General features: G+C 57.2%; 110 protein-coding genes, 3 tRNA genes, 1 pseudogene and 1 riboswitch (1 of these 115 running past the window's edge). Of the genes and pseudogenes, 72 read left to right on the top strand and 42 right to left on the bottom strand.

What is annotated here, in order from left to right; all coding sequences use genetic code 11:
* Positions 1–1,371 carry the 3' portion of a DNA helicase II gene (uvrD, locus tag H1S06_RS11440; RefSeq protein ID WP_181740271.1) on the top strand. Its footprint begins 840 nt before the window's first position, so the window shows 1,371 of its 2,211 coding nt (coding positions 841–2,211); its start codon lies off the left edge, out of view; its stop codon occupies positions 1,369–1,371.
* A gap of 14 nt (positions 1,372–1,385) precedes the next feature.
* Here the strand turns inward: uvrD and H1S06_RS11435 are convergent, their stop codons facing one another.
* Entirely contained in the window at positions 1,386–2,165 is a 780-nt protein-coding gene (locus H1S06_RS11435; protein ID WP_181740269.1) for a sulfite exporter TauE/SafE family protein, read from the bottom strand.
* On the bottom strand, positions 2,165–3,412 hold the full coding sequence (locus tag H1S06_RS11430; protein WP_328515338.1) for an EAL and HDOD domain-containing protein: 1,248 nt from the start codon (positions 3,410–3,412) through the stop codon (positions 2,165–2,167). Before H1S06_RS11430 ends, H1S06_RS11435 begins: the two co-directional genes overlap by 1 nt.
* A gap of 179 nt (positions 3,413–3,591) precedes the next feature.
* Between H1S06_RS11430 and H1S06_RS11425 the strand changes: the two genes are divergently transcribed.
* Positions 3,592–4,383 carry a TIGR00266 family protein gene (locus H1S06_RS11425; RefSeq protein ID WP_220183858.1) on the top strand — a complete coding sequence of 264 codons (792 nt, stop codon included), beginning with the start codon at positions 3,592–3,594 and terminating at the stop codon, positions 4,381–4,383.
* A 118-nt stretch (positions 4,384–4,501) separates the two neighbouring features.
* Here H1S06_RS11425 and H1S06_RS11420 read toward each other — a convergent pair whose 3' ends face one another.
* Positions 4,502–5,050 (bottom strand): hypothetical protein, encoded by a 549-nt coding sequence (locus H1S06_RS11420; protein ID WP_181740267.1) that lies wholly within the window; start codon positions 5,048–5,050, stop codon positions 4,502–4,504.
* 132 nt (positions 5,051–5,182) lie between these two features.
* A tRNA-Arg gene (locus tag H1S06_RS11415) sits at positions 5,183–5,259 on the bottom strand.
* 294 nt (positions 5,260–5,553) lie between these two features.
* Between H1S06_RS11415 and H1S06_RS11410 the strand changes: the two genes are divergently transcribed.
* From H1S06_RS11410 to H1S06_RS11395, 4 genes are all read left to right on the top strand, one after another.
* The gene (locus H1S06_RS11410) at positions 5,554–5,991 is read left to right on the top strand and encodes a c-type cytochrome (RefSeq protein ID WP_328515337.1); all 438 of its coding nucleotides are present in this window, start codon (positions 5,554–5,556) and stop codon (positions 5,989–5,991) included.
* A gap of 92 nt (positions 5,992–6,083) precedes the next feature.
* A complete protein-coding gene (locus H1S06_RS11405) occupies positions 6,084–6,926 on the top strand; it encodes a DNA ligase (RefSeq protein WP_181740266.1) in 843 nt (280 codons plus the stop codon).
* 77 nt (positions 6,927–7,003) lie between these two features.
* Complete coding sequence (locus tag H1S06_RS11400) at positions 7,004–7,903, top strand: phosphate/phosphite/phosphonate ABC transporter substrate-binding protein (protein WP_181740264.1); 900 nt, start codon at positions 7,004–7,006, stop codon at positions 7,901–7,903.
* A complete protein-coding gene (locus H1S06_RS11395; RefSeq protein ID WP_181740262.1) occupies positions 7,900–10,065 on the top strand; it encodes a putative bifunctional diguanylate cyclase/phosphodiesterase in 2,166 nt (721 codons plus the stop codon). Before H1S06_RS11400 ends, H1S06_RS11395 begins: the two co-directional genes overlap by 4 nt.
* Positions 10,066–10,086: 21 nt before the next feature.
* On the opposite strand, the gene hisF is transcribed toward H1S06_RS11395, so the two are convergent.
* The 4 genes from hisF to hisB are packed head-to-tail and all read right to left on the bottom strand — an operon-like array spanning position 10,087 to position 12,900.
* The gene (hisF, locus tag H1S06_RS11390; RefSeq protein ID WP_181740260.1) at positions 10,087–10,860 is read right to left on the bottom strand and encodes an imidazole glycerol phosphate synthase subunit HisF; all 774 of its coding nucleotides are present in this window, start codon (positions 10,858–10,860) and stop codon (positions 10,087–10,089) included.
* Positions 10,861–10,874: 14 nt separating this feature from the next.
* Positions 10,875–11,615: a 1-(5-phosphoribosyl)-5-[(5-phosphoribosylamino)methylideneamino]imidazole-4-carboxamide isomerase gene (hisA, locus tag H1S06_RS11385; RefSeq protein ID WP_181740258.1), complete on the bottom strand. Its 741-nt coding sequence runs from the start codon at positions 11,613–11,615 to the stop codon at positions 10,875–10,877.
* Positions 11,616–11,650: 35 nt separating this feature from the next.
* The gene (gene hisH / locus H1S06_RS11380) at positions 11,651–12,304 is read right to left on the bottom strand and encodes an imidazole glycerol phosphate synthase subunit HisH (RefSeq protein WP_181740256.1); all 654 of its coding nucleotides are present in this window, start codon (positions 12,302–12,304) and stop codon (positions 11,651–11,653) included.
* Between the two features lie 2 nt (positions 12,305–12,306).
* Positions 12,307–12,900, bottom strand: coding sequence for an imidazoleglycerol-phosphate dehydratase HisB (gene hisB, locus H1S06_RS11375; RefSeq protein WP_181740254.1), 594 nt, complete (start codon positions 12,898–12,900; stop codon positions 12,307–12,309).
* 155 nt (positions 12,901–13,055) lie between these two features.
* On the opposite strand from hisB, the gene H1S06_RS11370 reads away from it, so the two are divergent.
* From H1S06_RS11370 to H1S06_RS11355, 4 genes are all read left to right on the top strand, one after another.
* Positions 13,056–15,233: an AsmA family protein gene (locus H1S06_RS11370; RefSeq protein ID WP_181740252.1), complete on the top strand. Its 2,178-nt coding sequence runs from the start codon at positions 13,056–13,058 to the stop codon at positions 15,231–15,233.
* Positions 15,230–16,273 carry an A/G-specific adenine glycosylase gene (mutY, locus tag H1S06_RS11365; protein ID WP_181740250.1) on the top strand — a complete coding sequence of 348 codons (1,044 nt, stop codon included), beginning with the start codon at positions 15,230–15,232 and terminating at the stop codon, positions 16,271–16,273. Before H1S06_RS11370 ends, mutY begins: the two co-directional genes overlap by 4 nt.
* A 15-nt stretch (positions 16,274–16,288) precedes the next feature.
* Positions 16,289–16,564: an oxidative damage protection protein gene (locus H1S06_RS11360; protein ID WP_181740248.1), complete on the top strand. Its 276-nt coding sequence runs from the start codon at positions 16,289–16,291 to the stop codon at positions 16,562–16,564.
* A gap of 54 nt (positions 16,565–16,618) precedes the next feature.
* Positions 16,619–16,694: transfer RNA gene (locus tag H1S06_RS11355), tRNA-Phe, on the top strand.
* 121 nt (positions 16,695–16,815) lie between these two features.
* Here the strand turns inward: H1S06_RS11355 and H1S06_RS11350 are convergent.
* From H1S06_RS11350 to znuA, 4 genes are all read right to left on the bottom strand, one after another.
* On the bottom strand, positions 16,816–17,127 hold the full coding sequence (locus H1S06_RS11350) for a hypothetical protein (RefSeq protein ID WP_181740246.1): 312 nt from the start codon (positions 17,125–17,127) through the stop codon (positions 16,816–16,818).
* Between the two features lie 12 nt (positions 17,128–17,139).
* Positions 17,140–18,465, bottom strand: a complete 1,326-nt coding sequence (locus tag H1S06_RS11345) for an NAD(P)/FAD-dependent oxidoreductase (protein WP_328515336.1) — start codon at positions 18,463–18,465, stop codon at positions 17,140–17,142.
* An 813-nt stretch (positions 18,466–19,278) separates the two neighbouring features.
* Positions 19,279–19,365: transfer RNA gene (locus H1S06_RS11340), tRNA-Leu, on the bottom strand.
* Positions 19,366–19,425: 60 nt separating this feature from the next.
* Complete coding sequence (gene znuA, locus H1S06_RS11335) at positions 19,426–20,355, bottom strand: zinc ABC transporter substrate-binding protein ZnuA (protein WP_181740244.1); 930 nt, start codon at positions 20,353–20,355, stop codon at positions 19,426–19,428.
* A gap of 74 nt (positions 20,356–20,429) precedes the next feature.
* Here znuA and H1S06_RS11330 point away from each other — a divergent pair, with 74 nt between their 5' ends.
* From H1S06_RS11330 to H1S06_RS11315, 4 genes are read left to right on the top strand one after another with little or no spacing between them, the layout of a single operon-like run.
* Positions 20,430–20,921 (top strand): Fur family transcriptional regulator, encoded by a 492-nt coding sequence (locus H1S06_RS11330; protein WP_181740242.1) that lies wholly within the window; start codon positions 20,430–20,432, stop codon positions 20,919–20,921.
* A complete protein-coding gene (gene znuC / locus H1S06_RS11325) occupies positions 20,914–21,702 on the top strand; it encodes a zinc ABC transporter ATP-binding protein ZnuC (protein WP_181740240.1) in 789 nt (262 codons plus the stop codon). Before H1S06_RS11330 ends, znuC begins: the two co-directional genes overlap by 8 nt.
* The gene (gene znuB / locus H1S06_RS11320) at positions 21,641–22,492 is read left to right on the top strand and encodes a zinc ABC transporter permease subunit ZnuB (RefSeq protein WP_220183857.1); all 852 of its coding nucleotides are present in this window, start codon (positions 21,641–21,643) and stop codon (positions 22,490–22,492) included. The genes znuC and znuB overlap by 62 nt, the downstream gene beginning before the upstream one ends.
* Positions 22,489–23,835, top strand: a complete 1,347-nt coding sequence (locus H1S06_RS11315; RefSeq protein ID WP_181740238.1) for an MATE family efflux transporter — start codon at positions 22,489–22,491, stop codon at positions 23,833–23,835. The genes znuB and H1S06_RS11315 overlap by 4 nt, the downstream gene beginning before the upstream one ends.
* Positions 23,836–23,888: 53 nt before the next feature.
* Here the strand turns inward: H1S06_RS11315 and H1S06_RS11310 are convergent, their stop codons facing one another.
* Together H1S06_RS11310 and prlC are read right to left on the bottom strand one after the other, a co-directional pair.
* Positions 23,889–24,152, bottom strand: a complete 264-nt coding sequence (locus H1S06_RS11310) for a YheV family putative zinc ribbon protein (protein ID WP_181740236.1) — start codon at positions 24,150–24,152, stop codon at positions 23,889–23,891.
* An 11-nt stretch (positions 24,153–24,163) separates the two neighbouring features.
* The gene (prlC, locus tag H1S06_RS11305; protein WP_181740234.1) at positions 24,164–26,194 is read right to left on the bottom strand and encodes an oligopeptidase A; all 2,031 of its coding nucleotides are present in this window, start codon (positions 26,192–26,194) and stop codon (positions 24,164–24,166) included.
* A gap of 87 nt (positions 26,195–26,281) precedes the next feature.
* Between prlC and H1S06_RS11300 the strand changes: the two genes are divergently transcribed.
* From H1S06_RS11300 to H1S06_RS11270, 7 genes are all read left to right on the top strand, one after another.
* Positions 26,282–26,827 (top strand): gamma carbonic anhydrase family protein, encoded by a 546-nt coding sequence (locus H1S06_RS11300; RefSeq protein WP_181740232.1) that lies wholly within the window; start codon positions 26,282–26,284, stop codon positions 26,825–26,827.
* Between the two features lie 132 nt (positions 26,828–26,959).
* On the top strand, positions 26,960–28,273 hold the full coding sequence (locus H1S06_RS11295; RefSeq protein WP_181740230.1) for an imelysin family protein: 1,314 nt from the start codon (positions 26,960–26,962) through the stop codon (positions 28,271–28,273).
* Between the two features lie 7 nt (positions 28,274–28,280).
* A complete protein-coding gene (locus H1S06_RS11290; RefSeq protein WP_181740228.1) occupies positions 28,281–29,702 on the top strand; it encodes a di-heme oxidoreductase family protein in 1,422 nt (473 codons plus the stop codon).
* Positions 29,702–30,778 (top strand): imelysin family protein, encoded by a 1,077-nt coding sequence (locus tag H1S06_RS11285; RefSeq protein ID WP_181740226.1) that lies wholly within the window; start codon positions 29,702–29,704, stop codon positions 30,776–30,778. Before H1S06_RS11290 ends, H1S06_RS11285 begins: the two co-directional genes overlap by 1 nt.
* The gene (locus H1S06_RS11280; protein WP_181740304.1) at positions 30,768–31,871 is read left to right on the top strand and encodes a DUF1513 domain-containing protein; all 1,104 of its coding nucleotides are present in this window, start codon (positions 30,768–30,770) and stop codon (positions 31,869–31,871) included. Before H1S06_RS11285 ends, H1S06_RS11280 begins: the two co-directional genes overlap by 11 nt.
* Before the next feature lie 2 nt (positions 31,872–31,873).
* A complete protein-coding gene (locus H1S06_RS11275) occupies positions 31,874–32,992 on the top strand; it encodes a cytochrome-c peroxidase (protein ID WP_181740224.1) in 1,119 nt (372 codons plus the stop codon).
* 115 nt (positions 32,993–33,107) lie between these two features.
* Complete coding sequence (locus tag H1S06_RS11270) at positions 33,108–35,525, top strand: TonB-dependent receptor plug domain-containing protein (RefSeq protein WP_181740222.1); 2,418 nt, start codon at positions 33,108–33,110, stop codon at positions 35,523–35,525.
* 51 nt (positions 35,526–35,576) lie between these two features.
* Here the strand turns inward: H1S06_RS11270 and H1S06_RS11265 are convergent, their stop codons facing one another.
* The 8 genes from H1S06_RS11265 to H1S06_RS11230 form a co-directional block, all read right to left on the bottom strand.
* Positions 35,577–37,949: a Lon protease family protein gene (locus H1S06_RS11265; protein WP_181740220.1), complete on the bottom strand. Its 2,373-nt coding sequence runs from the start codon at positions 37,947–37,949 to the stop codon at positions 35,577–35,579.
* 145 nt (positions 37,950–38,094) lie between these two features.
* Positions 38,095–38,925 (bottom strand): shikimate dehydrogenase, encoded by an 831-nt coding sequence (gene aroE, locus H1S06_RS11260; RefSeq protein WP_181740218.1) that lies wholly within the window; start codon positions 38,923–38,925, stop codon positions 38,095–38,097.
* A 1-nt stretch (position 38,926) separates the two neighbouring features.
* Positions 38,927–39,841: an oxygen-dependent coproporphyrinogen oxidase gene (hemF, locus tag H1S06_RS11255; RefSeq protein WP_181740216.1), complete on the bottom strand. Its 915-nt coding sequence runs from the start codon at positions 39,839–39,841 to the stop codon at positions 38,927–38,929.
* 34 nt (positions 39,842–39,875) lie between these two features.
* Positions 39,876–40,433, bottom strand: a complete 558-nt coding sequence (locus tag H1S06_RS11250) for an L-threonylcarbamoyladenylate synthase (protein WP_181740214.1) — start codon at positions 40,431–40,433, stop codon at positions 39,876–39,878.
* A gap of 82 nt (positions 40,434–40,515) precedes the next feature.
* Positions 40,516–41,580 carry a 5-(carboxyamino)imidazole ribonucleotide synthase gene (gene purK, locus H1S06_RS11245; protein WP_181740212.1) on the bottom strand — a complete coding sequence of 355 codons (1,065 nt, stop codon included), beginning with the start codon at positions 41,578–41,580 and terminating at the stop codon, positions 40,516–40,518.
* Between the two features lie 5 nt (positions 41,581–41,585).
* Positions 41,586–42,074, bottom strand: coding sequence for a 5-(carboxyamino)imidazole ribonucleotide mutase (purE, locus tag H1S06_RS11240; RefSeq protein ID WP_181740210.1), 489 nt, complete (start codon positions 42,072–42,074; stop codon positions 41,586–41,588).
* Between the two features lie 174 nt (positions 42,075–42,248).
* Positions 42,249–43,355: a DNA-processing protein DprA gene (gene dprA, locus H1S06_RS11235; protein WP_181740208.1), complete on the bottom strand. Its 1,107-nt coding sequence runs from the start codon at positions 43,353–43,355 to the stop codon at positions 42,249–42,251.
* Positions 43,356–43,379: 24 nt separating this feature from the next.
* Positions 43,380–44,411 (bottom strand): LysM peptidoglycan-binding domain-containing protein, encoded by a 1,032-nt coding sequence (locus H1S06_RS11230; RefSeq protein WP_181740206.1) that lies wholly within the window; start codon positions 44,409–44,411, stop codon positions 43,380–43,382.
* A 164-nt stretch (positions 44,412–44,575) separates the two neighbouring features.
* Between H1S06_RS11230 and def the strand changes: the two genes are divergently transcribed.
* The 5 genes from def to H1S06_RS11205 all read left to right on the top strand — a co-directional run bounded on the left by def (position 44,576) and on the right by H1S06_RS11205 (position 50,279).
* Positions 44,576–45,094: a peptide deformylase gene (gene def / locus H1S06_RS11225; protein ID WP_181740204.1), complete on the top strand. Its 519-nt coding sequence runs from the start codon at positions 44,576–44,578 to the stop codon at positions 45,092–45,094.
* 66 nt (positions 45,095–45,160) lie between these two features.
* Positions 45,161–46,111 (top strand): methionyl-tRNA formyltransferase, encoded by a 951-nt coding sequence (gene fmt / locus H1S06_RS11220; protein ID WP_181740202.1) that lies wholly within the window; start codon positions 45,161–45,163, stop codon positions 46,109–46,111.
* Positions 46,104–47,447, top strand: a complete 1,344-nt coding sequence (gene rsmB, locus H1S06_RS11215; RefSeq protein ID WP_255483034.1) for a 16S rRNA (cytosine(967)-C(5))-methyltransferase RsmB — start codon at positions 46,104–46,106, stop codon at positions 47,445–47,447. The genes fmt and rsmB overlap by 8 nt, the downstream gene beginning before the upstream one ends.
* Positions 47,444–48,820: a Trk system potassium transporter TrkA gene (gene trkA, locus H1S06_RS11210; protein WP_181740198.1), complete on the top strand. Its 1,377-nt coding sequence runs from the start codon at positions 47,444–47,446 to the stop codon at positions 48,818–48,820. The genes rsmB and trkA overlap by 4 nt, the downstream gene beginning before the upstream one ends.
* 10 nt (positions 48,821–48,830) lie before the next feature.
* On the top strand, positions 48,831–50,279 hold the full coding sequence (locus H1S06_RS11205) for a TrkH family potassium uptake protein (RefSeq protein ID WP_181740196.1): 1,449 nt from the start codon (positions 48,831–48,833) through the stop codon (positions 50,277–50,279).
* Between the two features lie 23 nt (positions 50,280–50,302).
* Here the strand turns inward: H1S06_RS11205 and H1S06_RS11200 are convergent, their stop codons facing one another.
* Positions 50,303–51,199, bottom strand: a complete 897-nt coding sequence (locus tag H1S06_RS11200) for a lysophospholipid acyltransferase family protein (RefSeq protein WP_181740194.1) — start codon at positions 51,197–51,199, stop codon at positions 50,303–50,305.
* A gap of 172 nt (positions 51,200–51,371) precedes the next feature.
* On the opposite strand from H1S06_RS11200, the gene glyQ reads away from it, so the two are divergent.
* The gene (gene glyQ, locus H1S06_RS11195; protein WP_181740192.1) at positions 51,372–52,337 is read left to right on the top strand and encodes a glycine--tRNA ligase subunit alpha; all 966 of its coding nucleotides are present in this window, start codon (positions 51,372–51,374) and stop codon (positions 52,335–52,337) included.
* Complete coding sequence (glyS, locus tag H1S06_RS11190; RefSeq protein WP_181740190.1) at positions 52,337–54,385, top strand: glycine--tRNA ligase subunit beta; 2,049 nt, start codon at positions 52,337–52,339, stop codon at positions 54,383–54,385. The genes glyQ and glyS overlap by 1 nt, the downstream gene beginning before the upstream one ends.
* A gap of 651 nt (positions 54,386–55,036) precedes the next feature.
* Here glyS and gyrB read toward each other — a convergent pair.
* The 4 genes from gyrB to dnaA are packed head-to-tail and all read right to left on the bottom strand — an operon-like array spanning position 55,037 to position 61,365.
* Complete coding sequence (gene gyrB / locus H1S06_RS11185; RefSeq protein WP_181740188.1) at positions 55,037–57,457, bottom strand: DNA topoisomerase (ATP-hydrolyzing) subunit B; 2,421 nt, start codon at positions 57,455–57,457, stop codon at positions 55,037–55,039.
* Positions 57,454–58,563: a DNA replication/repair protein RecF gene (gene recF, locus H1S06_RS11180; RefSeq protein ID WP_181740186.1), complete on the bottom strand. Its 1,110-nt coding sequence runs from the start codon at positions 58,561–58,563 to the stop codon at positions 57,454–57,456. Before recF ends, gyrB begins: the two co-directional genes overlap by 4 nt.
* 44 nt (positions 58,564–58,607) lie before the next feature.
* Entirely contained in the window at positions 58,608–59,711 is a 1,104-nt protein-coding gene (gene dnaN / locus H1S06_RS11175; RefSeq protein ID WP_181740184.1) for a DNA polymerase III subunit beta, read from the bottom strand.
* A 28-nt stretch (positions 59,712–59,739) separates the two neighbouring features.
* Positions 59,740–61,365 carry a chromosomal replication initiator protein DnaA gene (gene dnaA / locus H1S06_RS11170; RefSeq protein ID WP_181740182.1) on the bottom strand — a complete coding sequence of 542 codons (1,626 nt, stop codon included), beginning with the start codon at positions 61,363–61,365 and terminating at the stop codon, positions 59,740–59,742.
* A 491-nt stretch (positions 61,366–61,856) separates the two neighbouring features.
* Here dnaA and rpmH point away from each other — a divergent pair, with 491 nt between their 5' ends.
* The 17 genes from rpmH to H1S06_RS11085 all read left to right on the top strand — a co-directional run bounded on the left by rpmH (position 61,857) and on the right by H1S06_RS11085 (position 73,917).
* A complete protein-coding gene (rpmH, locus tag H1S06_RS11165; RefSeq protein WP_181740180.1) occupies positions 61,857–61,991 on the top strand; it encodes a 50S ribosomal protein L34 in 135 nt (44 codons plus the stop codon).
* Positions 61,992–62,021: 30 nt separating this feature from the next.
* The gene (gene rnpA / locus H1S06_RS11160; RefSeq protein ID WP_181740178.1) at positions 62,022–62,387 is read left to right on the top strand and encodes a ribonuclease P protein component; all 366 of its coding nucleotides are present in this window, start codon (positions 62,022–62,024) and stop codon (positions 62,385–62,387) included.
* Positions 62,388–62,408: 21 nt separating this feature from the next.
* A complete protein-coding gene (gene yidC, locus H1S06_RS11155) occupies positions 62,409–64,085 on the top strand; it encodes a membrane protein insertase YidC (protein ID WP_181740176.1) in 1,677 nt (558 codons plus the stop codon).
* A gap of 145 nt (positions 64,086–64,230) precedes the next feature.
* Positions 64,231–65,007: a hypothetical protein gene (locus H1S06_RS11150; protein ID WP_181740174.1), complete on the top strand. Its 777-nt coding sequence runs from the start codon at positions 64,231–64,233 to the stop codon at positions 65,005–65,007.
* Positions 65,008–65,089: 82 nt separating this feature from the next.
* Positions 65,090–65,428: a hypothetical protein gene (locus H1S06_RS11145; protein ID WP_181740173.1), complete on the top strand. Its 339-nt coding sequence runs from the start codon at positions 65,090–65,092 to the stop codon at positions 65,426–65,428.
* A gap of 211 nt (positions 65,429–65,639) precedes the next feature.
* Positions 65,640–65,828: a hypothetical protein gene (locus tag H1S06_RS11140; protein ID WP_181740171.1), complete on the top strand. Its 189-nt coding sequence runs from the start codon at positions 65,640–65,642 to the stop codon at positions 65,826–65,828.
* A gap of 500 nt (positions 65,829–66,328) precedes the next feature.
* Positions 66,329–67,552 (top strand): DUF6630 family protein, encoded by a 1,224-nt coding sequence (locus H1S06_RS11135; protein ID WP_181740169.1) that lies wholly within the window; start codon positions 66,329–66,331, stop codon positions 67,550–67,552.
* Positions 67,553–67,603: 51 nt separating this feature from the next.
* On the top strand, positions 67,604–67,849 hold the full coding sequence (locus tag H1S06_RS11130) for a hypothetical protein (protein WP_181740167.1): 246 nt from the start codon (positions 67,604–67,606) through the stop codon (positions 67,847–67,849).
* Positions 67,822–68,133: a hypothetical protein gene (locus H1S06_RS11125; RefSeq protein ID WP_181740165.1), complete on the top strand. Its 312-nt coding sequence runs from the start codon at positions 67,822–67,824 to the stop codon at positions 68,131–68,133. Before H1S06_RS11130 ends, H1S06_RS11125 begins: the two co-directional genes overlap by 28 nt.
* A gap of 151 nt (positions 68,134–68,284) precedes the next feature.
* The gene (locus H1S06_RS11120; RefSeq protein ID WP_181740163.1) at positions 68,285–68,938 is read left to right on the top strand and encodes an imm11 family protein; all 654 of its coding nucleotides are present in this window, start codon (positions 68,285–68,287) and stop codon (positions 68,936–68,938) included.
* 39 nt (positions 68,939–68,977) lie between these two features.
* Complete coding sequence (locus H1S06_RS11115; RefSeq protein WP_181740161.1) at positions 68,978–70,339, top strand: DUF6630 family protein; 1,362 nt, start codon at positions 68,978–68,980, stop codon at positions 70,337–70,339.
* Between the two features lie 51 nt (positions 70,340–70,390).
* Positions 70,391–70,843, top strand: a complete 453-nt coding sequence (locus H1S06_RS11110; protein WP_181740159.1) for a hypothetical protein — start codon at positions 70,391–70,393, stop codon at positions 70,841–70,843.
* 79 nt (positions 70,844–70,922) lie between these two features.
* Positions 70,923–71,717, top strand: a complete 795-nt coding sequence (locus H1S06_RS11105; protein WP_181740157.1) for a TadE/TadG family type IV pilus assembly protein — start codon at positions 70,923–70,925, stop codon at positions 71,715–71,717.
* Positions 71,718–71,883: 166 nt separating this feature from the next.
* Entirely contained in the window at positions 71,884–72,039 is a 156-nt protein-coding gene (locus H1S06_RS11100) for a hypothetical protein (protein ID WP_181740155.1), read from the top strand.
* Positions 72,040–72,075: 36 nt separating this feature from the next.
* Positions 72,076–72,888, top strand: a complete 813-nt coding sequence (locus H1S06_RS11095; RefSeq protein ID WP_181740153.1) for a polymorphic toxin-type HINT domain-containing protein — start codon at positions 72,076–72,078, stop codon at positions 72,886–72,888.
* 9 nt (positions 72,889–72,897) lie between these two features.
* Complete coding sequence (locus H1S06_RS11090; RefSeq protein WP_181740151.1) at positions 72,898–73,227, top strand: hypothetical protein; 330 nt, start codon at positions 72,898–72,900, stop codon at positions 73,225–73,227.
* 30 nt (positions 73,228–73,257) lie between these two features.
* Entirely contained in the window at positions 73,258–73,917 is a 660-nt protein-coding gene (locus H1S06_RS11085) for an imm11 family protein (protein WP_181740149.1), read from the top strand.
* 173 nt (positions 73,918–74,090) lie between these two features.
* On the opposite strand, the pseudogene H1S06_RS11080 reads toward H1S06_RS11085, so the two are convergent.
* Positions 74,091–74,396, bottom strand: a pseudogene (locus H1S06_RS11080) (transposase); the annotation flags it as partial.
* 292 nt (positions 74,397–74,688) lie between these two features.
* On the opposite strand from H1S06_RS11080, the gene mnmE reads away from it, so the two are divergent.
* From mnmE to H1S06_RS10990, 18 genes are all read left to right on the top strand, one after another.
* A complete protein-coding gene (gene mnmE / locus H1S06_RS11075; protein ID WP_181740147.1) occupies positions 74,689–76,056 on the top strand; it encodes a tRNA uridine-5-carboxymethylaminomethyl(34) synthesis GTPase MnmE in 1,368 nt (455 codons plus the stop codon).
* A gap of 164 nt (positions 76,057–76,220) precedes the next feature.
* Complete coding sequence (locus tag H1S06_RS11070; RefSeq protein WP_181740145.1) at positions 76,221–76,679, top strand: MarR family winged helix-turn-helix transcriptional regulator; 459 nt, start codon at positions 76,221–76,223, stop codon at positions 76,677–76,679.
* Complete coding sequence (locus H1S06_RS11065; protein ID WP_181740143.1) at positions 76,676–78,598, top strand: FUSC family protein; 1,923 nt, start codon at positions 76,676–76,678, stop codon at positions 78,596–78,598. Before H1S06_RS11070 ends, H1S06_RS11065 begins: the two co-directional genes overlap by 4 nt.
* 129 nt (positions 78,599–78,727) lie before the next feature.
* Positions 78,728–79,297, top strand: coding sequence for a cytochrome b (locus tag H1S06_RS11060; protein ID WP_181740141.1), 570 nt, complete (start codon positions 78,728–78,730; stop codon positions 79,295–79,297).
* A gap of 1 nt (position 79,298) precedes the next feature.
* Positions 79,299–79,877 carry a YceI family protein gene (locus H1S06_RS11055; RefSeq protein ID WP_181740139.1) on the top strand — a complete coding sequence of 193 codons (579 nt, stop codon included), beginning with the start codon at positions 79,299–79,301 and terminating at the stop codon, positions 79,875–79,877.
* Between the two features lie 832 nt (positions 79,878–80,709).
* Positions 80,710–82,608: a tRNA uridine-5-carboxymethylaminomethyl(34) synthesis enzyme MnmG gene (gene mnmG, locus H1S06_RS11050; RefSeq protein WP_181740137.1), complete on the top strand. Its 1,899-nt coding sequence runs from the start codon at positions 80,710–80,712 to the stop codon at positions 82,606–82,608.
* Positions 82,608–83,231, top strand: a complete 624-nt coding sequence (gene rsmG / locus H1S06_RS11045; RefSeq protein ID WP_181740135.1) for a 16S rRNA (guanine(527)-N(7))-methyltransferase RsmG — start codon at positions 82,608–82,610, stop codon at positions 83,229–83,231. Before mnmG ends, rsmG begins: the two co-directional genes overlap by 1 nt.
* 2 nt (positions 83,232–83,233) lie before the next feature.
* On the top strand, positions 83,234–84,058 hold the full coding sequence (locus tag H1S06_RS11040; RefSeq protein ID WP_181740133.1) for a ParA family protein: 825 nt from the start codon (positions 83,234–83,236) through the stop codon (positions 84,056–84,058).
* Positions 84,059–84,952, top strand: coding sequence for a ParB/RepB/Spo0J family partition protein (locus H1S06_RS11035; RefSeq protein ID WP_181740131.1), 894 nt, complete (start codon positions 84,059–84,061; stop codon positions 84,950–84,952). It begins immediately after the preceding gene.
* 132 nt (positions 84,953–85,084) lie between these two features.
* The gene (locus H1S06_RS11030) at positions 85,085–85,507 is read left to right on the top strand and encodes an ATP synthase subunit I (RefSeq protein WP_181740129.1); all 423 of its coding nucleotides are present in this window, start codon (positions 85,085–85,087) and stop codon (positions 85,505–85,507) included.
* 26 nt (positions 85,508–85,533) lie between these two features.
* Positions 85,534–86,352: a F0F1 ATP synthase subunit A gene (gene atpB / locus H1S06_RS11025; protein ID WP_181740126.1), complete on the top strand. Its 819-nt coding sequence runs from the start codon at positions 85,534–85,536 to the stop codon at positions 86,350–86,352.
* A 79-nt stretch (positions 86,353–86,431) separates the two neighbouring features.
* On the top strand, positions 86,432–86,653 hold the full coding sequence (atpE, locus tag H1S06_RS11020) for a F0F1 ATP synthase subunit C (RefSeq protein WP_181740124.1): 222 nt from the start codon (positions 86,432–86,434) through the stop codon (positions 86,651–86,653).
* Positions 86,654–86,724: 71 nt separating this feature from the next.
* Positions 86,725–87,195 carry a F0F1 ATP synthase subunit B gene (locus tag H1S06_RS11015; protein WP_181740122.1) on the top strand — a complete coding sequence of 157 codons (471 nt, stop codon included), beginning with the start codon at positions 86,725–86,727 and terminating at the stop codon, positions 87,193–87,195.
* A gap of 12 nt (positions 87,196–87,207) precedes the next feature.
* Entirely contained in the window at positions 87,208–87,744 is a 537-nt protein-coding gene (locus H1S06_RS11010) for a F0F1 ATP synthase subunit delta (RefSeq protein WP_181740120.1), read from the top strand.
* Positions 87,745–87,759: 15 nt separating this feature from the next.
* The gene (gene atpA / locus H1S06_RS11005) at positions 87,760–89,304 is read left to right on the top strand and encodes a F0F1 ATP synthase subunit alpha (protein WP_181740118.1); all 1,545 of its coding nucleotides are present in this window, start codon (positions 87,760–87,762) and stop codon (positions 89,302–89,304) included.
* Between the two features lie 75 nt (positions 89,305–89,379).
* Entirely contained in the window at positions 89,380–90,246 is an 867-nt protein-coding gene (gene atpG, locus H1S06_RS11000) for a F0F1 ATP synthase subunit gamma (protein WP_181740116.1), read from the top strand.
* 37 nt (positions 90,247–90,283) lie between these two features.
* Positions 90,284–91,681 (top strand): F0F1 ATP synthase subunit beta, encoded by a 1,398-nt coding sequence (gene atpD / locus H1S06_RS10995; protein WP_181740114.1) that lies wholly within the window; start codon positions 90,284–90,286, stop codon positions 91,679–91,681.
* A 33-nt stretch (positions 91,682–91,714) separates the two neighbouring features.
* Positions 91,715–92,140 (top strand): F0F1 ATP synthase subunit epsilon, encoded by a 426-nt coding sequence (locus H1S06_RS10990; RefSeq protein WP_181740112.1) that lies wholly within the window; start codon positions 91,715–91,717, stop codon positions 92,138–92,140.
* A gap of 65 nt (positions 92,141–92,205) precedes the next feature.
* On the opposite strand, the gene H1S06_RS10985 is transcribed toward H1S06_RS10990, so the two are convergent.
* Entirely contained in the window at positions 92,206–92,946 is a 741-nt protein-coding gene (locus H1S06_RS10985) for a TrmB family transcriptional regulator (RefSeq protein ID WP_181740110.1), read from the bottom strand.
* A 119-nt stretch (positions 92,947–93,065) separates the two neighbouring features.
* Between H1S06_RS10985 and glmU the strand changes: the two genes are divergently transcribed.
* Positions 93,066–94,433, top strand: coding sequence for a bifunctional UDP-N-acetylglucosamine diphosphorylase/glucosamine-1-phosphate N-acetyltransferase GlmU (glmU, locus tag H1S06_RS10980; protein WP_181740108.1), 1,368 nt, complete (start codon positions 93,066–93,068; stop codon positions 94,431–94,433).
* Positions 94,434–94,435: 2 nt separating this feature from the next.
* Positions 94,436–96,262: a glutamine--fructose-6-phosphate transaminase (isomerizing) gene (glmS, locus tag H1S06_RS10975; RefSeq protein WP_181740106.1), complete on the top strand. Its 1,827-nt coding sequence runs from the start codon at positions 94,436–94,438 to the stop codon at positions 96,260–96,262.
* Between the two features lie 16 nt (positions 96,263–96,278).
* Here glmS and H1S06_RS10970 read toward each other — a convergent pair whose 3' ends face one another.
* On the bottom strand, positions 96,279–96,710 hold the full coding sequence (locus H1S06_RS10970; protein WP_181740104.1) for a YbaN family protein: 432 nt from the start codon (positions 96,708–96,710) through the stop codon (positions 96,279–96,281).
* Positions 96,711–96,747: 37 nt separating this feature from the next.
* Positions 96,748–97,365, bottom strand: coding sequence for a PGAP1-like alpha/beta domain-containing protein (locus tag H1S06_RS10965; protein ID WP_181740102.1), 618 nt, complete (start codon positions 97,363–97,365; stop codon positions 96,748–96,750).
* Between the two features lie 156 nt (positions 97,366–97,521).
* Here H1S06_RS10965 and H1S06_RS10960 point away from each other — a divergent pair, with 156 nt between their 5' ends.
* On the top strand, positions 97,522–99,012 hold the full coding sequence (locus H1S06_RS10960; RefSeq protein WP_181740100.1) for an FMN-binding glutamate synthase family protein: 1,491 nt from the start codon (positions 97,522–97,524) through the stop codon (positions 99,010–99,012).
* Positions 99,013–99,053: 41 nt separating this feature from the next.
* On the opposite strand, the gene H1S06_RS10955 is transcribed toward H1S06_RS10960, so the two are convergent.
* The 9 genes from H1S06_RS10955 to thiD all read right to left on the bottom strand — a co-directional run bounded on the left by H1S06_RS10955 (position 99,054) and on the right by thiD (position 107,273).
* Positions 99,054–99,263: a PA3496 family putative envelope integrity protein gene (locus H1S06_RS10955; RefSeq protein WP_181740098.1), complete on the bottom strand. Its 210-nt coding sequence runs from the start codon at positions 99,261–99,263 to the stop codon at positions 99,054–99,056.
* Between the two features lie 169 nt (positions 99,264–99,432).
* Complete coding sequence (hexR, locus tag H1S06_RS10950; protein ID WP_181740302.1) at positions 99,433–100,332, bottom strand: transcriptional regulator HexR; 900 nt, start codon at positions 100,330–100,332, stop codon at positions 99,433–99,435.
* A gap of 370 nt (positions 100,333–100,702) precedes the next feature.
* On the bottom strand, positions 100,703–102,577 hold the full coding sequence (gene thiC / locus H1S06_RS10945) for a phosphomethylpyrimidine synthase ThiC (protein WP_305058177.1): 1,875 nt from the start codon (positions 102,575–102,577) through the stop codon (positions 100,703–100,705).
* 30 nt (positions 102,578–102,607) lie between these two features.
* On the bottom strand, positions 102,608–103,270 hold the full coding sequence (tenA, locus tag H1S06_RS10940; protein WP_181740094.1) for a thiaminase II: 663 nt from the start codon (positions 103,268–103,270) through the stop codon (positions 102,608–102,610).
* Complete coding sequence (locus H1S06_RS10935) at positions 103,257–103,985, bottom strand: TenA family protein (protein ID WP_181740092.1); 729 nt, start codon at positions 103,983–103,985, stop codon at positions 103,257–103,259. The genes tenA and H1S06_RS10935 overlap by 14 nt, the downstream gene beginning before the upstream one ends.
* Before the next feature lie 32 nt (positions 103,986–104,017).
* Entirely contained in the window at positions 104,018–104,950 is a 933-nt protein-coding gene (locus H1S06_RS10930; protein WP_181740090.1) for an ABC transporter substrate-binding protein, read from the bottom strand.
* On the bottom strand, positions 104,947–105,720 hold the full coding sequence (locus H1S06_RS10925; RefSeq protein ID WP_407658778.1) for an ABC transporter permease: 774 nt from the start codon (positions 105,718–105,720) through the stop codon (positions 104,947–104,949). The genes H1S06_RS10930 and H1S06_RS10925 overlap by 4 nt, the downstream gene beginning before the upstream one ends.
* Positions 105,717–106,451 (bottom strand): ABC transporter ATP-binding protein, encoded by a 735-nt coding sequence (locus tag H1S06_RS10920; protein ID WP_181740088.1) that lies wholly within the window; start codon positions 106,449–106,451, stop codon positions 105,717–105,719. Before H1S06_RS10920 ends, H1S06_RS10925 begins: the two co-directional genes overlap by 4 nt.
* A gap of 3 nt (positions 106,452–106,454) precedes the next feature.
* On the bottom strand, positions 106,455–107,273 hold the full coding sequence (gene thiD / locus H1S06_RS10915; protein WP_181740086.1) for a bifunctional hydroxymethylpyrimidine kinase/phosphomethylpyrimidine kinase: 819 nt from the start codon (positions 107,271–107,273) through the stop codon (positions 106,455–106,457).
* A 57-nt stretch (positions 107,274–107,330) separates the two neighbouring features.
* A riboswitch (TPP riboswitch) is annotated at positions 107,331–107,426 on the bottom strand.
* A gap of 96 nt (positions 107,427–107,522) precedes the next feature.
* Here thiD and H1S06_RS10910 point away from each other — a divergent pair.
* The 3 genes from H1S06_RS10910 to H1S06_RS10900 are packed head-to-tail and all read left to right on the top strand — an operon-like array spanning position 107,523 to position 109,303.
* Positions 107,523–107,714 carry a CPXCG motif-containing cysteine-rich protein gene (locus H1S06_RS10910; protein WP_181740084.1) on the top strand — a complete coding sequence of 64 codons (192 nt, stop codon included), beginning with the start codon at positions 107,523–107,525 and terminating at the stop codon, positions 107,712–107,714.
* 7 nt (positions 107,715–107,721) lie between these two features.
* Complete coding sequence (locus tag H1S06_RS10905) at positions 107,722–108,603, top strand: CHAD domain-containing protein (RefSeq protein ID WP_181740082.1); 882 nt, start codon at positions 107,722–107,724, stop codon at positions 108,601–108,603.
* Between the two features lie 58 nt (positions 108,604–108,661).
* Positions 108,662–109,303, top strand: coding sequence for an MBL fold metallo-hydrolase (locus tag H1S06_RS10900; RefSeq protein WP_181740080.1), 642 nt, complete (start codon positions 108,662–108,664; stop codon positions 109,301–109,303).
* Here the strand turns inward: H1S06_RS10900 and H1S06_RS10895 are convergent.
* On the bottom strand, positions 109,300–109,905 hold the full coding sequence (locus H1S06_RS10895; protein ID WP_181740078.1) for a DUF502 domain-containing protein: 606 nt from the start codon (positions 109,903–109,905) through the stop codon (positions 109,300–109,302). The two genes, H1S06_RS10900 and H1S06_RS10895, sit on opposite strands and share 4 nt — an antisense overlap.
* An 8-nt stretch (positions 109,906–109,913) precedes the next feature.
* A complete protein-coding gene (gene pfkA, locus H1S06_RS10890) occupies positions 109,914–110,918 on the bottom strand; it encodes a 6-phosphofructokinase (RefSeq protein WP_181740076.1) in 1,005 nt (334 codons plus the stop codon).
* 219 nt (positions 110,919–111,137) lie between these two features.
* On the opposite strand from pfkA, the gene H1S06_RS10885 reads away from it, so the two are divergent.
* From H1S06_RS10885 to H1S06_RS10875, 3 genes are all read left to right on the top strand, one after another.
* On the top strand, positions 111,138–112,118 hold the full coding sequence (locus tag H1S06_RS10885) for a TAXI family TRAP transporter solute-binding subunit (protein ID WP_181740074.1): 981 nt from the start codon (positions 111,138–111,140) through the stop codon (positions 112,116–112,118).
* Between the two features lie 65 nt (positions 112,119–112,183).
* The gene (locus H1S06_RS10880; protein WP_181740072.1) at positions 112,184–114,772 is read left to right on the top strand and encodes a TRAP transporter permease; all 2,589 of its coding nucleotides are present in this window, start codon (positions 112,184–112,186) and stop codon (positions 114,770–114,772) included.
* 8 nt (positions 114,773–114,780) lie between these two features.
* Positions 114,781–115,221: a universal stress protein gene (locus H1S06_RS10875; protein WP_181740070.1), complete on the top strand. Its 441-nt coding sequence runs from the start codon at positions 114,781–114,783 to the stop codon at positions 115,219–115,221.
* Positions 115,222–115,343: the final 122 nt, after the last annotated feature.

Below are 115,343 nucleotides of genomic sequence, written 5' to 3'. Positions count from 1 at the left end.
GAGCAGAACTACCGCTCCACGGGAACCATTCTGCAAGCCGCCAACGCCGTGATTCAAAACAATTTCGGTCGTCTCGGCAAGCAGCTGTGGACCGAACTCGGCGACGGCGACCCCATTTCGCTGTACAGCGCGTTTAACGAGCAGGATGAAGCCCGCTTCATCGTGGCACAGATTCAGACATGGGTCGAAGACGGCAACCGACGCGATGAGTCCGCCATTCTCTATCGTTCCAACGCCCAGTCCCGCGTACTGGAAGAAATGCTGATTCGTGCCGGCATGCCCTACCGCATCTACGGCGGACAACGCTTCTACGACCGGCTCGAGATCAAGAACGCACTGGCTTACCTGCGACTGCTGGCCAACCGTGATGACGACACCGCCATCGAGCGCGTCATCAACGTGCCCACTCGTGGTATCGGCACTCGCACCGTCGAAATGATCCGCGAGCATGCCCGTGGCGAAAACGTGTCCATGTGGCGCGCCGCCAACGAAATCACTGAGCTGAGAACGCTCCCGGCGCGTGCCAACAACGCCCTGCAGGCGTTCATCGACCTGGTCAATCAGCTCGACACGGATACCCGCGATATCGAGCTGCACGAGCAGACCGAGCACATCATCAAGCACTCCGGCCTGATCCAGCACCACGAGAAGGAAAAGGGTGAAAAGGCCCAGTCACGCATTGAGAACCTGGAAGAGCTGGTCAACGCCACCCGTCAGTTCTCGACCCAGTGGCAGGATGACAACGAAGAGGGCTTCAGCTCGCCGCTGGCGGCCTTCCTCGACCAGGCCGCTCTGGATGCCGGGGAAACCCAGGCTGATGTAAACACCGACAGCGTCCAGTTGATGACGCTGCACTCAGCCAAGGGACTGGAATTCCCGCTGGTATTTCTGGCAGGAATAGAAGAGGGCCTGTTCCCGCACAGCATGTCGGCGGAAGAGCCGGGGCGCCTGGAAGAGGAACGCCGCCTCTGCTACGTGGGTATCACCCGTGCCATGCAGAAGCTGTATCTGACCTACGCCGAGTCACGACGCCTGCACGGCAAGGAAACCTTTAACCGGGTCTCCCGTTTCGTCAATGAGATTCCGACCGAGCTCATCGAGGAAGTACGCCTGAATGCCACCGTCCGCAGACCCTACGGTGCCCAGCAGGATGCCCCCAGCAGTCTGTTCTCCGGCGGCTCGTCCCTGTCCAGCGCCGATGTGCCGAATACCGATCTGAGCCTGGGTCAGCCGGTCATGCATGCCAAGCTGGGAGCGGGTGTAGTCACCAACTTTGAAGGCAGCGGTCCCAAAGCCCGTGTACAGGTGAATTTTGAAGAGGTCGGCAGCAAGTGGCTGATCGTCGGCATCGCCAACCTGCAACCACTCTGATCAGGCCCGCAACATCATCCCAACAGGCGAGGCAGCCATGTCTCGCCTGCCTGCCAGAGCAGGCGTAACGCCAGCAGCGTTACGACTATGCGGAACAGGCGTCCGAACCAGACGGACGACACCCGCCGCAACAGATTCAGCCCGATCCAGGTCCCGAGCATGCCACTGAGGACCATCAGTGCAGCCAGTGGCAGCCAGTCCGTAAAGACAAAACCGATCGCCGAGAATACCAGCCCCTTCAACAGGTGCTGCCCTGTCATCGTCGCGGCAAAGGTAGCTACCGTCTGCATCTTGTCATGACTGTGACGGTGCACAAAGGCTGCAACCAGTGGCCCGGTCGCACCAACAAACATGGAGAAAAAGGTCGTCAGACCACCGGCAAACAGCGTTTTCAGTGGCGAGAGCGCTCGTGCAGCAGGCTTTGGCCCCCAGACCATCCATAAGATAAAGCCGCCCACCGCCAGTTGAATCATCTCCAGCGGCAGCTGCACTACGACCAGTGATGCCAGCCCGGCCCCTATTAGCCCGCCCAACAGAAAACGGCGGCACAAGGGCCAATCGATATGCTGGCGTGTCATCAGGGCTCTATTGCCGTTGGAACCCAGCTGAACTAGGCCATGAACCGGAATCAGCACGGCCACCGGCACCAGTTGTGCCATAACCACCAGCAGCAACACACCACCACCTATCCCCAAGGTTGCGGTCATCAACGACGTGAATCCGGCGGTCAGTATCAACAGCAGCGCATCCAGCGGCGGCAGACCGGCAGGCAACCAAACCAGAAATTCAGCCATCACTCGGCCTGCATGGCCTGCAGTACCTGCTGTGCCCAATTCAGGCTATGACGGTAGGCGACTTCGTAGTAGGGCGCATCCAGGGCACGGCTCAATTGATCAAACTGTCCTCGCTCGTACAGTTCCACCTGTCGCAACAGTTCGCCACAGGAGCCGGTACGTTCGAGCAATGCCGCCTTCATGTTCTGTTGCAACGGTACCTGATCCAGCAGGTCCGTCATCTCCATGTTCAGCAATGCATCCAGCTGTGACAACAGCCCCACAATAAAGTGGTTGATCGGCTCGTCCCGCCCCATCATCTCGGCCAACAGTTCACACATGCGCCCACGGGTCAACATGTTTCGGGTCAGCTCATCCGGCTTGTCCTTGTCGGCAGCGCTGAGAAACAACAACACCCAACGTTTGACCTGCTCAATGCCCAGCAACGTAATGGCATGGGACAGGGAACTGATTTCACGCTTCAGGTTAAAGGCTGCCGAGTTCACGACGCGCAGAATACGATAGGTCAGCGCCGGGTCCTGCAGGGCGATCTGTTCAATGGACTGGGCCGTGGCATTGGGTCGTTGCAGCTCACTCAGAATCTGCAGCAGTACCACCTTGTTGCCCGTGATTTTCTTGCCCTTGACCGCCTCGGGCTTACTGAGAAAATACCCCATATAGAGGGCGAACCCCATCTCCAGGCAACGCCGAAACTCATCCTGTGTCTCGACCTTATCGGCCAGCAGCTCCAGCTGGTAAGGGCGCAGCTGCTGCAACAGCGGAGGAATGTTGTCCAGCCCCAACAACTGAATATCCAGCTTGAGCACATGCACCACATTCAACAGGGGGGCGAATTTGGGATCGCGGGGATCGTAGTCGGCCAGAGCCAACCGATATCCCTGACGGGCCAGCTCCTTCACCCGCTCAACCAGTGCCGGCGTAATATTGGAATGTCCCAGCAGCTCCAGCACAAAATTCTGTCTGGGCAGCTCGGGCAGATCATTGTTCAGCAGGAAGCTGTCGGTCACCTTGAGAAAGCAGGGCAAGGACCGGACTGAACCGCACCGGGCGATGCTGGAATACGTCCCCAGCAACACACCCAACGTGGCTTCATCATCCTTGAGCCCTTCAACAAAACGTCCATCTGCATCCCGGAACAGCAGTTCGAACGCCACCACATCCTGGCTTTTGGTGTAGACAGGCTGACGTGCCATCAGAACCTGCAATTGATGTTCCTCTGCCATGATATGAGAGCCGGTTACTGCCACTGCGGACTCCTTGCGGGTTGATAATGCCAATGGGTTATAGGGGACCGAAAGTATATCGGCTCCCCCTTCATCCTAACAGTCCGGAACCGGCAACGATTGACTACAATACAGCCCCCTGACGCTCTGTCGTTACCGGTTATACTGCCTCGAAGACTTGATTGATACACAAGGAGATTCCCATGCGCTGCCATGAACTGGATTACGAACTGCTCGGCTCAGAGATGCAACTGGTCGAAATTGAGCTGGACCCAGGCGAAACCGTTATCGCGGAAGCGGGCGCCATGACCTATATGGAAGAGGATATTGTGTTCGAAACCCGCATGGGAGACGGTTCCGACCCTGACGAAGGCCTGATGGGCAAGCTGTTTTCCGCCGGCAAACGCATGCTCACCGGCGAGTCCATGTTTACCACCCACTTCAGCAATCACGGCAACCGCAAGCGCCGCGTTTCTTTTTCGGCGCCTTTCCCCGGCAATATCGTACCGCTGAACATGGCTGAACTGGGCGAGAAAATCATCTGCCAGAAAGACGCCTTTCTCTGTGCCGCACTCGGCACACAGGTCAGCATCACCTTCAACCGCCGTTTTGGCGCCGGCTTCTTCGGTGGCGAAGGCTTCATTTTGCAGAAGCTGGAAGGCGATGGCCTGGCGTTCATTCAGGCGGGCGGCACCGTAGTGCGCAAGGAACTGAACGGTGAAACACTGCGCGTGGATACCGGTTGTCTGGTCGGTTTTACCGATGGCATAGACTATGACATCCAGCGGGCCGGTGGGCTCAAATCAATGATGTTCGGTGGTGAAGGGCTGTTTCTGGCAACGCTCAAGGGCACAGGCACCGTCTGGCTGCAAAGCCTGCCCTTCTCCCGCATGGCCGATCGGATCATCGATCATGCGCCAGGCAACGGCGGCAACGACCAGGGCGAAGGCTCCGTGCTGGGCGGGCTCGGCCGCATGATCGGAGGCGATCGCTGATACCTGAGCCGCTCCGGAACAGCTTCAGGCCTGAGGTCAATACCTGCGCCACCCTGCATGACAACGCGGCACCATCACCCTGCAGAAACAGGTTCTGCAGGGTGACAGGAGCACACCGTTACGAGTTGTGCAGCTTGAAAGCGGCCATCAACTCGACCGGTTTCAGTGTCTTGTTGTCACTGCGCAAGACATACACCAGAGTTTCACCTTTGGGGCCGGCTCCTATTTCGGTATACCGCAGCGGCGCCTCTCCCGTGGTCCGAACTGCGGTCATGTCCTCGATACGGTCAAACACGTAGATACGTCCTTCCATCCGCATTTCGCCATAGAAACGCTCAGCGGCAGGCAGGTTGCCATGATAGAGGTTATAACCGGCCACCTGGTCAACAGTCTTTTCCTTGTCGGCACCCGCTACGCCAAACACCAGGGTTTCGCCCTTGGGACCTGCGCCAATAAACGTCTGGCGGTAAGAGGTTTCGCCGACTTCAAGAAATTGCTGGTAGGTCGCACGATCATCGAATACGTGGATACGCCCATCGTGATGCACTTCATACAGATCTTCATTGTTCAGATCGGTCACGGCTACCGGTGCGTTCTTATTACCGGCGGTACAAGCCGTGATAACCGCCATCAGGCCACCCAGCACAAATGTCTTGAATACTCGCATTACATGATTCTCCCAGTTCCTGATTAGCAGGCGCAGAGAGTAGCCACATAATATTGCGATTGATTGACAAGCGGCACACGCTACAACATCCAAAGCAATGTTGACCGCGGATCAATAAGAGGGAATAAAAAATGGCGCGCCTGGAGGGATTCGAACCCCCGACCAACAGGATCGGAACCTGCTACTCTATCCAGCTGAGCTACAGGCGCGTAATGGAAGTGTTTGCGGGGCTATATACTACGGATAGGACCGGCCTTTGCCAAGTAAATTATTACTGCAAGTATTTTGCTTCCATCCGTACAATGTCTGCTGCTTTAGTCGTGACCAGGCTGACAAAGGACAGATGCGTCCTTAACGCAATTTCCGTATGGACATTTTGCCGGTATAATCCCCCGTTAGATTTTGTGAGCGCAGTCATGTCTGCACTGGCCCTGCCCCGCACATTCAGGCCTTAAGCCAGGCATCGCTGCCCCGACAACTTACCAAGTGATGAGGTCGTGACTGTGAATAAATTTGCTGCCAAAGCTGCATCCGCACTCTGCGCGTTCGGTCTGAGCATGGCGCTGTCTGCGTCGGTACATGCCGCTACTGCCGCAGATGAGGCGATCATTGAACGTATCAAGCCGGTTGGCTCTGTCTGCGTTCAGGGTGATGAAAACTGTGGTGGTGCCGCCGCCGCTGCCGCAACTGCCAGTGCCGGCGGAGGCCGTTCAGGTGAAGAGATCTACACCGGCAAGTGTGCCGCCTGTCACGCGACCGGCGTTCTGGGTGCACCCAAATTCGGCACCAATGAAATGCAGCTGCGTCTGGACGAGAAAGGAATGGAAACACTCCTGTCCCACGCCATCAACGGCTTCAACGCCATGCCTCCTCGCGGTACCTGCAACGACTGCTCCGACGAAGAGATCCAGGCTTCTATCGATCACATGCTCAGCAACTGATCGATACCCTGAACAAAAGGCTGCTACGGCAGCCTTTTTCACATCTACCGGTCAAGGATCGACCGGTATCGGCTATTCAAGGAGGAATGACCATGTTCAAGCAATCCCCTCTGTTACTGTTGCTCGGCCTTGCCCTGCCTGCAACCGCTGTATCCGCACCCGCCCTGATGCAGGGCGTGGAAGTCGGTGATGACCTGTCACTGCCCACCGATCTGGCCCAATGGATGATCAGTGAAAAATACGACGGTGTACGCGCCTATTGGGACGGTACTCAACTGCTGACCCGCAGCGGCTACCCCATCCAAACGCCGGACGGCTTTACCCACGGCTGGCCCGCCCAGCATCTGGAAGGTGAGCTCTGGATCGACTACGCGGCCTTTTCGACCCTGTCGGCGCTGGTGCGCAGTCATGACGGCTCCGAACAGGCCTGGCACCCGGTACGCTTCATGTTATTCGACTTGCCACAATGGCCCGGTACCTTTGCCCAGCGTCATGCCCGGCTCCGGCAACTGCTACTCGATCAACCGCAGCACAACCTGCAGCTGATCGAACAGCGGCAGGGCACCACCACTAAGGCTTTGGAACAACAGCTGGAGCAGGTCATCGACAAGGGTGGCGAGGGGCTGATGCTGCACCGCGCCGGCGCACTGCACCAATTGCAGCGAACAACCGATATCCGCAAGCTCAAACCCTTCCAGGATGCCGATGCAGTCGTAGTCGCCCACCTGCCCGGCAAGGGCAAATATACAGGTCAGTTGGGATCTCTGCTGGTGGAGCGCTCCGATGGCTCACGCTTTCGCATCGGGTCTGGGTTCAGTGATCGAGAGCGGGCTCATCCACCCGCGCTCGGCAGCACCATCACCTACCGTTACAACGGACTGACTCGCCATGGCAAGCCCCGGTTTGCGCGTTTTCTGCGCGTACGTCCTGACTAAACCCGCCGCGATGACTGGTATTGGGGCTGGGTCTCACGTAGGATTTTGGGCTTATCATCATCAGGCCTGCCTGCTCCATGAACAGTCCCTCGCTTTTCAGCCTCGTTTTTACGCGCATGCTGCTCTGTTGTCTGTTGTTAACCAGCGGACATGCAAGTGCCAAAACACTGGTCCTGGCACAAATCGGTGACCGGCCGAAAAAGGACTTTCGCCAGCTACGCCCCATGGCCGACGCCATGGTTCAGGTACTGGCCCCATTTGGTTACGACCAGGCCGATGTGCAGATTTACCCCGACCGGCCCCAGCTTGAAAACGCCATTCGCGAGGGGCGTGTACACTGGATCACCGAAACGCCCCTCACGGCAGCACGCCTTTATCAGCAGCAGTTGGCCACACCGATCGCACGCAAGCGGAAACGCCGGCAGCACGCCTATCAGAGCCTTATCTATGTGCGAGCCGACAGCCCCATACAAACCCTGAGTGACTTGACCGGTCAACTGATCGCACTTGAGCACAGAAACTCCTTCAGCAGTTATTTTCTACCCCTGATGGCCTTGCGTGATGCCGGACTAAGCAGTGTCCACCTGGAAACACCTCGGCAGGCTGTCCCTGCCGACAAGGTCGGCTATGCTTTCAGTCGTAACGAACGCAACAATCTGCTCTGGGTCGACAAAGGGATCGCTGCTGCAGGTGCTCTGAATGACGGCGACTGGCAGACACCCGGTCGCCTGCCGGCCAAGCTGCTGCAGAATATGCGTATCATTCATCACTCCGCCCTCTACCCCCGTGCCTTCGAGCTGCTGACTGACAATCTGGAGCCAGAAGCCCGTCAGGCCCTGCAGCAAGCCCTGCTGGCTCTGGATCCGAGCAAAGACAGCCAGTTGCTGATGCAGTATGAAAACAGCAGCCATATTACGCCACTGGGGCCTCATGACCTCCAGCAGCTGCGCTCACTCGATGTCGAGACACTGCCATGAGTTCGCCTCTCAAGCGCTCTCTACCGCGACGGCTGACCACCAGCTTCGCGGTCATGCTCGTTTTCCTGACCAGTATCCATTTCATCCTCCTGGCGAACGGCTTCAGACAGTACAGCCGCTTCTTCATCGACAGCGGCAATGCGCACCTTGTCAGCTCGCTGAAGGAGCAGCTGGAACGTGATGCAAGCCTGCTGAGCGGCGCCCTCGCTGCCCGCCTGGATATTCCACTCTACCATTTGGATCTGAGCGAAATCGGGGCACACCTGCAGCAGATCCGCAGCAACCGCAATCTGGACTATGTTTACCTGTTCAGCCCGGATGGAACACTGCTGCACGATGGCAGCGAAACCATCCCCGATTTCAACAGACCATTGGCTGAACTGGTCCCGCTGACACCCGCCGATCACCTGCAGCTACTCTGGAAAAATGAGCGTCTGCATGTACTGCAACCGGTCGACACGGCCGAGCATACTGCCGGACACCTGGCGCTGGCGATCAACTTTGCCTCGGCGTTGGACGGGCTGGCCATTCATAATGCCCAGTTTCAGGCAACCGCAAGTGCCAAAGAGCAGCAGATGCTGAGCCAGATGATTCTGGTCACCCTGTTGCCGCTACTGCTAACGCTATGGATTGTGTACCGCTTCAGCCATCACCTGTTCAAGCCGTTACAGCAACTGGCTGACAAGAGTCGGCGTTTCGGTGAAGGTGACCGCAGCGTACACTTCAACATGGCGCAGCAGGATGAAATCGGACAGCTGGGGCACGCACTGGAACAGATGCGCTGCAGTCTGGAACAGAGCCACCGCCACACCCACCAGCTGGCTTACCTGGACAGCCTGACCCAGCTGCCCAATCGACACTGGTTCCAGCAATCTCTGGACAGCCTGCTGCAGCAGGCCCAGCAGCATGATCGACGCCTGGGTGTGCTGTTTATCGACCTCGACCATTTCAAAGAGGTCAATGATACCGCCGGGCATGAGATGGGGGATCTGCTGCTGTTCGAAGCGGCCGCGCGTCTGCGCAACCTGCTGCTGGAACTGGACCTGTCTGATCCGAACAGTGAAGACGTACTCTTGGCCCGCTTGGGTGGCGATGAGTTCGTTATCCTCTACCCGGGCCTGGAACGAGGTGAACAGGCAGCGGAACTGGCCCGGCATATTGCGACAACACTGGACGAGCCCTTCCTGATCGATGGTCGCTATTTCAGTATTTCCAGCAGCATCGGTATCACTGTTTATCCCGATGATGGTGTCACCAGCAGTGCCATACTCAAGCACGCCGATATTGCCATGTATGCCGCCAAGCAAAGCGGCCGCAACCAGTACGCCTTCTTTTCACCCCGCATGAACCAGCAGCTGCAACAGCGTATCGAGGTACTCCAGGGCGTTCACACAGCATTGGAACAAGGCCAGTTCTATCTGGATTACCAGCCAATTCTGGATCTTGCCGATGGCCGGATTCGCGGCGCCGAAGCGTTGCTCCGCTGGCAGCATCCCGAACGCGGGTTGATTCCGCCAGGGCAGTTCATACCGACCATCGAGGATTCCGACCTGATAGGCCCGGTTACCGAATGGGTGGCCCGACAGGCCGTCCAGGATCTGCTGCTCCTGCAACAGCAGCAGCCCGGATTTGCCGTCTCGATCAATATTTCCGGTGCCGCGTTACATCAAAAAACGACGCGAGATTTTCTGATCAAGCTTAAACAAAGCCAGCGGGTCCCGGACAACGGCCTGCATGTCGAACTGACGGAAACCAGCATGATGCGCCACCTGGACGACTGCCGGCAGACCTTGCAGCAATGGAAGGAAACGGGGATCAATATCTGGGTGGACGACTTCGGTACCGGTTACTCATCACTCAGTTACCTGCACCAGCTACCGATTGACGGTCTCAAGATCGACCGCAGCTTTGTTCGCGAACTCAAGCCGGGCAGCAACAGCTCACTGGTCGCTACCATCATGACACTGGCTGACATGATGCAGCTGAAAGTCGTCACAGAAGGGATAGAAACCCGGGATCAGCGCGACTGTATCACTCGCCTGGGTCCCTGCTTTGGCCAGGGCTTCGGGCTGTACCGGCCCATGTCGTTGGCAGCCCTGCAGGCACTTCTGGAACGGGAGCCGTCCGCCCCCGATGATACCCCGACCAGACCTCAGCCCTAGTGGCCGAGGTCATACTCGGGCTCAGAGACGCACTTCGATTCCGTGTTCACGCATGTAGCGCTTGGCTTCGGGGATGCTGTATTCGTTGAAGTGGAAGATCGAGGCCGCCAGTACGGCATCAGCCTTGCCGTCAAGACAGCCTTCAACCAGATGGTCCAGATTGCCCACACCACCCGAGGCGATAACCGGTACCTGCACAGCATCACTGATGGCACGCGTCACACCAATGTCATAGCCGTTTTTGACACCGTCCTGGTCCATGGAGGTCAGCAGGATCTCTCCAGCGCCCAGCTCGACCATCTTCCTGGCCCACTCAACAGCATCAATCCCGGTCGGCTTGCGGCCGCCATGGGTAAAGATCTCCCAGCGATCCGGCTCACCGGCCTGACTCACCTTTTTGGCATCAATCGCCACAACAATGCACTGACTGCCGAAGCGATCGGCTGCTTCACGCACAAAGTCGGGGTTTTTCACGGCAGCACTGTTGATCGATACCTTGTCGGCACCGGCATTAAGCATGGTGCGAATGTCCTCGCAGGTCCGAATTCCCCCTCCAACCGTCAGCGGAATAAATACCTGTGATGCCATTTTCTCCACCGTCTGGACCATGGTGGCACGGCCCTCGTGGGTTGCCGTGATATCCAGAAAGGTGATTTCATCGGCACCCTGTTCATCATAGCGCTTGGCAACCTCGACCGGGTCACCAGCGTCTCTGATATCAACAAACTGAACCCCTTTGACGACCCGACCGTTTTCCACGTCCAGACAGGGAATGATGCGTTTTGCCAGTGCCATAGGTATCTTCTCTCTTAATTGCCGATCAGGTTGTCGCTCAGTGTCTGAGCTTCGGCCACGTCCAGTGTCCCTTCATAGATGGCACGACCGGTGATGGCGCCCAGAATACCCTGATCTGCCACTTTGGCCAGCGCCTTGATATCTTCGATATTGGTCACGCCACCGGAGGCAATCACCGGAATACCGGCTTCACGGGCCAGCTCAACCGTCGCTTCCACATTAACACCTTGCATCATGCCGTCACGGCTGATATCCGTATAGACAATGGCGCTGACGCCATCGTTCTTGAAGCGCTTGGCCAGCTCGACCGCCTTGATGTCCGTAATTTCCGCCCAGCCATCAATGGCGACATAGCCATCCTGAGCATCCAGTCCAACAATGATATGACCGGGGAAGCGCTGGCACATTTCGGTAACGAAATCGGGGTCCTTGACAGCCTTGGTACCAATGATGACGTACTGCACACCGGCATCCAGGTATGCCTGAATAATCTCGGCAGAGCGGATACCGCCACCAATCTGAATCGGCAGGTCCGGATACGCTTCCGCAATTTTTTTGACAATCTCGCCGTTCACCGGCTCGCCGGCAAAAGCACCGTTCAGGTCCACCAGGTGCAAGCGTCGACAACCGGCTTCAACCCACTTGGCGGCCATTTCGACCGGGTTGTCCGAGAAAACGGTGGAGTCATCCATACGGCCCTGACGCAAGCGAACACAGGCACCATCTTTGAGGTCAATCGCGGGAATAATCAGCATATCGGCTCGAATCCAGAATTATCAGTCAAAAAATGTCAGGTCAGGGACTGACCGTCCCAATTAAGGAAGTTCTGCAACAACTGCAAACCTGCCTTCTGGCTTTTCTCCGGGTGGAACTGCACGGCAAACACGTTATCTCGCGCAATGGCCACATCGAAATCAACGCCGTAATTGCAGCGTGCCGCCACTTGGTCACGCTGCTGTGCACGGACATAGTAGCTATGCACGAAGTAGAAGCGGCTACCGTCATCAATATTGGCCCACAGCGGATGTTCCCGCGACTGGTACACCTGATTCCAGCCCATGTGCGGCACTTTCAGGCGTTCGCCCTCGGCATCCCGAAGGTCATTGCCGAAAAAATTGACCCGCCCCTCGAATTCGCCCAGGCAATCGACGCCACCGTTTTCCTCGGAAAACTCCATCAGTGCCTGATAACCGACACAAATACCCAGAAACGGCTTGCCGGACGCGATGGCTTCGCGCACTTCTGCATCCACGCCCAGACGGCGAATCTCGGCCATACAATCACGAATGGCACCCACCCCAGGCAGCAGCACCCGATCGGCGCTGCGAACCTGTTCCGGGTCGGCGGTTACCCGCACTTCGACGCCCGGCTGGACATGTTCCAGCGCCTTGGCCACCGAGTGCAGGTTACCCATGCCATAGTCAATTACTGCAATACTGCCCATGCTCAGAGGCACCCCTTGGTGGATGGCATGATGTCGGCAGCACGCTGGTCGACTTCCAGCGCCATGCGCATGGCCCGACCAAATGCCTTGAAGATGGTTTCAGCCTGATGATGGGTATTCTTGCCCTTCAGGTTATCGATGTGCAGCGTCACCATGCCGTGGTTCACGAAGCCATGGAAGAACTCGCTAAACAGATCTACATCGAAGTTGCCAACCCGACCCCGGGTGAAGTCCACGTTCATTTCCAGCCCCGGACGCCCCGAAAAATCGATCACGACACGGGTCAGGGCTTCATCCAGCGGTACATACGCATGACCGTAGCGACGGATGCCTTTTTTGTCACCCACGGCCTGCTTGAAAGCCTGGCCCAGGGTAATGCCAATATCTTCCACGGTATGGTGATCATCAATGTGCAGATCGCCAATGGCGCTGATCTCCAGATCAATCAGCCCATGTCGGGCAATCTGGTCCAGCATATGGTCCAGAAAAGGTACGCCAGTATCCACATCCAACTGCCCGGTGCCGTCGAGGTTGACTGCAACAGTAATCTGGGTTTCCAGGGTGTTGCGGGTTACCTGGGCTTTACGCTCGGCCATTTCTCTCTCCGCCTGGGGGTTTACGAAAACGCTCAGTATACATCCAACAGCAGCGTAACGGCAGGCTCAGGCTCGATGCTGCTGCATGACAAAGCGGGCAACTGATCCCTATACTCCATCCTGTAACCCTATTCCATGGAAATAAGGAGCCCTCGATGAAAGCCATCAAGCTACTGTTTGCCTTCCTGCTGGGGCTTCTGCTCTTGGCCGGGGTGGGCCTGCTGGCCCTGACCACCCTGTTCGACCCCAATGACTACAAGGATGAGATCCGTGATCAGGCATTGGCACTGGCCGGTGTGGAACTGCATATAGAGGGGAATATCGGCTGGTCTCTGTACCCAAGGCTGGCGCTGGAGCTGAACCAGGTCGGCGTCGGCTATCCCGACAAGCCGGCACTGGGCACATTAAAGCGTGCGGAAGTTGCCGTGAGCATACCCGCTCTTATCGACGGCAAATTGCAGATGAATCGACTGCTGGTGGATGGTCTGACGCTGGCACTGGTGCAGAATGCTCAGGGTGATAACAATTGGACGCCGCTTGACGTGGAGCCCACTCCCGAACAGCTGGCTGCGGTTGCCGCTGCCAAAGACGAGGCTGACACCACTCCGGTCCCTGCTGTGACCAACCGCCCCCTCGCGCTTGAAATCGAGTTCGTCGACATCCGTCATGCCGCCCTCACCTTCATCGATCAGAGTAATGACAGCCGCATCGAACTGCAGGATCTGAATCTGCAGGCGCGCCAGATCAGCGCCACCCAGCCCTTTCCTCTCACGTTGAAGTTCGGTCTGCGCCAGCTGACCGACAACCAGCTTCAACTCGGCGGCAATCTCGCACTGAACACCGACATCAATCTGGATCTGCCTGCCCAACATTACCGGCTGAACAACCTGAACGGCACACTGAACCTCCGTGAAGGCGCACGCCTGCCAGCACCTCTGGCCCTGGTGTTCAGCGCCGATCTGGACACCCGCCTGAACGAAGAACAGATCGAAATCAGCCAGCTGCACCTGCAGGCCGACCCGCTGACACTCAGTGGTCACGTAACACTGAACGGCTTTACCCTGCCACAGATCAGCGGGCAGCTGAACAGCAACACCTTCAATCCCCGGCAATTACTGGCGGCTGTTGGGCTGAACGCACCCGCCACCGCCGATACAACAGCTCTGACCACCCTCGCCTTTGACACCACCTTGACCGGCCCGGCAGGCACGCTCACGCTGAATCCCTTGAACCTGCGTCTGGATGAGACCCGCTTCAATGGCGACGCCGCTCTGTCGCTGGCGACCCAGCGTCTGTCAATCAAGCTCAAGGGTACAGCTCTGGATGCCGACCGTTACCTGCCCCCGGCTGCCGACAACAGCAACCCCGAGGCCAGCACAAGCAGTGCAAGCCCGGCCAGTGCCGGTACAGCCCTGAGCTGGTCCAAGGAGGCATTGATTCCGCTAGCCCCTCTGCGTGCGCTTAATCTCGACGCGGCTCTGGATCTGGACAGCCTGAAAATTCATGGCCTGCAGCTGGAACAGCCCGGACTCAGTCTCTCGGCGCATCAGGGGCTGGTTCGACTGACCCGTTTCAACACCCGTGTTTTCAGCGGACAGGTCAGCACCACCGCCCAGCTGGATGCCCGCAAAACACCCCTGAGTATCACAGTGGCTCCCCGCATCACCGGCCTGCAGTTGGGTACGGCTCTGCAAACCCTGGCACAAGTTGATGTCATCACCGGTAATATGGACAGCCGTGCCGATCTCAGTATGAGTGGCCAGTCGATACATGCCTGGATCCATTCACTCAACGGCAGCGCAAATGTCCAGATGAAGGAAGGCGTCATCAAAGGCATTGATGCTGCCCGGTCCCTGTGCCAGGGCATCAACAACCTGTCATCTCTTTGGATCAACGCCGAGCAGGTGGATACCTCCACCCCGTTCGCCAACCTGGACACCCGCTTCACGCTGCGCAATGGCGTTGTCAGTAACCGGGATCTCAGCGTCAAGCTGGATGCCATAAGTGTCAACGGTCGCGGCAGTATCAATCTGCCCCTGCAGACACTGGATTATCGTATCGGCATGGTGCTGGAGAAAGACCTGTTCAATGAAAGCTGCTCGGTCAACAACCGGCTGGAAGGCGTCGAGGTTCCCGTGGACTGCAAGGGACGTTTTGATGACGAACCCGCCAAGCTCTGCCGACTGGATACCGGATTCATCACCGATATCATCAAGGCCGAAGCTCGACGCAAGGTAGAAGACAAGGTCGGCACCCAACTGGAGGAGAAATTGAAAGATAAACTGGGCGAAGACAAGGCCGGTCAGGTACTCAAGGGGCTCTTTGGCCGATGACTCCTGATCAATTCAACGGTGCCGTGCTGGAATGGTTTGACCGGCACGGTCGTCACGACCTGCCCTGGCAGGCCGAGAAAACCGCCTATTTTACCTGGATTTCGGAGGTCATGCTGCAGCAGACTCAGGTTAAAACCGTCATCCCCTATTTTCAGCGCTTCGTCACACGCTTCCCGACTGTGCATGATCTGGCGGCCGCCGAACAGGACGAGGTGCTGCACCTGTGGACCGGGCTGGGCTATTACGCCCGGGCCCGCAATCTGCATAAAACCGCCCGTATCGTCAGTCAGGAACTGAATGGCGAATTCCCGCAGACGGTTGAAGGTATGGAGGCCCTGCCCGGCATTGGCCGTTCGACCGCCGGTGCCATCGTTTCCATCTCGACCGGTCGCCGGGCCGCCATTCTGGATGGCAACGTCAAGCGCGTACTGGCCCGCTTTTACGCCGTTGAAGGCTGGCCCGGTACTCCTGCCGTGATGAAGGAACTCTGGGCCTGGGCCGAACGCAATACGCCCCAGCACCGCGTGGGTGATTACACCCAGGCAATGATGGATCTGGGCGCAACCCTCTGTACCCGCAGCAAGCCGAGCTGTCTGCTCTGCCCATTACAGACGCATTGTCAGGCCCGCACCCTGAACCTGACGGATCGGCTGCCGTCCCCCCGCCCCAGAAAAACCCTGCCGGTCAAGCACACCATGATGCTGCTGATCCAGAACGATGCGGGTGAAACTCTGCTGCAGCAACGCCCTCCCAGCGGTATCTGGGGCGGTCTCTGGAGCCTGCCCGAAGTGGCTGACCTTCGCGATGCTGCCTCAACTCTGGGCCTGGAACTGGATCTCGCCGCCACTGAAGTACTGGAGCCGGTACGCCACACCTTCAGCCACTATCATCTGGACATCACGCCTGCACGCGTCGTCAGCAAAGACCCTACAAACTCTGTCATGGAAGGTCTGTCGGCACTCTGGTATAACGTGGAGCAACCTGCAAATATTGGTCTGGCAGCCCCGGTCAAGCGTTTGCTTGAGCGTTATGCCAGCTGAACCCGGAGATCATCAATGAGCCGTACCGTTTTCTGCCGCAAGTACAAACAGGAACTGGAAGGACTGGAGCGCCAGCCCTATCCCGGCGCGCTGGGCCAGAACATTTTCGACAACGTCTCCAAAAAGGCCTGGCAGGAGTGGACTGATCATCAAACCATGTTGATCAACGAAAAACACCTGAACCTGATGGACCCGGAAAGCCGCAAGTACCTGCAGCAGGAGATGGAAAAATTCCTGTCTGGCGAGGATTACGATCAGGCTGAAGGCTACGTCCCACCGGAATCGAAATAATTCACCGATATCGCTTGACCTGAGCGGGGCTTTCCGGTTTAATACGCCCCCGTTGCCCGGATAGCTCAGTCGGTAGAGCAGGGGATTGAAAATCCCCGTGTCGGTGGTTCGATTCCGCCTCCGGGCACCAAAATTCAAACGAAAAAGCCTCGCAAACGCGAGGCTTTTTTGTATTCGCCCAAAGACACCCATCCATAGACATGAGGCCAAACGTCGTTCATACGACTCACAATGGTGGCCCCACATTCTCGTCACCTCTTGCACAACACCGGGTTCAACACCAGATACGTGTACAGGGACACCGCACACCCAACTCCCGCCAGTGCAACCCAGTCGGTAACGGTCGTCACATACACCAGTTTCGACCCTGTCAGGGCCGGTGCCAGCAACGCTGCCACAGCACCAGCAATCAAACTGATCCACACCAGACGGGGACACCGCTTGCCCGACCGTTTTACGCCCGCCCACTGCGCCACACACAATACGGCAACGGCCACTGCAATCCAGACCGTGTAGGGCTTGAGGGTATACAGCATCACAACCAGAATCTGTTCGATAGACATTATCTTTAAGCCTCACACGCGACCGTTCAGCATGGCGTAATACGCCGGCTGCAACATTTTTTCCTTCATTACCCATACCGCCCAGGACTCTTCGATCGGACTGATGAACGGAAACGAGGGCATCAATTCTGCACCATAGCCAAACTCCGCCAACATGGCGCGCCCCATCCCGGTAATCAGCGGACAGGAGGTATATCCGTTGTAGCGGGCGGTCAGCGAGCGACCGGCCAGATAACTCAGTATATTTTCTTCCAGTACCGGTGCCTGCTTTTTCACACTGGCGGCCGTTTTGCCGAACGGCGTGCCGATAACATCGCCGATACCGAATACTTCCGGGTAGCGACGATGCTGCAGGCTATACTGATCCACTTCGAGCCACTCGCCGGCCCACTCACCCTCCCGCCATACCAGTTCACTTTGACGCACCGCATCGGGTGCACTCATCGGCGGAACAATATGGATAAATTCAAACTCCTGGCGTTCGGTTGTGCCATCTGCGTGACGAAATAACGCCACCCGAGCTGCGGGATCTATCGCACTCAAATGCCTTTGGTCCTGCAATCTCACCTGCTGCTCACGCCAGCGCCTCAGTACAAAATCGTTGTACACCGGTACCGAAAACACCTGGTGTCTATAGGGTGTGTAGAAATCGACCTGGAAATGCTCACGCAATCCCGTCTCTTCCAGCCGGCTCAGGCTCGTAAAAATGGCTTTCAGCGGAGCTCCGGCACATTTAATCGGTGTATTCGGCAAGGTAAATATTGCCCGTCCCTTGCCTCTTGCCATGAACTGTTCAAGCGCACGACTGGTGCCTGCAGCCGCTTCCGGGCCTGCATAAATGCTGCCAATACCATACTGACCAATCAGGTCCGTCGACATGCCCTCAATTTCGCCGTAATTGAGTTGACACCCGGTTGCCACCACCAGCACATCATATTTCAGGCGCACACCCGTGCTCAGGCTGATGCGCTGGCTGTCGGGGTCAAAAGCGATGGCATCCGCCTCAATCCAGGCAACATCAGCCGGAATCCAATCACGCGTATCGGTAACCACATCCTGTTGCGACCAAAGACCGGCACCAATCAATGTAAACCCCGGCTGATAAAAATGCCTTTCGCGAGAACCCACCAGCGTGATCCGTACTCCGGAAAGGGAACGTTGTAGCCTGCTGGCCATGGCAAGCCCTGCGGCGCCGGCCCCGATAATAACAATATGGGCCGATGTCGACTGATGAGCCAACAACTTGGCAGCCGGCAACATCGACAAAGCGCCAGCCCCCAGCTTCAATAACCGCCGTCTGGACTGGTTCAGTTCCTTGTGGGGATGAGTAAGTGACACTGATAACCTCCAAGAATATGCTTATGCATATATTCTAATTTATGCCTGGAAGTCTAGAACGTGACACATTGTCACACTGCCGCCGACCAATAGGGTTCATGGCACCGCGATCATATTGAAGCTCTAGATGTTACCCACAACCGGGACGGCCTGTGCATAACCTGAATAACGGTCAGGCTACGGATTTATCCATCGCGGCGATTGTTGATAACCTCGGATTTTAATATCCACAAAGCTCCTGCATACAGCTGTGGAAAACCTTTTCACAAGGTCGTAACACCTTCTTTAAGGCCTTATGGAACCTGACCTGCAGAAAACAGATCGTTTTTTGAACAGGGGCAGGGATAACACACCTTATACTTACCTTATCCACATTTATCAAAAAACCCGCGTGTAAATCGACCTATTGTACGGTTCATTGATATCCTGTGCATAACAGGATCCTGTTGATAACATCCTGTGGGCAGTCATGTAACCCGCTTGTCATCTCAACTCGGTAAGCTGCTCTTCGACTGCTCAGGACAAGTAGCAGAGGGAAGGGCACGGAAGCCACCTCCCCACGTCATCACGTCATCACGTCATCACGTCATCACGTCATCACGTCATCACGTCATCACGTCATCAACATGGCAGCATGTCTCTCGAACCCTTCGAGTGCTGCACGGCACATTCATGCGCAATCCTGATCGCGGAAGAGCAGAGGTAACGTTATCCTGAATAACGGACACGGAAAAACCTGGCGCTAGAGGCCAAGGAAGATAGGATATCAACTTAACAGGGGATTATGCATCCGGCTTCAGAATGAAGCACAGATGGTGCAGATGGGGAGACTCGAACTCCCACGCCCGTGAAGGCACTAGCACCTGAAGCTAGCGTGTCTACCAATTCCACCACATCTGCTTCGAAAGTGGGCCGCATTATATCGGCCCTTTCTGGGCTTGTGAAGCCTTTTTTACATATTTAATGCGTTTTTTCCTTCAGACAAGCGACAAAGTGATCACCCAGCTTTTGTAGATAGTCGGTATAGCCATTCGGTCCCAATACTGCCGTACGGGCCAGCGGGTCCAGCTCGCCCAGGCGTACCGGCAAGCCACTGATGATCGCATTCACCACGGCACTGGTAAACTGCGGCTCGCTGAACACGCAAACGGCCTTGCTGTGCTCCAGCTGCTGACGAATTTCGGCCAGGTGGCGTGCACCAGGTTTACGCGCCGGATCCACGGTAAAATAGCCCAGCTGATTCAGGCCATAATGGTTCACAAAGCCGCTATAGGCATCATGAAACACGAAGAAGCCGCGCTGATTATAGGCCGACAATTGTGATGCCAGTTCGGCATCCTTGCGGCGTACCGCCTGTTCAAATGCGGCACGATTGGCCAACAGCTGTTCCTGTTGATCCGGGAAGGCCTGTTGCAGCGCCGGCAATACCTGATCGGCGATGGCCAGGGCATTCAGGGGATCAAGCCAGATATGCGGATCCTCGCCTTCTACATGAGACTGGTGTTCCTCATGCTCATGCTCATCATGAGATTCAACTGCAACCTCTGCCTCGTGTACATGGGGAGTGCTGTCAGGCAGGAGGGTTACAATCTTGGCGTTGGTGCGGGACAATGGCTTTTGCAGAAACTGCTCCAGCCCTGGCCCAACCCACAGCACCACACGGGCGTCGGCCAGTTTGCGCATGTCCGAAGGCTTGAGCGCATAGTGATGCGGCGTGCCTTCCGGCGGCAATAACAGCTCGGGCTCAGTAACGCCATCCGTCAGGGCCGACGTGATCAGCTGCAAGGGTTTGATGCTGGTCACAACATCTGCAGCGCTGGCCGGCAGCGCGGCCAACAACATGACGGACAGGGATACGCCCGGAAGGGTGGTACGGAGGAAGTGTTTCATCGGGACACGATCTCTTTTTTACAAGCAATTTAGTTATACTATAACAAAACATCCGTTGAGCGAACTGGATAACCATGCATAACCTGGCTTTTGAATCCGGCCATGACCATCAACACTGCATTGATCAGGCCTTGCAACAGGCACGTCAGCTGTGTCGCGAGCGTCAGCAACGGCTGACCCCCGTACGCGAACTGGTCCTCAAACTCATCTGGCAAAGCCACAAACCAATTGGCGCCTATGAGCTCCTGCCCGCGCTGGCCGAGGCCGGTTTCAACTCGGCGCCGCCCACCGTTTACCGGGCATTGGAGTTCCTGCAGGAGCAGGGACTGATCCACCGTATCGCGTCCTTGAACGCGTTTGTCGGCTGCCCACACCCGACACGGACGCACCAGGGCTGCTTTCTGATTTGCCGTGCCTGCCATGCCACTTCCGAACTGGATTCCGGCCCGGTGCATGCCACACTGGAAAGCAGCGCGCGAGCGGTCGGCTTTACCATTGAGGAAGAAACCGTCGAGGTGACAGGACTCTGCCCAAACTGCCGGCATGAAGAGGGGCACAATGTCTGAACACAACCCGGATCTGGTGCGCCTGGAGCAGGTCAGCGTCCGCTTTAACGGACAAACGGCTCTCAACACGATCGATCTGCACCTGCATGACAACTGCATCACGACCCTGATCGGCCCCAACGGGGCCGGCAAAACGACGCTGGTCCGTATCGTGTTGGGCCTGATTAAACCTTCCACCGGAAAGGTTTGGCAGAAACCCGGCCTGCGTATCGGCTACATGCCGCAGAAACTGCATATCGACCGAACACTGCCATTGTCAGTGGAACGTTTTCTAAACACCCCGAACAAAGTTGATAACCAATTGATGCTAAAGGCTCTTAATGATGTCGGGGCCGCCCATCTGGTTAAACATTCCATTCACAATCTATCTGGCGGCGAGACCCAGCGCGTGCTGCTGGCCCGCGCACTGTTGCGCGATCCTCAACTGCTGGTACTGGACGAGCCGGTACAGGGGGTAGACCTGAATGGCCAGCTGGAGCTCTATCAGTTGATAGCCGATATTCGCAAACAGCGCCGCTGTGGCGTCCTGATGATCTCGCATGATCTGCACCTGGTCATGGCATCCACGGACCATGTCATCTGCCTGAACCGACATATCTGCTGTTCCGGCAACCCCGAACATGTCAGTAGCGACCCTTCGTTCATCGAACTTTTCGGCCCCGCCCAGGCCAGCACCCTGGCGCTTTATAACCATCATCACGGGCATGCGCACGATGCCCATGGCGACATCATTGTCGATCACCCCCAACCTGACGAATGTAACGGACATCATTGTGGCTGAGTTTCTGATTCTGGCCCTGGCGGGCGGCCTGGGTATTGCAGCACTGGCGGGCCCTTTGGGTGCTTTTGTGGTCTGGCGCCGCATGGCCTATTTCGGCGATACCCTGGCACATTCGGCCCTGATGGGAATCGCGCTCGGTTTTCTGTTCGACATCAACCTGAACCTGGCTGTTGTCGCCTGTTGCGTGCTGCTGGCCATTATGCTGGTTTCTCTGCAACGACAACATCTGGTAGCGACCGATACGCTGCTGGGCATCATGGCGCACAGCGCACTGTCGCTGGGCCTGGTTGCCGTTGCTCTACTCGATAACGTGCGCATTGACCTGATGGAATACCTGTTTGGGGATCTGTTGGCGATTGCCCCTGCCGATCTGTACTGGATTTACGGCGGCGGGGCACTGGTCCTGTTACTGCTCTGGCGGCTCTGGAACCCCTTGCTGGCACTCACCATCAACGAGGAGCTGGCTCAGGTAGAAGGGGTGCCCGTTGCCCGTACCCGCCTGGCCTTGATGCTGCTGATCGCCGTCGTCATTGCCGTCGCCATGAAACTGGTGGGCATCCTGCTGATCACCTCGCTGTTGATCATTCCGGCCGCCTCCGCTCGCCGTCTTGCCAGTACTCCCGAGCAGATGGCAGTCTTTGCCTCACTGCTGGGAATGCTGGCCGTAGTCGGTGGCATCAGCGCTTCCTGGTTCTGGGATACGCCGGCCGGACCTTCCGTGGTCGTCACCGCACTGGTGGAGTTTCTGCTGCTGTACAGTCTGCCTGCCCGAGCGCTGCCGGCACGATGAACACCTTTGCCTACTGGCCGGACAGGGCCACACACGCTCGCGTATGGTCTCTGGCCTGGCCGATGATGTTATCGAACATCACCGTGCCGCTGCTGGGCCTGATCGATACCGCCGTCATTGGCCACCTGCCCGAACCTCATCATTTGGGCGCCGTGGCGGTGGGCAGCATGGTGTTTTCGATTCTCTATTGGGCATTCGGCTTCCTGCGCATGGGTACCACCGGCATGGTGGCACAGGCCTGTGGCCGCAACGATGGCGCACGCATACGTACACTGCTGGGCCAGTCACTGATTCTGGGCGCCGGGATAGGGCTGTTGATTCTGCTGCTGCGCACCCCCTTGACCACCCTGGCACTGCAACTGATGGACCCGGAGCCTGCCGTTCTGGCCTCGGCAACACAATACACCGCAATCCGTGCCTTTGGTGCCCCGGCCGTCCTGTGCAACTTTGCGCTGCTGGGCTGGTTTGTCGGCAACCAGAACACTCGCATCACATTGATCCTGCTGACGACCACCAATGTACTCAACATGCTGCTGGACCTGCTGTTTGTGTTCGGCTTTGGCATGGCGGCGGATGGCGTCGCACTGGCCACGGTCTGTGCCGAATATTTCAGCCTTCTGCTCGGCCTCTGGTTCTGCCGCCGTATGCTGGGACGCCTGCCCGGTCACTGGGCCTGGCAGCAACTGCGACGCTTACATGATTATCGCGAGCTAATCAGCGTCAATCGCTATCTCTTCGTACGTACGCTGCTCCTGTTGATGACTTTTGCTTTTTTCACCGCACAGGGCGCCCAGCAGGGCACGACCATCCTCTCGGCCAATGCCGTGCTGCTCAATTTTCTGCTGTTGATTTCCAATGCTCTGGACGGGTTTGCTCACGCCACCGAGGCCCTGACTGGCAAGGCTCTGGGGCAGAAAAAGCGGCGGGGCTTTTACCAGATTCTGGTCTGCGCCACACTCTGGTCGGCGGTCAGTGCTCTATTGCTGACACTGATTTTCGGGCTGGGCGGGCGACCGATCATTCAACTACTGACCGATATCCCGGCCGTGCGGGAAGAGGCGATACGCTATCTGCCCTGGATTGTCCTCCTGCCATTGATCGGCACCTGGAGCTTTCTGCTCGACGGCATTTTCATCGGCACGACTCGAGTCAAGGCGATGCAGGACACCATGCTCGTCTCGGTGTTACTGGTGTTTATTCCCGTCTGGTGGCTCAGCCAGCCTTTGGGAAACCATGGCTTGTGGCTGGCCTTCCTGTCCCTGTTCGCGGCACGAGGACTCACCGGAGCCTGGGTTTTTCGGCGCCTGAACCGGCAGCATGCCTGGTTCAGACCCGAGCGCTGAGCACTATCGGCCACGCGGTATGCCGGCATTGGACATGCCGCGTGGCCCTGGTGTCAGTGCCGTGTCGGTGTCATGATCCTGATCGGCTGTGGGCTGTCATCCGCAACGGCGGCCGGTGCCTTGTCGGAACGCTCGCCACTGACACGCGTCTCGATCTGCTCCGGATCAGGCCGACCATCCAGTCGCAGGGAGTCGGCAAAACCGCATTTCACGCATTCCCGATGCTCTCGTTCGTCATCTCGGTACATGCGCACCGTATCCATCTCACCACAGCGCGGACAAACCGCGCCGGCGATGAATCGTTTTTGTACACTCATATCCCAACCTCTCAACGAATACCGGAGTGACGCAACAGAGCGTCGACGCTGGGCTCACGGCCACGGAAGGCCACGAACAGATCCATGGGATCACCGGAACCACCCTGTTCCAATATTTCCTGACGGAAAGCCAGACCGGTCTCCATGTTGAAAATGCCTTCCTCCTCAAAGCGCGAGAAGGCATCCGCAGACAACACTTCAGCCCATTTGTAACTGTAGTAGCCCGCCGCATAACCGCCGGCAAAGATATGACTGAAACCGTGCTGGAAGCGGTTATCTGCCGGTGGACGGATCACCGCCACCTGCTGACGCACCTGGTCCAGCAGCGCCTGAATTTCGGTCTCTCCCGGCTGGTATTCATGGTGCAGGCGGAAATCGAACAGAGAGAACTCCAGCTGGCGCATCATCATCATGCCGGACTGGAAATGCTTGGCCGCCAGCATCTTGTCCAGCAATGCCTGTGGCAGGGAAGCACCGGATTCGTGATGACCGGAGATCAGCGCCAGCGCTTCCGGCTCCCAGCACCAGTTTTCCATGAACTGGCTCGGCAGCTCCACCGCATCCCAGGCGACACCGTTGATGCCGCTGATATCGGCCTCTTCCATCTGCGTCAGCATGTGGTGCAAACCATGACCGTATTCATGGAACAGGGTGGTGACCTCGTCATGGGTCAGCAGTGCCGGCTGGCCGGGCAGGGGCGGGGTGAAGTTGCACACCAGATAGGCCACCGGCAACTGCAGCTCGGTATCGCTCAGGCGGCGACGCACCCGGCAATCGTCCATCCAGGCTCCACCACGCTTGCCGCTGCGTGCGAAGGGATCGAGATAGCAATAGGCGAAGGGTTCACCGTTACGCTTGAGCGCAAACAGACGCGCATCCGCATGCCAACTGTCAATGTCCGTCTGCTCTTCCACCTCCAGCTCGAACAGACGACCGGCGATGGTAAACATCCCCTCCAGTACCTTCGGCAGCGGAAAGTAGGGGCGCAGCTCCTGCTGGGATATTTCGAATCTGTCCTGCTTCAGCTTCTCGCCGTAATAAGTCACATCCCAGGCTTTCAGTTCCTCGATGCCGTCACGCTCGCGGGCAAAGGCCTGCAGCTCGGACACTTCGCGTTGCGCAACCGGGCGTGTTTCCGTCGCCAGATCTTCCAGAAAGCTGACCACCTGCTGCGGCGACTGTGCCATCTTGGTCGCCAGCGAGTAGTCGGCGTAGCTATCAAAGCCCAGCAGCTGCGCCAGCTCATGGCGCAGAGACAGGATCTCGTTCATCACCTCGGAGTTGTCCCACTCACCCGCCTTGGGCCCCTGGTCAGACGCGCGGGTACTGAACGCACGGTACAGCTCCTCGCGCAGGCTGCGGTTGTCCGCAAAGGCCATCACCGCATAGTAGGCGGGGAAGTCCAGAGTGATCACCCAGCCATCCAGCTCCTTCGCCTTGGCGGCTTCCTGCGCTGCCGCAACCGCATGCTCCGGCAGGCCTGACAACTCGGCTTCATCACTGATCTCTTTCCACCAGCCTTGAGTGGCATCCAATACGTTCTCGGAAAATTTGGTGGTTAACTCGGACAGGCGTTGCTGCAGCTCGGCATAGCGCTTCTGTTCCGCTTCCGGCAACGCAATGCCGGACAGACGGAAATCGCGCAGGGCGTTGTCGACCACCTTGCGTCGCGCCGGGTTCAGCTGCCGATACTCATCGCTGCCGGCCAGGGCTTCGAACGCCTGGAACAGCCCCTGATGCTGGCCCAGCTCGGTCCAGTATTCGGACAGTTTCGGCAGGCAGGCGTTGTAGGCCTCGCGCCAGGCATCAGAGTTCATCACCGCATTCAGATGCGATACCGGCGACCAGGCTTGAGCCAGCGCATCATTGAGCTGCTCCAGTTCGGCCACCAGCGTCCAGCCGCTGATCGACGCATCGGCGGTCAGTTCAGCAATGCGGGAGCGGTTACGCGCCAACAGCTCATTGATGGCGGGCACGGCATGTTCCGGCAGAATGCGGCTGAACGGAGGCAGCGGATGGCGTTCAAGCAGAGGGTTGGACATGGGACTTCTCCATTAAAGGGTCAACTCGTCAATTAATATACAATGGGGTTCCGCCCACATGATTTCAATCACAATAAGGAGACCGTCATGAATGTGCGCAGCTATCAGGGGATGACACCGAAACTGGCCGACAATGTATTTGTCGACCCCAGTGCCGTCGTATTGGGGGATGTCGAGATCGGTGAACACAGCTCCGTGTGGCCGATGACCGTTATCCGCGGCGATATGCATCGTATCCGAATCGGCTGCTACACCAGCCTGCAGGACGGTGCCGTCTTGCATATCACCCATGCCGGTCCCTACAACCCGGACGGTTTCCCGCTGATCATCGGCGATCATGTCACCGTCGGTCACCAGGCGATGCTGCACGGCTGCACCCTGGGCAGCCGCATTCTGGTGGGTATGGGTGCGATGATCATGGACGGTGCCGTGGTCGAAGACGAGGTCATCGTCGGCGCCGGCAGTCTGGTACCTCCCGGCAAAACGCTGAAGAGCGGCCACCTCTATGTGGGCCGCCCGGCCAAACCACAGCGCGAGCTGACCCAGAAGGAAAAAGAATTTTTCACTTACACGGCCGAAAACTACGCTCGTTTGGCCAGCAAACACAATGACGAGGCATGGGCTCAGAGCTGAGTTCATCCCGGAAGGGCAGGCAAGACCGGCAAGATACATGCCGATTTTTCCTGTCCATTCAAAATAATATTATTGATAACGATTTGCATTTAGTTTAGTGTAGCGGCATCTCATTTTTGCCAGGGAGCTGTCATGTCACTGAAACGCCTTCTGCTGCCCGCCGCCATTACTGCTGCGGTCATGACCTCATTTTCACCGGTTGCTATTAGCCAGGCCCAAGCGGCCAGCAGCATTGTCGAAACTCGGGCGGCTGGCATCAACCAGCACTATGCCGATATCGCCGAAGCCGTTTTTGCCGACTCACTGGCTGCTGCCCAAGAATTGCAGAAAGCGATCAACACCTTCCTGGACGCCCCCACCGATGCCAACCTGAAAGCGGCACGGGCTGCCTGGGTCGATTCCCGCATTCCCTATCAGCAGTCTGAAGTCTACCGCTTCGGTAATGCCATCGTTGACGACTGGGAAGGCAAAGTGAATGCCTGGCCGCTGGACGAAGGCCTGATCGACTATGTTGACGGCACCAGCTATGGCACCGAATCCGACATTAACGCCTGGTACAGTGCCAATATTATTGCCAATCCGATCCTGAACATCGGCGGCAAGCAGGTTGATGCTTCAACCATTGATAAACAACTGCTGACCGAAACCCTGCACGAAATTGATGGCGTTGAAGCCAACGTGGCCACCGGCTATCACGCCATTGAGTTTCTGCTCTGGGGCCAGGACCTGAACGGCACCAAGCCAGGCGCCGGCGATCGTCCCGCAACGGACTTTGATCCGCAGAACTGCAGCAACGGCAACTGCGAACGTCGCCGCGCTTACCTGAAAGCTGCCACCGATCTGCTGATCGATGATCTGACCGAGATGGCCGACAACTGGAAGCAGGGCGGTGCCGCTCGCCAGCAGCTCGCCGCCAAGGGCGATCTGGGCGGACTGGCAACCATCACCACCGGTATGGGCAGTCTGTCCTATGGCGAGCTGGCTGGCGAACGTACCAAACTGGGCCTCATGCTGCACGACCCGGAAGAAGAGCACGACTGCTTCTCCGACAACACTCACTGGTCACACTTCTACGATGCCCTGGGCATTCGTAATGCGTATCTGGGCGAATACACCCGTATTGACGGCAGCCAGGTGAAGGGTCCCTCTCTCTCGGCCCTGACCCAAGCCACCGACCCGGCCCTGGATCAGAAAATGCGCGAACATCTGGACCTTACCCAGGCGGCAGCCCAGGCAATGGTTGATGCAGCGGCTCACGGTGAAACCTTTGATGTACTCATCGCCGCAGGCAATACGGAAGGCAATGCAAAAGTGCAGGCCTTTGTTGATGCACTGACGGCACAAACACAGGTCCTCGAAGAGGTGATGGCAACACTGGGTATTGCAGACGTTGAGCTGGAAGGCTCCGACAGTCTGGATAACCCTTCAGCCGTTCTTGGCGGCTGATCAGTCGATGGCCCGTTTTGCACTCAGTCTGACAGGCTGGCTCTCCCTCTGGCTGGCGTTGTGCACCAGCCAGGCCGCTATGGCAGTGGCGGCCAACTCGGACCGGGCTCAGCCCGGTCCTCCCTTTTCTGCGGCCGAGCAGCAAGTATTCATGCATGCCGTTGCAGACCTCCCCTTCGAACAACGCATGGACTTTGTACTGGGCCGCGCCATTTTCGAAAAACTGTGGGTTTCCTCACCGTCGTCAACCACGGCAAGTGATGGTCTGGGGCCGCTGTACAATGCCCGTTCCTGCCTGCAGTGCCACGTCAACAATGGCCGGGGATTGCCGCCTGACGAGCAGGGCAGCAGCAACCGCAACGGCATTCTGGTGCGCCTGGGCATTCCCGGCGATGGACAGCATACACCGTCCGGAGTAACCCCCGAACCGACCTATGGCACCCAACTGCAAACCTTCGCGGTTGCCGGGTTGCCGGCAGAAGCACGGATCAATCTCGAATATGCACGCCACACCCAGACCCTGAACGGCGGCGAGCACGTCGAATTACAGCAACCCATCTATCGACTGACCCAGCCCGGTTATGGCCCTTTCCACCCGGATACCCGGTTATCGCCACGGCTGGCCCCCGCCATGATAGGGCTGGGGCTGCTGGAGCTTATTCCGGAAACCGACATCCTGGCCCTCGCCGATCCGGATGACCGTAACGCCGATGGCATTTCCGGCCGCCCCAACCGAGTCTTTCACCCTGACCACAAAGAACGCCAGCTGGGACGTTTCGGCTGGAAAGCCGGTCAGCCCACGCTGCAGCTGCAGAACGCCAGCGCACTGAATACCGACATCGGTATTGCCAATCCCGACTACCCCTTTCCAGGGGGCGACTGCACCTCGGCACAACCGAATTGCCTGAATGCCCCCAACGGCAACACCGATACTCAGGACGGACTGGAAGCCTCGGCACAGATGATGGCGGTGCTCCTGTTCTATACACGACACCTGGCGGTGCCGCCAAGGCGCAACACGCACCATGCCGAGGTCCAGGCCGGTGAGCAACTGTTTGCCCGACTGGGATGCAGTCAATGCCATACACCTTCACATACGACCGGAGTCGCTCCCGACCGTCCGGCCCTGAGTAATCGGGTCATTTGGCCCTATACCGACCTGTTGCTGCATGATATGGGCGAAGGTCTCGCCGACCGACGTCCCGAATTTGCCGCCAACGGCCGTGAATGGCGTACCCCGCCACTCTGGGGCCTGGGGCGGCACCATGCCGTTACCGGCGAACGAGCCCTGCTGCATGATGGCCGCGCTCGTACCCTGACCGAAGCCATTCTCTGGCATGGCGGCGAGGCTGAAAGCGCCCGCGAGCGCTTCCGCCAACTGCCCCCACAACAACGCAAGCAATTGATCTCGTTTCTGGAGTCACTGTAATGCCATCAACACACACCCGCATGTGGCCAATCTGGCTGCTTGCAACCGGCCTGGTTCTGACAGCCGGATTAACCCATGCCGACAGCATGCAGCCGGACTGGCCCCGTTTCAACCATCAGGCGGTCCAGCAGCACATTTTGCCACGCTATGCTCAACTGGATACCCATACTGCCGAACTTTCGCGCGCAGCGACCGCGCTCTGTCAGGCCCCCAGCGAAGAGGCACTGAACCGCACACGCAATGCCTGGCGTGAAGCCATGCACGCCTGGCAGGGCATCCAGCATGTGCAGTTTGGCCCGGTGCAGTTTTTGATGCGCAACTTCGGCCTGGAATTCTGGCCCGACCGCAAAAACATCGGAGCCCGCCAGCTGCGCCAGGCATTGGCCTCGGAGCTACCCTATGATGCCGAGTTTTTCCGCCATGCCAGCGTATCCATCCAGGGCTTCCCGGCACTGGAACGCCTGCTGTTCGCCGACAACGCCCTGACACAGCTGCAGCAGGGACGTCATTGTGAACTCACTCAGGCCATTTCGAGTCATGTTGCCCAGGTCGGTCACGCCATTCATCAGGAATGGCAAACTCTGGCTGCCAACGATTTCCCGCCCGAGCAGGAACCGGTCAGGGCCGCGGAACAGGCTGTCGATCTGATGGCCGCCCTGGTTGAGCCCATTGAAGCCATTCGCGACAGCAAACTGCTCAAGCCCATGGGCAGCAGTCCCGAGAATGCACGCCCAAAACTGCTGGAAAGCCACCGCAGCGGCAATTCACTGGCCAATATCCGACACAACCTGGTCGCCTTGAGCGAGCTGTACCAGGGTACGAATCCCAGTGTTGACAGTCTTCTGCAGCAAGCTGGCAAGGCGGATCTGGCACTCGATATCCGGCAGACCTTCACTGCCCTGATCAGCACTTTCGAGCAGCTTGATCCGCCACTCAAAGCCGCCCTGACCCGGCCAAACACCCATCAGCAGCTGCTGGACATCACTGCCCGGCTCAAGCACCTGAGCGAACAGCTCGACAGCGCCATGGGGGTTCTCAATATTCAACTGGGATTCAATAGCCGTGATGGAGACTGATCGCCGCCGTTTCCTGGGCCTGCTCGCCGCTAGCCTAACCCTGCCGGTAACCGGCGTTCTCGCCAACGACAGGACAGACGAGCGCATACTCATCAGTGCCGCCAGCGATCGACATCAACACTGGCTGCTGGTTACTGATATCGAGGGACAGACACGGTTGCGCCACCCATTGCCGGGCCGGGCGCACCATGTGGAACGGCACCCGCACCAGCCCTGGGCAGCAGCCGTTGCACGCCGCCCGGGCACTTTTATAGACGTGGTGGATTACGAAACCGGACAACTGGTCAAGCACATCGAAGCGGGGGAGGGCCACCACTTCTACGGCCACGCACTGTTCACGCCCGATGGCCGCTGGCTGGTCAGTACCGAGAACGACCTTGCCAGCGGCCAGGGACAGATCAGCATTCGTGATGCAGACCATCACTTCGCCGTCGTCAGCCGCCTGCCAAGCCATGGCATCGGCCCGCATGAACTGCTGCTGAGCGGAAATGAAGTCATTGTCGCCAATGGCGGTATTCTGACCCGCAATCGCGAAAAGCTGAACCTGAACACTATGGCACCCTCGCTGGCCTATATCGACCTGACCTCCGGCACCCTGCTGGAACAGGTTGGCATGAGCTCCGACAACCACCAACTCAGCATTCGACATATGGACCTCAATGCAGCAGGCACTGTAGCGATAGCCCTGCAGTCCCAGGGGCCCTTGAGTGACAACAGGCCTCTGGTTGCTCTGCACCGACGCGGCCAGCCGTTAAAACTGTTAAAGGCCCCCGAGCCGATCAACGGACAGATGAAGCAATACGCCGGCAGCGCCCGCATTGACCGCTCCGGCAAGATAGCCGCCATTTCCGCACCGCGCGGTAACCTGATCACCTTCTGGGATATCGAACGGGATACCTTCATCACCGCCATGCGCTGCCGTGACGGCTGTGGTCTGGCGGCTACCGACCGGAATGGGGAGTTTCTGGTCAGCTCCGGTATCGGCCAGGTATACCGCATGCAACCCTACAACAACCTGCGGGAACGCCTGCCGCTGGGCCCCATCGCCTCACGCCTGGCCTGGGACAATCATTTAAACCTGCACCTCGGTTAATCATGCGGCGTTCTCTGTACTGGTTCGGCGTCTGCGTACTGAGCCTGAGCGGCAGCCTGGTCAGCCAGGCCGCCGATTTTTCTGCCGCCGACTACCGCCAACCATCACAACACTGGCCCGCCGCACACACTCATTCTGAAGCCGGAGCAGTCCCCGAGCTGGCGCCACTACCCAAACTGCCTCCCGTTGACTGGCACACACCGGCAACGGAAGCCCTGGGGCAACAGCTGTTTTTTGATCCCCGTCTGTCCGGGTCGGGGCAGATTGCCTGTGCCAGCTGTCATGACCCGGATCTGGGTTGGGCTGATGGCCGCCGCACGGCTTTCGGACATGACCGTCAATCCGGTCCCCGCAACAGCATGAGCATACTGAATGTTGCCTGGTTTGAGCAGCTGTTCTGGGATGGCCGCGCCGAAGGTCTGCTGGAGCAAGCCCTGCAGCCGATCAGCAACCCGATCGAGATGAATGCCGACCTGCAGGAAGTGCTGGCGAGACTGAACCGTATCCCCGGCTACCGCCAGGCCTTCATAACCGCCTTCGGTCCCGGTGCCATCGATGCGGAACGCCTGGCCAAGGCCCTGGCCGCTTTCGAACGCAGGATCGTCTCTCGACCCAATCGGCTGGATCGTTTTATCGGCGGTCAGTACCAACTCTTGAATGACCATGAAATTTTCGGTCTGCACCTGTACCGTACCAAGGCCGGATGCCTGAATTGTCATAACGGCCACCGGTATTCAGATGGCCGGTTCCACCATACCGGGTTAAGCTATTACGGGCGTCAATATGAGGATAGCGGTCGCGAGCAGGCAACCGGCCGTACCGCAGACCGAGGCAAGTTTCGTACCCCCAGTCTGCGAGACCTGCATTACACGGCCCCCTGGATGCACAATGGTTTTTTTCCCAGTCTGCGCGGCATCCTCAACATGTATAACGCAGGCATGATCGGCAACAGCCAACTACACCCGTCTCTGCCGCCGCTGTCGCCGCTGATCCGCCCGCTGCAGCTGAATCACCGAGAACTGGACGCGCTGGAAGCCTTCCTGAACACCCTCAGTCAGCGCCCTCTGGCACTCCGCCCCCCGGTGCTGCCAACGGAACCCGCAGTCGAAAGCATTAAATAATAATGATTCTTATAAGCAATTGGTTTATCATATGCTTGTTATGTCGTGCAGTCGCCCTAATGTGCCCCCTGGGGCGGCTGCACTGCTCGCATTGCCGACCGGTTAAAAGGACATTATGCTTTCTGACTCCCATCTCCCCTCCATTGTCGCACTGCTGACAGGTTTGTATGGCGCTTCGGCCAACGCACAAACAACACAGACCAATGAAAACTGTACCGACCGTCAACAGCACTCCTGTGTGCAGACCCTCCCCGAAGTCACGGTGACCGGCCAAAATCTCGCCACAGGCGTACAGGTCCTTGATCACGCACTGATCGAGCAGTTGCCCACCGGCGCAGGCAACCTGGCCGATCTGCTGCGTATCAACCCGGCGGTGGATTTTTCACGCAAAGGGCGTGGCTCAACCAACAGCGGCGTCATGCGACCGGAAGAGTTCTCCTTCCACGGCCAGGCCTACTATCAAAACCTGTTCATGATCGATGGCATCGGCGTCAACAACGATATCAACCCGGCCTCCGGCAACAGTGATTACGGTACTCCCGGTCTGACCAAAACCGACAGTGGCAGCTCACCTCAGGGCTATTATCTGGATGTGGGTCTGCTGGAGCAGATCGAGGTATATGACAGCAACGTACCGGCCGGCTTTGGCGGCTTTACCGGCGGGGTGGTGAACGCCAGAATGAAGCGCTATGACGGTCATGATTTCGTCGACCTGCGCTACGGTCTCCAGCGAGATGAATGGGAGTCCTTTCATGTGGATCCACGCGATCTGGACAAGTTTCAAAATGCTGGCAGCTATAACGCAAAATTCACCCCCATCTACCACAAGGACAGCTACCACTTCTCGGCTCAGCAGGGACTGACCGAGCGCAGCGGCATGACCCTGGGTATGAGCCGACGAACGTCCGACTTCCGTCAAACCGAGCCGGACGGTGATCAAATCGACTTCAATGACCGGATCGACAACCTTCACGCCCGACTGGACACCCACTGGAACCAGCAACTGGAGTCCGGATTCAGCCTGCGCTATTCCGAGCGCCACCACGATGGTATTACCTCACCACTCTATGATGCTCCCTATGTGCAAGACCACCGCGGCATCGGCCTGGGCGGCAATATCAAATACCGTCTGCCCGGCGGCCACACTTTCAGCATGGATGCGGGGCTGGACCGCATGCAGGATGACATCGACAGTACCAGTGCCGTTGCGTTTCAGGACCTCAATACCGGCGTTTCCCGAGGCGGTTTTGGCGACAGTGAGCGGACCCAGACCAGCTTCACCCTGGCACCCAAACTGGAACTGGCTACCCGGCGCGGTAGCACCGCTGAGCACCAGCTGACCGTCGGTGGCGAGCTGCGTTATGTCGACAGCCATTACAACCGCCCGGAAGACGTCATCATCGATCGATATTACCGACCCAGCCCCCGTCCCAATGGCAAACAGCGCGAGGTCACCCGGTATGCCAGCGGCAACATCGGTGTCGACTATCTAAGCAAATCCATTTATCTGGATGACCGGATACGCTGGCACCGCCTCAACCTGCGCCTGGGGTTGCGTGCCGACCACAATGACTGGCTGAACAATCTGGATATCGCGCCCCGTCTGAGTGCTGACTGGGACCTATACGGTGATGGCCGTACCCGTCTGCTGGCCGGGGCCAATCGCTATTATGGCCGCAGTTTTCTGCAATACGCGATCAATGATGCTCTCAACGGCATGACCACCAAGACCCGCTACAAGAATGACGGCAGCATCGAGGTCATCCATGGACTGGATCGCTCCGGGCAACTGGATCTGGCAACACCATACTCGGATGAGCTCATGCTGGGCTGGGTCCAGCAGGCCGGGCCGTTCAACAGTACCCTCAAGCTGGTTCAGCGCGACAGCCGCAACGGCATTCGTAGCATCAGGGAAGATGGTCAGAAGCGTTACGACAACAGCGGACGCAGCGAAACACTGAGTCTGACCTGGGAGCTGGATCATGCCGATACGCCGCTGATCATCGGCAATAGCGCAACGGTCACGCGTCTGGCCTTGGGCTGGAAAGACAGCACCGGCAACCTTCAGGGCAACCCCCATACCGGTCTGGGTGATGATTATGAAAGCGTCGGCAATGATGAACCTGTCCTCTACCAAGGCGTGCTGATCGACCGTCGCGAGCTGCCGGCCTGGGACTACAACATCCCGTTGCACGTCAGCTTGAGCAGCGTCACCCGAATGCCCGCCTGGAACCTGACCTGGTCCAACTTCATCAACCTGAACAATGGCGGCACCATTGCCCGCGACACTCGCCGGAACAGCGCCGACGGCCATGATATCTACGAGGATTTTACGCTGGAGGATCTGATCACTCTGGATACCAAGGTGCAGTGGAAGCCCCGTCTCTGGACGGCCAGCCAGGGGTATGTAAGGGTGGAAGTCAGTAATGTGCTGGATCAGGTGATCAACACCAAGACCAGTGACCTCGACGGCGTCCGCGACGCATATACACCCGGCCGCAAGGTCTGGCTGGAAGTCGGCATGCGCTTCTGACACCCCCACGCCGGGTAGCGGGGCGGGGTATAAACCCCGTCCCTGCTGTGCTCATGCCTTCGCCTTGGCCAGCTCTCGCAGGCGCTTGACCACCAGGGCATTGATGCTGCGCTGGGTAAAATGACCGTCCTCCTTGCGTACTCCAGCCGCTCGGCCCATCAGGATCTCCAGGCATTCGTCCACAGTGGCGACCGCATGGATATGGAAAACGCCATCCTCGACTGCCTGTACCACCTCGGCCTTCAGCATCAAGTGGCGCACATTGGCGCGCGGAATAATGCATCCCTGCCAACCGGTCAGGCCACGTGTTTTACACAGATGGAAAAAGCCTTCGATTTTCTCATTCACACCACCAATAGCCTGCACTTCACCATACTGGTTAATGGACCCGGTAATGGCAAACTGCTGACGAATCGGGATATGCGTCAGGGCCGAAATCAGCGTACAGATTTCGGCAAGGGAAGCGCTGTCTCCGTCCACATAACCGTAGGACTGCTCCATCGCCAGGCTGGCCGACAGTGCCAGCGGAAAGTCACCGGCATACTTGTGTCCCAGATAGCCGGACAGTATCAGCACGCCCTTGGAATGGATGGGCTGCCCCAGCGTCACCTCTCGCTCGATATCCACTATCCCCTTATTGCCCGGGTGCACCGTGGCCGTAATCCGCGCCGGACTGCCGAAAGAAACATCTCCGACCTGAAGTACCGTCAGGCCGTTGGACTTGCCCACTGCCTCAAGATCGGTGTCGATCAAGACCGTTTCGTTGAGCATGCTTTCCAGTATTTTCTGTGACAAGCGCCCGGTACGGCGCTCCTTCGCCTCCAGCGCCAGCTCCACATGTTCAGCGTTGATCAGGGCATCATTTTGCTCACGGCGACGGAAATCCGACTCACACAGCAGATCGACCAGCTCCCCGACATGGGCGGACAACAGCTCCTGATCACCGGCCAGACGCGAACTGTGTTCCACCAGACGCGCAACGGCTCGGCGCGTCAGCGGTGCCAGGCTCTCCTCATTCGCCAGCGTTTTCATCAGCCGTGCGTACTGGCGAATCGAGTGGGGCGTGCGATGCACATCTTCATCAAAATCGACCACCACACGAAACATCTTCTCGAAATCGTGATCCAGCTCCTGCAGCAGGTAATAGGTATCACGCTCGCCCACCAATACCACCTTCACTTTCAACGCGGCTGGCTGAGGGCTCAACGTAATCGCGCTGATACCGGTATACTCGCTGACCGGGCTTTCAATACGAACCTCATGCGCCTTCAGCGCCCGCTTGAGCGCCGAATAGACGAACGGCTGCTCCAGCAGTTTTTCCGCTTCCAGTACCAGGTAGCCGCCGTTGGCGCGATGCAGGGCGCCTGCACGGATCAACGTATAGTTGGTTACCATCGATCCCATTTCACTGACGTACTCGACCCGTCCAAACAGATTCTCGTAGCTGGGGTGCGATTCAAACACCACCGGCGCCCCCTTGGTCTTGTTGTTGTCGACCAGCAGGTTCAAACCGTAATTCTGCTCCAGATACTCTCGTCGCACGGCATCACTCTTGCCCTCCAGCGCACCATCCTCTCCCAACAGATCACTGCCGTTGCGGATCAGGTCGGTTTCCACATGCTGCAGATAATCCACGATACCGCCGATATTCGCATACTTGTCCCGCAACGGCTGAATCAGCGGCTCCACCGCCTGACGCGCACTGTTTCGGTCCAATGCCCGCATCTGTTCAGCCGCCTCGCGGCGCCAGACCGGCAAGCCGGTCAGACTGTCATTGAGCATTTCCTCCAGTTCGGAGATATGTGACTGAATGGCTTCCCGCTCGGCTTCCGGCAGTTGCGAAAACGCCGCCTCATCCATTGCCTGGCCATTCGCCACCGGTGTAAAACCGACCGTTGCGCCATCCCGGTAGACCGCGATGCTGTACTCACGCCCCTTGCGCTCGACCTGGTTCAAGGCCTCGTCATAATGACGATTGAATTCACGCTCGATCTGACTCTTCAGACGCTGATAGGCAGGGTTTTCAAACGCTGCCGGCAATTCACCCAGCACACTGTCGAGCAGGTAGCGAATATCACGCTTCAGATGTACCGCTTTGCCGGCAGGCAGTTCCAGAACACTCGGATAGCGGTTGTCCACCAGGTTATTCAGGTAACACCAGTCGCTGGGCTTGCCCTGTTTCTTGGCCGACGTTTTGAGGCTTTCCATCGCAAAGGAAAAACGACCGGTGTGCGGATTACCCATGACAAAGAGGTTGTACCCGGGACGCTGCATGCCAATCCCGAACGCCATTGCTTCGATGGCACGGTCCTGGCCAAAGAAACCGGCAAACGGCTCCAGTGATTCGGTCGTCTTGAAAGGCAGGAGTTCCGGGTCGCAGGTACGGTACAGCGCCGCAGGCGCCAGTGGCAGATGCTTGTCCATGCGCGTACTCCACTAACAGAGGGTGTGTCTCTGTTATACCGCCTCGCATTTGCCGGATGCAAGGCGGTTGTGGCAAAGAGAACGGGAAAAGGCGTTCAGATTCAGCGTGCTAGAACTTTAATCCAGGCTTTGCCAAGACAATGGCTCAGCCGGCCTGAAGCGCCGCGCGCAGATCCGCGATCACCGACTCCGTGTCGGGTTGAACGCCGCGCCAGATACGGAAGGACTCCGCTGCCTGTTCCACCAGCATGCCCAAGCCATCGACCACCCGGGCTGCACCCTGCTCGCTGGCCCAGCGGCAGAAGGGCGTCGGCTCGGCCCCATACATCATGTCATAGCAGGCGGTAGAGGCACCGACCGCAGCGGCAGGCACCGGCGGCAGTTCGCCCTGCAGGCTGGCCGAAGTGCCATTTATGATCAGATCAAACGCCTCGGCGGGCACCTGATCGAAACCGCTGGCCCTTACCCGGCTATCATCGGCAAAGAGTTCAGCCAGCGTCTCGGCTCGGGCAAGGGTGCGGTTGGCAACCAGAATAGAAGCCACGCCCGCCGCCAGCAGCGGCTGGAGCACGCCGCGCACCGCGCCACCGGCACCGAGCACCAGCACCCGGGCGCCGTTCAGGGTCACACCGCTGTTATCCGCCAGATCCCGCACCAGGCCGATGCCATCGGTGTTGTCACCGGCGATGCGGCCATCGTCCAGTCGATACAGGGTATTAACCGCACCCGCCAGCTCGGCGCGTTCGCTGCGCCACTGCGCCAGCGCCCAGGCCCGCTCCTTGAACGGCACCGTGATATTCAGCCCCTTGCCGTCACCCTGCAGAAAGCGTTCCACCGCCGCCTCGAAGTCATTTTCCTCGATGTGCTCGGCTGTGTACGTCAGCACCTGCCCGGTCTGCTTGGCAAAGCGGGCATGGATCTGCGGCGACTTGCTGTGCGCGATGGGGTTGCCGAACACGGCATAGCGATCCGCCATCTCAGACCTCCAGCCAGTTGCGCGGCTGCAGGTAACGATCGTACAGCTGAGCTTCCTCGCTGCCCGGCTCCGGCTTCCAGTCATAGTCCCAGCGCACTTCCGGCGGCAGCGACATCAGGATCGATTCGGTACGACCGCCGGACTGCAAGCCGAACAGGGTGCCACGGTCCCACACCAGGTTGAATTCCACGTAGCGGCCACGGCGGTGCAGCTGGAAGTCGCGCTGACGTTCACCATAGGCGGTATCCTTGCGCTGTTCGATGATTGGCAGGATCGCCGGCACATAGGCATCACCGATCGACTGCATCAGGGCAAAGCTCTGATCGAAACCCAGCTCGTTGAGGTCATCAAAGAAAAGACCACCGATGCCCCGAGGTTCCTGACGATGCTTAAGATAGAAGTAGTCATCGCACCACGTTTTGAAGCGGGGGTATATATCCTCGCCAAAGGGCGCACAGGCATCGAGCGCCGTTTGATGCCAGTGGCGACAGTCATCGTCATTGCCGTAGTAGGGCGTCAGATCAAAGCCGCCGCCAAACCACCAGACCGGCTCTTCACCATCCTTTTCCGCAATGAAAAAGCGCACATTGGCGTGAGAAGTCGGCACATAGGGGTTGTGCGGATGGATGACCAGCGAGACTCCCATCGCCTCGAAGCTGCGCCCGGCCAGTTCGGGGCGATGTGCCGTAGCCGATCCGGGCAGGGTCGCGCCATGCACGTGGGAAAAGTTGACGCCGCCTTTTTCGATCACGGCTCCCTGGCTGATCACCCGAGTACGGCCGCCACCACCCTCGGCCCGTTCCCAGCTATCCTCGACAAAGCGACCTTCGCCATCGACCTGCTCCAGCGCCGCACAGATACGGTCCTGCAACGCGAGCAGATATTCTTTCACCATTTGAGCATCAGGTGCCGACATGAATCTCTCCATCTACTTGTGAGCGAATACTTACTTACGCCCTGATCGTTTTCATATCTATAATATTGCGGATAACACTGGGCTTATCCGACCCTCCCAGCTCACCTGGCAATATAAAATCAAGGCTAGAGCCGAAGTAAGCACTAACTTTCAGCTTAGACCTTGCAGGGTCTGAGGTACTTCGGTTGGCTGAGGTCGATATAAGAGGGCCACCATAGGCTCGGCAAAGCGCCTGAACCAGCGGGTGCGCACTGATACGCACGGCAACCTGGCTGTGGCACCCCTTGACCCAATGCGGAATCAACCCCTGCGGATCAGGCAATAGCCAGGTGTTAGGCCCGGGCCAGGTCTCACTCAGACACTGCCGCTGCTTGCGACTGAGCGGTGCCAGCAGAGGTGCAATCTGGGCCTCGTCCGCCGCCACCAGAATCAGCCCCTTGTGCTCGGGGCGGCGTTTCAGGTCCAACAGCCGCTGCACGGCCTGACGATTATAGGGGTCACAGCCCAGCCCCCAGACAGCTTCCGTCGGATAAGCGATAATACCACCGCCCTTGATGCAGCGAACCGCTTCCTTGAGTTGCCAGTGATTCATGTTGTCACCACCGCGAAAGAAGGGAAGAGCGGAGTAACAACGCGACGGTCATTACTCCTTGCAGAATGGACAGCAGGACCGATCAGCCCTGCAGTTGCGCGATACTCCAGTCGAATACGACCTTGTCGTCATCATCGACCAGGGCCTGCAACGCTTGCAGACTGTCGATCAACGACGCCACATCGGCTCGGCAGATATTCACGTGGCCGACCTTTCGCCCCGGACGAATTTCCTTGCCATACCAGTGGACATGCACACCCGGTACCTGCAGCCATTCGGGCTTCCAGTCACGTCCCAACAGGTTGTACATCACGGACGCGCCCTCTACCGGTGGCGTGATCAACGGCAAGTCCGCCAGCGCACGCAGGTGCAGTTGGAACTGACTGATGGCAGAACCTTCCTGCGTCCAGTGGCCGGAGTTGTGCACCCGTGGCGCCAGTTCATTGACCAGCAGTTCGCCATCCACCACGAAGCACTCCATCGCCATCACGCCGATATAGCCTTCGTCGTCCATAACACGACCCAACCAGGCTTCGGCATTACGCTGCTGTTCGGCAGGAACCGGCAGATTGGCCACACTGGCGCGCAGGATGCCATTCTCATGCCAGTTGCGTGTCAACGGATAGAACACCTTTTCGCCGGCCGCATTACGTGCGCCAACCAAAGAGACTTCATGACTGAACGGGATCATCGCCTCGGCGATGCATTCACCGGCCCATTCCGTTTCCGGCTGATCGCCTTTTTGCCAACGCCACTGACCACGGCCGTCATAGCCGCCACGGCGGCGCTTGACGATCACCTTGTCACCAATCGATTCCAGTTGCGTCTGAAGGTTATCGCCTTCCAGACTGACCCAAGGTGAGGTCGGCACCTGCAGACGGTCCAGCAGGGCCTTCTGACGCTGACGATCAATAACCGCATACAACGCAGCGGCATTGCGGAAATTCGGGTGCTGTTTCAACTGCAGGCCGCTAACACTGTCGGACCAGTGCTCGATTTCGACAGTAATCACGTCATCGGGCCGCAGGCCCAGCTCGACATCACCATTGGGATCAACCGGCAACACCTCGATCTGCATGGGCGCACCGGCCTGTGACAGCATTTGACCCAACTGACCGTTACCGGCTACGACTATTCGTGGCAGCATGGCAATCAACCTCGCGGATCGGGGTTGTCGAGGACAGTCTGGGTCTGGGCCTGACGCCAGTCGGCCAAACGCTGCGCAAGAGCCGCATCTTCGGTCGCCAGCATCTGTGCCGCCAGCAGCCCTGCATTGAATGCACCCGCACCGCCAATGGCCAGCGTACCGACCGGGATACCACGCGGCATCTGCAAAATAGACAGCATGCTGTCCTGACCACTCAGCGCCTTGCTTTGCACCGGTACGCCCAGTACCGGTACCAGTGTCTTGGCCGCAATCATGCCCGGCAAGTGGGCTGCGCCCCCCGCACCGGCAATAATGACCTTATAGCCGTTATCAGCCGCCTGCTCGGCAAAACGAAACATTTTGTCCGGCGTACGGTGCGCGGATACTACCTCGGCATGGTACTCAACGCCCAGGGTATCAAGGATACCGGCCGCTTCCTCCATGGTGGGCCAATCCGAACGCGAACCCATCACGATCGCCACTTTTGCACTCATCTGTTACTCCCGTCATCACTCTGACTGCGCAGCAGGGCAAAGGGCGCCGCCACCACACGTACGGTCTGGCTTCCGGCACAGCCGGAAAAAAGGAAAGGGCGCAATTATAGCAAGCACCGGATGAAAATTCCCCCACTTGAAAGGCGGTGAATGAGATCAGCTGTTCATCCGCTGCTAGCGTACGCGACGAACCCGAGAGCCACGCAATTCAATATAGCCATCCAGCTCCAGCAGCATCAGCCCCGACTGCAGCTCGGCCACGCTCAGCTGCAGTTGTTCGGCCAGCTGGTCCAGCCAGATACTGTCAAACGGAATTTGGGCCAACAACCCCGTCGCGGCAACGAGCGCCTCCGGTTCAGGCGACATCGGTGACACCTGAACAGTCAGCAACCCACCCAGCAAGGGCCCTAATTGTTCGATGATCTGATCGACCTGTTCAACCAGTGTCGCACCCTCACGAATCAGGGCGTGGCAGCCTCGACTGAAGGGGTTATGGATGGAGCCGGGGATGGCAAAGACTTCACGCCCCTGTTCCAGGGCCTGCCGGGCCGTGATCAGCGAACCGCTGCGCAGCGCCGCTTCAACGACCAGAGTGCCGACGGACAAGCCGCTGATCAGCCGGTTGCGACGGGGGAAATTGCCGGGCAGCGGAGCCGTACCGGGTGGATACTCGGAGACGATAGCACCTCCCTGATCAACAATAGCTGCGGCCAGCGCCCGGTGCCGCTGCGGATAGACACGATCCAGACCGGTGCCCACCACCGCCAGCGTGGGGGCTTGCCGATCAACGCAGGCACTGTGGGCCGCTGCATCAATGCCCAGCGCCAGCCCACTCACCGGTATCAGCCCGGCGGTCGACAGGGCTCCGGCAAACTCGTAGGCCAGGCGTACACCTTCTCGGCTTGCCTTGCGACTGCCCACCAGCGCCAGTTGCGGCAGAGATAAGAGTTCCGGATCGCCATCAACCCAGAGCAGGGCGGGCGGGTCAGGGATCTGCCGCAGCAGGTCAGGGTATGCGGCATCGCCGAACGTCAGCAGGTGCAACTGATGCTGCTGCGCATAGTCCCGCAATTCACCGGCCCGATCATACAGGGCGCCCTGGCGCTGATAATCGTGCAGCCCGGCCAGGGTTTCCGGCCGTAATCGGCAGTCTGGAGGAAGAGCCGTACGCCCTGTCAGCAGACAGGGGATACTGATGCCCGCCTGGCGGAGTCGCGCCAGCGTTACCGGGCCAATACCCGGCAGCAGACTGGCAGCGATCCACTCCCTTGGATCGCTCATGGTAATGTCCCGTTTTAACGAGGGTCAGGGCGCACGCAGTTCGTCGCCGACCGAAATGACATTGGTGGCCTTCATGACCAGTGCATAGCTGACCCGGTCAAAGGTCTTGAACACCATCAGCTCACCGGCCCGTTCGGACGGCAACCTGATCACTTCACCCTTGATGGGGTCCTTGACGGCCTCACCCTTTTTATAGATAGCGAAAACATCGCCCGGCTCCAGCCCATCGTCTTCACCCGCACTGATCGCCACGGCGTCAAACTGACCGATCTTGGCCACACCACCCAGCACATCAATGATCAGACCATCCCTCAACTCGTCACCCGGCTGCGGATGAAAGATGGACTGGATACGCTCGGAGCTGTTCGGCAGCACACGGTCACGCAGGCGCACCTCTTCTCGCGTTTTTTGCAGATCCAGTGTAATGATGTCATCGTCATAGGCCGCCACTTCGACATCGGCCACCTTGTGCAACTCATACCCCAGCAGCGCACCCGTCACCGGATGTGTGTACTGACGTGACGGCCGATACAGCGTCTGCTGCTTGGCATCCTCGTCCAGCAAAGTGCCTCGAGCATACACGCGATCGCCGGCACCGGAGATGATGCTTTCATTACGTCCGCCAATCACATACGGAGCGGCTTCCAGTGCATCCTGCTGAGTGACCAGGTTGTCATTAAGGAAACTGGCAATATCACGCAGCGGAATGGCCGGCACCGGTTGTTCCAGCTCCTGAACACGCACGTGCGGGCTCAGCTTGCGAATACCGCGACGCAGGTTCAGGCGTGGTTTGCCGTCCACCCAAGTCAGGTAGATCTGGTCTCCGGGGTAAATCAGATGAGGGTTGGAGATTTGCGGATTTACGCTCCAAACTTCCGGCCAGAGCCAGGGGCTTTGCAGAAAACGGCCCGATATTCCCCACAGGGTGTCCCCCTTGACCACCACGTACTCGGTCGGGTGGTTTTCCTGCAACTGTAACCGGTCTGCGCGTTCAGCCGCAGCGGTTCCCGCCCACAGCAGGCAGGCACCTACCACGCCATACAGCAATCCTCTCATTGTTCAGCTCCCTTGTACGTTTTATGGCCACAGACAACCCGCCGTTTCTACGTGCTCTCGGCCTGCAAAGCAATGCATTAGACAAGTAATTAAGTATAATGATGGCAGTAGATTTTTTTTGCCACTCAAGGGGCTGATTTTAACGCCCGGAAAAGCAGATACCTATGGCTAAGCTCAATATTCTAGAATTTCCTGATCCGCGTCTAAGAACCATTGCCGAACCGGTCGAACAGGTCGATGACGCAATCCGTCAACTGGTCGATGACATGTTCGAAACCATGTACGACGCACCGGGCATAGGTCTGGCCGCAACCCAGATTAACGTACACAAGCGCGTGGTGACGATCGACATTTCGGAAGACAAAAGCGAGCCGCTGGTGCTGATCAACCCCGAGTACACCATTCTGCAGGAAGACCTGGAAAGCATGCAGGAAGGGTGCCTGTCGGTCCCTGGCTTCTATGAAGATGTCACTCGCCCGAACCGGGTGTTGCTCAAGGCGCTGGACCGTGACGGTACACCCTACGAAATGGAAGCGGAAGGTCTGCTGGCCGTCTGCATCCAGCATGAGCTGGACCACCTGAACGGCAAGCTGTTTGTGGATCACCTCACAGCTCTGAAGCGTAACCGCATCCGCACCAAGCTGGAGAAACAACACCGGCTTGAAGCTCAACACCAGGCCTGAGTGGCACTGGCATGATTCAAAACAGGTTTGCCGAGGCAAGCCTGTTTTTGTATGGAGTCTCGATACATGAGTGATACCCCTCTGCGCATCATTTTTGCAGGCACCCCTGAATTTGCGGCCGAAAGTCTGGCTGCCGTGCTCAATACCCAGCACGAAGTGGTAGCGGTCTATACCCGCCCCGACCAGCCGGCCGGTCGGGGTCGCAAGTTGCGTCCCAGCCCGGTCAAGGCGCTGGCGCTGGAGCACGGACTGCCCGTTTATCAGCCGCGCAGTCTGAAAGAGGCCGAACAACAGGCGATTCTGGCGGAGCTCAAGGCCGACCTGATGATCGTGGTTGCCTACGGTCTGCTGCTGCCTCAAGTGGTGCTTGATACTCCCCGTCTCGGCTGTATCAACGTGCACGCCTCTCTGTTGCCACGTTGGCGTGGTGCCGCTCCGATCCATCGCTCACTGCTGGCTGGCGACACCACTACCGGCATTACCATCATGCAGATGGACGCCGGCCTGGACACGGGTGACATGTTGAGCAAGGCTGAATGCAACATCCAGACCGACGACACCAGTGGCCTCCTGCACGACCGCCTTGCAGTATTGGGAGCCGAATTGCTGGTCGATACGCTAGCGCCTCTCGCAGCAGGAACACTGACGCCCGAACCGCAAGACAACGCTCTGGCCACTTACGCGCATAAACTGGAAAAGCAGGAAGGGCAAATTGACTGGAGCCTGCCGGCAAAAGAGGTCGCTCGCCGGGTCCGCGGCTTCAACCCTTGGCCGGTCTGTTTTACCCGCCTGGGAGACGACAACCTGCGCATCTGGGCTGCCGAACCGGATACGACTGCAGCCGAAGCAGAAGCGGGTACCATTATTGCCGCAAATGGGGAGGGCATCCTTGTGGCCTGCGGCCAGGGCAGCGTTCGCCTGACTCAACTACAGTTGCCTGGCGGCAAGACACAGCCGGTCAAAACACTGATGAATGCCCACAAGGAGCGTTTTGCACCAGGAGTTCGCCTTGGCTGATTCAATCAACATCCGTGCGCTGGCAGCCAAAGTGCTGGCGCCTCTGCTACGCCAGCACGGCTCCCTCAGCACCCATCTGCCCGACGCGCTTGAACACTGCCCACCTCAAGACCGGGCCCTGCTGCAGCAACTTTGCTACGGCACCATGCGCGAGCTTTTTCGGCTCCAGGCATTAACAGCACAGCTGTTGAAAAAACCGTTCAAGACACAAGATATGGACCTGCAGGCCCTGCTGCTGATCGGCCTGTGGCAACTGCGCTCCAGCCGCATACCCGCCCATGCGGCCCTGAATGAAACTGTCGAGGCTACCCTGGTCCTGAACAAGGAATGGGCCAAAAAGGTGTTCAACGCAGTCCTTCGCCGATATCAACGCGAGCGCGACAACATTGAGCAGGCATTGGCGAAGGACCCATGTTTCACGTGGAACCATCCACAATGGTTCATCGACAAGCTCAGTCACAACTGGCCAAATCAGTGGCAGGCCGTACTGGAAGCAAATGACCAGCAAGCCCCTCTGACGCTGAGAGCCAACACCCGTCATCAGTCTCGGCAGTCGGCCCTCGAGCAGCTGGCCGCCGCCGGCATTCCCGCCGATCCATGTCGCTTCAGTACAACCGGCCTGACCCTGCAACAGGCAATGGACGTCAATGCCATTCCCGGATTTTCAGCCGGTCGGCTGAGTGTGCAGGATGAAGCTGCCCAGCTGGCCGCCCAACTGGTTGCCGCACAACCCGGTGAACGCATCCTGGATGCCTGTGCAGCCCCCGGTGGAAAATTATGCCACCTGCTGGAGACCACCCCCGGACTGCAGGATGTCGTCGCCGTCGAATTGGAACCGGCACGCGCCCAGCGCATCACCGACAACCTGCAACGCCTGGGCCTGGAACTGGAGTGCCGTGTACTGACGGCTGATGCCAGCAGCCGGGAGTGGTGGGATGGGCATGCCTATGACCGCATCCTGATCGATGCGCCCTGTAGCGGTACCGGCGTTATCCGTCGCCACCCGGATATCAAGTGGTTGCGGCGGGGCGATGAGATTGCCGCTCTGGCTCAGGTGCAGCTCAATATCCTGACCAACCTCTGGTCGATGCTGAAACCGGGAGGGCGTCTGGTGTACGCCACCTGCTCGATTTTCAGCCAGGAAAACGAACGTATCATCGAGCGCTTTCTGCAACAGCAGCAGGATGCACGGCATCATACGATTGATGCCGAGTGGGGCGAAGCCCGTCCCGTCGGCCGCCAACTGTTCCCTGAAATCGGTGGTCACGACGGTTTTTATTATGCCGTGCTGAACAAGACGGCTCTGAATGAAACGACGGACAACACTATCGTATGAAAATCATCATTCTGGGTGCCGGGCAGGTGGGCGGTTCTCTGGCCGAGCATCTGGCCAATGAGGCCAACGACATAACCGTGATCGACACCGACAGTTCACGCCTCCGCGAGCTGCAGGACCGGCTTGATATACGAACCATCGAGGGCCGGGCCTCCCATCCCAGCGCGCTGGAGCACGCCGGGGCACAAGACGCCGACATGCTGATTGCTGTCACCAACAGCGACGAAGTCAACATGACCGCCTGTCAGGTTGCCCGCACCTTATTCAACGTGCCGACCAAGATCGCCCGTGTACGCGAGCATGACTACCTGCAGCGAGACCATGCCATTTTCGGTGAAAAGGGTATCCCCGTTGACGTCCTGATCAGTCCGGAAGAACTGGTGACCCAGCATATCAAGCGGATGATTCAATACCCCGGAGCGCTGCAGGTACTGGACTTCGCTTCCGGCCAGGCACAGCTGGTTGCGGTAAAGGCTTACTATGGCGGCCCTCTGGTCGGACGCGAAATTTCCTTCCTGCGCTCACACATGCCCAATATTGATACCCGTGTTGCCGCCATTTTCCGCCAGGATCACCCCATGATTCCGAAAGGTGATACCGTGATCGAGGCCGATGACGAGGTGTTCTTCATTGCCGCCCGGCGCGATATTCGAGCGGTCATGAGCGAGCTGCGACGCCTGGATCGCTCCTACCGCAGAATCATGATCGCAGGCGGTGGCAACATTGGTGCGCGACTGGCCGACTCGCTGGAAAGCGATTATCAGGTCAAGCTGATCGAGCGTAGCATGGACCGCTGTACCTGGCTGGCCCAGGAACTGAACAACACCATAGTCCTCCACGGCAGCGCCTCTGACCGAGACCTGCTGATCGAAGAAAACATCGAAGATACCGATGTCTTCTGCGCCCTGACCAACGACGACGAAGCCAATATCATGGCGTCCATGCTGGCCAAACGTCTGGGGGCACGTACCGTCATGACCCTGATCAACAACCCGGCCTATGTGGATCTGGTGCAGGGCGGGGTGATCGACGTGGCCATCTCGCCACAACAGACCACTATCGGTGCTCTGCTGACCCATGTCCGCCGTGGTGATGTGGCAGCAGTACACTCGCTGCGTCGCGGTGCCGCCGAAGCATTGGAAGCGGTTGCCCATGGCGACAAGCGCAGCTCCAAGGTGGTCGGCCGCTCCATTGAAGAGATCGATTTGCCGCCGGGAGCCACCATCGGCGCCATTGTCCGTGGCAGCGAGGTGCTGATCGCCCATGACGACCTGATCATTGAAAACAGTGATCACGTGATTCTGTTCCTGGTCGACAAGCGCCGCATCGCGGAGGTCGAGCGTCTGTTCCAGGTTGGTCTGGCCTTCTTCTGAGGTTACGTCAATGCACTTTCAAGTGATCCTGCGCATCCTGGGCATCCTGCTGATGATTTTCAGCATCACCCAGTTGCCGCCTCTGGCGGTATCACTCTACTACCAGGACCTGGGCCACTGGGCCTTTTTCACCGCCTTCGCCATCACCCTGATTACCGGTTTCATTATCTGGGTACCGGTCTACACCGTCCGTCAGGAGTTGAGTATTCGTGACGGCTTTCTCGTCACAGTGCTGTTCTGGACCGTTCTCGGCGTGTTCGGTTCGCTGCCCCTCATGCTCTCGGAAGAACCCGGATTATCCGCCGTGGATGCCGTGTTCGAATCCATATCCGGCCTGACCACAACCGGTGCCACGGTAATGACTGGGCTGGATGACCTGCCGCCGTCTATTCTCTTCTACCGTCAGCAGCTGCAGTGGTTGGGCGGCATGGGGATCATCGTGCTGGCAGTGGCCATCCTGCCCATGCTCGGTATCGGTGGCATGCAGCTATACCGCGCCGAAACGCCTGGGCCGGTCAAGGACAACAAGCTGACCCCCCGCATCACCGAAACCGCCAAGGCGCTCTGGTATATTTACCTGTCGCTGACCGTCACCTGCGCACTGGCCTACTGGCTGGCGGGCATGACCCTGTTCGATGCCATCGGCCACAGTTTTTCGACCGTGGCCATTGGCGGCTTCTCGACCCACGATGCCAGTATGGGGTATTTTGACAGCGCGGCCATCGAGGTGATCGGCATCTTTTTCATGACCGTAGCCGGGATCAACTTCGCACTGCACTTTTTTGCCTGGCGACACCATACACTGCTGCACTACCTGAAAGACCCCGAGGTACGTTTCTACCTGTCCCTGCTGGGGCTGATCACCTTGCTGACCCTCTTTGTCCTGGTCATGACCGAGACCTATCCCGCCGTCGAGTCTCTGCGCAAAGCGGCCTTTATGGTTGTGTCCGTGGCCACGACGACCGGCTTCGCCACTGCAGATTTTGCCAACTGGCCCGCCATGCTGCCCTTTATGCTGTTTGTGCTGGCGTTCGTCGGCGGCTGCGCCAGCTCGACAGCTGGCGGCATGAAGGCTATACGGGTCCTGCTTATCCTCAAGCAGGGGTATCGGGAAATTCTGCGCCTGATCCACCCCAATGCCGTCATTCCGATCAAGCTGGGACAGCGACCGATTCCCGATCCCATTCTGCAAGCCGTGTGGGGCTTTTTCTCGGTTTACCTGATGGTGTTTGTGGTCATGCTGCTGGCGCTGCTGGCAACCGGACTGGATCAGGTCACGGCCTGGTCCGCCGTGGGCGCAACCCTGAACAACCTGGGCCCGGGACTGGGAGAAGTCGCTGCCCACTTTGGCGGTCTTAACCCGACCGCCAAGTGGATTCTCTGCCTGGCCATGTTGCTGGGCCGTCTGGAGGTATTCACCATGCTGGTGCTGTTCACACCTGCCTTCTGGCGACGCTAAGTCCACCGGAAAAAGGGAACAGCCTAGTCGTAGAAGCGGGGCGCGCCTTCCGGGCGCGTACTGAAACGACGGTATTCCCACTGATACTGGGCGGGCAGAGCACGGACGCACTGCTCGACTGAGACATTCATTGCCGCCGCCGCGTCTTCCAGGTTACGGCTATTGATGCGCTCATCCGCCATCACGAAGTGCAGATCAAACCCCGCCGCATCCGGCAGGCGTTCGGCATATCCGCAGACCACAACGGCACCGGTCTGCGCCGCCAGCTGCGGCAACAGCTTCATGGTTAACGCCTGAACACCAAAAAAAGGCACATGAATCCCGCCACTGACATCCGGCTCCTGGTCCGGCAAAATACCAACCATTTCGCCACGCCTGAGGGCCTTCATTACCATGCGGACCCCACGCGTATCCGCCGGTGCCATTCGTGTGCCCAGACGTGCTCGCATGCGCTTGACCAGGTCGTCCATTAATTTCATTCGGGGCGGCTTGTACATGGCCGTGAACGGATAGTGAGCCGACAGATACAGATTCAGTACCTCCCAGTTACCCAAGTGCGGGGCAATCAGAATCACGCCCTTGCCCTGATCAATCGCCGCCTGCACCCGATCTTCATGGTACACATGGCGCACCTTTTTCAGCGTTCGCCGGGCAGGCCACAACCAGGACATGCCCATCTCGCACAACGAACACCCGGTTTGCTGCAGGCTGGCATGAATCAGCGCCTCGCGTTCCGATTCGCTCCATTCCGGAAAGCAGGCATTGATATTGCGCCGTGTCTGACGTGTAACTTTGGCCGCATCGCCCTTGCGCCAGTAGCGATTGCCCAGCCCACGCCCCAATGCTTGGGATAAACGTAATGGCAGCAGAGCCAGTACCCCCAGCAGGGCGACAGCCAACAGCGACTTGATCCGCTTCACAACACTCTCCGTCCAGAAATAATAAAGCAGTGATTATAGACAGACCCGCTGGCAGGGGTAAGGCCAGGCGACTCAACGTGCAGAAATATGCGTGGGGGTCAAGGGAGTGGGGGTCATTCAGACTCGCGAATCATGTATAATTCTGCTCCTATTTCGACCACATTCAACAGCAATGGTGATTTCCGTGACTGACAAGGTGACTCCAGACGTTAGCACATTCCAGGGACTGATCCTGGCCCTGCAGCAATACTGGGCCGAACAGGGCTGTGTCATCGTGCAGCCACTGGACCTGGAGGTGGGTGCAGGTACCTTCCACCCCTGTACCTTCCTGAGGGCCATTGGCCCCGAAACCTGGCGTTCCGCCTACGTGCAGCCCAGCCGCCGCCCGACCGACGGCCGCTACGGTGAAAACCCCAACCGACTGCAGCATTACTACCAGTTCCAGACTGTACTCAAGCCTTCACCCGATAACATTCAGGAACTCTATCTGGGCTCCCTCGAGCATATCGGCATCGACTTGAATGTCCACGATGTGCGCTTCGTTGAAGACAACTGGGAATCTCCCACGCTGGGAGCCTGGGGACTGGGCTGGGAAGTCTGGCTGAACGGCATGGAAGTCACACAGTTTACCTATTTCCAGCAGGCCGGCGGCCTGGAATGCTATCCGGTCACCGGTGAGATCACTTACGGTCTCGAGCGTATTGCCATGTATATCCAGAACGTGGACAGTGTCTACGACCTGGTGTGGGCACGTCACCCCGATGGCAGCAACGTCAGCTACGGCGACGTCTTCCACCAGAACGAAGTGGAGATGTCGACCTACAACTTCGAACACGCCGACGTACCGGCCCTGTTTGCCAGTTTCGACCACTACGAAGCAGAGTGCCAAAAGCTGCTGACAGCCAATCTGCCGCTGCCGGCCTATGAAATGGTGTTGAAGGCCTCACATACCTTTAACCTGCTGGACGCGCGCCACGCCATCTCGGTCACCGAGCGTCAGCGCTATATTCTGCGCGTACGCACGCTGGCCCGCGACGTGGCCCATGCCTATTTCGATGCGCGCCGCGCCCTTGGATTCCCGATGGCCCCTGAAGCGATCCGGGCAGAAGTTCTGGCTGCCTGTGAGGAGGAGAAATAATGTCTCAACACGACTTTCTGGTTGAACTCGGCACCGAAGAGCTGCCACCCAAGGCTTTAAAGACACTGTCAGGCGCCTTCCTGGAAGGTATTACTGCCGGGCTTGGCGCTGCCGGTATCGACTATACCGAAGCTCGCCCTTATGCTGCTCCCCGTCGCCTGGCCGTTCTGATCAGCGGTATCCAGCTGCAGCAGCCGGATCGCCAGATCGAGAAACGCGGACCGGCCATCCAGGCTCCCGAAAAGGCCGTGCAGGGCTTTGCCGGTTCCTGCGGTGTCGGTATCGACCAGCTGGACAAGATGGAAACCCCCAAGGGCAGCTACTATGTTTATCGTGGCGTCGAGCAGGGGCAAAGCACCGCGTCTCTGCTGCCAGGCATCATTACGGAATCACTGAACAAGCTGCCGATTCCCAAGCGCATGCGCTGGGGCTCATCTCGCACCGAGTTTGTACGCCCGGTCAAATGGCTGTGCATGCTGCTGGGTGACGAAGTGGTCGACGCCGAGATTCTCGGCCTCAAGGCCGGTCGCAAGACGCGTGGCCACCGCTTCCATTACAACCATGACATCGAACTGATCGCCCCGGCGGACTACGCCCGCGTGCTGAAAGAAACCGGCAAGGTTATCGCCGACTTCAGCGAACGTCGCGAATTGATCCGCGAGCAAGTGATCCACGAGGGCGACCGTATCGGCGGCGTAGCACAGATCGACGAAGACCTGCTGGACGAAGTGACCGCACTGAACGAGTGGCCTGTCGCCCTGACCGGTCGTTTCGAGGAGCGCTTCCTTGACGTTCCGGCGGAAGCCCTGATCCTCTCCATGAAGGAAAACCAGAAGTACTTCCATGCGCTGAATGCCGACGGCAAACTGATGCCGTACTTCATCACCCTGGCCAACATCGAGTCCAAGGATCCGCAGCAGGTGATCGAAGGGAACGAGAAGGTCATTCGCCCGCGTCTGGCTGATGCCGCTTTCTTCTTTGAAACCGACAAGAAACAGCCACTGGAGGCCCGGATTGAGAAACTCAAATCCGTTGTTTTCCAGCAGCAGCTGGGCACCGTTTATGACAAAACCCGGCGTATCGAAGGCTTGGCCGCCGCTATTGCCGGGCTGATCGACGGCAATGAAAGCCATGCTCGCCGTGCTGCCCAGCTCAGCAAGTGCGACCTGCTGACCGACATGGTGTTCGAATTCACCGAGCTTCAGGGCCTGATGGGCTATCACTACGCACTGCATGACGGCGAACCGGAAGAAGTAGCCCGGGCCATGAACGAACAGTACATGCCGCGCTTTGCGGGTGATGATCTGCCGACCAGCCAAACCGGTATCGCTCTGGCAATCGCCGACCGCCTGGACACCCTGACCGGCCTGTTCGGCATCAACCAGCCGCCGACCGGCTCCAAGGACCCGTTCGCACTGCGCCGTGCCGCCTTGGGTGTGCTGCGTATCATTGTCGAACACAAGCTGGACCTGGACCTGCACCAGCTGCTGACTCTGGCTGCCGAACAGCATGGCAAGCTGCCGGGCAGTGAAGGTCTGGCCGATCGCGTACTCGACTTCATGCTCGACCGCTTCCGCGCCTGGTATGAAGACCGTGAGATCAGCGCTGAAACCTTCCTGTCCGTCCACGCACTCCGACCGACCAGCCCGTTGGATTTCGATCGCCGTATCGAAGCCGTTAGCCACTTCCGCCGTCTGGCAGAAGCTGAATCATTGGCTGCAGCCAACAAGCGTGTCAGTAACATTCTCGGCAAGCAGAAAGGCGAAATCGGTACTGATATCAACAACGACCTGCTGCAGGAAGAAGCCGAACAGGCACTGGCCAATGCTCTGACTTCGGCCGAACATGATCTGCAGCCGCTGTTCGAGCAGGGCGACTATCGTACAGCGCTGGAACGTTTGGCTGGCATGCGTGAAGTCATCGACAGCTTTTTCGACCATGTTATGGTCATGGCCGACGATGAAGCGATCCGAAATAACCGCCTGGCACTGCTCAAGCGTCTGCGTCGTCTATTCCTCGGTGTCGCCGACATCTCTCTGCTGGGCTAATCGCCAACGATCATAACCTGTATAAAAAAGCCCTGCTGGTAACAGCGGGGCTTTTTTGTTTCACGTGAAACATGTTCTGCAACCTGTCTTGTCGCTCTGGTACCCTAGGGTCCAGTACCTCAGTATGACGACAGGACAAACCTGCCCACTGAAAACGACCAACCAGACAGTCAAAACAGGGCAGGCATTGATGAGCAAGCAACCAACCCACAGGTGATGTACCAACATGCCCTTATGTAAGGCCCTCAAAGTTGCCTGGCTTGTTTCTAGTGTATTGGCTGTCATCATCAGCGCTGTCGCCATGTATGGCGCCTGGCAACATAACCCTCAGCAGGTTTTTCATAGCCACACTCACGTTAACTGGGCGGCTCTTTTCTCGATCGGAATCTCATGGTTTCTATCCATCACCGCAGCAGCAGGGGGCGTATTATCGATTGGCCTTGTCATTGTCGGCATGTTCCTCCGCCTGTACCAGTCCAACCGGTCAAACCAGCCCTCAGGCCGAAGTGACAAAACAGAGACCTGATGTTGAAAATCTGCTGCTTGCGGCCAGCCAAAAAGCCTGCAGCCATTGCATGTCCGTTTGTTACAGACATAAAAAAAGCAGCCTTTCGGCTGCCTTTTGATGTCTGCTGAAATACGAAGACCCGGTCAGATATCCAGGTTGGCCACGCTCAACGCATTGGACTCAATGAAATTGCGGCGCGGTTCCACTTCATCACCCATCAGGGTGGTGAACAACTGGTCGGCTGCAATGGCATCATCCACGGTGACCTGCAACATACGGCGGGCATCCGGGTCCATGGTGGTTTCCCACAACTGATCCGGGTTCATCTCACCCAGCCCCTTATAGCGCTGCACCATATTGCCACGGCGGGACTGCTCCAACAGCCAACGGATACCTTCACCCAACTCGTTCAGGGCAAAGCGGCGCTCCCCGCGTGCCAGGTAAGCGCCGTCATCCAGCAATGACTGCAATTCCTGCCCCAGTTCAACAATCGCACGGTAATCGCGGGAGCGGAAGAACTCCACATCCATGACGTAGTCAGTATCAACCCCGTGCTGAATGATTTTGATCAAAGGCTGGTAGAGACTCAGCTCGCGATCTTCCTGCAACGAACATTCATAGCGCTCACCACCTTCTACGTAGGCTTCCAGAGCCTGGCACAGCTGCCGCGACCATTCCTCTACCGCCGTTTCAGATGCCAGCTGTTCGATCGTCAGCTCAGGCAGGTACAGCAGGCGTTTGAGTACTTCCAGCGGGTATACCCGGCTCAGACGCTGGCACATCCGTTCAACCTGACGATAACGGGTAATCAGCGTCTCCAGTGCCGGACCAGAGATTGCCGGCGAATCCTCGCTCGGGTGCAGGCTGGTACCATCCAGTGCCCCCTGCAGCAAGTGGTTGTCCAACGCCTCGTCGTCCTTGAGGTACTGCTCCTGCTTGCCTTTCTTGATCTTGTACAGTGGCGGCTGCGCGATGTAGATATGGCCACGCTCGATCAGCTCCGGCATCTGACGGAAGAAGAACGTCAACAACAGGGTACGGATATGCGAACCGTCCACGTCGGCGTCGGTCATGATGATGATGCGGTGGTAGCGCAGTTTGTCCGGGTTGAATTCCTCCCGCCCGATGCCACACCCCAGCGCGGTAATCAGAGTCCCCACTTCGGCCGAGGTCAGCATCTTGTCAAAGCGGGCCTTTTCAACGTTGAGGATCTTACCCTTCAACGGCAGAATTGCCTGAGTGCGGCGATCACGCCCCTGTTTGGCTGAACCGCCCGCAGAATCACCCTCCACCAGGTAAAGCTCGGACAATGCCGGATCCTTTTCCTGGCAATCGGCCAATTTGCCGGGCAACCCGGCCACGTCCAGCGCGCCCTTGCGGCGGGTCATTTCCCGCGCCTTGCGTGCCGCTTCTCGGGCCCGGGCCGCATCAATCATTTTCTGCACCACCGCCTTGGCATCCTGGGGATGCTCCAGCAGGTATTCATGCAGTTGCTGACCCATCAGCTGTTCCACCGCCGTTTTGACTTCGGAGGACACCAGCTTGTCCTTGGTTTGCGACGAGAACTTGGGATCAGGGACCTTCACCGAGATGATCGCCGTCAAGCCTTCACGACTGTCGTCACCACTGGTGCTGACCTTGCTGTTCTTGTTCATCTGCTCGTTTTCAATGTAGCTGTTCAGGCTACGGGTCAGTGCAGTACGGAAGCCGGACAGATGGGTACCGCCATCGCGCTGGGGAATGTTGTTGGCGAAACAGTGCAGGCTTTCCTGAAAGCTGTCATTCCACTGCATGGCCACTTCAACGCCCACGCCATTTTCATGCATCAGGTTGAAGTGGAAAATCTGGTTGATCGGTGATTTGTTCTGATTCAAAAATTCGACAAAGGCCGCCAGACCACCTTCATACTCGAACACGTCTTCGCGACCACTGCGTTCGTCCTTGAGACGGATGCGTACTCCCGAGTTCAGGAATGACAACTCTCGCAGGCGCTTGGCCAGAATGTCATACTGGAACTGGATATTGGTGAAAGTCTCTTCGGACGGATTGAAACGCACAATCGTACCGGTCTGTTCGGTTTCACCCACCACCGTCAGCGGAATTTCGGGTACCCCGTGATGATAGATCTGTTCGTGCACCTGGCCGCCACGTCGAATCGTCAACTTCAATTCCGAGGACAGGGCGTTGACCACCGACACCCCTACACCGTGCAAACCGCCCGACACCTTGTAGGTGTTATCGTCAAACTTGCCGCCCGCATGCAGTACGGTCATGATAACCTCGGCAGCGGAAACACCTTCCTCTTCATGAATATCCGTCGGAATGCCACGGCCATTATCCGATACGGTGACGCTTTCGTCCGGGTGGATGGTTACACCGATCTCGGAGCAGTAACCGGCCAGCGCCTCATCGATGCCGTTATCGACCAGCTCGAAGACCATATGATGAAGACCACTGCCATCATCCGTATCACCAATGTACATGCCCGGTCGTTTTCTGACTGCATCAAGCCCCTTCAGGACCTTGATACTGGACGAGTCGTAATTCTGGTTTTCACCACTCATGTTTGATCTCCTGGCGCACCCTTGTGCGTTAACGTACCGGATTCCACCCTGAACAGTGCAACATCAGTCTCTGGCTGCCAGATCCGGCTCAACAGGCTCGGTTCTACGCAGGTGATAAAGCACTGATTGGCACTCGCCTCCAAAAACTCGCAAAACTGCCGACAGTGGCGCTCATCGAGCTCCGACGGCAAATCATCGATCAGATAAATGCAGGCGCGATTGCTGAGGCGATGATACAACGCGCCCTGGGCCAGCCTGAACGCACTGACCACCAGTTTTTTCTGACCTCTGGAAAGACGGTCGGCGGCATTCAGGCTACCAACCTTGAATCTGAGATCTGCCCGTTGTGGTCCTGGGCTGGTAAAGCCCTGCCGCAGATCTCGCTCAAAGCTCTCTGCCAACACGGTTTCCAGCCCTTTGCTTTGGTCCCAGCCCGGACTGAATAACAGACGCACTTCAAGTCCCTGCAACAACGCGCTCATCGCGGCCTCGAACTCAGGCAGCAGGCAGTCCAGGTAAGCCTGGCGCTGCTCCGTCATCCGCTCGGCATACTGGATCAGTTCGGCATCCCAGACTTTGCGAACACGAGGGTCGATTTTACCACATTTCAGTAATGAATTTCGCTGCTTGAGTGCCCGGCGAAAGCCCCGCCAGTACTGGATGAATGCAGGATCAGCGTGAAAAGCGCCCCAGTCGAGAAACTGTCGCCGAACCCCCGGACTGCCATCCAGCAGATCAAAGGTATCACTGTTGATCACCTGCAGGGGGAGCAGCCCGGCCAGCTCGGTCGCGCCCAGATTCTGGCCGGCAAAGCGTGCTCTAACGTCTCCCTCCAGGCTCCGCTCGACACCCAACGGTCGGCACTGCCCCTGTCCCATGGGATCAGCCTGGGCAAAAACCAGTGCCTGTGCCTGACCTTCCTGCACCAGATGGCGAAACTGGTTACCCCGAAACGAGCGGGTGAGACCCAGAAAGTGGATCGCCTCCAGCACACTGGTTTTGCCGCTGCCGTTATCGCCATAGAGGATATTAATACGGCTCAGGGGATTGAGGCTGACCGAGGCAAGGTTGCGGATATGCTGAATATTAAGCTGCTTGAGCGGCATGAAAAATGCGAGGAGCAGGGTGCCTGGACAGGCACCCGGTCAGATTACATGCGCATCGGCATGACAACGTAGAGCGCTTCAGGTTCATCCTGACTCTGAATCAATGCGCTGCTGTTGGAGTCCAGCAGGGTGAAGCGCACCACATCGGCATTGAGAATCGACAGTACGTCCAAGAGGTAGTTTACGTTAAAGCCGATTTCAAGATGACCGCCCTGGTAGTCCACGGCAACCGTCTCTTCCGCTTCCTCCTGCTCGGGGTTGTTCGCCATGACCTGAAGATAACCGTCATTCAAAGTCAGACGCACACCGCGATATTTTTCATTGGACAGAATGGCAATACGGCTGAACACCTGACGCAGCTCCTGCCGATCGCCCAGCAGCTCCTTATCGCCATTACGCGGAATAACACGCTGATAGTCCGGGAACTTGCCATCAACCAGCTTCGATGTGAAAGTAAAGTCACCCACATTGGCACGGATATGGTTATCACCGATCACCAGCTTGACCAGTTCCTCGCCCCCCTGCAGCAAACGAGCCAGCTCCAGGATTCCCTTACGCGGCACAATGATCTGTTGCTGAGTCGTCACATCAGTCTGTACCGGGCTGACCGAGGTCGCCAAACGGTGGCCATCGGTCGCCACACTGCGCAACTCGCCATCCTTGATTTCCAGCAGCATGCCGTTGAGGTAATAGCGCACGTCCTGTTGCGCCATAGAGAAACCGGTCTGCTCGATCAGACGACGCAGAGCGGACTGCGGCAACTGCAGTTCGAAGGTTTCGGGGCTGTCTTCCACATTGGGGAACTCGTGCGCCGGCAGGGTGGACAGGCTGAAACGGCTGCGGCCGGACTTGATCATCATTTTCTGACCCGACAGCTCCAGCTCGATCCGAGCATCATCCGCCAGGGATTTGCAGATATCCATCAGTTTGCGTGCCGGCACGGTCACGGAACCGGCCTCGACCGGCTCTTCCAGCTGTACACGCCCGACCAGCTCAACCTCCAGGTCAGTACCGGTCAGCGACAACTGATCACCCTCAGCCACCAAAAGGATATTGGACAGCACCGGCAGTGTCTGACGGCGCTCCACAACACCAGCGACCAGCTGCAGTGGTTTGATGAGCGCTTCGCGGGATATAACAAGTCTCATGATTCTGGCTACCCTGTCAGGTCCATCACTACGCCGTCAGGTGACGCAGCAGGTTTTTGTAATCTTCAGCAATATCGGTATCGGTTTCGCGCAGCTCCTTGATCTTGCGACAGGCATGCAGCACCGTCGTATGATCTCGACCACCGAAAGCATTACCGATTTCGGGCAAACTGTGGTTGGTCAGCTCCTTGGCCAGGCTCATCGCTACCTGGCGCGGTCGCGCCACCGAGCGACTGCGACGCTTGGAGAGCAGATCCGCCACCTTTATTTTGTAATAGTCGGCCACTACCCGCTGAATGTTATCAATACTAACCTGTTTGTCCTGCAACGCCAGCAGATCCTTCAGGGATTCCTTGATAAAAGGCGTATTAATCGCATTACCGGTGAAGTGAGCGTTCGCTATCACACGCTTCAAAGCACCTTCGAGTTCACGAACGTTAGAGCGAATTTTCTGAGCCAGGAAAAACGCGGCATCATCCGGCAGATTCACCTGTGCTTCCTGTGCCTTTTTCATCAGAATGGCGACACGGGTTTCCAGCTCCGGTGGTTCAATGGCAACCGTCAGCCCCCAGCCAAAACGCGACTTCAATCGCTCTTCGACACCGTGAATCTCTTTCGGGTAGCGGTCGCTGGTCAAAATCATCTGCTGACCGCCTTCCAGCAGGGCGTTGAAGGTATGGAAGAACTCTTCCTGTGAACGCTCCTTGCCGGCAAAAAACTGAATATCATCAATCAGCAGCGCATCCACCGAGCGGTAGTAACGCTTGAAGTCGTTGATCGCGTTCAGCTGCAACGCCTTGACCATGTCCGCCACAAAGCGTTCCGAATGCAAATAAACGATACGCGCATTCGGGTTGCGCTTGAGCATTTCGGTACCCACCGCATGCATCAAGTGGGTTTTACCCAGGCCCACACCACCGTAAATGAACAGCGGGTTATAGGAACCGCCCGGATTGTCCGCAACCTGCTGCGCAGCCGCCAGCGCCAGCTGGTTCGACTTGCCCTGCACGAAGGACTCGAAGGTGAACATCGGGTTCAGATTGGACTGGTGACGTACACCACCTTCGACATCAACACGACGCCCACCGATGGAAGACAATCCTCCCATGGGTTCCGGCTGTTCCAGCTGATCAAAGAAGCCCATCTGAGGCGTGGGCTCAACCATCGGCTCGACGTCCGGCTCCGGCATGCTTCCCCTGGTCGAAGCCCTATCAACTACTGCTTCGGGCTCAAATGCCCGACCCGCCTGAGCAGGAGCAGGAGCAGGAGCAGGAGCGGGCGTCATCGGCGGCGGTTCCGGGGGGATGTAGGCGGGTTGACTGGCCGGCACCATCCGTTCGGGTGATGGACGCTGGCTACGCATGCGCCCTGGAGCCGTACGATTGCGTGGTACCGAAGCAGCACCGGCCTGGCCGGCCACATCCAGTCTGACTTCAATGCTCATGTCGCCAATGGCTTCGCAAACAGCCTGCTGAATACGTGCCAGGAACTTATCTGCAACCCAGTCCCGAACAAAACGGTTGGGTGCCAGCAACAGCAGTTCATTGCTTGCACTTTCCTGTGCACGCAGAGGTCTGATCCAGGTGTTGAATTGCTGGGAGGGAAACTCCTGCTGCAAGGCTCTCAGGCACTGCTCCCAAAGATCAACTGACATCCATCCTCTCTCCTGACCACTCAGCCAGCGGAGCTCCAAGGGCGACCATGGCTAAACGTAAAGTAGCGTCTATTCTAACGTCTAGAAAGACGGTTATCCACAGTAAAAGCGCCATTTGTGCAAAAAGATGGATAACATCCGATATGCCTTAAAAACCCTGAGTTCCGAGCCTTCTGATACGGGAAAAAACACATTAAAACAGCTTAAATACAACTTTTATTCAGAGTTACCAACAGACTAACCTTATGTTTTTAAATTTATTTTCAGGATTAGTAACAGAAAACACCAACCCCCGACCAAACACAAAATATGCCCCCGCAGCCTCAACGAGGGCCTCCTACAACAACTATGAGCCTGCCCCAAATAACAGCCTAGAAATCCGCAAAAACTGTTTGCAATATAACCAATAATTCCCTAGAATCTCGCGTCTTGATTTTTTACCCGTGGATATCAGCCACCTCACGTACATCAGTGTAAGTAGGACTGAGGCAATGAAAAGAACATTCCAACCCAGCGTTCTGAAACGCAAACGTAATCACGGTTTCCGTGCTCGCATGGCTACCAAAGGTGGTCGTCAGGTTCTGAACCGTCGTCGCGCCAAAGGTCGTAAGCGTCTGTCTGCTTGATTCAGACTCTGCATAAGGTCGCATGACTGAATGACCGACTTTCGATATCCCCGCCAGTTGCGCTTGTTGACTGGCGGGGATTTCAAATACGTTTTCGACCGTGCGGTCGTCAAAGTACCAGACCAGCATCTGCTGATCCTGGCCCGCCCCAACGATCTTGGTCATCCCCGGATCGGCTTTGTCATATCCAAGAAAAATATCCGTCGGGCAGTGCAACGCAACCGTGTTCGGCGTATTATTCGCGAGTCGTTTCGCCTGCACCAGCATCAACTTCCCGCTCTTGACATTATTATTCTGGCCCGCAGGGGACTGGATGGTCTTGATAATCCGGATTTGCATGCCATGATCAGGCGCTGCTGGACTCGTGCCGGCAAAAAAGCCCGAAAGCTCACATAACAAACTGATGGTTCTACCACCATGGATGTACAGCGAGTCATACTGATCGCCGCTTTGGCACTGGTTTCATACCTGATGGTGCTGCAGTGGAATGACGATTATGGTCCTGCCCAGCAACCGCAGCAGGCAGCTACCGTTTCAGCCTATGCCAACAATAGTGGCAACTCTCAAACCTCTGAACTGCCACAGGCCACAACAGATGCCACTGCCAGTGCCGACATCCCGGTTACTGACAGCAGTGCGGGCGTACAGGCCGAAGCCGAAAGCGGCAACCTGATCCACATCCGTACCGATGTGCTGGACCTGCTGGTCGACCCCCGGGGCGGCGATATCATCCAGGCGGCTCTGCCACAGCACGACGCCTTATTGAACAGCGAACAGCCGTTCGTATTGCTGGAACAGAACAGCAACCGTACCTATGTTGCTCAGAGCGGCCTGATCGGCACCCATGGCCCGGACGCAACTGCAGGTGCTCGGCCGCTGTATACCAGTGAGCAGACTGAATACGTGCTGGACGGCGACACACTGGTTGTCGACCTGAAACTGACTGCCGACAGCGGCGCTCAGATCACCAAGCGCTTCACATTTGCCAAGGGCGAGTACAAGGTCGTTGTTGATTTCATCGTCAACAACACCACAGCCGAAAATTTTGATTCAGTGCTGTTCGGTCAAATCAAGCGCGACGGTTCTCCCGATCCGTCACAGCAGACCTCCATGGGCATGCAGTCTTATTTGGGCGCCGTATTCTCAACGTCTGAAAACAACTATCAGAAAGTTGATTTCGACGATATGGACGAGGAACGCTTCAAGGCCACAACTCCCGACGGCTGGGTGGCCATGGTACAGCACTACTTCCTCAGTGCCTGGATTCCGGCACCGGGTGCCGAATACACCTACGAATCCCGCAAGGTCAACGGCCAGTACCTGGTCGGCTTCATGTCACCGAACTTCAGTGTCGCGCCGGGGCAAAGCCAGACCGTCAGTGCTACCTTCTATGCGGGTCCAAAAGACGTAGAACAGCTGGAAAAAATCGCACCGAATCTGGATCTGACCATTGATTACGGCTGGCTGTGGTGGATCGCATCCCCTCTGTACATGCTGTTGAAATGGATTCATTCCGTCGTCGGCAACTGGGGTCTGGCCATTATCGGCATCACCATTTTGGTCAAGGGCGCACTGTTCCACCTGAATGCCAAGGCGTTCAAGTCCATGGCCAAAATGCGCAAGTTCGGCCCCGAAATGGCCCGTCTGAAGGAACTCTATGGCGACGACCGCCAGAAGATGTCCCAGGAAATGATGAAGCTGTACCAGAAGGAAAAAATCAATCCGCTGGGTGGCTGTCTGCCGATCCTGGTACAGATGCCGGTATTCATTGCCCTGTACTGGGTATTGATGGAATCCGTCGAGTTGCGTCACGCACCCTTCTACGGCTACATCCAGGACCTGTCGCAGATGGACCCATACTTCATCCTGCCGATCCTGATGGGCGTGACCATGTTCATTCAGCAGATGCTGAACCCGACCCCGCCTGACCCCATGCAGGCCAAGATGATGAAGATGCTGCCGATCCTGTTCACCTTCTTCTTCCTCTGGTTCCCGGCAGGTCTGGTACTGTACTGGCTGGTCAACAACATCCTGTCGATCGCCCAGCAGTGGGTAATCAACAAGCAGATCGAGGCAGGCGAAGCAAAAGGCTGACGCTGGCTTCCTCCTCACAGAAAAGGCTCCTTCGGGAGCCTTTTTGCGTTTTGGCATCCGGCAAACTCTCAGATACTCGCCGCAGGCTCATGCAATCGAATGCCATGTTCGCTATCATGCCAATGCATCAACGAGGAAAAGAGCCATGGATACGGCACCCCACCCCGCGAAGGCAATGCAGCCCCTCGCAAGCGCCACCGAAATCATTCCACTCGTCCGGCGTATCGTCACGCTCGAGCGTTGTTTACCATCACCTTGCATTCTCAAGCGCGGATACCGCTTTGTACTGCTGAGCATTCTGACAGCCAGCGCCAACCCGGCAATGGCAGCCCCGTCCTGTAGCGCCGACGAGGTCGAAGCCGTTGCAATGATCATCCGCCATGAGACAACCTTCCAAACCAACGGCAGCGGAGCAGACCTGCAACTCAGAGGCCGCGGGGAAGCGACTCTCTATTTCAGCCAAAAGGGAGACGAATACTCGCGTGAAAGTGGCGAACGTCGCATTCCCGACGGCCTGCTCGCAAGCGGTGATTTCCACTATCGATGGGTTCCCTATGAAAAGGAAAACTGGCATACCGGTACAGACATCTATCGTTCCAGCACCGGTGAAAAACGCCAACGCCACCGACATACCCAAGCCGTCACACGTTTCCATAACCCCAAGATCCCTATCGCCCAAGCTTCCGCCCGCCACGCTAAAACATCTCGTGTTGCCGGTTTTCGCTGCCGGATGGCGCAGCAGACACTGGCAACAGGGACAACCCTTTCCACCTGCAACCTGAAAGTCTATGGCCGCCCGGTACCACTGGATTGGGAAATGCGACACAAGGATGGATCAGCACAAAGCAAACGTCTGCTTTCATTACAGACAACCTGTGTCGACGCATCCCTGTTCAAAGTGCCTGAACGCGACTGGAAATGAGCTGATGATACCCCATAGGAAACACTGCTCCGCTCCATTCCGAATAGCATTTTTTAGATGATTCAATACAGTGATAATCAGCATGTTTGACTGGAAAAATATTATCAATGAACCTCCTTCAAAACACATACGCAGAGGCTCGCTAATCAAGTTAAGAGATCATTCATGGCGTGATGAAACAGCCGTCTTCATGGTCGGTGAGTGGGTTGGCGATAGTGACTTCCCGATTTCAATCGTGCGTATTTCTGGCAGCAAGGGAGGTATAAACCCTTTCCGAATAATCCCGGCAACAAAACTGCCGGAAAGAGTGATGACCATAGGCTGGCTCATTGAAAACTGGAATGATTGGATCTTCTCAGAATCCACTGTGTCCACAGCCATGATCTGCTATGGCCCGGTTTCTGCTGAATGTTTTGGTTAACCGAGTGATAAATCATCTAAATAAATGAAACGAGAGCTGATATATAAAAAACAGCCCGGATTCTAGAAAGGAGGAGATCCCGCCAGTGTCTGGACCGGGCTGGCAGGGCGGCGGTTTTACAATCACCCTGAGTGTGAACTTCAACCAATCCCTGTAAATTGAGCTGGAAGATTACAAGGGTGAAGATGCTCGTTTTAACAGGACGTACAGCATGCCTGAAGGGCGACTTCTGGACTATTTTTCCCTGGGACTCATAAATTTTGTGCCGGCCCGGATAAAGCAGTTACTGGAACAGAACGAGGCTGAGGCCTTTTTCACAGAAGCATCTGTCACCATTGAGGATGAGCAGTATCCGGAGCCGTTTTTCCTTATCGCTCCTCGGGATATGTTGCCGGTGTAACCGTAGATAAAGTCGGTGCAGAGTATAGTTTCTATTAAAAGGAAATCTCAATGAGGCCAAACTGTTTTTTTGATGATCTTGATACTTCTGATAGCGTCAGCTGGCTGTAAAGGCTCCCCATGTGGCACCTGGTTGCTTGTGTGAGAGCTCGTCAGCCTACAGCCAGTCTGGCTCTCCTGTCTAAGTCTAAGTGTGTCGGTTGTTCTGGGAATCTAGGTGGTACCGTCGTGCGTCTGTACGGCGGTACCAACGCCACCGGTAATACAAAATTCTATGAAATCCATGATGTGCCGGGCTCGACATCAAGGGTAAAAGTGGACCGTGCCGGCTCCGAATATCAGTTTTAACGATAAGGATAAACGATGAGATCCAATCAATTTTTTACTGACCTCGACACCACGAACTATATTCAGTGGCTGATTGAGAATTCCCAGACGTATTGTAGTGAAGCGTATATTACAAAAAGTATTGAAGAGTGTAATGGTCGCCAAGACATACGCGTGTCTAATTACAGAATGTCATGTTCCCTTTCCATAGACCTTTTGCGCTCACTCTATCTTCGGGGCGACAGTATCGAGTCTCTGCGTCCTTTCTACCTGCAGACCCGTGAGCGTTTATGTCTTCTGGAGGAGAGCATTTATGCCTGTGGGATGGAAAAGGCCAGAATGGACATTATCAACCCAACTAAGGTGGGTATGCTTCTGGCACTTGGCCATGCTCTGGGTGAAAGCCGAGATGAGATCGGACGTAATACTCGCGCCATGTCAGCCGGTTATGATCTCTTTATCGACCGTCTCCTGAGCGTATATGACCCCGCGCGCCCATTAGCTGATGATATCGATCACAAACCCGTCTACAAAAACCTCTATGAGGTATTCGATGCGCCGCCGGAACAACGCCCCGGCGTGATCGCCCGCTACCTAGATCAGTGGGAAAAGCTACTGCTGAAAAATAAAATACCGGGACAAGGCTACCCTGTAACAGAGGATCTGCAACCGTATTGGACAGGCTTCTGGTGTTACCCTGCCGCCGCTGTAGTCGCAGCGTTGAATATCGACGACAGCAGCTTTATAAACCACGAGTTTTACCCCACCGACCTGATGAAGGCCTGCGCCCAATACCGTGGCGAACCGGTGATCCTGCCGCCACTGAAAGAGCCCACCTTGCCGGAACCACCTAAACGCTCACCCAAGCGCAAGCCTGCACCCGAGCTACTCGCCCCATGGCAGCCGCTGTTCGAGTCGCTGGTCACGGTCCTGCCCAAAAGTCTGCAGGCCTGCCTGTGGAACGCACTGCTAAAGTGGCTGAACGAAGAGTGGGAAGAGGATACCTTCGAGGCCGAAGATCTGCTCGGGGCACTGGCCGCCGCCCAGTGGGAGATGGCGCTGCTGACCACCTACCGCCGCTTAACCCTCCTGCAGGTGGACTGGAAGGATGATGAAAGCGCCCTGAGCTTTTGTGAGGCGATCGCCCGCACACTGGGCATTGAGGATGCCTTTTCACCAGACCCGGTTACGCTGAACCGCCCCGAACGGGTATGGGAGGTGCTCTACACCTTCCATCAGTGGCTGGCACCCCACGGATACCGCCTGGTCGCGCCACTCACCGGCGAGGACGCCTACTATGCACTGGCGGTCAAAACAAAAGAGGCGGACACGCTTATTACAGCGCTGGAACAGGCGGGCCTGAAGGTGAAAACCTTTGCCGATGATCAGCCTTTTTAAGGCAGGGGAGTGACCTGTAAGCAATCGGCTTATCGACTAAGAGGAAAACACATGAGTGTACAAACTGTTGGCACTCGCGGGGTTACCAATCCGGGCAATAATTTTCAAATTTGCATACCGGAACACTGGAAAGCTTCAGGTTACCAGGATAACCCCGGCCTGTTAATCGTCCAGTCCGATGTATTGAATTTGGATGAAACTCTAAATTCAAAAAAGACAGCGACAGCACTAAGCGAAGTGCCGCAGAATTCCATAGAAAGGATACTTTTATGCATGAAGAACTATCAAAGACATTAAATATAATTTTAAATCTTAATGATGTATGCGGGAAAAAAATAATCACTCAAGAAGAAATAAATGAACAGAAAGCCAATCTTGAAGATTATCAAAGAATGTTTTTTGAACTTGATAATATCTTGTCAAGAATAGAAAGAGATGAATTAGATTCTGTAGATGATACTGTTGAAGCACTTGTGCAGCTTCATTTAAAATATTCAGACTATATATGGCATATAGACCAAATACACGAATTAGTTAAGAAGATGGTAGGAAACTATCGGGAAAATTTTAAAAATAATTAAGCAGTAAATTTCACAATAAAAATCCAAAAATTTAAGTTATAGAGATATAGAGATATAGAGATATAGAGATCAGCCTAATTGATAGCTGATTTCTATTTTGCAAAGCCGGCTCTGGCTGTGAACCCCAAGTATGGCAATAGGAGGAGTCAAAGTGGACTACTTACAAATTACGCAAATATCGTCACGGCATAACTTCACCTATACCGAATCGACAAGGGAATGGTTTTTGGGAAATGAAAGGTCTGTAAAGGAGTGGAGAAGGCTTGCTTCTCTTCGCTTTTATCAAGACCCGAACCTGCTGCCGGCATCAACGCTGCCTGTCATTCAGATTGAAAACTACAAAGGTTACGGAGCCTGGTTTGATGAGCACTATACCCTGCCTGAGGGGCGTTTGCTCGATCTGTTTAAAGTGGGAACTTCTTTTTTTGTGTCTTCCCGCCTCAGGGCGTCGTTCGAAGAGGCCGCCGTTGAAGCCTACTTTACAGAGGTAGCGGTGACGATTAAAGGCGAACCCTATCCGGAGCCCTATTACTTGCTGTGCCCCAGAGATATGTTGCCGGTATTTGATGAGGAAAACTCTCTGTTTACGATTGAGACAGACACTAGTGGAAAGTTGCAAATAGGATCAGTCGAACACTATGTACTATTGAATGATGAGATACCGGAAAATCAAAAGATGTTTTATGTGCATCTAAACGGAGGATTCAGACCTTTAATGCTGCGCTCAGACATTGTAGAAAAAATGAAAAATTCAGGTATGACAGGGATAAAGTATACCCCCGTTGATGAAATGCGAAGTATATAGCCGCATTGAATCAGCCGGACTCTACGTCAAGGAGACCCAATGAGACCGAATCGATTTTTCACTGACCTGGACACCTCTGCCAGTATCCAGTGGCTCACCGATAAATCGCAGACTTACTGTAGCGCGGAGTACATAGCCCAAGAAATTGACGAATGTGATGGTCGCCAAGATTTGCGCGTCTTCTACCACCAACAATCGTGCTCTCTCTCCATGGACCTGCTGCGAGCGCTCTATCTCCGGGGAGACAGTATTGAGTCTTTGCGCCCTGTTTACCTGCAGGCCCGCGAGCGGTTGCGTCTTCTGGAGGAGAGTATCCATGCCTGCGGGATGGAAAAGGCCAAAATGGACATTATCAATCCGATTAAAGTGGGTCTGCTTCTGGCACTTGGTCATGCTCTGGGTGAAAGCCGGATTGAGATCGGACGCAACACCCGCGCCATGTCAGCCGGCTATGATCTCTTTATCGACCGTCTCCTGAGCATATATGACCCCACACGCCCATTAGCTGATGATATAAATCACAAACCTGTCTACAAAAACCTCTATGCGGTGTTCGATGCAGCACCGGAAAAACGCCCCAGTATGATCGCCCGCTACCTGGATCAGTGGGAAAAGCTGCTGCTGAGCAATAAAATCCTGGGGGAGCTATACCCTGTACCTGAACGCCTTCAAAACGAATGGGACGGCTTCTGGTGTTACCCCGCCGCCGCCGTGGTTGCCGCGCTGAATATCGATGACAGCAGTTTTATCGATCATGAGTTTTACCCCACCGACCTGATGCAGGCCTGCGCCCAATACCGGGGCGAGCCGGTCATCCTGGAGCCACTGCAAGAGCCCGTCTTGCCGGCCCCCCCGAAACGCTCGCCACGACGCAAGCCCGCGCCCGAGCTGCTTGCCCCCTGGCAGCCGCTGTTCGAACTGATGGCGACCACTTTGCCCAAAAGCCTGCAGGCCAGTCTGTGGAATGCTCTGGTCGAGTGGCTGAATGAAGAGTGGGAAGAGGAAACCCTTGAGGCCGGCGGCTTTCTCTGCGCCTTTTCCGCTGCGCAGTGGGAGATGGAACTGCTGACCACCTACCGCCGCCTGGCCCTGCTGCACGTGGACTGGAAGGATGATGAAAGCGCCCTGAGCTTTTGCGAGGCGATCGCGCGCACCCTCGGCATTGAGGAGTTCTTTTCACCAGACCCGGTTACGCTGAACCGCCCCGAGCGAGTCTGGGAGGTACTCTATACCTTCCATCAGTGGCTGGCGCCGCACGGATATCGCCTGATCGCTCCGCTCACCGGCGAAGACGCCTACTATGCACTGGCGGTCAAAACAAAAGACGCCGATACACTCATTACAGCGCTGGAACAGGCTGGGCTGAAGGTAAAGACTTTTGCCGATGATCAGCCGTTTTAAGGCAGGGGAGTGACCTGTAAGTAATCGGCCTATGAACCAAGAGGAAAACAGATGACCGTACAGAATGTGGGTACCCGCTGGGTTGCCAACCCAGGCAATCATTTTCAAATTTGCATTCCGGAGCATTGGAAAGCATCCGGCTACCGGGATAACCCCGGCCTGTTAATCGTCCAGTCCGATGACACGACCGTCACCCTGACGATTTCGGCCTATGCCCGCAAACCGGATATGGATGTAGCCCGATTTGCCGATATACGGCTTTCACTGGTGGATGACAACCTGAAACCGGTGAGCGAACGCTGTGAAGAGCAGGGCGTCATCTTCCAGCGCTTCGAAGGGCTGGCGGAAGGTGAAAGTGTGTACTCGCACTATGTGATTGCCGTCACGGATATTTCCGGCGGCTACTTTTCGTTCTCGCTGGTGACCGATGCCGATAACTTTGAGCGCAACCGCGCCTTTTTTCTCCAGATGCTCAAAACGGCACAAGAAATCTCTACCCACTAGACAAAGTGCAGAAGGCACCCCCGGATAGCCATCCGTTGGAGTAACTCGCCAAAATGATCTGTTCACGGATGAACATGCCATGCTTAACCAGCTCAGGAACCTGATCCGGCCCCTCCGTCAACGCGGGGCCGCCGCCGTTGAATCGCTGATCGCTCTGCCCATTGTCATCCTACTGATGCTGGGTGCAGCCGAATGGGCACGTATCTATGAGGCCAAAACCACTCTCGACCATGCTGCCGTTCAGGACGCACGGGCCGGCGCAGTCAATCATGCTCAGCCCTCCGCCATTCAGCGGGGCATTGCCCAAGGCATGCTACCGTTCTACGCACCACGCGCCGGCAATATCGCCCAAACACAGGCCGCGCTAACCGCCACTCTAGGCACCCAGTCCCGCCTGCGTATCCTCAATCCCACGCCAGAGGTGTTCGACGATTTCGGCATCACTGAAAACGGCCGCCGGGTACTGCCCAACACCGACCTGCAGAATCGCAGTACCGCCATCGGCGCCAGCAGTGGTCTGAATATCCAGGATGCCAATCTGCTCAAGGTGGAGACCACCTGGGGCGTCGAGCTGCGCATGCCGTTCATCGCTCAAGTGATCAGCGTCATCGGTCAGAGCACGACCGCACCCGGCAGTTTCGAGCATCAGCTGTATCGCAACGGCATGATCCCGGTCAGTGCCACCACGCTGGTGCGCATGCAAAGCGAGGCCTGGGAAAACAGCTTGATGGTCTCCATTGCTGACCAGGGCACCGAGCGCACACAGGGGGGGCCACAAGAACAGCTGGCCAGCGACGGGACTTTCCGGCCAAACAGGCTACGACGGCAGCCTGGCCTCCAGTTATGTACCCGATCATCTCGGCAACGGCTCTGACTTTGCGCACCCCGACTGGGCCAATGGCCATGGCCAGGGTGGAACAGGTTCGGATCTTGATACCGGTGACACCGAGGGCAACAGCAATACTCCTCCTTCGGATACCGGCAACGAAGACAGCAACCCGCCAGGCACCGATACACCCAAAGGGCCTGAGTGCCAAACCATGTGGAACGATCCCAAGTATCAGGTGGAAGAGTGCGACAGCTGGTATTGCAGGGGCATCGGTGAAACGTTCCATAACCTGGCTCAGGGCGTCAAAGTCGCCATCCACGTTCTCGGTGACTTCATCGAAGGCCTGATTGATGGCCTCGGTGACTAGGTCAAAGATCTGCTGGAGATCCTTGAAGATCCCTCCGTGCTGCTGGACGTCGCCAAGGCTTTCGCCACCGACCCCATCGGCACCATGGAAGAGCTGATCGGATCGGTACTCGACGATGTCGAGACCGTGATGCAGTGCGGTCCCTACGACATCGGTCGAATCCTGGGGCAGCACATCAACCCAGCCGTCGCGCTCAAGGTCGTAACCAAACTGGCCAAGCTCAGCGGCAACGACAGCCTCGCCCGGTATGCCGACGATCTGGAGCACGATATCAAGTGTGCCAGTTTCCCGGCCAGTACCCTGATCTGGACGCCCACAGGCCCTGTGCCCATCGAGCAGCTCAGCGTGGGCGACCGGGTTGAGTCTCGCAACACCTCAGGCTTTACTGATGCAGATCAGCCGATCATTCAGGAGCTCAGCCGCACCGCCCCCGGCTACCAGCGCATCGACACCGAGTTCGGTACTCTCACCGCCACCCCGGAGCATCCCTTCTGGGTACAGGGCAAGGGCTGGACCGAAGCCAAGGACCTGGAGTGGGAAGATCCCATCGCCACGCTGGAAGGCGATGTGGTGGCCTATGGCAACACCTATGTTGAAGAACCCACCAGGGTCTACAACTTCAGCGTGGCCAACACGCCGAACTACTTCGCCGGTGAGGCGAAGGCCTGGGTGCATAATGCGAATTGTAAGGGAAGTTTGGATGGAAGTGGTCCGGGGCTCAGAAAAAATATAGATCCAGACGGGCACTATGCAGGTAAAGGCTGGGCAGCCCATCATCTAATCACTACTAAGCATGCTAAGAATTCATCAGCATTACAGGCGGCGGCTGATAGAGGTGTTTATAATTAGGACTCTGCTATGAACGGCATTATGCTTCCTGGAGCAGTAGGTGCCACACCACCAGGTGGTGGTATCACAAGGGACCCCGTACTGCCTATACATAAAAGTGGCCATACAGGTTGCGGTACCGGGGATTGTGTTTCAAACAGCTACCAAGACTACGTAAAGACTAAACTTGATAAGCTGGACTCTGATTTTGAAGCAGCTGACAGCGCGGGTCGGCATTGGAGCGATGAAAAACTGGTTGCAGAGATTCAGAAAATACAGGCAGATATAGAATCTGATCTTCTAACCGGGCGCGTATTACTATGTGCACGTGATAAGTGTGGCCCACAGGCATGGCAGTAAACCGTTTTATAAATACTTATAAGGTTCTGTATGGAATATTTCGAAATCAGCGAACTAATCTCAACCCACTGTATTACCTATACCGCGAGCACCCGCGAATGGTTTCTAAAAATAGCACCCGGAAATCCCGCCAATGTCTGGACCGGGCTGGCAGGACGGCGGTTTTACAATCACCCTGAGTGTGAGCTTCAACTAATTCCTGTAATTGAGCTGGAAGATTACAGAGGTGACGATGCTCGTTTTAACAGGGCTTACAGCATGCCTGAAGGACGGCTTCTAGACTATTTTTCCCTGGGACTCAGAAATTTTGTGTCGGCCCGATTAAAGCAGTTACTGGAGCAGAACGAAGCTGAAGCCTTTTTCACAGAAGCGTCTGTCACCATTGAGGAGGAGCGGTATCCGGAACCGTTTTTCCTTGTCGCTCCTCGGGATATGTTGCCGGCATTTGATGAGGAACGGTCTGTATTTCAGACATGTTACGACACCTCTGGGGAAGCATCTGTTGGAAGGATTGATACATTTGTCCTGAAGACTGATGAAATCCCGGCAGAACAGAAGTTGTTTTATCTACATATTAATGGCGGATATCGTCCCCTCATGCTGCGCTCTGATATTGTGGAACAGATTCGGTCTGCGGGCATGACGGGGATGAAATTTACCCCAGTTAACGAGATGAAACGGCCGTTCTGAAGCCCGAGTTTATCGATGTGGTTTATCCAGAAGATAGTAAGCGACCTAGGGAAGCTGCGAATAAGTCCGACCCACGTTCTGAAATGTCGTTATCATTGCATTAGAGGTAGATATTCAGCACTTTTCACCCTTTTTAACCGCTCGCACCTGCCTTTTCAGGCAGTACAGGCGGATTAACCCTGTACTCTCAACATCTGATCCACCCGCACAACGTTGGCCAGCGCGAACAGCATGGCAAGCTTGCCATCGTTCTTCTTCAGCTCACGGTAGCGTACTTTTACAAACCCGAACTGACACTTGATGATCCAGAACAGATGCTCAACTTTCGCACGGATACTGGCCTTCAGGCATTCTGTCTGAATCCCGACTTTGTTGATACGAGGGCGTTGTTTCAAGGCATTTAGTCGTCCCGGCTGTTCGGCAATATACCAGTCAGCCTGATTGAGGTCGTGCTCATTCGCCGAAGTTGTCGTGAAGCTGGCATTATCCCATGCGGCGAACTTATTCGCAGCTTCCTTAGCCCCAGGCATGGCAATAGGAGGAACTGCTTCAGGCTGCATAGGCGAGTGTCGCACTTTGGGGTTGAGTTCGCGTGTCCTCATACTGATCCGCTGATACGCCTGTATCAACTCAATGGTAGAATATTGGGTAAGCACACTTTGAGACGAGCATAAGATCCTCTGACTGCTTTATTACCCCCAAGGGCTGAAGAAATTGGGCCTTGTGGATTTCTCTCAAAGCTTACTTGCGTTTCAGGTTCAGGAGATTCCCATGCTCAGCACTCAACAGGACACCATCGCCGCCCAAGCCACACCGCCCGGACGCGGCGGCGTCGGCATTATCCGTCTGTCCGGTCCCCAGGCGCTGAGCATCGCCGAGCAGCTGCTGGGCTTTGCGCCCAGGCCGCGCCATGCCCACTACACGCCGTTTATGGGCGAGGGCGCTCAGGTGCTGGACCAGGGCATAGCGCTGTATTTCCCCAATCCGCACTCGTTTACCGGCGAGGATGTGATCGAGCTGCAGGGCCACGGTGGCCCGGTGATCATCGACCTGCTGCTGCAACGCTGCATCGCTCTCGGCGCCCGCCTGGCACGTCCCGGCGAGTTCTCCGAACGGGCCTTCCTCAACGACAAGCTGGACCTGGCCCAGGCCGAGGCGATCGCCGACCTGATCGACAGCTCCTCCGAGCAAGCCGCCCGCTGTGCGCTGCGCTCATTACAGGGCGCCTTCTCCGAGCGGGTGCATGCGCTGGTCGAGGCGCTGATCCAGCTGCGCATCTATGTTGAAGCGGCCATCGACTTCCCCGAGGAGGAGATCGATTTTCTCGCCGACGGCAAGGTCCAGAACGACCTCGACCGAATCCTGCAGCAGCTCGGCGAAGTCCGCCAGGAGGCACGCCAGGGCAGCCTGCTGCGCGAGGGGATGAACGTGGTGATCGCCGGTCGTCCCAACGCCGGCAAGTCGAGCCTGCTCAACGCCCTGGCCGGGCGCGAAACGGCGATCGTCACCGATATCGAAGGCACCACCCGTGATGTCTTGCGCGAACATATCCACATCGACGGCATGCCGCTGCATATCATCGACACCGCCGGCCTGCGCGACGCGCCGGATGCGGTGGAGCGGATCGGCATCGATCGCGCCTGGGAGGAGATCCGCAAGGCGGACCGCATCCTGATGATGGTGGACAGCACCCGTTCGGCCACCACCGATCCGGCCGAGCTCTGGCCCGAGCTGGCCGACCACCTGGATGATTTCAGCCATGTCACCCTGATCCGCAACAAGGCGGACCTGAGCGACGAGCCCATCGGCCTGGAACGGCAGGGCGAGTACACCCTGATCCGGCTGAGCGCCAAGGGCGGCGAGGGCGTCGACCAGCTGCGCCAGCATCTGAAGGAGGTGATGGGCTTCAGCAGTACCACCGAGGGGGGCTTCATGGCTCGCCGCCGCCATATCGATGCTCTGGAGCGCGCCCGCGAGCTGCTCGATACCGGCGCCGAACAGCTGCAGCTGCACGGTGCCGGCGAACTGCTGGCCGAAGATCTGCGCCAGGCGCAGCAGGTGCTGAGCGAAATCACCGGCGAGTTCACATCGGATGACCTGCTGGGACGCATTTTCAGCTCGTTCTGTATCGGCAAGTAAAATTTATCCACACCCCGCCTCGGCATACCGGACCTGCCGGGGCAACTCTTCCGCTCCACGACCGAAGACATCTCCCTCAGCTACCCATTGTCTGTGGATAAAATATATCTTGGGTGATAGACTGACATATTGTTTGAATTCAAATTAATTGAATAGGATTTACTGTGCCGGCACCCGCTCCCAGTCAACAAAAATTCGGCATCCGCTTTACACTGTTGGCCCGCCTCTGGCGCCGAACGCTGGACCAGTTATTGGCCCAGGAAGGCGTCACCGATATCAGCTGGTCTCCTCTGATCCATCTGCTGGAAGGGGGTGATGGCTGCACCCAAAAGGAACTGGCCGCACGCGCCGGCATTGACGGCTCCAGCCTGGTCCGTCTGCTGGACACTCTGGTGGTACGCGGCTTTGTCGAGCGTAAACCCGATCTGAATGACCGTCGCCGTCGCTATGTTCTGCTGACACCGTCCGGGCATCAGGAAGCAATGCGTATTCGGGGCATTCTCGACGGCATTGAAGCCCGTATGCTGGAGGCGGTCAGCGACGCCGAAATAGAGCAAACCACCCGCGTCCTGAGCCGCATCCGCAAACGGCTGCAAAGTCTGTCAGACGAGGCCGCCCAGTGAATAACCGGCTTCTGCTCACACTCGGCTTCGACCGTCAACGCCTCGAATTCGCCATACGGACCGCTGTTGCAGCCGGGCTGGCCCTCGTTGTGGCCTGGGCCTCAGGACTGGAGCATCCGCAATGGTCCGCCATGACCGTATGGGCGGCCTCGCAACCCGTGCGCGGCATGTTGATCGAGAAAAGTCTGTTTCGCGGCCTGGGGACACTTATCGGCACCGGTTTTGGCGTCGCTCTGGTTGTCATCGCCGACGGCAGCATTCCGCTTCTGGTGCTGGGACTGGCCTTTTGGGTCAGCCTCTGTGCCGGTGCCGGTAATCTGATTCATGGCCTGGCCGCTTACGGCACCCTGCTGGCGGGCTATTCCGCCGCCATGGTTGCGCTGTTAAGCACCGATGCTCCGGACTCCATCCTGAGCTTCGGACTGGACCGCCTGTTGACCGTTCTGGTCGGTGTCAGTATGGCACTGCTTGTCGGTCTACTGCTGGCACCAGCCAGCCGCCCCAATGCAACCACCCGGCAACTCTATCTCCTGAGTGCCCGGCTGCTGCACCTGCTCGCCGGACAACTACAGCCCCGCTCACCCCATACTCCGGCCATACAAGGCTGGCTGGAGAAAATGGCCGTGCTGGAGGAACAGTTACAGGCCCAATCCGCCGGCTCCATCAGCGCTCAGCGCCATCTGCGTTCGGCTCGGCGGCTCCTCAACGCACAGGTCGAACTGTTGCTCTGGCTCAGATCCGAGCCGAACCGACCCACACTAACGGCAGCAGGCATTACGGCCCTACAGCAATTGGCCGACAGTCTGGCCACTGCAATCGATCCCGAGCGCCAACGCCTCTGTCTTCACGACGCCCGCCAACAGTGCCAGAGCGCACCCGCCATCGTGCAAACGTTACTGGCTCGCCTGGCCTCTCTGCTGCAACCCGATACAGACGAGCCACCATCGCGGCCGGCCCGACAGCCTCCGGTTATTCTACACCGCGACTGGGTCGGAGCCCGCCAAGCCATGTTGAGAGCCAGCGCTCTGATCCTGCTGCTCGGCAGTCTTTGGTGGCTGACCGACTGGCCTGCAGGTCCTTACCTGCTGCTGGGTGCTTCAGTCATGATTACCCTGTTTTCAACTACCGACAATCCCGCCCGGCTGATGCGCTTCATTTTTATCGGCCAGGCGTGCGGGGCCTTGGTGGCCCTCGGGTGTGAATGGCTGATCTGGCCACTGGGCGAAAGCAGTCTGTTCCAACTGGTCAGCATGCTACCGCTGGTCATGCTCGGAGCCCTGCCCATGGCCCATCCACGCAGCCAGGCCGGTGCCATGGACTTCAACATGATCATGCTGCTGTTGCTCCATCCGACACAGGCCGGTAGCGAGAGCTTTTCCCACTCATTGTCCATGGCACTCGCGGTGATCGCCGCACCACTGATTGCCATGATCGCCTTCCGCTATGTGTTTCCCACCAACCTGCGTCAACGCAGCCGCGTTCTGGTTCAGATGATGCTGCATGAACTGCAATCGCTGGCAGCCTCTCCCGATGCCCTGTCACGCCATTCGGTCTGGCAGGCGCGTCTGAACCATCGCGTGCTGCACCTGTTGCGTCTGTATCAACGCAACAACGCCGATACCGGCTCGGCCACTTCAGGATGCCTGGCCGTGCTCGATACAGGTCAAAGCATTTTTCTGCTGCACCGCCTGCAGAACAGGGACGATCTCAGTGTTCGGGAGCAGGCTATGGTCCAGCAGGCCCTGAAACGCTTAAGCCGCCTGGAGCAGGCACCGGAGCAGGCCGGTCTCGGCCTCAGGCGCTGCGCCCACCTGCTGGCTCGCAATGCACGTTCAGATATACAGCCCCTGTCACGCACGGCTGAACTCTTGCTCGCACACCGCCCCTGGTTCAAAACCTCTCGCTCCCCTCGCAACTGATGCACAGGTCCCGTTTCGGCGGGACAGCCCCATCGATCAACATATCTGATCTGTATCCACCAATCCTTGGCATGTATCCCTGCTTCAGTCGGTGCCACAATCATGGCCTGACTGTAGGGAGGATAGACAATGCAGATGAAAAACAGCACGGCCGCCTATGGCCTGGTGAGCATCGTGCTGCACTGGGTCATGGCACTGGCCATATTCGCGCTGATAGCCCTGGGCCTGTGGATGGTAGAACTGAACTATTACAGCCCCTGGTATCAGCAAGCACCTTTCTGGCACAAGAGTGTCGGCCTGCTGCTGGTACCTATATTGCTGTTCCGTTTGTACTGGCGCCTGCAACAGCCGACGCCTGAAGCCCCCGCTGGACATGCCCGCTGGGAACGCCGACTGGCAACACTGACACACGGACTGCTCTACCTGCTGCTGCTGCTGACGTTGATCAGCGGCTACATGATTTCAACCGCCAAGGGTGACGGTATCAGTCTGTTTGGCTGGTTCCAGGTACCCGCCCTGGTCAGCGGTCTCGACAATCAGGCCGATCTCGCGGGCACTCTTCATTACTGGTCGGCCATCAGTATTCTGGGACTTGCGGCACTTCATGCGCTCGGCGCACTCAAACACCATGTTCTGGATCGTGACACCACTCTGGTGCGTATGCTTAAACCCGAAACCTCTACACATAAGGAAACGTAAGATGAAAAAAGTATTGGGCAGCCTGCTGTTGGGCACTGCCGTTAGCCTGAGCAGCCTGTCGGCCCAGGCCGCAGACTATGCAATCGATATCCCGGGCCAGCATGCCTTTATCAACTTCAAAATCAGTCACCTGGGTTACAGCTGGCTCTACGGTACGTTCAAGGACTTCAAAGGTAGCTTCAGCTGGGATGCCGAGCAGCCGGAAGCCAGTCAAATCAGCGTTACCATCGACCCGTCAAGTGTGGACAGCAACCACGCCGAGCGAGACAAGCACTTGCGTGGCAAGGATTTCCTGGCTGTGGACTCCTTCCCGAGTGCCGAATTTACCTCAACATCCGTCAAGCAGGTGGATGCTGACCGTTTGGCCGTTACCGGTAACCTGACCTTGCACGGCGTCACCCGTGAAATCGTCATTGATGCTGCACCAATAGGCGAAGGAAAAGACCCCTGGGGCGGTTACCGTGCCGGATTTGAAGGTACCACGACCCTCAAGCTGGCCGACTTCGGCATCAAGGCTCAGTTGGGCCCCACTGCTGAAGAGGTCACTCTGATTCTCAGTATTGAAGGCATTCGCCAGTAAGCCTGTCCGCGGCCGCGTCCGTCGGCCGCGATTTATTCACAGCAATCTCGACAGACCCCATACCGACTTACCCACAAGTCATTCAACTCAGCCTTAAAGTGGTTAAAATATAGACAGCTATTTCAGGGGCTTGAAAAGCGGCCTTACTCCCATCCTGAAACCCACAAACTTATAAACAAATAAATATAAAGCAACTCTTTGATTTAAATGAACTTATTGGGATATCTGCAGTATTAAAAATTTATTATCCACAATTGCGATGGAGAAACAAGCCGCAGGTTATACAGTTCATTAACAGAGTTGCACACAGGCAGAGTCACAGATTTCCGGGATCATTTTTATCCACATTCCAGTTACACAAAGGATATCCTCTCCTTATCCATAGCAACTGAACAATTGTATGCTTGTTCAAAACTATTCACACAGGGCTGGTGAGTAGCTGTGATCCTGACCGGTGAATAACTGTGCCTGGTCGTTGGATAACTCTAGCGTATGTATAACTGGCCACTTTGCACACATGCTGTCCTCAAGCCGCCACCAGCCAACCGGGTAATGGACAACAGGGTTTCATGATCCGTAACGTGCTGAAGTTAAAGGGTAAAATGGGGATATTCAGGAAAAAGGGGCTGCCCATATATAAGAACAATAACAATCTTCTTTTATATATATATATTTTCTTTACCTATATGACCCCTACTTAAAGGTTGAACAACAAGGGGACATGATTGACCAAATTTTGCGCGTTTCTTAACGCTTCATGGAGCGCTATACTTGTCCTCCTTTTCTCCGGCCACTTACGGCCAGCTCTAACTTGCAAGATATGAGGCCTTCAGTGGACTATCCTGACCGCTTTGATGTGATCGTAATTGGTGGCGGACATGCCGGCACCGAAGCGGCTTTGGCAGCCGCCCGCATCGGTGCCAAAACACTGCTTCTGACCCATAACATCGAGACACTCGGACAGATGTCATGTAACCCGGCCATCGGAGGAATAGGGAAAAGCCATTTGGTCAAGGAGATCGATGCTCTCGATGGAGCCATGGCGCGTGCAACTGATCGCGGTGGTATCCAGTTTCGGGTGCTCAACGCTCGTAAGGGACCGGCAGTCAGAGCCACCCGTGCCCAGGCTGACCGCATACTGTACAAAGCTGCCATTCGCTCGATACTGGAAAATCAGCCGAATCTGCAGATCTTCCAGCAGGCCGCTGACGACCTGATTATGGAAGGTGACAAGGTCAAGGGCGTTGTCACCCAGACCGGTATCCGTTTTCATGCCCACTCGGTCGTATTGACCGCCGGGACTTTCCTTGGTGGTGTCATTCATGTCGGGCTTGATCACCATACCGGTGGTCGTGCCGGAGATCCGCCCTCGATTCGTCTGGCTCAGCGATTACGCGAACTGCCTTTACGGGTTGATCGTCTTAAAACCGGGACACCGCCTCGCATCGATGCTCGCAGTGTTGATTTTTCAGTGATGCAGCCTCAGCCGGGTGACACACCGATTCCTGTCATGTCATTCATGGGCCAGGCTGATGAACATCCCCGCCAGGTAAACTGCTTCATTACGCACACCAATGCCCGCACGCATGAGATTATTCGGGGCGGACTGGACCGGTCACCGATGTACACGGGCGTGATCGAAGGCATAGGACCTCGGTATTGCCCCTCGATTGAAGACAAGATCAACCGTTTTGCCGATAAGGACCAGCATCAAGTATTTGTCGAGCCGGAAGGGTTGACTACTCATGAACTGTACCCGAACGGTATCTCGACCAGTTTGCCGTTTGATGTACAGATGGAATTGGTACGTTCGATTCGCGGTTTTGAACAGGCTCATATCACTCGCCCCGGTTATGCCATCGAGTACGATTTCTTCAACCCACAGGATCTGCGGCACACGCTGGAAACACGCCATATTCAAGGGCTCTATTTCGCCGGACAGATCAACGGAACCACCGGCTATGAAGAGGCCGGAGCTCAAGGGTTACTGGCCGGCTACAATGCAGCTGCCCGCGCACTTGATCGCGAAGCCTGGTATCCGCATCGTGATGAAGCCTACATGGGGGTCATGGTGGATGACCTGATCACACTGGGCACCTCCGAGCCCTACCGCATGTTTACCAGTCGAGCCGAATACCGACTGATTCTGCGCGAAGACAATGCCGACCTGCGCCTGACCGAGAAGGGTCGAGCCCTGGGGTTGGTGGGAGATCAGCGCTGGGCCCGTTTTGAAGCCAAACGTGAGGCAATGGAGCAGGAACTGCAGCGCCTGAAAAATACCTGGATCCACCCGGGTACGGCGGAGTCCGAACAGCTGAACGGCAAACTGAAAACGGAACTGAACCGGGAATACAACCTGGCCGATCTGATCAAGCGGCCCGAACTGGGATACCGGGATGTGGCGGGGCTCAAGGGCTTTCCGGCAGAGGACTCTCAGGCGGCCGAACAGGTCGAAATCCAGCTCAAGTATTCGGGCTACATCGAGCGCCAAAAAGCTGAAATCGAGCAGGTACGTCGTCAGGAAAACACGCGCTTACCCGACGATTTTGATTACAGTCAGGTCAGCGGACTTTCCAACGAGCTTAAGCTGAAACTGGATCAGCAACGCCCGGAAACCCTGGCACAGGCATCACGCATTCAGGGTATGACTCCCGCTGCAATTTCGCTGTTGCTGGTGTATCTGAAGAAACGACAGCTGAATCACAATGTCAGCAGGCAGGAGACTGAATAATGTCCGACTATCGTGACCTGCTGCAGCGCTATTTGAAACCGCTGAACATCGAACTGGATGACAGCAAAATCGAGCAACTGCTGGCGTATCATCAGATGCTGGTGAAGTGGAATCGGGCGTACAACCTGACCGCTGTGCGCGATCCGGCCCAGATGATTTCCCGTCATCTGATCGACAGCCTCAGCGTGCTGCCCTGGATCGGTAGCGGACGCTTGCTGGATGTAGGAAGCGGCCCCGGCTTGCCGGGTATTCCACTGGCCATTTGCCGTCCCGATCTGGAGGTCACAACGCTGGACAGTAACGGCAAGAAGACCCGCTTTCAGGTACAGGTCAAGGCTGAGCTGGGGCTGGACAACCTGACCGTTATCAATGGCCGGGTTGAAGCGGTGGTGGCAGAGCCTTTCGACCAGGTGATTTCCAGGGCCTTTGCCTCCATTGCCGACATGCTGGAATTGAGTGGTCACCTGGCTGGCGAGCAAGGTGTTTTTCTTGCCATGAAAGGGCTGTATCCTGAGGCCGAGATTGAACAGATACCGGCAGGTTTTGTATTGCGAGAGAGTCACCGGCTGCAAGTACCGGATACCGAGGGCGAGCGGCACCTGCTGATTCTAGGGAGAGCATAGGCGTGGCCAAAATCATCACGATCACCAACCAGAAGGGCGGCGTGGGCAAGACAACCACCTGCGTCAATCTGGCGGCGTCACTGGCGGCGACACATAAACGGGTGCTGATGATTGACCTGGATCCCCAGGGGAACGCCACGATGGGCAGCGGCATCGACAAACATCAACTGGAATGCTCTGCCTACGAGCTGTTGACGGGTCAGGCCGATGCCAGGGAAACCATCATCAAGGGGCTGAAAAGCGGCTACCACCTGATCGGTTCCAATGCCGATCTTACCGCTGCCGAGGTTGAGCTGCTGCAGCTGCCGCGTCGCGAGTTCCGTTTGCAGACGGCCCTGCAGCCGGTGCTTGAGGAGTATGACTACGTCCTGATCGACAACCCGCCGTCATTGAACCTGCTGACCGTCAATGCGTTGACCGCCTCGGCAGGGGTCATCATCCCCATGCAGTGTGAGTATTACGCTCTGGAAGGGATCAGTGCGTTGATCGGGACCATCAACAAGATCAACCAGCGTCTGAATTCGGCACTGCAAATCGAAGGGATATTGCGGACCATGTTTGATCCGCGCATGAGTCTGACCAAGGACGTTTCGACTCACCTGGTGGAATATTTTGGCGACAAGGTCTATCGCACGGTTATCCCGCGCAATGTGCGTTTGGCAGAGGCGCCCAGCCATGGTTTGCCGGCCTTGCAATACGATAAAAATTCACGTGGTGCCCAGGCCTATTTGGCCCTGGCAGGGGAGCTGATTCGGCGCACTGAGCGGGAGCGACAGGCCCGACCGACCCCTGAAACAGCAGCGCTGACGGAACAGGAAACAGAGTAAATGGTAGCGAAAAAACGCGGACTGGGACGAGGTCTGGATGCGTTGTTGTCGGATGTCACAAGCAGCCACGGGCAGGAAGCAAACACGACTGCACCGGCCCCGGCCATTGATGACCGTGACCATCTGCGCGAGCTGGAAATCGGCCTGGTCGAACCTGGGCGTTATCAGCCGCGCCGGGACTTGAACCCTGACGCGCTGGAAGAACTGGCCAGTTCCATCCGTAGCCAGGGGGTCATGCAGCCGATAGTGGTGCGTCCGCTGGCCGGTGGCCGGTATGAAATCATTGCCGGTGAGCGGCGCTGGCGAGCCAGCCAGATGGCGGGCCTGAGTACCGTACCTGCCATCATTCGAGATGTGCCGGACGAGGCGGTGATCGCGATGGCGCTGATCGAAAACATTCAGCGGGAAAACCTGAACCCGATTGAAGAAGCCATTGCGCTGCAGCGTCTTCAGAGCGAATTCGAGCTGACTCAGCAGCAGGTGGCGGACGCCATCGGCAAGTCACGTTCGACCATTGCCAACCTGATGCGCTTGATGAATTTGACACCGGAAGTGCGTACCCTGCTGGAACATGGCGACCTGGAAATGGGCCATGCACGTGCCTTGCTGGCCCTGCAGGGGCTGGTGCAGATCAAGGCGGCCGACGAGGTTGTGTCACGGGAACTTTCTGTTCGACAAACCGAGCAGCTGGTCAAGCGTTACCAGGGGGTGGAGGAAAATCCGTCCAAAGCGGAAGCGCTGCCGGATGCCGAGCTGGATCAGTGGGCGGGTTCTTTGGCACAGCGCCTGTCCACGGGGGTTAGCATCCGTCGCGGTGCCAGTGGCAAGGGCAAAATCTCCATCGACTTCAAATCACAGGACGAACTCGAGGCGATTCTGCAGCGCATTTCTTGACCCGAAGCAGCCGACAGGTACGAAGTTAAGACCTTAGTGCAAAACTGTCGGGATTGAGTTGAGAATGTGAGGGGGAATGCCTATAATCGGCCCGCTATTTGGGCACTGTTCAGGCTGGTGGCAGGATCAAAGTTGAGTAAGAGTGAAGCAGAACAGGCGCCGGCTGCGGTCAGTCGTCATGTTCGACGCAGTTTCCGGGCATTCATGCGCATTCTACTCATGCAGGCCGTGTTGGTACTTCTGGTATCTGCGGCCTGTTTGCTGATGGGTGTCGTAGAGGCCTATTCGGCACTTCTGGGGGGCGTGATCTATCTGCTGCCCAACCTGTACTTCACCTGGCGTACCCTTGGCAATCGGCAGGCGATCGGCGCGCGCGGCGTGCTGGTAAGCATGTATGCGAGCGAAATAGGGAAAATGATGCTGGTGGTGGCGCTGTTCAGTTCCACCTTTATGCTGGTTCAGCCTTTGAGCCCATTTTCCCTATTTGGCACCTTCATACTGCTGCAACTATCCGGCTGGATGCTGCACTTGAGGTTGTTCAACACCGGTTCCTGAAAAACTTTGAATGAGAGAAGCTGAGAATGGCAAGCGAAAACCCTACATCCTCAGAGTATATATCGCATCACCTGAGCAATCTCACCTTCGGCAACCACCCCACTGAGGGCTGGACATTTGCTGGCGGCGAAAAAGCGGCGGAGATGGGATTCTGGGCGATCAACGTCGATACCATGTTCTTTTCCATCCTGATGGGTATGGTATTCATCTGGCTGTTCCGCAAGGTTGCCGACTCGGTTACCAGTGATGTGCCGGGCAACCTGCAAAACTTTATCGAATCCGTGATCGAATTTGTCGACAGCAACGTCAAGAGCATCTTCCATCACAAGAACCCGGTAATTGCGCCTCTGGCTCTGACCGTATTCGTCTGGATCTTCCTGATGAACTCGCTGAAGCTGATCCCGGTTGATTTCATTCCGTACATTGCCGGCGAGATGGGCATTCCGTACTGGAAAATCGTACCGACGACCGACATCAATGCCACCATGGGCATGAGTATTTCCGTCTTCTTCCTGATCATCTTTTACAGCATCAAGGTCAAGGGTGTGTCCGGTTTTGCCGCTGAACTGTCGCTGCAGCCGCTGGGCAAATACTTCATCCCGTTCAACCTGTTCCTGGAAGTGGTTAACCTGCTGGCAAAACCGATCTCTCTGGGTCTGCGACTCTTCGGGAACATGTATGCGGGTGAAATCATCTTCATCCTGATTGCACTGCTGCCGTTCTGGGCTCAGTGGGTATTGTCTGTTCCCTGGGCGATTTTCCACATCCTGGTTATCACGCTGCAGGCGTTCATTTTCATGGTGCTGACCATCGTCTATCTGGCTATGGCACACGATGAGCATTAAGGTGCACGTCACCGGGCAAAAACCGATTTAACTTGAAAATTTAACTTAACTGAAACCTTGAAAACTCTGGAGAAATAAAATGGAGATCACTTATATCGCTGTTGCTCTGCTGCTGGGTCTGTCCGCGCTGGCAGGTGCTCTGGGCGTGAGCCTGCTGGGCGGTAAATTCCTGGAAGGTGCTGCTCGTCAGCCGGAACTGGTTCCGGTTCTGCGTAGCCAGTTCTTCATCGTGGTAGGTCTGGTCGATGCGGTGCCGATGATCGGCGTTGGTATGGCACTGTACATTCTGTTCGCAGGTTGATTCCGGTTTAAAACCAAAGTTGAGACCTCTTTCGGGTCTCACGAGACTATTCAACTGCGAGGGGTAATGGCGTGAATATCAATCTCACCATCATTGGTCAGGCCATTGCATTCTTCATTTTCGTTGTATTTTGTATGAAATACGTCTGGCCGCCGATTACCGGTGCGCTGGCAGAACGTAAGAAGAAGATTGCCGAAGGGCTTGATGCGGCCGACCGTGCTGAACGTGATCTGAAGCTGGCTCAGGAAAAAGCCGCTAACGACATGCGTGCCAGCAAGGAAGAGGCAGCCGCCATCATTGAGCAGGCCAACAAACGGGCTACCAAGATCATCGAGGAAGCCAAGGAGCAGGCACGCGAGGAAGCCGATCGCGTGAAGGCGTCTGCCGAGGCCGAGGTGGAACAGGAACTCAACCGTGCGAAGGACGCTCTGCGTGCACAGGTGGGTGCGCTGGCAATTGCCGGTGCGGAAAAAATCCTGGAAGCCTCTATCGACGAGAAAGCCCACGCTAAGCTGGTTGAGAAACTGGCCGCTGAGCTTTAAACGAGGTTTACGATGGCTGAACTCAATACAGTCGCCCGGCCCTACACCAACGCCGCATTCGAATATGCGCGCGAGCAGGGTACCCTCGATCAATGGTCCAGCCTGCTGTCCCTGGCCGCTTTGGCGGCTCAGGACGGCGAGATGGATCGCGTGCTGAGCAACCCGGCACTGACGGCAGAACAGAAAGCGGGACTGGTTATCGCGGTGTGCGAAAAGCAGGCCGACGCAGCAGGCAAAAACTTCATTAGCCTGCTTGCTGAAAACCGCCGCCTGGCTCTGTTGCCGGAAATTGCTGCGCAGTTCGATATCCTGAAAGCAAACTTCGAGAAGACGGTCGATGTTGACCTGACAACCGCGTTTGCTCTGGGTAAGGCGCAGCAGGACAAGCTGGCGAAAGCTCTCAGCAACAAGCTGGGTCGCGAAGTGAAACTGACCTCCCAGGTGGACAAGTCCATCATTGGGGGTGTGGTGGTTCGTTCTGACGACCTTGTGATCGATGGTTCCGTTCGTGCGCGTCTGGCGAAACTGGCCGAAGCGATGAATTCCTGAGTGTGAGGAATAACAATGCAGCAACTGAATCCTTCTGAGATCAGCGAGATTCTCAAGAAGCGCATCGAAAAACTCGACGTGTCTTCTGAAGCCCGTAACGAGGGCACCATCGTCAGCGTTTCCGATGGTATTATCCTGATCCACGGTCTTGCCGACGTCATGTACGGCGAGATGATTGAATTCCCGGGCGGCGTCTACGGTATGGCGCTGAACCTGGAGCGTGACTCTGTAGGTGCCGTAGTACTGGGCGAATACCAGAGTCTGGTAGAGGGCATGACTGCCCGTTGTACTGGTCGTATCCTGGAAGTGCCGGTTGGTCCGGAGCTGCTCGGTCGCGTCGTTGACGCACTGGGTAACCCGATTGACGGCAAAGGCCCGATCGAAGCGAAACTGACCGACGCCGTTGAAAAGGTTGCGCCGGGCGTTATCGCACGTCAGTCCGTTGATCAGCCGGTCCAGACCGGTCTGAAAGCGATTGACGCGATGGTACCGGTAGGCCGTGGCCAGCGTGAGCTGATCATCGGTGACCGTCAGATCGGTAAAACCGCAATCGCGGTAGATGCGATCATCAACCAGAAAGGTACCGGCATCAAATGTATCTACGTTGCGATCGGACAGAAACAGTCCACCATCGCCAACGTGGTACGCAAGCTGGAAGAGCACGGTGCGATGGATCACACCATCGTGGTCGCTGCCGGCGCAGCCGATCCGGCCGCCATGCAGTACCTGGCGCCGTACGCCGGTTGTGCCATGGGCGAATACTTCCGTGACCGCGGTGAAGATGCCCTGATCATCTATGATGACCTGACCAAACAAGCTTGGGCCTACCGTCAGATCTCCCTGTTGCTGCGCCGTCCGCCGGGCCGTGAAGCATACCCGGGTGACGTGTTCTACTTGCACTCCCGTCTGCTGGAACGTGCTGCGCGCGTTAACGCCGACTACGTTGAGCAGTTCACCAAAGGTGAAGTCAAGGGCCAGACCGGCTCCCTGACCGCACTGCCGGTGATCGAGACTCAGGGTGGCGACGTATCCGCGTTCGTACCGACCAACGTGATCTCCATTACCGACGGACAGATCTTCCTGGAAGCCAGCCTGTTCAACTCCGGTGTACGTCCTGCGATCAACGCAGGTCTGTCCGTATCCCGAGTCGGTGGTTCAGCTCAGACCAAGATCATCAAGAAGTTGGGTGGTGGTGTACGTCTGGCTCTGGCTCAGTACCGTGAACTGGCTGCGTTCGCGCAGTTTGCTTCCGACCTGGATGATGCGACTCGTAACCAGCTGGAGCACGGTCAGGCCGTGACCGAGCTGATGAAGCAGAAACAGTACTCTCCGATGTCCGTCGCCGAGATGGGTTTGAGCCTGTACGCTGCCAACGAAGGCTTCCTGAAAGGTGTCGAGCTGGACAAGATCGGTGCATTCGAAGCAGCCCTGGTCGCCTACTTCAACAGCGAACATGCTGACTTGATGGCGAAAGTGAACGAGAAAGGCGATTACAACGACGAAATCGCGGCTCAGTTCAAGGCTGGCATCGAGAAGTTCAAGTCTACCCAAACTTGGTAATAGCTCATTCGAGCGGGTGACCGGCCAGCGGTATCGGCCGGTCCAATACTGAGTCAAGTTTAATAGGCGGAACTAATGGCAGTCGGAAAAGAGATCAAGACACAGATTGCGAGTATCGGCAGCACACGCAAAATCACCAGCGCCATGGAAATGGTAGCTGCGTCGAAAATGCGCAAGGCTCAGGACCGCATGCAGTCTTCCCGTCCGTATGCACAAAGCATCCGCGGTGTGATCCAGCATTTGGCAACAGCCAATCCTGAGTATCGTCATCCGTACATGCATGAGCGCGAGATCAAGCGGGTCGGTTTCATCGTGATCGCGACCGACCGTGGTCTTTGTGGCGGTCTGAACGTGAATACGTTCAAGGCGGCTGTAGGCAAAATGAAGGAATTCCATGAGCAGAATGTCGAAATCGACATCTGTGCACTGGGTTCTAAGGCAATCACCTTCTTCCGTAACTACGGTGGTAACGTTGTGGCGGCAAAATCCGGTCTTGGCGATGCGCCTGAACTGGAACAGCTGCTCGGCTCAATCAAGGTGATGCTGGATGCCTATGACGACGGCAAGCTGGACAGGTTGTTCATTGTCTCCAGTGACTTTGTCAACACCATGACCCAGAAGCCGGTTGTTCAGCAGCTGCTGCCGATCGCGGCGAGCGAAGAAGACACAGAAACACTCAAGCACAGCTGGGACTATCTGTACGAACCCGATGCGAAAGAGCTGCTCGATGGCTTGCTTTTGCGCTATATCGAGTCGCTGGTCTACCAGGCCGTGGTTGAGAACAATGCCTGTGAACAGGCAGCCCGTATGCTGGCGATGAAGAACGCAACCGATAACGCCGGCAACCTGATTGATGAGCTGCAATTGGTATACAACAAGGCTCGTCAGGCGGCGATTACTCAGGAAATTTCCGAGATCGTCGGTGGTGCTGCTGCTGTTTAATGCAGTGAACAGGTTCAAAAGTTAAGAGGATCCGAACATGAGTAGCGGACGTATTGTTCAGATTATCGGTGCGGTTGTTGACGTGGAATTCCCGCGTGACAGCGTGCCGAAGGTTTACGACGCATTGGTCGTCGGTAAAACCGGCCTGACACTGGAAGTTCAGCAGCAGCTGGGCGACGGTGTCGTACGTGCAATTGCAATGGGCCAGACCGAAGGCGTAAGCCGTGGTCTGGAAGTCTCTAATACTGGCGCACCGGTTTCTGTACCTGTAGGTACTCAGACCCTGGGCCGTATTATGGACGTTCTGGGTAACCCGATCGACGAATGTGGTCCGATCGGTGAAGAAGAGCGCATGCCGATCCACCGTAAGGCACCGTCTTACGCGGATCAGTCATCCTCCAATGACCTGCTGGAAACCGGTATCAAGGTTATCGACCTGGTATGCCCGTTTGCCAAGGGTGGTAAAGTTGGCCTGTTCGGTGGTGCCGGTGTAGGTAAAACCGTCAACATGATGGAGCTGATCAACAACATCGCGACTCAGCACTCAGGTCTGTCTGTATTCGCGGGTGTCGGTGAGCGTACTCGTGAGGGTAACGACTTCTACCACGAGATGCAGGAAGCCGGCGTTGTAAACGTTGAGCAGTTCGACAAGTCCAAGGTAGCGATGGTCTACGGTCAGATGAACGAGCCGCCCGGCAACCGTCTGCGTGTAGCCCTGACCGGTCTGACCATGGCGGAAAAATTCCGTGATGAAGGCCGTGACGTACTGCTGTTCGTCGACAACATCTACCGTTATACCCTGGCGGGTACCGAAGTATCGGCTCTGCTGGGTCGTATGCCGTCTGCGGTAGGTTACCAGCCGACACTGGCGGAAGAGATGGGCGTTCTGCAGGAGCGTATCACTTCTACCAAAACCGGTTCCATCACGTCCATCCAGGCGGTATACGTACCGGCGGATGACTTGACCGACCCGTCTCCGGCGACCACCTTCTCCCACCTTGATGCGACTGTAGTACTGTCTCGTCAGATCGCGGAGCTGGGTATCTATCCGGCGATTGACCCGCTGGACTCCACTTCTCGTCAGCTGGATCCGCTGGTTATCGGTCAGGAACACTACGAGATCGCCCGTGGCGTACAGCAGACACTGCAGCGCTACAAGGAACTGAAGGATATCATCGCGATCCTGGGTATGGACGAGTTGTCTGAAGAAGACAAGCAGACCGTATCCCGTGCGCGTAAGATCCAGCGCTTCCTGTCTCAGCCGTTCTTCGTAGCGGAAGTATTTACCGGTGCGCCGGGCAAATACGTACCGCTGAAAGAAACCATCCGTGGTTTCACCGGCATCCTGAACGGTGAGTATGACGACCTGCCTGAACAGGCATTCTACATGGTCGGCTCCATCGATGAGGCTGTCGAGAAGGCGAAGGGCCTGTAAGTTCCGAGCGGAACCTTTTAAGAGGTAATCAAGATGGCTATGACTGTTCATTGTGACATCGTAAGCGCCGAAGAAGAGCTGTTCTCCGGCCTGATCGAGTTTGTCTCCGTGACAGGTAGCCTGGGTGACCTGGGTATCTACCCGGGTCACGCTCCGCTTCTGACGGAACTGAAACCAGGCCCTGTCGAGCTGCGCAAGCAGGGCGGTAAGGAAGATGTATTTTACGTCTCCGGTGGCTTCATCGAAGTCCAGCCGAACAAGGTGACAGTGCTTGCTGATACAGCCTTGCGTGCGGGTGATCTGAGTGAAGCAGCTGCGATTGAAGCCCAGAAGCATGCTCAGCATGCGATGGCGGATAAAGCAGGTGAGTTTGAATACTCACGAGCTGCAGCTCAGTTGGCCGAAGCAGCGGCTCAGCTGCGTACCCTGCAGCAGATTCGTCGCAAACTCGGTAAATAACCGGCTTTCGACAGCGTTCAAAAAGGCAGCCTAGGGGCTGCCTTTTTTGTGCCTGACGTGTGCGGTTAGAGCAGCTTCCAAAGCGTATTGAAAATGATCTGTTGCGCCGTTGCCACTTCGCGGGAGTCAATCACGACGGCAGTCGGATAATTGTCGGACGCCAGAGAAATGATTGCGCAGCGGGGGGGATAGATGGCGATATAGGCGGCATCTACAGGGCCTTCCGTTCGTATCCATTTGCGCTCTGAATAATCGGCGCTTTCTCCGCCTTCTCCAAGGGCAATGACTCTGACCTGAATCTTGCGTGCCACGCGCTGCGCCGTGAAGTTGGGAAAGGGGCGGTAGAGCAATGGCCGTATCGGCTTGGATGAGAATACCGAATACACCGGATTTTCCTGTGCGCCCACGCGATTAAGGATGTCGCGCAGCACCTGCTCAATTCCGGCATCACCTTCATAGAATTCAACATTGGCAATGCTGAAGTCGGGTTTGAGATGATGCAGTTCTGGAATAACCGTATTCTTGAGTCGCTCCATCGCCTGCTCCATCTGCTCGCGGCGGTCATTGGCCAGTTGGAGCAGTACTTCCGGTTCGCGTGCCGAAAAATAACGGCGCTTGCCACGGGGCTGATAGGTGACGATTCCACGCTGCTGCAGGCTTTTGAGACACTCATATGTGCTGCCGCGATTGACACCTGAGCGTTCAGCGATGGTTCGAATAGAGCTGGGTCCAATAGCCAGCAAGGCCTTGTATATACTGATATCGCGTTCGCTCAAACCGAGCAGGTTGAAAATTTCTGCAGTCATTTTGTCAATTTTTTTGTGACAATTGGTCTTGATCGAGACTGAGTATACGCTAAAGTTTTGGGCACTTTTATATTTCCAGGTCGTGACAGGCCGTTGTGACCTTAGGGTACCGAGATAATATGAAAACGGATGTAGTGATTCTGGCTGCCGGACAAGGCAGTCGTATGAAATCGGCATTGCCAAAAGTGATGCATGGCTTGGCCGGAAAACCGATGCTGCAGCATGTGATCGACAGTGCCCGGGGCCTGACGCCCGAAGCGCTGCATGTGGTGATTGGCCATGAAGGCGAACAGGTTGAGCAGGCCATGTCGGGGCAGGCGCTGAATTTTGTTTGGCAGCGTGAACAGCTGGGCACCGGTCATGCCGTTGCCCAGGCGATGCCGAATATTGACCCCGATGCCGTGGTACTGGTGCTGTATGGCGATGTGCCCCTGACGCGCCGGGAAACGCTGCAAAAGTTGGTGGATATGGCAGCCAAGGGGGATTTGGGACTACTGACGGTAACGCTGGACGACCCGAGCGGCTATGGGCGTATTATCCGCAATGCCGTGGGTGATGTGGTCGCGATTGTTGAGCACAAGGATGCCACCGAGCAGGAAAAGCTGATTCGCGAAGTGAATACCGGCATTCTGGCTCTGCCGGCGGCGGCGCTGCACGACTGGCTGCCGCGTCTATCGGCTGACAATGCGCAAGGTGAGTACTACCTGACGGATGTGATTGCCATGGCTGCCGAAGAGGGTATGCGTGTGCGCGCCATCCAGCCGCTGGCCGAGCAGGAAGTTCAGGGCGTCAACAACCGTCAACAGTTGGCTCAGCTGGAACGCTGGTATCAGCGTCGATTGGCCGATGCCCTGATGGCTGAAGGCGTGACTCTGGCCGATCCGCATCGGATTGATATTCGCGGCAGCCTGCAGGCGGGTCGTGATGTGCAGATCGATATCAATACGCTGTTCGAGGGCGAGGTGATTCTGGCAGAAGGGGTTCATATCGGCGCCAACTGTATCATCCGCGACGCTCGTATCGGCACGGGAACTCGTGTTGAAGCCAATTCCATTATTGAGGGTGCCGTTATCGCGGAAAATGCCCAGATCGGTCCTTTTGCACGCCTGCGTCCGGGCACCGAAATGGCGGCCGGCAGCAAGATCGGCAACTTTGTTGAAACCAAAAAGGCATGTATCGGCGAAGGTTCCAAGGTCAATCACCTGACCTATATCGGTGATGCCGAGATCGGCCGTGAGGTGAATGTAGGTGCGGGCACCATTACCTGCAACTACGACGGGGTGAACAAATCGATGACCATTATCGGCGACGGGGCCTTTATCGGTTCCAACAGCGCTCTGGTAGCACCGGTGGAGATCGGTGCCGGCGCGACTGTAGGAGCGGGATCCACGGTCACCAAAAAAGTCGGTGACAACCAGTTGACGGTTGCCCGTGGCAAACAGGTCAACCTCGACAATTGGGCTCGCCCGCAGAAAAAAGGATCCTGATCATGTGTGGAATCGTTGGCGCCATTGCGGCGCGTCCGGTTGCTGGCATTCTGTTGGAAGGCCTGCGTCGTCTTGAGTATCGCGGTTATGATTCGGCCGGAATGGCGGTGCTCGATCAGGGCACAATCAATCGCCTGCGCCGTATCGGCAAGGTGCAGGCATTGGCCGATGCCTGCGAGCAGCAACCCTTGCCGGGTGGGCTCGGTATTGCCCATACCCGCTGGGCGACCCATGGCAAGCCGTCGGAGCAAAATGCCCACCCGCACATGTCGGGTGAAGGCCTGGCAGTGGTACATAATGGCATTATTGAGAACTTCGAACCGCTCAAGCAGGAGTTGCAGCAGCAGGGGTATGTATTCACCTCTGAAACCGATACCGAAGTGGTAGCGCACCTGCTGGATCGTGAACTGCAAGGCGGGTTTGATCTGCGGGCAGCGCTGCGCAACACACTGGCCCGGCTGGCGGGAGCTTTTGCACTGGGTGTTATTCATGTTGATCAGCCGCATCAATTGCTGACGGCTCGCAAGGGCAGCCCGTTGGTGATCGGAGTGGGGATCGGTGAAAACTTTATCGCCTCCGATCAACTGGCACTGCTGCCGGTTACGGATCGCTTCATGTATCTTGAGGACGGCGATATTGCGCTGCTGGAAGCGGATCACATCCAGGTGTGGGATGCTCAGGGTCAGGTGGCCGAGCGTGCGGTCACAACTTTTGAGCGCAGTCAGGGCAGTGCTGAAAAGGGCGAATTCCGCCACTTCATGCTGAAGGAAATCTATGAGCAGCCTCGTGTCATGCAGGCGGTGCTGGAAGGGCGTATTGCGTCCGGTCATCTGCTGGAGCAGGCGTTTGGGGCCGCTGCCGGAGCGGTCTTTGATCAGGTGAAACAGGTGCAGATTGTAGCCTGTGGGACCAGTTTCCATGCGGGCATGGTAGCCAAATACTGGATTGAGGAGTGGGTCGGCATTCCCTGCATGGTCGAAGTGGCCAGCGAATTTCGTTACCGTCCGGTCGTCCTGCCCAGGGATACCCTGCTGCTGACGCTATCTCAGTCAGGCGAAACGGCTGATACTCTGGCGGCACTGAGAGCCGTGCAGGACCGAGTGTTGGCCACCCTGGCGATCTGCAACGTACCGGGCAGCTCGCTGGTGCGTGAATCCGATTTGAGCCTGATGACCAATGCCGGTCCAGAAATCGGTGTGGCCTCGACCAAGGCCTTTACCTCTCAGCTGGTAGCGCTGATGCTGACGACCATTGCGTTGGGGCGGCGTCACGGCCTGTCGGGCGAGCGCGAGACCGAGCTGGTGGCAGCGCTGGAGCAGCTGCCCGGATTGCTGCAGCAACTGCTGGCGCTGGATGGCCCCATTGAAGAGATGTCGGCGCACTTTGCCGAGAAGCATCACGCTTTGTTCCTGGGGCGGAATGTGCTCTATCCGGTGGCGATGGAAGGGGCGCTCAAGCTCAAGGAAATCTCCTACATCCATGCCGAAGCCTACCCGGCCGGTGAGCTCAAGCATGGTCCGTTGGCACTGGTTGACAAGGAGATGCCGGTAATTGCCGTGGCACCTCGCAACGGCATGTTGGACAAGCTGAAGGCCAACCTGCAGGAAGTTCGGGCACGGGGTGGCGAATTGTTTGTCTTTGCCGGTTGTGATCAGAGTATCCAGGCACAAGAAGGGGTACATGTGATTCATTTGCCTGCATTGCCGGCCGTGCTGGACCCGATTGCGTTTACCCTGCCGCTGCAGCTGTTGTCCTACCATGTAGCGGTCCTCAAGGGGACTGACGTGGACCAGCCACGCAATCTGGCCAAGAGTGTAACGGTTGAATAACCTTTCGTGCTGAAGGTCAGGCTGAATCCCGAGAGTCGGGCCAGGCGGTATCGCCTGTGCCGGGCTCCGGGCGCGACCAGACCGTAAAGGCGCCGATACCGATCAGCAACAGAATAGCGGCCAGCAGAAGCGGGTGGCTGATGCTGATCAGGACCATTACCGTTGCCAGCAGCATGCCGGCGCTGGCAGTCCATTTGGTCTGACGGTCGATATAGCCGCCCTGTTCCCAGTTACGCAATCGATGGCCGAACAGCTCATGCTGTTCCAGCCAGCGGCGCAGCCGTGGCGAGCAGCGTGAGGCGCTCCAGGCAGCCATCAAGACAAAAACGGTGGTTGGCAGTCCCGGCAGCAGGACACCCAACAGGGCCAGTGCAACGCAGGCCCAGGTAAAAACAAGCCAAAGCCAGCGCATGGGGCCTGCAGATCTCGATTGGCGGTTATGTTGCATGGCAAGGTTCCGGCTGTTTGAGCACCTTCAGTATAGATCAGGCCCCAGGCTCATGGGTATGGGCCAACACATCCAGAATATAATCCATGACACGACGGGAATAGATCAGGCTGGTATGGCTGAGCGGGAAGATCTTATGTTCATGCATGCCGGTGACACAGGTTTCGTTGATCAGGACCGTACCATCTGATTCCGACTTGGGACTTAACAGGGGTAACAAACCGACCGGCAGATCGCCGGCAATGCTGTATAGCCGAGCGGGAAAAGGCCAGTGTCCGCTGTCAGTGAGCAGGTAGTCGATGCTGTTCTTTAATAGCCCCTTGAGCTTGGACTGGCTGATTTCCCGGGCCAGAAAGCTGCCCTTGTGCGGCGTCCCCAGGGTGATGACCGGATTGACCAGGCGGCTTTGCTCTGAAGCCTGTTCAAGGTATCGACGCGCAATCAGGCCGCCCATTGAGTGACAGACAAATGCGGTGGGTTCGTTGTCGATAAAGGCGTCTATCTTGCTGCAGATCGTCTCGATATCGGGGGAGAGGGTGTTGTAGGTCAAATTGAGTGTGGCGTAGCCCCGTTTATTCAGGCGTCGGCACAGCGGGCGCATGACCAGACCGGACATATAAAGCCCATGCAGAACAACGACTTTTTGCACATTCACGTTACAGTTGGCTCCTTCCGTTTGTCAGCTACAGCTTAACGCCGACAGGAGGAGTGGGGAAGTGGATTCCATCCGCTTACGGCGGCAGGTCATGGTCGTAGATCGAGTGGCGGGTTAGGATAGGGCCACGTTGATATAGAGCGGACAAGGAATGCTATGAACGATACCCTCTACACGCTGGCGATCGGTTTTATCGCACTGATCGGGGTGATTGTACTGTTGACCGTTGTGGGGGCGCTGGTGGCCGGCGTTGTCATGTACCAGCTGGACAAACGGCAGACGGCTCACACCATTCGTCGAAACTATCCGCTGTTGGGGCGGTTTCGTTACCTGTTTGAAGAATTGGGCGAGTTCTTTCGGCAGTATTTTTTCGCTATGGATCGCGAGGAGATGCCCTTCAACCGTGCCCAGCGCTCTTGGGTGTATCGTGCGGCCAAAAATGTTGATAACACCGTTGCCTTCGGGTCGACGCGTGATCTGCGCAAGCCGGGTACGTATTATTTTCTCAACTGCCCGTTTCCGACCTTGAGCGAGGATGCCGCGAGCACACAGCCGGTGCGTATCGGTCCCTATTGCCGTACGCCCTATGATGCGGCATCGCTGTTGAATATATCAGGGATGAGCTTCGGAGCTCTCTCGGCCCCGGCCGTCCGTGCTCTGTCGAAAGGAGCGGCCAAGGCCGGCTGCTGGATGAATACGGGCGAGGGTGCGCTGTCCCGATATCATCTGGAAGGCGGCTGCGACATCGTGTTCCAGATCGGGACGGCCAAGTACGGTGTACGGGATGAGCAGGGCCAGCTGGATGACGAGCGTCTGCGAGAGGTAGCGGCACATGAGCAGGTGCGGATGTTCGAAATTAAGCTGAGTCAGGGGGCCAAGCCGGGCAAGGGCGGGATACTGCCGGCCGACAAGGTTACCCCCGAAATAGCGGAAGCGCGTGGTATTCCGGTGGGGCAAGCATCCATCAGCCCGAACCGCCATCCGGAGATCTCCAGCATCGACGATCTGCTCGATTTTATCGCCAGAGTGCGTGAGGTCACCGGTAAGCCGGTCGGCTTCAAGCTGGTACTGGGCACAACGGATTGGCTGGACAGCTTTTGCGAGGCCGTGACGCAGCGGGGCAGTGAATCCGCGCCCGACTTTATTACGCTGGACAGTGCCGATGGCGGTACCGGTGCCGCTCCGATGCCGCTGATGGACAGTGTCGGGCTACCGTTGCGCGAGAGTTTGCCATTGCTGGTGAACAAGCTGACACAGCATAACCTCCGTAATCGGATACGGGTGGTGGCATCGGGCAAACTGATCAATCCTACCGAAGTGGCTGCCGCCATCTGTCTGGGCGCCGATTTCGTGGTGACAGCGCGGGGCTTCATGTTTGCCCTGGGATGTATTCAGGCCTTGCAGTGCAACAAGAATACCTGTCCGACGGGCATTACAACTCACGATCCCAAGTTGCAGCAGGGACTGGTGCCGGAGGTCAAGGCCGAGCGTGTTGCCAACTTCCACCGAAATCTGGTTCACGAGGTGGAATTGATAGCGCATTCCTGCGGGGTGACGGAACCGCGTCAGCTGCGGCGTGAGCATGCGGCGGTGGTTGTGGACGGTGGCGGTGCCGTGCCGCTGAATATATTGTACCCGACGAACTGAGGTTCAAAGCCAGCCCGGAGGGGCTGGCTTGCCCTCCGGTGTCAGTGTTCGTCTTCGAACCAGGATGTCTCGTCAATCCATGACATCAGCTCTTTTTCCTCCCGGCGCCGTTCTATGGCGCGCCGCGCTTCCAGCAAACGGCGGGTTGCGTGCTGCTTGCGACGATTTTTCTGTTCGACATCGTAACCAACCATGATGTCGAAAACCTCGGTCTGGATGGGGTCCAGGTCCTGTTCTTTCCGTATCAGCATAGCCTTGCTCCGATCTCAGGGTCGCTGTAATCAGGAGATATAGGGTGCCTGACGACAGCAAACACACATGGAGATTTTTTTGTACTCTGTTGAGAACAAAAGATCAATTCCCCGAAGGGCTGTGAAAGAGTATGGCGCAGGCGTATTGCAGCGGGATGACGGCGAGTGGTTACTCGCCGTCGCTGTCGGGGGAAAGGCGGCGCATGGGGGGCAGTCGCTTGTCGTTCTGGCGCAGGTTGCGCAGGCCCCGCTTGATCGTTTTCAGGTGATCGACCAGTGCCGGCCCCAGCTTCATGGCGACACCCACGGCGAGAATGTCGATGATCACCAGATGCACGACGCGAGACGACATCAGCGTGCTCAGGTCCTTGTCCTCTTCTACATCCACATGGATCGGAATGGTCGCCAGATCCGCCAGTGGTGTATTGCCGGGGCAAAGCGTGATCACGGTTGCGCCCTTGTCCTGAACCAGCTTGGCAGTATGCAGCAGGTCCTTGGTACGGCCGGTCTGGGAAATGGTGACCACTACATCGCCTTCACCCAGTGTCAGTGCCGAAATGGTTTGCATATGCGGGTCGGAGTAGGCGGCTGCCGAGATCATGAGCCGGTAGAACTTGTGTTGTGCATCGGCACAGACCGGTGCCGAGGCACCAAAACCGTAAAATTCGACACGACGCGCCTTGGCCAATGCATCAATGGCTTCTTCAAGCGTACCGGGGTCAAGCTGATCACGGATGTTGATCAGGTTGCCGATCATGGAGTCGAAGATTTTCTGCTTGAACTCAATGACCGTGTCTTTGGAGTCGAGCGAGAACTGCTCATAGCTGGCATTACTGGCCAACCCCTGTGCCAGGGTCAGTTTGAAATCCTGAAATCCGTCATAGTCCAGAGCGCGACAGAAGCGTACGACGGTGGGCTCACTGACCTGGGCTTCCGACGCCAGATCAACGATGCGCATGTGAATGACCTCGTTCGGGTTGGCCAGTACATAATCAGCCACCTTCTGCTCGGATTTGCGCAAGCGGGAACGGGCGTCAGCGATCGATTTGAGCAGATTGAAGGAGTTCATCTCCGTTGCTTCCATGTTTACTGCTTGAGGCCTGAGTATAACAATGAAACAGGCCCCGCCCAATGCTACCGAGGTTCTGTATCATCGGTGGAGCCGGGAGTGAGAGGGATAGCCTGGTGGCGTCGGGTGTGGGGGCCGGCTTAGATAAAGGGGACGAAGGGGACCCCTGAGCAGCCAGTCAGCCACAGGGTGGCGGCGGCAAGGATTAGACCTCGGTACATGTCATGTGTCTCCTGAAAATGGGCGGTGGGCCGGTACCGGGCGAGTATGCGGATGAAAGATATCGGTTGTATGAATGTACCGGTCGACATACTGAACGGCCCCTTCTATGGCCCGTCAGGACGCATAGAAGGGGGATTCAGCGTCGGGATTACACCTTATGGTAGATCTCGGCGCCGCTGTCCTTGAACTCTTCCGACTTCTCCTTCATGCCCTGTTCCGCCTGGGCATTGATTGCCGCGACCTGGCTTTCGTCCAGATCACGCACTTCCTGAGAAATCTTCATCGAGCAGAACTTGGGTCCGCACATGGAGCAGAAGTGGGCCACCTTGGCGGATTCCTTCGGCAATGTTTCATCGTGGTAGGCGCGGGCGGTATCCGGGTCCAGACCGATGTTGAACTGGTCTTCCCAGCGGAATTCGAAGCGCGCCTTGGACATGGCGTTGTCGCGGATCTGTGCTCCCGGATGACCTTTCGCCAGGTCGGCGGCATGCGCGGCGATCTTGTAGGTGATGATGCCGGTCTTGACGTCGTCCTTGTTGGGCAGGCCCAGGTGCTCCTTCGGTGTGACGTAGCAGAGCATGGCGCAACCGTACCAGCCGATCATCGCCGCACCGATACCGGAGGTGATGTGGTCGTAGCCCGGCGCGATGTCGGTGGTCAATGGGCCCAGGGTGTAGAAGGGGGCCTCATCACACTCCTGCAGCTGCTTGTCCATATTTTCCTTGATCATGTGCATCGGCACATGCCCCGGACCTTCGATCATCACCTGTACGTCATGTTTCCAGGCGATCTTGGTCAGCTCGCCCAAAGTTTCCAGTTCGGCGAACTGGGCTTCATCGTTGGCATCGTAAACGGAGCCTGGACGCAGGCCGTCACCGAGGGAAAAGGCCACGTCGTAGGCCTTGCAGATCTCGCAGATCTCTTCGAAGTGGGTGTAGAGGAAGTTCTCCTCATGGTGCGCCAGACACCACTTGGCCATGATGGAGCCGCCGCGGGAGACGATGCCGGTCATGCGCTTGGCGGTCAGCGGTACATAGCGCAGCAGTACGCCGGCATGGATGGTAAAGTAGTCTACGCCCTGCTCGGCTTGCTCGATCAGGGTGTCGCGGAACACCTCCCAGTTCAGGTTTTCCGCGATGCCGTTGACCTTCTCCAGCGCCTGATAGATCGGCACGGTGCCGATGGGAACTGGCGAGTTGCGCAGGATCCATTCGCGGGTCTCGTGAATATTCTTGCCGGTGGACAGGTCCATGATGGTGTCGGCACCCCAGCGGGTCCCCCAGGTCATCTTCTCCACTTCTTCCTCGATGGAAGAGGTGACGGCGGAGTTGCCGATGTTGCCGTTGATCTTTACCAGGAAGTTGCGGCCGATGATCATCGGCTCCAGCTCCGGGTGGTTGATGTTGCACGGGATGATGGCGCGGCCTTCGGCCACTTCCTTGCGTACGAACTCCGGTGTGATCTCTTCCGGCAGGTAGGCACCGAAGTTGTGGCCCGGGTGCTGCTCGGCGACGATGTTGCCTTCCGCTTTGGCCTTGGCCAGTTTCATGTTCTCGCGGATGGCGATGTATTCCATTTCAGGGGTGATGATGCCCTGACGTGCATAGTGCAGCTGGGTCACGTTCTTGCCCGGCTGGGCGCGGCGCGGCTGGCGGGTCAGTTCGAAGCGCAGTTCGTCCAGACGCAGGTCGGCTGCCCGGGCACGACCGTACTCGGAGGTCAGGCCGTTCAGCTGTTCGGTATCATCGCGTTCCAGAATCCAGTGTTCACGTAGCGGCACCAGGCCCTTGCGCACATCAATGGCCACATCCGGGTCCGTGTAGGGGCCGGAGGTATCGTAAACGTACAGCGGGTCGTTTTTTTCACCCCCCATGTCGGTGGGAGTGTCATCCAGAGTGATCTCGCGCATCGGTACGCGGATGTCCGGGCGGCTGCCCTCGACATAGACCTTGCGTGATTTCGGGAACGGCTGTACGGAGTCCTTGTCGACAGTCGCGGTGCGACTCAATTGCTGTGTGCTCATCATCTCTCCTGCGTTTTATCGTTGTAATACTCAGTCGGCCAGATCCAGGCCCATCTGCCAGAAGCTCGCTTCCATGCGGGTGGCGGTACGAAAACGTTTGCTCAGTGCCTCCAGGCGGGCGGGAGGCAGGTTCTGGCCCAAAGTGTCCAGCAGTTCACGTTCGGTATTGGCGGCCTGCTGGTACTCATCGCTCAGGTACATGTCGATCCAGGGGGCGTAGGGGCTGTCCTCGCGCACCGTATCGGGTTGTGCGGCCAGCCAGTTGGCAATCTCGGCATAGCCGATGATGCAGGGGGCCAGTGCCACGTGCAGATCGAGCAAGTCACCGGCAAAACCGGCGTCCAGTACGTAGCGGGTGTAGGCCACGGTCGCCGAGGCCTCCGGCAGCGCCTGCAGCTGGGCTTCGCTGATGCCCCAGTCGCGGCAGTAGTCCACATGCAGGCCGATCTCGGTATCCAGCATGGCGTTGAGGCCGGACTGGGCGTAGCGCATGCTGGTCAGGTCTTCGCTCTTGAACACCGCCAGGCCCCAGGCGCGGCTGAACTGGATCAGGAACAGGTAATCCTGTTTCAGGTAGTGCTGGAAGCATTCCCTGGGCAAGGTTCCCTGTCCCAGATGACGTACGAAGTCGTGCTGGATATAGGCGTTCCAGTCATCGGCACAGCGGGTTTTCAGATGGTCATACAGTGACACGTGGCACCTCCGGTTGGGTTACGGATTCGGGGTCAAGGCTGGCGCTGAAAAACTGATGCTCAAGTACACACATGCGCTGGAAGAGTTCTGCCAGCCGTTCCAGGGTGGCGTCATCGCGATCGGCAAAGCTGTCCACCTGGCCACGCAGCCAGACAACGAACTGCTCGAACTCGGGCAGGACGTGGATATCGATCCATTCCTGCAGATAAAAGCGCTTGCCGCGCGGTTTCTCCGCCTGCAGCTGTGACCAGCTCAGGTAGGACCATTCCGCCACACAAAGGCAGATGATGGCGTCTTCGTAACTGGCCTCCGACGCTTGCATGGTGTCGATGATCGCCCGACTGACCGGATGCAGCTTTGGATTCAGGTAATCCACTTCGCCCAGCTCCAGGGCTTTGAAAGCACGCAGGAAATAGGTGTTCTCATCGCTGGTCAGCGCTGCGAGAAAGCCGGCCAGCACGGTCTTGGGCGGCATCGCCGGGGCGTTGGCAATAGTGCGGGCGACCAGGTTGACCAGGGTGTCGATGAAGGCGTAGTCCTGCACCAGATAGCGGGCGTAGACGTCATCCTCCAGGCGGTCATCGCCCAGCGCTTCGGTGAAGGCATGGCTCACTGCCCGGTTCCAGTCGGCTTCGGCGTAGCCGCGCAGCTGCTCGTTCAGCGGCTGCTGCGGGTGCTGTTGGCGGTAATCGGCAAAGGTCATCAGGCGTTCCATTTTGTTTGGCTCAAGGCTGCCCATATGGGTGCTCAGGGCTCGATGGCGTAGTCGGTTACCGGCGGGTTGCGTTTGGCCAGACCCTGTTCCTGCATGAAGGCGCCGACGCGCTGGTAACGGGCTTCATCCAGTGCGGCCGGGCGCAGCGCAAAGCGGCTCAGGGTATCGGCCCAGGCGCGGCGGTTGAGTTCGGTGTTCAGTTCATCCGGCTTGTAGCTGACGAAGGATTTCCAGGCGTCGTCCGGGTGGTTGACGATGTACTGGGTTGCCTGTTCCAGTGCGGCCATCACACGGGCGAAGCGTTGGTCACCCCGATCCTGGTTGTTGATCACCAGCACCAGCTCGTCATAGGCGGGGACGCCTTCCTCTTCTACGTAGAAGGCGCGGCCCGGGTGGCCCTCGATATCCATCTGGTTCAGCTCGAAGTTGCGGTAGGCACCGATTACGGCGTCGACCTGACCGGTGATCAGTGACGGTGACAGCGACCAGTTGACGTTGACCATCTCGATATCGTCCAGCGTCAGGCCGTGGGGTTTGAGCATGGCGCGCATCAGGGCTTCTTCGTAGCCGCCCACCGAATAACCCACCTTCTTGCCCTTGAGGTCGGCCAGGGTCTTGATCGGGCCTTTATCCAGCACCACCAGCGAGTTCAGCGGTGTCGCGATCAGGGTGCCGATGCGGGTCAGCGGCAGCTCTTCACCGACCATTACGTGCAGCTGTGGCTGGTAGGTCAATGCCATATCGGCCTTGCCGGCGGCCACCAGCTTGGGTGGCATCGACGGGTCGGCAGGTTCCACCAGACTCACCTCCAGTCCCTGGGCGGCGAAGTAGCCTTGCTGTTGGGCAACGATCAGCGGGCCGTGGTCAGGATTGATAAACCAGTCGAGCAGCAGCTCGACCTTGTCGGCGGCCAGTGCCTGGGCGGACAGGAGGCAAGCGCACAGCAGGGCTGTCAGTCGTTTCATGGGGTATCACCTCGGGTTACGGACGACGTGGACTCGTTCAGCCAGGGCGTGAGTCGTCGTGCGATCAGGTTGACGGAAAAATAGAGCGCCAGCGCCATCACGGCGAGCACCAGCAGGGCGGCGAACATCAGGTCTACTTGCATGCGGGCATTGGCGTGCAGCATCAGGTAGCCCAGTCCGGTCGATGACCCTACCCATTCGCCGACCACCGCGCCGATCGGCGCCACCGACGCGGCCACGCGCAGGCCGGAGCCGAAGGCAGGCAGGGCGGCGGGCAGGCGGATCTGCAGCAACTGGGTGCGGCGGCCGGCACCCAGGGTGCGGGCCAGTTGCAGATAGCCGGTTGGCGTCTGGCGCAAGCCATCGAAACAGGCGGCGGTGACCGGGAAATAGATGATCAGCGTGGCCATTGCGACCTTGGACGTCATGCCATAGCCAAGCCAGAGCATCAGCACCGGTGCCAAAGCGAAGACGGGGATCGCCTGGCTGATCACCAGCACCGGCAGCAGCCAGCGGCGTAACCGGCCCCAGGTGATCAGCGACAGGGCACTGATCAGCCCCAGTCCGGCACCCAGCAGCATCCCCAGCAGGATCTCGGCCAGGGTGACGCCGGCATGTTTCATCAGCAGCGGGAATTGGTCGATCAGCGTATTGAACACCAGCAGGGGACCGGGCAGGATGAAGCGGGGGGCATCGGTGAGCCAGACGATCAGCTGCCAGCTCAGCAGCAGGCCCAGGGTAATGCCGATCGGGCGCAACAGCGACATCATGATGCTTCTCCTGCCAGTAACTCCAGCAGTTGTGCCTGCAGCTGCAATACCTGTTGGTCGTGTATGGCGCGGGGTGTCTGCCCGGCCGGGATAATCGGGTCGGACAGGCGGGCCGGCGCGCCCCGCAGCACCAGAATGCGGTCGGACAGGCGCAGCGCCTCCAGCGGATCATGGGTGATCATCAGCACCGTGCGATCGGCCAGCAGTTCGGCAGCCAGATCCTGCAGCTTCAGGCGAGTGATTGCGTCCAGAGCGGAGAAGGGCTCGTCCATACACACCAGCGGCTGGTCCTGAAACAGAGTGCGGGCCAGGGCTACGCGCTGGCGCTGGCCGCCGGACAGCTGGGCCGGACGAGCGTTGGCGCGATTGCCCAATTCCACTTGCACGAGCAGGTGGCGGGCCTGCTCGACCTGTTCAGAGCCGACCGTGCCGCCCTGAAGGCGAGCGCCGAGCAGCACGTTATCCAGTACCGATAGCCAGGGCAGCAGCAGATCCTGTTGTGCCATCCAGGCAACGCGGCCGGCCAGCGGTTGGCCGTCACTGCAGAAAATCTGCCCCGTTATGGCGGCTTCGTCGGCGATGCCGCACAATAGCTGCAACAACGAACTTTTGCCGACGCCGGACTGACCCAGAATGCTGGTCCACTGGCCACCCGGAAGGGTCAGGTTCAGGTCGCTGAATACGCAGTGATGCTGCCAGTGCAGACTGGCCTGCTCAAGCCGGATATCCAAGACTTACCACCAGGCGTGGAAATGATGCGTGGGGCCGTGGCCGGAACCGACCTGCAAGCGGTCGGCGGCTGCAATCGCTGCGGTGATATAAGCCTTGGCGTCGATCACGGCGGTCGGTACGTCCAGCCCCTTGGCCAGGCCGGCAGCGATGGCGGAGGACAGGGTGCAGCCGGTGCCATGGGTGTTGGCGGTGGCGATCCGTTTGGCCGGCAGCCATCGGGGTTCCCCGGCACCGAGCAATAGATCGGCACTCTCGTCGCTGGCAGAGTCGGCCAAGTGGCCGCCCTTGACCAGCACGGCCTGAGAGCCCAGGGCCAGCAGCTGTTCTGCCTGGGTCTGCATCTCATCGGCATTCTGGGCTTCTTTGCAGGCCAGCAGCACAGCCGCTTCCGGCAGGTTGGGCGTGATCAGCGTGGCCAGGGGCAACAACTCCTCGCGCAGGGCGTTGACGGACTCATCGGCCAGCAGCTTGTCGCCGCTCTTGGCGACCATTACAGGGTCAAGCACAATATTGCCCAGCCCGCGCTCGCGCAGGATCCTGGCGATGGTGGCGATGGTTTCGGGTCGGCTGAGCATGCCGATCTTGATTGCATCGACCTGGATATCGTCCAGCACCGTATTGAGCTGGTCGGCAATAAAGGCCGGCGGGATGTCGTGAATGGCGCGGACTTCGCGAGTGTTCTGCGCCGTCAGTGCGGCGATTACCGAAGTACCGAATACACTCAGAGCGGAAAAGGTCTTGAGGTCGGCTTGAATACCGGCACCGCCACCGCTGTCTGAACCGGCGATGGTGAGGGCGACGGGTGTGCGTGTCTGTGTCATGCGGATGCTCCTGTACGGGAGAAAACCGCACCGACCATGCGTGCGCATGGAGTGATAGTAACGGCCATCTCGATTTCCTACGCCGGTACCAACCGGATCAGGTTCAGCGGGTTTCATCTCAGCCCGTCCAAGCGGGCACCCCGACCAAGAATCAGCCGCTAGTTTAGGCACTCCGGACTGAACTGTCTATGCTGTAACCAGAAGACCGTTGAGGTCGGTCGACAGGTACTGAGCGGAGGTAGATGGCCCATGAACCCTTTGGAAGTGGTAGAGCTGATGTGTCCCTGGTGCAGCGAGCCGATCAGTCTGACAGTGGATGTGACTGAGCCCGAGCAGGAGTACAGCGAGGATTGTACGGTCTGTTGCAGTCCGATCACGGTACGTGTGGCCATCGGCGCTCAGGGGGAGCCCGAGGTGGATGTCGAGCGGGAAGGCGGCTGAGGCAAGCATGCTGAAAAGCACTCCTCATTGCCTGCGGTCGGATACGACCGGTCTGGAGATACGCTCAGGTGCTCAGGACCTGATCAGGCAGGGGCTGGTGAGAGCAAGGGAAGCGCTGAGCGGACGTGAACGGAACCGGGAGGAAGTGATTCATCAGACCCGCGTCGACATGAAACGCTTGCGGGCGCTGTGGTATCTGGCGCAACCCGGATTGTCCGGAAATGCGCACGCGGCCCTGCATGATGGAAGTCGGACAGTGGCGCGATTATTGGGGGACAGCCGGGATCGACAGGTCATGCATATGACGCTGGCGACCTATGTTGGAGCCTTGCCCGGCGATGTGGCGCAGCGTTTGCTGGCGGAGTTTCCGTCAGCGACGGGTATGGTGGTGGAAACATCGCTGTTGGAGCAGGTGGAAACCGGCTATCGGCAGCTGGAGGCCGGTCTTCGGGGGATAGCATTTTCCGGTGTGCGACGCCCGCATATACGGCATGCGCTGGCGGTCAGTTTCAGCAAGGGGCGGCGCGGCTACCGGCAGGCGGGCGATGGCAAGGGGGAAGCGCTGCACCGCTGGCGCAAATGGAGCAAGGCGCTGGCCTATCAGCTTGAGTGGCTCGGATTGACACCCGGCTGGGGACGTTCACTCAAGCCTCTTGGGGCCTGTCTTGGGGATATCCATGATCTGGATGTGCTGGTTGAACGGCTGCAGGTGCCGGCTATTCGAGTGACGGACCGGGCCTTGCTGGAACCGCTGTTACTGGCCTCACGGCGTCAGCAGGTTCAGCAGGTGCTAGGGCAGGGGCGTGTCCTGTATGCCAGCCGCCATTCCGAACGACGCTGCCGGCGTTTGTATCGGCGCTGGCTCGAAACAGATGGACTCATGCCCTGATTTTCCATGGCCTGATCGATATACTGGGGCGCTTGAACGTTAGCAACGGCGGAGTACCATGAAATATCGCATCATTCCCGTAACGCCTTTCCAGCAGAACTGTACGCTGCTCTGGTGTGAGCAGACCCGCAAGGCGGCGGTAGTTGATCCTGGTGGTGATCTGGATCGCATCAAGGCAGCAGTGGTTGAAGAGGGGGTCGAGTTGGAAAAAATCCTGCTGACTCATGCTCATATTGATCACGCCGGTGGTACGGCGGCCTTGGCCCGCGAGCTGACGCTGACCATCGAGGGGCCCGGACGCGATGACGAATTCTGGATCGAGGGGCTGCCGAAACAAAGTCAGATGTTCGGTTTTCCCGCAGTGGAGGTGTTCACGCCGGATCGCTGGCTGCAGGACGGCGATAGCGTCAGCTTTGGCGAGGTCGTGCTGGAGGTCATTCACTGCCCGGGGCACACGCCGGGCCATGTGGTGTTCTATCACCGTCCAACGGCACTGGCGCTGGTCGGCGATGTGTTGTTTCAAGGGTCCATCGGACGTACCGATTTTCCCCGTGGCGATCACGCGACATTGATCCGTTCGATTCGCGAGAAGCTGTTCCCGCTGGGTGACGAGATCGACTTTATTCCGGGCCACGGCCCCATGTCGACCTTTGGTCAGGAACGCCAGACCAACCCCTTTGTGGCGGATCGCTTCGGCTAATGCTCGTCTTTGCGAGAGGAGACGCCCCCGCTGACAATAAAGGTGGTGACCTCTCCTGCCGGTTGCTGCAGCGGGGTGACCCGGCTGGCGGGAACGATGATCAGGTTGCCGGCAAAGTTGTATGATTGGGGCAGATAGACGGCCACGTCCTGCTCCAGTCCCCAATGCGACAGATCGTCGGCGGTGATAAAGCCGGCCACCCGAATGGTGCCGTCTTCGCCCAGGCTGACCAACACCGGCTTGTCGAAACGCTTGTCCTCGCCCAGAAAGGCCTGAAACAGGTCGCGCAGCGCGTTATAGAGTAACTTGATGAGCGGGATCTTTTTCATCAGCCGTTCGAATTTGTTCAGGATGAACTGACCGAGAAGGTTGGAGGCCAGAGCGCCCACCAGCGTGATGACGACCAGGGTGAAGGCAATCGCCAGCAATGAGGCCCCCAATCCGGGCTTCAGCAGTGGAAACATCTGCTGAAACAAGCTGCTCAGAGCACTGAACAGGGTGTTGTTCAGCGCCGTGAAAATGGCGTACACCAGGTAAATGGTGAGTACGGCCGGAAGCAGAATCAGCAGTCCCTGAAAAAACAGACGTATGATCAGTCGCATGGATGTCCTTATTTATGTAGTAGTAGGGCCAGTTCAAACAGTTTGGGGTCCAGCCCCTTGCGGTAACGGATCACACTATCCAGAGGGACGTCCAGGATGGCGCCGTTGGCTACCCCGACCATGATGTCGCTGTAACCCGCCTGCAGATACCTGACGGCCATGGCTCCCAGACTGGAGGCCAGAACGCGGTCGTGGCCACTGGGGCGGCCGCCACGCTGGATATGACCCAAAATACAGACTCTGGGCTCTTCGCCCTGCTGCTTGAGCTGCTGTGCCAGTCGGTAGGTCAGTCCGGGGGTCTGGCCTTCGGCCACGACAATAATGCCGCTGGAGCCCTTGCCCGAGCGGCGGTTGTCGCAGAGCTGTTGTCCCAGTTGTTCGATCTGTACCTCATATTCGGGAACGACCACCTTTTCCGCTCCTGCCGCAATGCCGACATGGGTTGCCAGAAATCCGGAATTGCGGCCCATGACCTCAACCAGAAAATAGCGCTCGTGGGATGACGCTGTGTCACGGATCTTGTCGATGGCATCCAGCGCCGTATTGACGGCGGTATCGAAGCCGATAGTGTCCTCGGTACCGAAAATGTCGTTATCGATGGTGCCTGGCAAGCCGATAACCGCAATATCGCTCTCTTCGGCCAGACTGTGTGCCCCGGTCAGGGAGCCGTCACCACCGATTACCACCAGCGCGTCAATGCCGTTCTGTTCCAGTACCTTGATCGCCTGCTGGCGGACCTCTTTCTGCTTGAAGGCCTCGCAGCGGTCGCTTTTCAGAATGGTGCCGCCGCGCTGTACGATATTGCGCACCGAGGCCGAGGTCATCACGCGCAGATCACCGGCCAGCAGGCCGCTGTAGCCTCGCTGGACGCCATAGACCTGAATGCCGTTGTTCAGGGCGGCACGCACGACACCACGAATGGCCGGGTTCATGCCGGGAGAGTCGCCGCCGCTGGTCAGAATGGCGATGGCATTGAAGTCACGCAGGACTTCCAGATCGGGCAGGGTATACATCTCGGCTCCTTCCTCCAACAGGGGTTAGAGTCACTATAGCGGAATTGGATGACGCTGGTGAGTCCGCGCAGATCAAAGGATTACAGACCTATGTCACCGTTTTTACAGTAAAAAACCGTTCAACGGTTGAACAGAACCCGACCCTGGCCAATACTGAATACCGAGCTGGCCCTTGATGTTGCTGCAGGGCCTTTCCGATAAGAAGAAGGAGAATTCTATATGGCACTGAATAAAACGCTGATGTCTGCCGCCATGGCTGCAGCCGTAACAGCGGGTGGTCTGATGACGGCCTCGGTTGCACAGGCGGAAAGCTTTATCACCATTGGCACCGGCGGAGTGACCGGGGTGTATTACCCGACAGGCGGTGCAATCTGTCGACTGGTGAACAAGGATCGTGCGGAACACGGCATTCGTTGTTCAGTGGAAAGTACCGGTGGCTCGGTTTACAACTTGAATACCATTCGTGCCGGAGAACTGGACTTCGGCGTGGCTCAGTCCGACTGGCAGTTTCACGCTTACAACGGGACTGATACCTTCAAGGATCAGGGGGCGAACCCCGATCTGCGTTCAGTGTTCTCCTTGCATGCCGAGCCTTTCACCGTGGTGGCGCGAGCCGACTCGGGTATTCGGGAAATCAACGACATCAAGGGCAAACGCGTTAATATCGGTAACCCGGGCTCCGGTCAGCGCGGTACTATCGAAGTCCTGATGGAAGCCAAGGGCTGGACGGAAGATGACTTCTCTCTGGCGTCCGAGTTGAAGGCATCCGAACAGGCCAGCGCGCTGTGTGACAACAAGATCGATGCCATGGTGTATGTGGTCGGTCACCCCAGTGGCGCGATCAAGGAAGCCACCACCTCCTGCGACAGCGTACTGGTTGCAGTGAATGACCCGGATGTCGAAAAACTGATCGCCGACAACAGCTACTACCGTCAGGCCACAATTCCAGGTGGCATGTACCGGGGCAACGCGGATGACGTGCTCACCTTTGGTGTCGGTGCCACGATTGTCAGCTCAGCCAAAGTGCCGGACGAAGTGGTCTACCATGTCGTCAAGGCGATCTTTGAAAACTTCGATACCTTCCGCAAGCTGCACCCGGCCTTCGCCAACCTCAAGAAAGAGGAAATGGTGCGTGATGCACTGACAGCTCCCCTCCACCCGGGAGCCGAGAAGTACTATAAGGAAGCTGGTCTGCTGTAAGCCGACCTCGAGTGGGGGTGCCTGGCACCCCCATGATCCCGTTTTTCTGCTGAAGGGTGCTCGCCGTGTCTCAGGATGATACCTATAAAACCTCGAACGACGACATTCAGGAACTGGTGGCTCAGTCCGACAGTGGTGCACGTGCACCAGGCGGGCTGTCCGGAAAGTTGCTGTGGGGAATAGCTTTGGCCTGGGCGCTGTTCCAGCTCTGGTATGCTTCTCCCTTGCCTTTCATGCTGGATTTCGGAGTGATCAACGATTCCAAGGCGCGCGCCGTGCATCTGGCGTTCGCCATTTTTCTGGCATACACCGCATACCCGGCACTGAAAAGTTCGCCCCGCTTTCATATTCCCTGGCATGACTGGCTGTTTGCATTGGGAGGGGCGTTTTCGGCAGCCTACCTGATGATATTCGAAGCTTCGCTGGCGACGCGAGCGGGAGCCCCGATTACGGCCGACATTGTCGTTGCCGTTGCCGGCATGCTGTTGTTGCTTGAAGCGACTCGTCGTGCCTTGGGGCCGCCATTAATGGTTGTGGCGGCGCTGTTTCTGATCTATACCTTTGCGGGGCCCTATATGCCGGATGTCATCGCGCATAAGGGGGCCAGCCTGGCCAAGGCAATGTCGCACCAGTGGCTGACGACGGAAGGTGTCTTCGGGGTCGCGCTGGGGGTATCAACCAGCTTTGTTTTTCTATTCGTGCTGTTTGGCGCACTGTTGGAGAAAGCGGGCGCAGGCAACTATTTCACCCAGGTTTCATTCTCTCTGCTGGGCCACATGCGTGGGGGGCCCGCCAAGGCCGCGGTAGTATCCTCGGGTCTGAGTGGGCTGATTTCCGGTTCATCGATTGCCAACGTGGTGACAACGGGAACATTTACCATTCCACTGATGAAGCGAGTGGGGTTCCCGGCGCACAAGGCCGGTGCGGTCGAGGTTGCAGCATCTACCAACGGCCAGTTGACTCCCCCCATTATGGGAGCGGCCGCCTTTCTGATGGTCGAATATGTCGGGATTTCCTATATCGAGGTGATCCAGCACGCGATTCTGCCGGCACTCATTTCCTATATCGCTTTGATCTACATTGTGCATCTGGAAGCGCTCAAGGCCGGGATGCAGGGACTGCCGAAACGAGACGATGGTCGAACGCTGGCGCAACGGTTGGCAACCTGGTGCGGCATTGTTCTGGGTGTCTGCTTGCTTTCACTGGGACTATATTACGGCTTTGGCTGGACCAAGGGGTATCTGGGCAACGCCAGTTATTGGCTCATGTCCGCGCTGATTCTTCTGGCCTACGTCTTTCTGGTGCGGTATGCCGCCAGTTATCCCGACCTTACAATGGATGACCCGGATGCGGAAATTGTCGCCTTGCCGCAAACCGGTCCAACGGTAAAATCCGGCCTCTACTTTCTGTTGCCGGTCTTCGTACTTGTCTGGTGCCTGACGGTCGAACGCTTTTCACCGGGATTGTCTGCGTTCTGGGCCACGGTTTTCATGATTGCGATCGTGTTAACCCATAAACCGCTCAAGGCAATGTTTCGGTCAGGAGAGGAGCGCTTTGGCGGCGGTGTGACTGCCGGGTTCCAGGATCTTCTGGATGGTCTGGTGGCCGGTTCGCGCAACATGATCGGTATTGGGGTGGCGACGGCAGCGGCAGGTATTGTGGTAGGGACCGTTACCCTGACGGGGATCGGACTGGTCATGACCGAATTTGTCGAATTCATTTCCGCCGGCAATATCATGCTGATGCTGTTGTTTACGGCCGCGATCAGTCTGCTGCTGGGTATGGGGTTGCCGACAACCGCCAACTATATAGTGGTGTCTACACTGATGGCACCGGTCATTGTAACTCTGGGGGCTCAGCAGGGGCTGATCGTGCCACTGATTGCCGTGCATCTGTTCGTGTTCTACTTCGGAATACTGGCCGATGATACGCCTCCGGTCGGGCTGGCAGCTTTCGCCGCAGCCGCGATTGCACGTTCGGACCCTATTCGAACAGGGGTGCAGGGCTTTACATACGATATTCGTACGGCGGTGCTGCCTTTCATGTTTATCTTCAATACCGAGCTGCTGCTGATTGGCATAGAAAGTATTCCTCACTTGCTGATTACAATAGTGACGGCAGTGATCGCAATGCTGATATTTGCGGCCGCAACTCAGGGATTCTGGCTGGTGAAAAGTCGCTGGTATGAAACCGGGCTGCTGCTGCTGATCGCGTTTACACTGTTTCGCCCCGGTTTCTGGTGGGATGAAATTTATCCACCGATGGTGATGTCACCGCCCGCACAAATTGAACAGCTGGCAGAAAAAGTGCCACCTGGTGGCTACCTGACGCTGCAGGCGGAAGGGATGAATATTGATGGCGATATGGTGAGCAAACTGGTCAAACTGCCGTTGGGAGAGGCACCAACGGGTGCTGAAAAGTTGAGTGAAGCAGGCTTGACCCTGGATATTGGCGAAAGCGAAGTGGTGGTGGAGCTGGTCGGGTTCGGCAGTCCTGCTCAGGACGCCGGACTGGACTTTGATTGGCGAATACTGGGTGTTCAACAGGAAAACGAGCGTCCATCCAAACAGTGGATGGTGGTTCCGGCGCTGGCCCTGCTGATCATTTTGGCCATGTTGCAATTACGTCGCCGTCGTCAACCGCTGGCCGTGTAGGAGGACTCATGTTCAAAAAAATACTGCTGCCCGTAGATATGCAGGATAAGAAAACGGCACGTACGGCCTTGCTTGAATGTCGTCGTTTCCTGTCGGAGGGTGCCGAGCTGCATGTTATGGCAATACTGCCCGGGTTGAATATGCCGCTGGTTGCGGCGTATTTTCCGAATGATACGCTGGAAAAGGCGCTCTATGGTTTGCAGCGTGAATTGCACCAGCTGATAGCGGATAGCCTGCCGGATTTGAAGGGATGTCACGAGCATATAGGTGAAGGAAATCCGGCCCGTGAGATTACGAAATTGGCCAAGCAACTCCGGGTCGACCTGATCCTGATGCCCAGCCACAATTATACTCGTGTCGAAAACATATTGATCGGCTCGGTGACGTCCAAGGTGGTTGAGCGGGCACACTGTTCGGTCATGGTGTTGCGAGAAAGCAAAAAGGAATAGCGGTATCGCATGAACACAGGGATTTTCGGGCGCCTGTGTTCGTTTTCACGCTGCTTTCATCATTTTGAAACTTTTTTACCTCAGGGCGTTGACACCGGTTCAGGGATCAGTAGAATACGCCT

This window comes from Marinobacterium marinum (assembly GCF_013868415.1).
Lineage (GTDB): Bacteria > Pseudomonadota > Gammaproteobacteria > Pseudomonadales > Balneatricaceae > Marinobacterium > Marinobacterium marinum.
This window is presented reverse-complemented; position numbering and strand designations above follow the sequence as displayed.

Excerpts from the sequence above, each read along its gene's own strand:
- H1S06_RS11250 (WP_181740214.1), bottom strand. The coding sequence starts at position 40,433 with ATGAATCACTGGCAACTCAAGGAAGCGGTTCGCTGCATCAAGGGCGGT.
- hisB (WP_181740254.1), bottom strand. The coding sequence starts at position 12,900 with ATGGCCGAGCGTAAAGCCCAGGTAACCCGCAACACCCTGGAAACCCAG.
- H1S06_RS11130 (WP_181740167.1), top strand. The coding sequence starts at position 67,604 with ATGAGTGTACAAACTGTTGGCACTCGCGGGGTTACCAATCCGGGCAAT.
- prlC (WP_181740234.1), bottom strand. The coding sequence starts at position 26,194 with ATGTCCAACCCTCTGCTTGAACGCCATCCGCTGCCTCCGTTCAGCCGC.
- rnpA (WP_181740178.1), top strand. The coding sequence starts at position 62,022 with ATGACCGACTTTCGATATCCCCGCCAGTTGCGCTTGTTGACTGGCGGG.
- glmS (WP_181740106.1), top strand. The coding sequence starts at position 94,436 with ATGTGTGGAATCGTTGGCGCCATTGCGGCGCGTCCGGTTGCTGGCATT.
- H1S06_RS11090 (WP_181740151.1), top strand. The coding sequence starts at position 72,898 with ATGAACGGCATTATGCTTCCTGGAGCAGTAGGTGCCACACCACCAGGT.
- H1S06_RS11330 (WP_181740242.1), top strand. The coding sequence starts at position 20,430 with ATGCATAACCTGGCTTTTGAATCCGGCCATGACCATCAACACTGCATT.
- dprA (WP_181740208.1), bottom strand. The coding sequence starts at position 43,355 with ATGAGCGATCCAAGGGAGTGGATCGCTGCCAGTCTGCTGCCGGGTATT.
- fmt (WP_181740202.1), top strand. The coding sequence starts at position 45,161 with ATGAGTGATACCCCTCTGCGCATCATTTTTGCAGGCACCCCTGAATTT.
- H1S06_RS11125 (WP_181740165.1), top strand. The coding sequence starts at position 67,822 with ATGCATGAAGAACTATCAAAGACATTAAATATAATTTTAAATCTTAAT.
- H1S06_RS10875 (WP_181740070.1), top strand. The coding sequence starts at position 114,781 with ATGTTCAAAAAAATACTGCTGCCCGTAGATATGCAGGATAAGAAAACG.
- atpG (WP_181740116.1), top strand. The coding sequence starts at position 89,380 with ATGGCAGTCGGAAAAGAGATCAAGACACAGATTGCGAGTATCGGCAGC.
- mnmE (WP_181740147.1), top strand. The coding sequence starts at position 74,689 with ATGCTCAGCACTCAACAGGACACCATCGCCGCCCAAGCCACACCGCCC.
- H1S06_RS11295 (WP_181740230.1), top strand. The coding sequence starts at position 26,960 with ATGTCACTGAAACGCCTTCTGCTGCCCGCCGCCATTACTGCTGCGGTC.
- H1S06_RS11105 (WP_181740157.1), top strand. The coding sequence starts at position 70,923 with ATGCTTAACCAGCTCAGGAACCTGATCCGGCCCCTCCGTCAACGCGGG.
- H1S06_RS11350 (WP_181740246.1), bottom strand. The coding sequence starts at position 17,127 with ATGTCTATCGAACAGATTCTGGTTGTGATGCTGTATACCCTCAAGCCC.
- H1S06_RS11265 (WP_181740220.1), bottom strand. The coding sequence starts at position 37,949 with ATGGACAAGCATCTGCCACTGGCGCCTGCGGCGCTGTACCGTACCTGC.
- H1S06_RS11230 (WP_181740206.1), bottom strand. The coding sequence starts at position 44,411 with ATGAGAGGATTGCTGTATGGCGTGGTAGGTGCCTGCCTGCTGTGGGCG.
- H1S06_RS11400 (WP_181740264.1), top strand. The coding sequence starts at position 7,004 with ATGAACAGTCCCTCGCTTTTCAGCCTCGTTTTTACGCGCATGCTGCTC.
- recF (WP_181740186.1), bottom strand. The coding sequence starts at position 58,563 with ATGCCGCTCAAGCAGCTTAATATTCAGCATATCCGCAACCTTGCCTCG.
- H1S06_RS11360 (WP_181740248.1), top strand. The coding sequence starts at position 16,289 with ATGAGCCGTACCGTTTTCTGCCGCAAGTACAAACAGGAACTGGAAGGA.
- H1S06_RS10905 (WP_181740082.1), top strand. The coding sequence starts at position 107,722 with ATGCTGAAAAGCACTCCTCATTGCCTGCGGTCGGATACGACCGGTCTG.
- hemF (WP_181740216.1), bottom strand. The coding sequence starts at position 39,841 with ATGTCGGCACCTGATGCTCAAATGGTGAAAGAATATCTGCTCGCGTTG.
- H1S06_RS11425 (WP_220183858.1), top strand. The coding sequence starts at position 3,592 with ATGCGCTGCCATGAACTGGATTACGAACTGCTCGGCTCAGAGATGCAA.
- atpB (WP_181740126.1), top strand. The coding sequence starts at position 85,534 with ATGGCAAGCGAAAACCCTACATCCTCAGAGTATATATCGCATCACCTG.
- H1S06_RS10925 (WP_407658778.1), bottom strand. The coding sequence starts at position 105,720 with ATGATGTCGCTGTTGCGCCCGATCGGCATTACCCTGGGCCTGCTGCTG.
- H1S06_RS11150 (WP_181740174.1), top strand. The coding sequence starts at position 64,231 with ATGGATACGGCACCCCACCCCGCGAAGGCAATGCAGCCCCTCGCAAGC.
- mutY (WP_181740250.1), top strand. The coding sequence starts at position 15,230 with ATGACTCCTGATCAATTCAACGGTGCCGTGCTGGAATGGTTTGACCGG.
- znuB (WP_220183857.1), top strand. The coding sequence starts at position 21,641 with ATGGCGACATCATTGTCGATCACCCCCAACCTGACGAATGTAACGGAC.
- glyS (WP_181740190.1), top strand. The coding sequence starts at position 52,337 with ATGTCTCAACACGACTTTCTGGTTGAACTCGGCACCGAAGAGCTGCCA.
- dnaA (WP_181740182.1), bottom strand. The coding sequence starts at position 61,365 with ATGTCAGTTGATCTTTGGGAGCAGTGCCTGAGAGCCTTGCAGCAGGAG.
- H1S06_RS11310 (WP_181740236.1), bottom strand. The coding sequence starts at position 24,152 with ATGAGTGTACAAAAACGATTCATCGCCGGCGCGGTTTGTCCGCGCTGT.
- H1S06_RS11420 (WP_181740267.1), bottom strand. The coding sequence starts at position 5,050 with ATGCGAGTATTCAAGACATTTGTGCTGGGTGGCCTGATGGCGGTTATC.
- H1S06_RS11370 (WP_181740252.1), top strand. The coding sequence starts at position 13,056 with ATGAAAGCCATCAAGCTACTGTTTGCCTTCCTGCTGGGGCTTCTGCTC.
- H1S06_RS11405 (WP_181740266.1), top strand. The coding sequence starts at position 6,084 with ATGTTCAAGCAATCCCCTCTGTTACTGTTGCTCGGCCTTGCCCTGCCT.
- yidC (WP_181740176.1), top strand. The coding sequence starts at position 62,409 with ATGGATGTACAGCGAGTCATACTGATCGCCGCTTTGGCACTGGTTTCA.
- H1S06_RS11270 (WP_181740222.1), top strand. The coding sequence starts at position 33,108 with ATGCTTTCTGACTCCCATCTCCCCTCCATTGTCGCACTGCTGACAGGT.
- H1S06_RS11395 (WP_181740262.1), top strand. The coding sequence starts at position 7,900 with ATGAGTTCGCCTCTCAAGCGCTCTCTACCGCGACGGCTGACCACCAGC.
- H1S06_RS11100 (WP_181740155.1), top strand. The coding sequence starts at position 71,884 with ATGTGGAACGATCCCAAGTATCAGGTGGAAGAGTGCGACAGCTGGTAT.
- purE (WP_181740210.1), bottom strand. The coding sequence starts at position 42,074 with ATGAGTGCAAAAGTGGCGATCGTGATGGGTTCGCGTTCGGATTGGCCC.
- H1S06_RS11085 (WP_181740149.1), top strand. The coding sequence starts at position 73,258 with ATGGAATATTTCGAAATCAGCGAACTAATCTCAACCCACTGTATTACC.
- H1S06_RS11110 (WP_181740159.1), top strand. The coding sequence starts at position 70,391 with ATGACCGTACAGAATGTGGGTACCCGCTGGGTTGCCAACCCAGGCAAT.
- H1S06_RS10910 (WP_181740084.1), top strand. The coding sequence starts at position 107,523 with ATGAACCCTTTGGAAGTGGTAGAGCTGATGTGTCCCTGGTGCAGCGAG.
- trkA (WP_181740198.1), top strand. The coding sequence starts at position 47,444 with ATGAAAATCATCATTCTGGGTGCCGGGCAGGTGGGCGGTTCTCTGGCC.
- purK (WP_181740212.1), bottom strand. The coding sequence starts at position 41,580 with ATGCTGCCACGAATAGTCGTAGCCGGTAACGGTCAGTTGGGTCAAATG.
- aroE (WP_181740218.1), bottom strand. The coding sequence starts at position 38,925 with ATGGCGGATCGCTATGCCGTGTTCGGCAACCCCATCGCGCACAGCAAG.
- def (WP_181740204.1), top strand. The coding sequence starts at position 44,576 with ATGGCTAAGCTCAATATTCTAGAATTTCCTGATCCGCGTCTAAGAACC.
- hexR (WP_181740302.1), bottom strand. The coding sequence starts at position 100,332 with ATGAACTCCTTCAATCTGCTCAAATCGATCGCTGACGCCCGTTCCCGC.
- H1S06_RS11035 (WP_181740131.1), top strand. The coding sequence starts at position 84,059 with ATGGTAGCGAAAAAACGCGGACTGGGACGAGGTCTGGATGCGTTGTTG.
- H1S06_RS11145 (WP_181740173.1), top strand. The coding sequence starts at position 65,090 with ATGTTTGACTGGAAAAATATTATCAATGAACCTCCTTCAAAACACATA.
- H1S06_RS11275 (WP_181740224.1), top strand. The coding sequence starts at position 31,874 with ATGCGGCGTTCTCTGTACTGGTTCGGCGTCTGCGTACTGAGCCTGAGC.
- H1S06_RS11140 (WP_181740171.1), top strand. The coding sequence starts at position 65,640 with ATGCCTGAAGGGCGACTTCTGGACTATTTTTCCCTGGGACTCATAAAT.
- H1S06_RS10900 (WP_181740080.1), top strand. The coding sequence starts at position 108,662 with ATGAAATATCGCATCATTCCCGTAACGCCTTTCCAGCAGAACTGTACG.
- glmU (WP_181740108.1), top strand. The coding sequence starts at position 93,066 with ATGAAAACGGATGTAGTGATTCTGGCTGCCGGACAAGGCAGTCGTATG.
- H1S06_RS10960 (WP_181740100.1), top strand. The coding sequence starts at position 97,522 with ATGAACGATACCCTCTACACGCTGGCGATCGGTTTTATCGCACTGATC.
- H1S06_RS10990 (WP_181740112.1), top strand. The coding sequence starts at position 91,715 with ATGGCTATGACTGTTCATTGTGACATCGTAAGCGCCGAAGAAGAGCTG.
- dnaN (WP_181740184.1), bottom strand. The coding sequence starts at position 59,711 with ATGAGACTTGTTATATCCCGCGAAGCGCTCATCAAACCACTGCAGCTG.
- hisH (WP_181740256.1), bottom strand. The coding sequence starts at position 12,304 with ATGGGCAGTATTGCAGTAATTGACTATGGCATGGGTAACCTGCACTCG.
- H1S06_RS11315 (WP_181740238.1), top strand. The coding sequence starts at position 22,489 with ATGAACACCTTTGCCTACTGGCCGGACAGGGCCACACACGCTCGCGTA.
- znuC (WP_181740240.1), top strand. The coding sequence starts at position 20,914 with ATGTCTGAACACAACCCGGATCTGGTGCGCCTGGAGCAGGTCAGCGTC.
- gyrB (WP_181740188.1), bottom strand. The coding sequence starts at position 57,457 with ATGAGTGGTGAAAACCAGAATTACGACTCGTCCAGTATCAAGGTCCTG.
- H1S06_RS11055 (WP_181740139.1), top strand. The coding sequence starts at position 79,299 with ATGAAAAAAGTATTGGGCAGCCTGCTGTTGGGCACTGCCGTTAGCCTG.
- thiD (WP_181740086.1), bottom strand. The coding sequence starts at position 107,273 with ATGACACAGACACGCACACCCGTCGCCCTCACCATCGCCGGTTCAGAC.
- H1S06_RS11115 (WP_181740161.1), top strand. The coding sequence starts at position 68,978 with ATGAGACCGAATCGATTTTTCACTGACCTGGACACCTCTGCCAGTATC.
- H1S06_RS11435 (WP_181740269.1), bottom strand. The coding sequence starts at position 2,165 with ATGGCTGAATTTCTGGTTTGGTTGCCTGCCGGTCTGCCGCCGCTGGAT.
- H1S06_RS10885 (WP_181740074.1), top strand. The coding sequence starts at position 111,138 with ATGGCACTGAATAAAACGCTGATGTCTGCCGCCATGGCTGCAGCCGTA.
- H1S06_RS11060 (WP_181740141.1), top strand. The coding sequence starts at position 78,728 with ATGCAGATGAAAAACAGCACGGCCGCCTATGGCCTGGTGAGCATCGTG.
- H1S06_RS11010 (WP_181740120.1), top strand. The coding sequence starts at position 87,208 with ATGGCTGAACTCAATACAGTCGCCCGGCCCTACACCAACGCCGCATTC.
- hisF (WP_181740260.1), bottom strand. The coding sequence starts at position 10,860 with ATGGCACTGGCAAAACGCATCATTCCCTGTCTGGACGTGGAAAACGGT.
- H1S06_RS10955 (WP_181740098.1), bottom strand. The coding sequence starts at position 99,263 with ATGCTGATACGGAAAGAACAGGACCTGGACCCCATCCAGACCGAGGTT.
- H1S06_RS11280 (WP_181740304.1), top strand. The coding sequence starts at position 30,768 with ATGGAGACTGATCGCCGCCGTTTCCTGGGCCTGCTCGCCGCTAGCCTA.
- H1S06_RS11285 (WP_181740226.1), top strand. The coding sequence starts at position 29,702 with ATGCCATCAACACACACCCGCATGTGGCCAATCTGGCTGCTTGCAACC.
- H1S06_RS10895 (WP_181740078.1), bottom strand. The coding sequence starts at position 109,905 with ATGCGACTGATCATACGTCTGTTTTTTCAGGGACTGCTGATTCTGCTT.
- znuA (WP_181740244.1), bottom strand. The coding sequence starts at position 20,355 with ATGAAACACTTCCTCCGTACCACCCTTCCGGGCGTATCCCTGTCCGTC.
- thiC (WP_305058177.1), bottom strand. The coding sequence starts at position 102,577 with ATGAGCACACAGCAATTGAGTCGCACCGCGACTGTCGACAAGGACTCC.
- atpE (WP_181740124.1), top strand. The coding sequence starts at position 86,432 with ATGGAGATCACTTATATCGCTGTTGCTCTGCTGCTGGGTCTGTCCGCG.
- pfkA (WP_181740076.1), bottom strand. The coding sequence starts at position 110,918 with ATGTATACCCTGCCCGATCTGGAAGTCCTGCGTGACTTCAATGCCATC.
- H1S06_RS10970 (WP_181740104.1), bottom strand. The coding sequence starts at position 96,710 with ATGCAACATAACCGCCAATCGAGATCTGCAGGCCCCATGCGCTGGCTT.
- atpA (WP_181740118.1), top strand. The coding sequence starts at position 87,760 with ATGCAGCAACTGAATCCTTCTGAGATCAGCGAGATTCTCAAGAAGCGC.
- H1S06_RS11300 (WP_181740232.1), top strand. The coding sequence starts at position 26,282 with ATGAATGTGCGCAGCTATCAGGGGATGACACCGAAACTGGCCGACAAT.
- rsmG (WP_181740135.1), top strand. The coding sequence starts at position 82,608 with ATGTCCGACTATCGTGACCTGCTGCAGCGCTATTTGAAACCGCTGAAC.
- H1S06_RS11290 (WP_181740228.1), top strand. The coding sequence starts at position 28,281 with ATGGCCCGTTTTGCACTCAGTCTGACAGGCTGGCTCTCCCTCTGGCTG.
- H1S06_RS10985 (WP_181740110.1), bottom strand. The coding sequence starts at position 92,946 with ATGACTGCAGAAATTTTCAACCTGCTCGGTTTGAGCGAACGCGATATC.
- H1S06_RS11205 (WP_181740196.1), top strand. The coding sequence starts at position 48,831 with ATGCACTTTCAAGTGATCCTGCGCATCCTGGGCATCCTGCTGATGATT.
- rpmH (WP_181740180.1), top strand. The coding sequence starts at position 61,857 with ATGAAAAGAACATTCCAACCCAGCGTTCTGAAACGCAAACGTAATCAC.
- H1S06_RS10930 (WP_181740090.1), bottom strand. The coding sequence starts at position 104,950 with ATGAAACGACTGACAGCCCTGCTGTGCGCTTGCCTCCTGTCCGCCCAG.
- atpD (WP_181740114.1), top strand. The coding sequence starts at position 90,284 with ATGAGTAGCGGACGTATTGTTCAGATTATCGGTGCGGTTGTTGACGTG.
- glyQ (WP_181740192.1), top strand. The coding sequence starts at position 51,372 with ATGGTGATTTCCGTGACTGACAAGGTGACTCCAGACGTTAGCACATTC.
- H1S06_RS10935 (WP_181740092.1), bottom strand. The coding sequence starts at position 103,985 with ATGGAACGCCTGATGACCTTTGCCGATTACCGCCAACAGCACCCGCAG.
- hisA (WP_181740258.1), bottom strand. The coding sequence starts at position 11,615 with ATGCTGATTATTCCCGCGATTGACCTCAAAGATGGTGCCTGTGTTCGC.